This window comes from Corynebacterium sp. ED61 (assembly GCF_015233855.1).
GTDB classification, from domain to species: Bacteria; Actinomycetota; Actinomycetes; order Mycobacteriales; family Mycobacteriaceae; genus Corynebacterium; species Corynebacterium dentalis.
This window is the reverse complement of sequence record NZ_JADGIT010000001.1, coordinates 1-115,343: the sequence shown is the minus strand read 5'-3', so window position 1 is coordinate 115,343 and position 115,343 is coordinate 1. Positions and strand designations below refer to the sequence as shown.

Here is a 115,343-nt window from a genome sequence, read left to right as displayed (position 1 = left end):
CTGTTTTGCGCGATTCGCAGCGCTTGGCGGAAGCCTCCGCTGCCGCTGCCCAAGCGGGTCACCGGGATGCTGCGCACAACATCGCGCAGAAGCTGGTGGATGCGGCGGCTACGGGCACAAAGTAGTCGGCCACTCGGTGGGAAGCCGACCGGCGTCACCGCTTCCCGTTGGAAACCTACGCGCACCACAATTTCATAATTCTTCAACCACAACTCTTTGTCTTCGAAAGGCCGTGTTCTTCCATGACACTTCCCGCAGCTGATCTTTCCCGTGTCCACATGGTGGGCATCGGCGGAGCAGGTATGTCCGGCATCGCCCGTATCCTGCTGTCGCGCGGACACGAGGTCAGCGGTTCCGACATGAAGGATTCGCGCAGCATCCTGGCTTTGACCAGTGCCGGAGCGAAGGTAGCGATTGGTCACGAGGCCGAAAACCTCGACTTGCTGGGGGACAAGCCCACGGTGGTGGTCACCTCCTTCGCGGCGATCCCGCAGGACAACCCAGAACTTCAGGGCGCACGCGAGCTGGGCATCCCCGTTCTGCGCCGCTCGGACGTGCTGGCGCTGCTCATGGAGGATCGGCGTGCGCTGCTGCTGGCGGGAACGCACGGCAAAACGTCCACGACCTCCATGGCCGTCGCAGCTCTGCAGGCTGCAGGTACTGATCCTTCCTTTGCCATAGGCGGTCAGCTCAACCGTGCGGGTACCAATGCGCACCACGGCACGGGAGATATTTTCGTCGCAGAGGCAGACGAATCCGACGGATCCTTCCTGTCTTACTCCCCGCAGGTGGCTGTCATCACCAACGTGGAGCCAGACCACCTGGATTACTTCGGCACCGAAGAGGCATATCGACAGGTGTTCGTGGACTTCGCTCAGCGTGTCCAGCCCGGCGGGGCACTGGTGGTCTGCGTGGATGATCCCGGCGCAGCGCAGTTGGGTGCATACGTAGCCTCAGGCGCATGGACGGAAGAACGCGCCGAGGCGGGGGATGCACAACCCATTTCCGTGTGGGGTTATGGCACGCGTGAGGCCATCGATGCACACCCGGAAATTCCGGCGGGCGCTGTCGTCGAAAATATGACGATCACCCCGCAGGGCACCCACGCCAGCCTCACACTCCCTGCCTTGGACGAACAGCGCATTGAACTGCAGGTTCGTATTCCGGGCGCGCACATGGTCCTCAACGCCACGTCGGCGCTGCTGGGTGGTGCGTTGTTGGGTGCGGACGTTGCCAAGCTGGCGGAGGGAATCGGTGATTTCGATGGTGTTCGACGCCGCTTCGACTACCACGGCGAAGCAGGCGGCGTGCAGGTCTATGACGATTACGCACACCACCCCACGGAGATCACTGCAGTGCTGACCGCTGCCCGCGAGCGCGTGGTGGCCACGGGATTGGGCAAGGTCATCGCCGTGTTCCAGCCACACCTGTACTCCCGAACCATGACCTTCGCGCGCGAGTTCGGCGAAGCGCTCTCGCTGGCGGATGAAGTGATCCTGATGGAGATCTTCGGTGCTCGGGAAGATCCCGTAGAAGGCGTGGATTCCCGAATCATTGGCGAGCACATCGATGGCACGTGGGACTACCAGCCGGTGTTCAACGCGGTGCCGCAAGATGTGGTGGAGCGTGCGAACAGCGGAGACATGGTGCTGACCATCGGCGCGGGCACGGTGACGATGCTGGCCGATGAAATTTTGCTGGCGCTGCAGGATGCAGACGCAGCGGGGGAGTAGACCATGAAGAAGAACTCTCGTCGCAGGCTTCCCGCGCTCATGGCGGCGCTGGTAGTGCTGCTCGCGATCGCGGGCATCTGCGTGTACTTCATCCCGCTAGTGAAGGTGAAGAACATCGAGGTGCACGGCGCCACGAATGCGGATACCACTCAGGTTGCTGAGGCCACGGGCATTTCCGTGGGCGAGAACATGCTGCGCGTAGATTCTGCTGCGGCGGCGAAGAACGTGGCTTCCGTCCCGTGGGTGGAAAAGGTTACGGTGTCCCGTTCGTGGCCGTCGACGATCACGGTCGACGTCACGGAACACCAGCCAGTGGGTTATGTCAAGGACAAGGGCACGCCTCTGGCTGTCAATGAGCACGGACAGGTCTTCCTCAGCGGCGCGCAACCCGAAGGTGCCGTGGAGTTCCGCAACGTCAAGGCCGACGATGCGGCAGCCATCGAAGCGGCGGCCCAGGCCGTGGTGGCACTGCAGCCACAGGTTCGCGAGCAATTGGAATACATGTCCGTCAAGAATGCGGAGAGCATTGAACTGCACTTCCGCGAAGATCGGACAGTGTTCTGGGGTTCGGCCGATAGGGCGCGGGAAAAGGCGGAGGCCACGCGCGTGGTTCTGCTGCGTGACGGCGCGGAATGGAACGTTTCCAACCCCGCCATCCCGACTCTTAAGAGTTAAAGTAGAACTTTAGACCTACGACACGCAACTAAAAATGTGCGCGTAAATGACACGCGTGGCAGTCATGATGGTTAGCAAGATCGGACTCCAAAACCGGATCGCTACAGACCAACAAAGACCACACAGTCACAGTCACCGACGACCTCCTCGAGCCCCGAGAGGTTCACGTCACAGGGACGTCAAGAAAGGCGGAGCACAGGATATGACCACTCCAGGAAACCACCTAGCCGAGATCAAGGTGGTTGGTGTCGGCGGCGGCGGCGTCAACGCTGTCAACCGCATGATCGATGAGAAGCTCCAGGGCGTTGAATTCATCGCGATCAACACGGACGCGCAGGCGCTCATGCTCACCGATGCAGACGTCAAGCTGGACATCGGCCGCGAAGAAACCCGTGGCCTCGGCGCGGGCGCTAACCCGGATGTCGGACGCAAGTCCGCTGAGGATCACAAGGACCAGATCGAGGAGATCCTCTCCGGCGCAGACATGGTGTTCGTGACCGCTGGCGAGGGCGGCGGCACCGGCACCGGTGCGGCTCCCGTGGTGGCCAACATCGCCAAGAAGCAGAACGCACTGACCGTCGGCGTAGTGACTCGTCCCTTCACCTTCGAGGGTCGTCGCCGTGGCAAGCAGGCTCTGTCCGGCATCGACGAGCTGCGCGACGTGTGTGACACCTTGATCGTTATTCCAAACGATTCTCTGCTGCGCATGAGCGACGAAGAGCTGTCCATGATGGAAGCTTTCCGCAAGGCCGATGAGGTTCTGCTCTCCGGTGTGGAAGGAATCACCAAGCTGATCACCACCCCAGGTGTGATCAACGTGGACTTCGCCGACGTGCGCTCCGTCATGACGGACGCCGGCTCCGCACTGATGGGCATCGGTACCGCGCGCGGCGAGAGCCGTGCGATCAAGGCCACCGAATCCGCCATCAACTCCCCACTGCTGGAGTCCACCATGAAGGGCGCCAAGGGCGTGCTGCTTTCCTTCGCAGGTGGCTCTGACCTGGGCCTCATGGAGGTTTCCCAGGCTGCAACTCTGGTGGAGGACTTGGCAGACGAGGATGCCAACATCATCTTCGGCACCATCATCGACGACCAGCTGGGAGACGAGGTCCGCGTGACCGTCATCGCCACCGGCTTCGACGATTCCCCATCCGCAGATTCTCGCGATCAGCGCAACGGCCAGCAGCGCCCATCCGCTGCGCCAACGCAGAGCGCGACCATCTTCGGTGGCGAAGAGCCAGCTCAGCCTTCCGTATCCCCACTGCCACAGCACGCAGTGGAGCAGCCTGCTGAGCAGTCTCGCCCATCCAGCAGCTTCGCGCAGCGCACTCGCTCGGATGTCCCTCGTGGCGATGGCTACCCAGGCCAGAGCAACGGCGGCCTGTTCACCTCCCGTGGTGAGGATCGCTACTCGAACGATCGCTACGCATCCGACCAGCGCTTTGCTGCGCAGGACGATGAAGACGATCTGGATCTCCCAGACTTCCGATAGATCAGGAATCACGTGAGCACTCAGTCAGAACAGCCCTCTGTCCGCAAGGTTTTCACCAACCGGCACGGCGGGTTTTCTGCAGATCCGTATTCCTCGTTCAACCTGGGCGATCACGTCAAAGATGATTCCCAGGCGGTAGCGCAGAACCGCGAACGGCTGGCAGACATCATCGGCCTGCCCGCCGAGCGCGTGGTTTACATGGAACAGATCCATTCCCCCAACGTCACGGAAGTGACAGCGGACATGGTGGGCGCCGGTCCCATCGAGGCCACCGATGCGTTGATTACCACCGTCCCCGGCGTGGCGCTCGCGGTGCTGACCGCCGATTGCGTGCCGCTGTTGCTCTCCGACGAATCCGCCGGAGTGATCGCCGCGGTGCACGCTGGCCGGATGGGCGCTCGCAACGGCGTGGTGCGCAGAACCATCGCGCGCATGGAAGAGCTGGGAGCCATTCCCGCGCAGATCCATGCCTTGATGGGTGCCGCCGCCAGCGGTGCCAATTACGAGGTCCCCGATTCCATGGCAGCAGATGTGGAGTCCAAGCTGCCAGGCTCGCGAACCACCACAGCCCAAGGCACAAGTGGTGTGGATATCCGGGCCGGCCTCACCCGCCAGTTGCTGGGCCTCGGCGTCCGCATGATCGACGCCGACCCGCGCTGCACGGTGGAAGACAAGAACTTCTTCTCTTACCGTCGTGAGGGAGTCACCGGGCGCCAAGCCGGCGTCATCTGGATGCCCTAAAGGTCACGGCTCGAAGTTTTCGGCGCGGCGAGTATGGCGTCGGGGAAAAAGAAGACATACCGAAGTTCCCAGATGAAGGAGCGAGAACACCGAATGGACACACAAGGCGCGCGCGCCGAGGAATTGGCGCATCGGCTCCGGGACGTTCGGCAACGCATCGCGATCGCCGGTGGGGCAGACCTGCTGCCCATCACCAAGTTTCACCCTGTGGAAGACGTGCAAGCTCTCGCCGGTTTCGGCGTGGGTGCCGTGGGGGAGAACCGCGAACAGGAAGCCCGAGCCAAGGCGGAGGTTCTGCAAGGGACCCCAGAGATCCACATGGTGGGGCAGGTGCAGTCCAAGAAGGCCAACTCGGTGGCGCGCTGGGCTGCTGCCGTGCACACCGTGGATTCGCTGAAGCTGGTGGAAGGCTTCGAAAGGGGCGCCACCTTGGCGATCGCCCGCGGTGACCGGGAAGGCGCGCTGCCCGTCCTGCTGCAGTTCAGTGCAGACGGTGACCCGCAACGCGGGGGAGCAGTGGCCGAGGATATCGACGCCCTGGCCGATGCGGTGGCCGCCGCCGATCACCTGGAGCTGCGGGGTTTGATGACCGTTCCTCCTCTCGACGCAGACGCGGCCGCTGTCTTTGCTGCCGGCCGCAAACTGCTGGATTCAATCTCCGACCGCGTGCTGGGCGCGCCCGTCTATTCGGCGGGGATGAGTCAAGATTTGGAAATCGCAATTGCCGAGGGCTCAACGCTGGTGCGTGTCGGAACGGACATCATGGGCCCAAGGCCAGTAATTTAGACCACGAAAAGTTGCCGTATCGTGGCTGGTAGCAACGAAAGCAGCACATGTATGTGCAGCCAGATATCGGCACAAATTTTAGGGAAGGAACCACACCCATGTCTGATGGTTTAGGCGGAAAGCTCAAGGAGTTCTTCGGCTTTGGAGATGTCGAAAACTACCAGGATCCCTATTTTGGCGATGGGTTTAGCGAAGAAGGCGCGGGGGCTCGTCGTGAGTCCGTAAGCCGAGATACCGCTGAACGATCAGCAGTGGACCGCGGCGCTTCCACTCGTGCTCGCGAGGATCGTTACTCTTCCCGCACTCGCTCCTCCTACGGCGAGTACGGCGCGGGCGCATCCCGTACGCCGGGCGCTAGCCGCTTTGATGAGCCTGCCGTGGGTGCTCGCTCTTCTGCTGCGAATCCTGTCGCGGATGAGCCGAAGGAGCCCAAGGTGGTACGCATCGCCTTGAGCACCTACACGCAGGGAAGTGACCTCGCGGACATCATCAAGTCCGGCGACGTGACTGTGTTCAACTTGGGTGGCATGGAAAAGGGCGAGGCACGTCGCGTGCTGGACTTCGCCGCTGGCCTGGCTCGTGGCGTGGATGCCGAGTTGAAGAAGCTCAACGGTGTGCGCAACTTCGTTCTGATTCCGCAGGGTCTGCACCTCGAGCCAAGCCAGCTGGAGCAGCTGGCTGAGGAACTCTAAGCCACCGTGTCTGCCTTCTTTCTTCTATTAGTCTGGCTGATTCGCTTTTACACCTTTATTTTGGTGCTGCGGATCGTCATTGAAATGATCCAATCCTTTTCCCGCAACTGGCGGCCACAACGGTGGTTCTCCATCCTGGCGGAGCCGGTGTTCGTGGTGACGGATCCACCGGTCAAGGCTCTGCGCAAGCTCATCCCGCCACTGCGGATGGGTGGCATCGCTTTGGATCTGTCCATCCTGGTGCTGTTCTTCGGATTGCAGATCCTGTCCCGGATCTTCATGGCCTTGATCTAGTTGATCTAGACGCTCCTCGACGTTGCGGTCCTGCTTTCTGACCCAGAGTCTCAAAAAGTCCGTGCCTTACCTCTCACAGGGTGGCGCGGACTTTTTCGTGGAATTTTTCAGTGCTGTGGAAGAAAACACTGTTTCGCTCTGTAACAATCTGCCAATAGACACGGTAGAATCTACACGTGTAGTTAAGCCTTATATGGCGAGCGCTGCTATGCTACTTAAAAGTTTGCAAAAAAATTAAAACCTCTGGCACAACGAGGCAATTCCGATTTGGAAGGGACGAACCTATGCCACTGACTCCAGCTGACGTTCACAACGTGGCTTTCAGCAAGCCGCCTATTGGCAAGCGGGGCTACAACGAGGACGAGGTGGATCAGTTCCTCGACCTCGTTGAGGACACCCTTGCTGAGCTGCAGGATGAGAATGCAGATCTCCAGCGCAAGGTAGAAGAGGGCTCCGGCGCGGGTACCGCTGCTGCCGCTGCTCCTGCTGTTGATGAAGCAGAGCTGCGCCGCAAGATTGAGGCTGACGTTCGCCGTGACGTGGAAGCTGACGTTCGCCGCGAGGTAGAGGCCAAGGTTCGCAAGGACGTTGAGGCTGAGTACGCTAGCCGCGCTCCACAGCAGAACGCTGCTTCTAACTCCGAGGTTGAGGCGAAGGTTCGCCGCGAGCTCGAGTCCAAGTACGAGTCCCGCATCAAGGATGCAGAGTCCCGTGCCAAGGCCGCGGAAGAGCGCGCTAAGAAGGCCGAGTCCGACGCTGCAGATTCCCGCAAGAACGGCAATGCCGTTCCTGCTTCTGCTGCTGCAGCCGCTGCTTCCACCGGCGATGCGTCCCAGGGAACCGCTACTGCGGATACCCACATGCAGGCCGCTCGCGTGCTCTCCCTGGCCCAGGAGATGGCAGACCGCCTCACCGGCGATGCCAAGGCAGAGTCCTCCTCCATGCTGGCTGATGCCCGCAACGAGGCGAAGCGCACCGTCGATCAGGCTAACTCTTCCTCCTCCAAGACCCTGGAAGATGCGAAGAAGACCGCTGACGCACAGCTGGCCGATGCTAAGTCTCGCTCCGAGAAGATGCTCGCCGAGGCCAAGCAGAAGTCTGACGCTCAGCTCGCCGATGCAGATCAGCGTTCCAAGACCCTGCTGTCTGATGCCAACGCTCAGTCCGAGGCTCAGATCCGCCAGGCTCAGGAGAAGGCCAACGCTCTGGAGCAGGATGCAGAGCGCAAGCACACTGAGATCATGAACACCATCAAGAAGCAGCAGACCACCCTCGAGGCTCGTATCGAGGAACTGCGCACCTATGAGCGCGAGTACCGCACCCGCCTCAAGACCTTCTTGGAGTCTCAGCTGGAGGAGCTCACCTCTCGCGGAACCGCCGCACCGGCTGGTACCCCAGAGGTAGAGAACAACAACCGCTAGTTCATGTTCATCTACGCACTGGCCCTGTCCGTTCTGGGCTTTATCGCCCTGATCGTGGCCTTGATTTACGGATCAACGGCCTGGGCCATCGTCTGCGTAGTGATCGCGGCAGCCGGAATCGTCCTGTTCATCGTGGACTGGATCCGGCATCGTAAAAACCGGGTGTAGACTCGGCACTATTCGCGTAGATCCGGCAATCACCGGGGAGCGTCACCGGAAGAACAGTGGCTCTTGCACACTCGAGAGAGTGAAGGGCGCTCAGTAGAACCGGGCGGGTTCGCGGCACGATACGCCGCATGATGAGTGGATCGGCATTCGCGCCTTTTCAGTGCGTGCAGCGCAGAAGTGGTGCGTGGGTGTCGGTCAACCAGGGTGGTACCGCGTGTCCGTCACGTCCCTGTTTTCTTCTTTTCGACGCCATACTTCAGGCCTTATCGAGGCTGACGTCGAGAAAAAGAAGACACGGTGAGACGAAAAGAACAACACGGACACAAAGGATCTTCAACCACCATGAACACCCCAGCTGGCGGCGCGTATCCCCGCAAGGACATGACCCAGGGCACCTCCTCTTTCCCCGTGATGGAGCAGGAAGTCCTGGATTATTGGGCTCAAGATGACACCTTCGCGGAGTCCATCGAGCAGCGCGACGGCGCGGAAGAATACGTCTTTTACGACGGCCCTCCCTTCGCCAACGGCCTGCCACACTACGGCCACTTGCTGACGGGCTACGTCAAGGACATCGTTCCTCGTTACCAGACCATGCGCGGCAAGAAGGTTGCCCGCGTATTCGGCTGGGATTGCCACGGCCTGCCTGCGGAGCTGGAGGCGGAGAAGCAGCTGGGCATCAAGGGGCGCCAGGAAATCGAAGAGATGGGCGTGGCCAAGTTCAACGATTACTGCGCCACTTCCGTGCTGCGCTACGCGGACGAGTGGAAGGCGTATGTCACTCGTCAGGCTCGCTGGGTGGACTTCGAAAACGGCTACAAGACCATGGATCTAGACTTCATGGAGTCTGTGATGTGGGCGTTTAAGGCGCTGTGGGACAAGGGCCTGGTGTACCAGGGCTTCCGCGTTCTGCCGTACTCCTGGGCGGAGAACACGCCGCTGTCTAACCAGGAGACGCGCCTGGATGATTCTTACAAGATGCGTCAGGATCCCACGCTGACCGTGACGTTCCCCATCACTGGTGTCAAGGACGGTTCGTCTGCAAATGCGGATCTGGTGGGCGCGACGGCTCTGGCCTGGACCACCACGCCATGGACGCTGCCTTCCAACCTGGCGCTGGCCGTCAACCCCTCCGTGACTTACGTGCAGGTCGAGGTGGGCGAGGACGGTGCTGAGGGCTTCGTTGGCCGTCGTTTCCTGCTGGCGCAGGACCTGGTGGGCGCGTATGCCAAGGAGCTCGGCGAGAACCATACTGTGGTTAGCGAGCACCCCGGCACAGAGCTGATCGGCCTGACCTACGAGCCGATCTTCGGCTACTTCCGCGATCATCCCAATGCGTTCCAGATCCTCGGTGCGGACTACGTCACCACCGAGGACGGCACGGGCATCGTCCACCAGGCCCCGGCCTTCGGTGAGGACGATATGAACACCTGCGACGCCGCCGGCATCGAGGTAGTCATCCCCGTGGACATGGACGGCAAGTTCACCTCCCTGGTTCCTGAGTACGAAGGCCTCCTTGTTTTCGACGCCAACAAGGAGATCATCAAGGATCTCAAGGAAGCCGGAAAGGTGGTCCGCCACCAGACGATCGAGCACTCCTACCCGCACTCGTGGCGCTCCGGTGAGCCGCTGATCTACATGGCTCTGCCGTCCTGGTTCGTGGCCGTGACGAAGTTCCGCGACCGGATGGTGGAGCTGAACCACGAGGAGATCGAGTGGCTGCCGGAGCACATCCGCGATGGCCAGTTTGGCAAGTGGCTGGAAAACGCCCGCGATTGGAACATCTCCCGTAACCGCTACTGGGGTTCGCCGATCCCAGTGTGGGTCTCGGATAACGACGAGTATCCACGCGTGGATGTCTACGGTTCCCTGGATGAGTTGGAGCGCGACTTCGGCCGCCGTCCTGCGTCTCTGCACCGCCCGGACATCGATGAGCTGACCCGTCCGAACCCAGACGATCCCACGGGCCAGTCCACCATGCGCCGTGTTCCCGAGGTGTTGGACTGCTGGTTCGAGTCCGGATCCATGCCATTTGCACAGGTCCACTACCCATTCGAGAACAAGGAATGGTTTGAGACTCACGCTCCAGCGGACTTCATTGTGGAGTACATCGGTCAGACCCGCGGTTGGTTCTACCTGCTGCACGTGCTGTCCGTGGCGCTGTTCGACCGCCCTGCATTCCGCAAGGTGGTGGCTCACGGCATCGTGCTGGGTGATGACGGGCTGAAGATGTCCAAGTCCAAGGGCAACTACCCGGATGTCAACGAGGTCTTTGACCGCGATGGTTCCGATGCCATGCGTTGGTTCCTCATGAGCTCGCCGATCCTGCGCGGCGGCAACTTGATCGTCACGGAGCAGGGCATCCGCGAAGGTGTGCGCCAGGCGATGCTGCCGATGTGGAACGCGTACTCCTTCTTGCGCCTATACGCCTCCCAGCCGGCGGAGTTCTCCACGGATTCCACCAATGTGCTGGACCGCTACATCCTGGCGAAGCTGCGCGAGGCCGTGGAAAACACCACTGCGGCGCTGGACGCCACGGACGTGGCTAGCGCCACGGATGAGATCCGCACCTTCTGTGACGCGCTGACCAACTGGTACGTGCGCCGCTCCCGCAACCGCTTCTGGGAGGGCGATACCGTCCACCCAGAGGCATTCAACACCTTGTACACCGTGTTGGAGACGCTGTCCCGCGTGGCCGCGCCGCTGCTGCCGATGACCACCGAAGTGATCTGGCGCGGGCTGACCGGCGAGCGCTCTGTGCACCTGACCGACTGGCCAGATGCTTCGGCTCTGCCGGAGGATCCGCAGCTGGTGGAGGCGATGGATGCGGTGCGTTCTATCAGCTCTTCTGCGTCCTCCCTGCGCAAGGCGCATAAGCTGCGCAACCGCCTGCCACTGCCCAAGCTGACGGTGGCTATGCCGAACGCCTCGGCTCTGCAGGACTTCACCTCGATCATCGCGGATGAGGTCAATGTCAAGGACGTAGAGCTGACTGACGACGTCGCCTCCGTGGGAACCTTCGAGGTCGTGGTCAACGCTCGCGCGGCTGGACCGCGCTTGGGCAAGGACGTCCAGCGCGTGATCAAGGCTGTGAAGTCCGGCAATTACACCGTCTCCGAGGACGGCGTGGTGGTCGCCGATGGCATCGAACTGCAAGACAACGAGTACACCCGCAAGCTCGTGGCGCAGGATCCGGACAACACCGCGGACTGCCCGGCGATCGGCGGCCTGGTGGTCTTGGACACCAACGTCACCGAGGAGCTGGAAGCCGAAGGTTGGGCCGCCGACCGCATCCGCGGTCTGCAGGATGCTCGCAAGAACGCGGGCTTTGAGGTTACGGACCGCATCGCCGTGCGCCTGGCCGTGCCAGAGGATAAGCACCAGTGGGCGCTGGAGCACTCGGACACCATCGCCAATGAGGTGCTGGCTACCAAGTTCGATGTGGTCATCGGCGAAGAGCTGCCCGTCGATGTGGCAGACGGCTGCACCGCAGAGGTAAAGCTCAGCTAGTGAGCAACTCGAAGGCTTCGCGGTGGGCGGCGCCGGGGGTCATGGTGGCCTCCGGCGCGTCCCTGTACGCGGGTGCGGCCCTGGCCGTGGGCCTGTTCGAACAGTTCCCGCCCGCGATCGTGGCATGGATGAGGATGAGCGCCGCGGCGGTCATCTTGGTGGTTCTGCTGCGCCCGAAGCTTTCGGAATTCATCAGTACCTCCGGCCGCCTCGCGGCGCTCTTCGGCCTGGTGACGCTGGGCATGAACATGGTCTTTTACGAGGCCATCGCCCGGCTTCCCATGGGCACCGCCGTGGCCATCGAGTTCCTGGGCCCCATCGCCGTGGCTGCCCTGGGCAGCAGATCCGGCAGGGACTGGCTCGCCCTGATCCTGGCGGCCACCGGCGTGCTCACTCTGTCTGGGGCGCAGTGGTCTAGTTCTGCGTCTGGTGTGCTGTTTGCGCTGGGCGCTGCCGTGCTGTGGGCGTTCTACATCGTGCTGGGGGACAAGGTCTCCCGCGATGCCGTGGCACCCGAGCCGGTCACCGGTGGGCTGAGCGCAGAGGAAGACTTCCAGCTCTCAGGCCAGCTTGCAGAACAACCTGTGCAGCAATCCAGCAAACGCACTGGCCTGGCCGTGGGCTTTGGATGGGCTGCGGTGCTCAGCGCTCCATTGGTGGGCTTGGGATTGTATGCGGCGGAGCAGGCGGGGGTGGCGTCGATAAATACGACGATGGCCCCAATGCTCATCGTCGGCCTGGCCATCGGACTTGGCACCTTAAGCGCGGTGATCCCGTACAGCCTGGACCAGGTGGTGCTGAGGATGGCCGGTCCGGCGTACTTTGCGCTGTTGCTGGCACTGCTGCCGCTGGTGGCGGCGATTGCGGGGGCGATCGTGCTGGGGCAGATGCTGACTGCGGTGGAAGTGGTGGGAATCGCCGCGGTGGTGGCAGCCGTGGCGGTGCGTAAGCCGGGGGAGTCCGCTGCAGCTGGTCCGAAGGACGGCGAAAAAAGTAATGCCGGGGACAGAGCGCAGAGCTAATGACGGACAGCGAGCTGACGGGTGAGTCTCAACCACGGTGGGTCGCGCACATCGACATGGACGCGTTCTTCGCCTCGGTGGAGCAGCTGACCCGGCCCACGCTGCGCGGACGCCCCGTGCTGGTCGGCGGCATGAGTGGGCGCGGGGTGGTCGCCGGAGCCTCCTACGAGGCGCGGGTATTTGGTGCTCGTTCGGCGATGCCCACCACCCAAGCGGTGCGCATGTGCCACGGCAAGGCAGTGGTGGTGATGCCGAGATTTTCGGTCTATTCGGCCGCATCGCAACGCATCTTCGACGTGCTGCGGGAACGGGCGGGAATCATCGAACAGCTGAGCGTGGACGAGGGTTTCGCCGAGCCCACCCAGCTGCGCGACGCCACCGATGAGCAGGCCTACCAGTGGGCCTTGGAACTGCAACAGGCGGTGGAGGAGCGCACCGGTCTGCCCGCCTCCGTGGGCATGGCGGCCACCAAGCTGGACGCGAAAATGGCCAGTGATCTGGGCAAACCGCACGGCATCAAAGTGGTTCCTGTGCGTAGGCGGTTGGAGATTTTCGGCCCGCGCCCCGTGGGGGAACTGTGGGGCATCGGGCGCGTGGCGCAGGGCAGGCTCGCTGAGGTGGGCGTGCGCACGATCGGTGATTTTGTGGCGATGGATCCTGCCGACGCCCGCTCCTTGCTCTCCTCAGTGGGTGCCGAGATCCAGCGCATGGCCGCGGGCGATGACCCCCGGCCCGTGGCACCGCGAGCCCGTTCTAAGCAGGTCAGCGCGGAGCGGACCCTGGAGACCGACGTGCGAACCTCCGCCGAGGTGTGGGGCTATGTGGAAGATGCCGCCCGCGCTGCACACAAGCGGTTGCTCAAGGACGGGCGAGCCGCGCGGACCATCACCGCGAAGGTGCGCACCAACGATTTCCAGATCCACACGCGCTCTGCCACGCTGCCCGCCGCCACCGATGACTTCGAGACGATCGTGGCGGTGGCACGCCGCGTGCTCCCGCGGCCGGAAAAGGTCGGAGCGATCCGACTGGTGGGCGTGGGCCTGACCGGGCTGATGGACGACCGGCAGGAGTTGTTGTTCCCGGAGCTGAGCAACCCCGCTCACGGCCCGGATGTGGTGATCACCTCGCACACGGAAGAGTCCGAGCTGGGGCCGCTGAACGCCCGCTCCACGGGCGCCGAGATGTGGCATAACACCCAGGACATCGTGCATTCCGAGTATGGCCACGGGTGGGTGCAGGGCACGGGATCTGGGGTGGTCAGCGTGCGTTTTGAGACGCGCTCCACGGGTCCGGGGAAAACCAAAACTTTCGCCATTGATGATCCGCATTTGTCCGCGGGCAACCCCCTGGATTCGTTGGATTGGGAGCTGCCCGATGAGGATGACGAGCTGGAAGACTAGCGCCTGTCAGCCCTCTCCGGAATTCTCATTCGCAGCCGTGCGGGCGAGGTATCCAATCAGCCCAATGCGCGCCTGAGACGGCCGTAGATTTCCGCCGGACATCATCCCGTGCCGCGCCAAGTTGGCACCACCACCCGAGCCGCCGTAGACAAAGTGCACGCCACCTTCCGGCACCCGCGAGCAGACCACCACCGGCATCCCGGTGTCAGAAATGGCCTCGAACAGCGCATCTGCCATCAGTGGCGGGATGTTTCCGCTGCCCAGGCCAGCGACAACCATGGCGTCGATAGGAGGAATCTCACCACGGCGTGCTGCGCCCATCATCGCCCGCACGAGCTGCCCATCGGCGCCGGCGTACGCGTCCAGGATGGGGACGTTCCATCCGGAAAACCGGGTGAGTGTGCGTTCCGTGTTGAGGAACGACGCCATGCTCTCGGCAGCCTCATACGAAAAGCCAGCATCCGCCGTGGTGTGCCTCTTCGTGGTGCCAGCTGCGGGGAGGACCTTCCCGCCGAAGACAATGTGAGGGCGGCGCGTGGCCAAGTTTTCCGCAGGGGATTGTGCGCCCTCCAAGAGGTGGGCAACGGCATCGTTCAGATTGCCTGGGCCGTCCGCCTGCGGATGGTCCGCTGGGCGCTGCGCTCCGGTGATAGCTACGGGAATGCTCGCACCGAGTGCCACGTCCATGGCCATGGCGGTTTCCTCCATGGTGTCCGTACCGTGCACCACCACCACGCCAGCCAACTGTTTACCTTGGGCGCGTGTGGTTTCGGCGCACGTGACAACCTCGCTGATCAGGGCATCAATGTCTTCCAATTGCAGAGCGGAGGAATCCAGGCTCATGGCGTCGAAACAAGAAATCTCGCACGTAGGCATATCAGTGACCCCGGCCTGCTCGGCGATGTCCGCGATGGACAGCGACGGGGTGAGATCGCCGTTGCTATCGGTGGTGCAGGAAATGGTTCCGCCGGTGCCGATGATGGCGATGACCGGGGCAGATGTGGTGTACTTGGGTGGCTTCTGAGGGGTGGAATTGCGATCCATAGGATTCAGGCTAGTAGTCACACGATTAACATGTGTAACATGGGTGCCTATCAAAACCCACTGTGGCTCACATAAAACAAGGAGCAATATTTCTCATGCGTAAGGTTTCCCTGAAGGCTCTTGCACTGGCCACCGCGCTCGGCGCCGGCTTGACCCTGAGCGCTTGCGGCGACGACGAGTCGGATACCCCGGATACCACTACGTCCACCACCACTACCTCCAGCCAAGCGCAGACCGCTCCAACCGCAGCTGACCTGCAGACCGTGCTGGCCCGCGCAGTGGATCCCAACGTACCCACGGACCAGAAGCTGGACACCGTGATGGGTGGCCAGGAAGCTCCTGAACTGTTCGACGCGCTGACCAAGGCCAGCGTTGATTCCGGCGCGACCTTCGAGGTCAAGGAGCCTGTCTTGCCATCGGCTCTGCCAGGAATCTACACCGCTTCGGTCAACCTGATCATGCCGGATCGTGAGCCACAGCTGATCTCCGGCGTGGAGTTCGTGCAGCAGGACGGCAAGTACAAGCTGGACCGCAAGTGGGCGTGTGACTTGGTGACCAACGTGGTTCCAGACCAGGTGCCACCGATGTGTAACCAGGCGCTGTAGCTTCTGCTGGAGTTACTGCTGCGCAAGCCCGGCCCGCATTCATCGTGGGCCGGGCTTTTTCATTGCGCGCTTCGGCGGTGGACCAGGCAGTTGCCTGCCGCACGGCCCCCGCACGGCCCTCGCAGCTAGGACCAGGTGCTCTTGCTGGTGGACTTCTGCACTACCTCGGTGGCGGAATCGTCCTTGCCATAGCGAGTTGTAGTGGTCAGGTTCACCGAGCCACGCTGCGGCAGCGGATGCGTGAGGTCTACGGTGATCTGCCCGGAAGACTCGGTGCTGACGTCGAGAATCTTCAAATCAGTGCCCGCAAGAAACTGCGTGGCCGGACGACGATCCACCGAAACTGCCAGCGTCACCGTCTTATTCTGCTTGCTCGTCACGGTGTAGGTGACGTCCTGCAGCAGGGACATGCCACCATCGTCCACGCGATTGGAGACAGTCCACTTCGCGCCCTGGCCCAGCGGCTCGGAGGGGAAGACCAGCGGAAGGTTATTCATCTGCACCAGTGCCTCCTCCACGCTGGCGCGGGCGGAATCGGTGGCCCCTTCCGGCGCGGAGAAGGAGCGGGTTTGGGTGCGACCGCTGCTGTCCTGCTCGGAGGTCATGCGGAAGCCCTCGGCGGAGGCGATGTCTTCATTGCGCTCGGTGTTATCGCCAGTGGGGGTGCCCACGGTAACGGTGCTGGTGCGCACGTCGCCATCGGTTTGGATGTTGGCCGTCAGCGGCAACTTCATCGTCACTTCGCTATAAGGAACGTTGAAGTCTTCCTTGTTCAGCTCGGAATCGGAGTTAGAGCCGGACTCGGCTGCGTCGGTGTTGGCCGCATCAGTGCCGGAGGCGGATTCAGGTGCGGACGCATCGGCAGACTCGGAGGAGCTTGGCTCTGCGCTGGAAGGCTCGGCGCTTGCCGAGTCGGAAGACGCCGCGGCCTCCGCATCCAGACGCCGCTTCTTCGCCTGATCGACCTCCGTGTGCTGCTCCAGCCCGCGCGTGTAGGCGTACTCCACCTGCTGTTCTTCCGGCGCGGTGAACCACACCAACGGCTGCTTGGGAGCCTCGCCGGCATCCACCAGCGTCACGCGCACACCCTCCACGGGTGCGTCCACGGCGGCGGGGGCTTGGTCGGCGTCAGTGCCACACGCAGCCACGGCGGTGATGGTCAGCGTGGCCATCACGGCCTTCACTATGCGAAGTTTTCGATTTACCACGGTTACTCAGCCTAACAGTTGGCCCGCCGCCCTCTTCCGAAGCGAACCAACCAACGCCAGCCAAACCCAACCCGAGCGCCAGCCAAACCCAGCCCAAACGCCAGCCCAAACCTCAACCAAACCACTTGCGGATTCCAGCGCCAGGGCGGGGGACTACTAGACTGTCTCTTTGTGAAATCCCAACGAGTGACCGTCCTATCGCTAGTCCTGCTGATGGTGATCGTGGGCGTGGATCAGCTCACCAAGTGGTTGGTTGTGGAAAATTTGGATCCGCGCACGTCGTACCCCATCATCGGCGAGTGGTTCCGCCTGTTTCTGATTCGCAATCCGGGTGCCGCTTTTTCCTTTGGCGTGGATGCCACCATCGTTTTCTCGATTTTCCAGATCATCGCCACGGTGGTGTGCGTGGTCACGCTGTTTCGCGTGCGTTCGTGGTGGGCGGCCGCGCCTGCGGTGCTGATCGGCGCGGGTGCGTGTGGCAATCTCCTGGATAGGATTTTCCGTTCGCCGGGTGCGCTGCATGGCCATGTGGTGGACTTTTTCTCTTTCGGCAGCTTCGCCATTTTCAACGTGGCGGATGCGGCCATCACTGTGGGTGTGGTGGTGTATTTGTGGTTCATTGTTGTCGTCGATAATAAGGAACAACAACCTGCCACGGACGGCGAGGTGGCACGATGACCAGGGAGAATCGTGTGATGCCGGTGCCGGATGGGCTCGGTGGGATGAGGGTCGACGCAGGCCTGTCCAAATTGTTAGGCCTATCCCGAAGTGTCGTGGCGGAGATGGCCGTCGACGGGGACGTGCTGCAGGACGGCCAGGTTGTGGGGAAGTCGGATCGCTTGTTGGCTGGCGCGTGGCTGGATGTCACTCTGCCTGAACCGCCTCGTGACCTCGCCGCAGAGCCGCCGCAGCACGTGGAGGGGATGAACATCCTCTACTCGGACGATGACGTGATTGTGGTGGATAAGCCGGTGGGCGTGGCCGCGCACCCGACGTTGGGTTGGGAGGGTCCTACCGTCACGGCCGGTTTGGCCGCTGCTGGTTTTAGAATTTCGACGTCAGGGTCTCCCGAGCGCAAGGGAATCGTGCAACGCCTGGACGTGGGAACATCCGGAGTGATGATCGTGGCGGCATCCGAACGTGCTTATACCGTGTTGAAAAGGGCGTTTAAGCAGCGTGAGGTGACCAAGACGTATCACGCCCTGGTGCAGGGTCACCCGGACCCCACGGATGGCACCATCGACGCCCCGATTGGCCGGCATCCTTCCGCCGGCTGGCGGTTCGCAGTGCGAGATGATGGCAAGCACGCCGTGACGCACTACAGCACGCTGGAGGCTCATCGCCAGGCAACGCTGGTGGAAGTGAAGTTGGAGACGGGCCGCACGCACCAGATCCGCGTGCACTTTTCCTCCATGCACCATCCGCTGGTGGGGGATCCGATGTACGGCAGTGATCCCAACTTGGCCAAGAAGATGGGACTGGTCCGGCAGTGGCTCCATGCGGTTTCGCTGGGATTCCCGCACCCCAATGGGGAGTTCATGACGGTGACCTCTGAGTACCCGGATGATTTGGATCAGGCTCTGCAGGTGTTGAGGGAGGTCAACGGTGTCTAAAGATCCACAATTCTCCGCACGGCAGTCGCAGCAGGTGGCGGCTGATAAGAAGCGCTCGCGTCAGTTGGATTGGGAGGATACTCGCCGCCCGGCGTGGGTGGCGTGGCTATCCGTGCTGTGTCTGATTGCGCTGCTGGTCAGTATCTTGGCGTTGTCTAGCTCGGATCGAGTGTCGAAGCAGCAGAACATTAACGGCGATCAGCTAGGCCCGTTTGATGTGGCTACCTCGCAGGAGTACTTCGCTGAATCGGAGCAGAAGCTGGAGCAGGCGCAGGGCGATCAGCCGCGGTGGGCGCTGGTGACTCCGCGCGCTCCGATGGCGCCAAGCAAGCTGGCGGGCTCTGTGAGCGATCCGGACCTGCGTGTCAGCACGTTGTTGGTGGGGCCGGTGCAGTGGGTGATCCCGGAACCGGCCAGTGGCCTTCGTCGCGCGGACGTTCTGCGTGGTGCGGCCGAGCAAATGGCTGAAGGTGCCGGGGTGAAGCCGAGCGACATCAAGGTGGAAGGCGTGCTGGTACGCGGAACCCTTGAGCAGCTGCGAGCGGTGGCGGAGGATTCAGCAATCGCCGCCGTGGAACCTGCGGATGCAGGTGCCGTATACGGGCGAATCGGGATCCGGCCTGTCAGCGAACCAACGGCAGGGGAGAACTCGTGATCTGGGGTTGGCTGGCCTATGGCATGTGGGGCATGTTCCCCGCCTTCTTCCCGCTGCTCAAGCCCGCGCAACCACTGGAGATCCTGTCTCACCGGTTCCTTTGGACTTTCGTATTCATGGGCATTGTCTTGGCCCTGATACGCAGCCTGAAAAAGCTCAAGACGCTCACCGCCAAGGAATGGCTCCTAGTGACGGTGGCGGCCGTGGTTATTTCCGTGAACTGGGGCGTGTACGTCTATGCAGTGAATAATGATCACGTGGCCGATGCCGCACTGGGTTACTTCATCAACCCGCTGGTGAGCGTGATGCTGGGCGTGGTGGTGCTGAAGGAATCGCTGCGCAGGTTGCAGATAGTTTCCGTGGGCTTGGCGGTGGTTGCCGTGCTGATCATGACCTTGATGCTGGGCAATCCGCCGTGGATCTCCCTGTTGCTGGCCTTCAGTTTCGGTATCTACGGCCTGGTGAAAAAGCAGGTGACTCTGTCTCCGCAGATCTCTCTGATGGCAGAAACAATGGTGCTGGCTCCGGTAGGACTGGCCTACGTGATCTGGCTGCAGACCCAGGGGAGCAACACCTTTGTTCAAGACGGACCCAGCCACGCGGTGCTGCTGATGCTGGCGGGCGTGGTCACTGCCTTGCCGCTGCTCTGCTTCGCGCGCGCCGCGCATGAAATGACGCTGACCAGCCTGGGCATGATTCAGTACATCACCCCGATGCTGCAGATTGTGTGGGCCGTTTTTGTCACCCATGAGTTCATCGAAACCGGCCGCTGGGTGGGCTTTTTCATCATCTGGGTGGCATTGGCGATCTTTGTATTCGATCTCGCGATGAATGCACGGAGAAATCGCGCTGCCCGAGCAGCACGAGTTACCTCCGTGCCGCTCGAAAGCTAGCTCCCTCGTCCTACAAGCCGAAGATCCGATCCACCATCGCGTTGCGGAACAGCCCTCGCGGATCAATCTGCTTGCGGAATTCGCTGGCGCGCGCCAGATCCTCGTGGCGCTCTAAGAGATCCTCGTGCGTCAGGCTGTGCAGCTTACCCCAGTGCGGGCGGCCACCCGCAGCCTTGAAGATTGGCTCGATCCGGCGAAAATACGCCCAGTGGTCCTGCTTGAAGTAGCGGTGCACCGCAATGTAGCAGGATTCGCGTCCCTTGGCGGTGGACATTGGAACATCGTCCGCACCCGTGCATCGCACCTCGATGGGGAACAGCACCTCTTCACCGCTGTTATTGATCGCACGGTGCACCTCGGCAAGCACCTCGGTGGCATCCGCCAGCGGAACGGCATATTCCATTTCGTTGAAGCGCACGCGACGCTTAGACACGAACACCCCGTGGGCCACGTCTGAGTACTCGCGCTGCGCCAACGCCTTCGCCGAGAACTTAGCCAGCGGATACGTGCTGGCAGGAACGAGCCCACTGAGCTGGTTCATAGCCCCGAAGATGCCATTGTTCAGCACCTCGTCTTCCATCACGGACTTCCACCGCGGAATCGGGTGGGTCGGTGTGTCGCCTGGGCGTCGAATATTGGTCTTCACATGCGCCACGGACGTCTGCGGGAACCAGTAGTACTCCAGGTGATCCACGGCGTGACAGCGCGCCGGGAAGTTAGCCACCAGCTGATCGAGGGGCTCGGCAACCTCGCTGGCCTCCAGCACGAACGTCGGCACCACGGACATTTCCACCTCGGTGACGATGCCCCATGCTCCCAGGGAAATCCGGGCGAGGTCAAACAGCTCCCTGTCTTCCGCGCTCTTGGATTCCGGAGACACGTGGCGAACCTGGCCGTCCGGGGTGACGATGCAGAAACTGCGCACCATCCCCGCGAAACCAGTGAAGTTCGCGCCGGTGCCGTGCGTACCCGTGCTGATCGCACCCACCACGGACTGCGGATCCACATCTCCCTGGTTGGCGAACGCCACACCCAAAGGACGCAGAAGATCCGGCACATTGCGCAGGCGCGTTCCAGCCCGCAGGGTGACGGTCATCTTGTCCTTGTTGAACTCCACCAGCCCGCTGAGGTTATCCAGGTTCACCAGTGTGCCGTCCGTCTGCGCCACGCTCGTAAAGGAGTGGCCCGCGCCGACTGCCTTGACCCGACCCGCTGATTCGGCCGCGGTGCGGATGATCTCCTGCACCTCGCCTTCGCTGCTGGGCTGAGCGATTCGCGTGGGGTTGGACGTTGCCACCCCGGACCAGTTGCTCCACGTGTTCTTAGCCATTAGACAAAGCTCCTTCCTTCACCGCGGTAGGTGGGCCATTCGTCGACCACCTCACCGCCGAATACCACCAACACGGTGTCGATGTATTCAGTTTGTTCGCCCGCCTTGGACGGCCGCATCCACACGTGATCGCCGATGCGCATGGTGCGTGCGGCCTCACCGGTCAGCGGCGTTTGCACTTCGCCGAAGCCTTCGAGCGAGCTGGTCTTGAGTCCTTGTGGCCAGTCCACGACAGGTAGTCGGTCTTTTCCTATCGGGCCCGACGCCACTCTGCCGCCTCCCGCTACCGTCACAGTCTCGGGGTTGGGGCGGCGCACCACGGGAAGAACGAACCATTCCGCGGGCTGCGGCGAGAAGTTCTTGTAGTGATCGAACAACGCGGGGCCGATGATCCCCGATCCAGCGCCGATCTCCGTGATCACCTTTTCCGCCGAGGTGCTTTCGACGGAGCCCGTGCCGCCTCCGTTGACGAACTCCAAGGCGGGCTTGCCTGCCTTGCGGAGATCGGAATTGACGGCCTTGACCAGCTGCTCCCTGCGGTGGGCGAGCTCCCGGGTGGAGAACTTTTTCATCATCGCTACGGCTGGAGAGGTATCCGTGGTGCCGGCGATCTGCCCTTCGTAGGCCATCAACCCGACTAGATCAAAGCCCTTGCGGGTGCCAACCGCCCGGACGAATTCTTGTACCTCGTCAACGCTGCGGATAGGGGAGCGCAGGGCTCCGATATGAAGCTTGCCGAGCTCGAGCGCGGCGTCGATATCAACACAAATACGAAGAGGACCACGTTCGCTGGCGGGCACCACACTATCGATGAAATCGAGGTGCTCCACCGAATCCACCATGAGGGTGATGCACCGGCGGAGGTGATCGTCCGTGATCAAGCGATGGAGGGCCTCGCGGTGCGCAGAAGGGTAGGCCACCAGGACATCGTTGCTGGTAGAAGATTCCACCAGCCAGATGGCCTCGTTGAGGTTGTATCCCAACACACCCTGATAGCCGGGCTCTTCCAAAATGCGACTGATCAGCCCGCGGATACGGATGGATTTACTGGCGAGGCGGATGGGGGTACCCGAAGCGCGCCGCGCCATATCGGCGGCATTTGCCAGCGCAGCATCGAGATCCAGCACCGCAAACGGGGCATCAAGGTGTTCAACGGCGGAACGAATATCTGGCTTCACAATCGATAGACTACGGTGGGATTATTGCCCTTTGGGCGGAAACAAAATGTTTGTAGTCAAGATTCCTGGCTCGGCAAGAAGTTAGTAGGAAATGCGTTAATGGCTGGATCTTCTTTCGTCCATCTGCATAATCACACCGAGTATTCGATGCTCGACGGCATGGCCAAGGTCGACATGCTGGCCGAAGAAGTGGTGCGCCAAGGCATGCCCGCGGTGGGTATGACGGACCACGGCAACATGTACGGCGCGGACGCGTTCTACCGGGCGATGACCGCCGCCGGTGTGAAGCCGATCATCGGCATCGAGGCCTACATTGCGCCCGAGTCCCGGTTCAACCTGAGCCGTGTGCGCTGGGGAAACCCGGAGCAGAAGCGCGATGACGTGTCTGCCTCCGGTGCGTACCTGCACCAAACGATGCTGGCGGAAAACGCCACGGGACTGCGCAACCTGTTCTACTTGAGTTCGATGGCCAGCTACGAGGGCCAGCTGGGCAAGTGGCCGCGCATGGACGCGGAACTCATCGCAGAGCGCGCCGAGGGCATCATCGCCACCACGGGTTGTCCTTCAGGCGATGTGCAAACTCGTTTGCGCTTAGGACAGTTCGATAAGGCCGTGGAAGCTGCTGCGATGTGGCAGGACATCTACGGCAAGGACAACTACTTCCTCGAGCTGATGGACCACGGCCTGGACATTGAAAAGCGCGTGCGAGATGACCTGCTGGAGGTCGGGCGAAAGCTCAGCATCCCTCCGCTCGTGACTAATGACTGCCACTACGTGCTGGAAAGCCAAGCTGCGGCGCACGAGGTGATGCTGTGCGTGCAATCGGGTTCCACGATGGATGAGCCCACCTATGACGAAGGCGGCAAGCGCTTCGCCTTCTCCGGTTCGGGCTTTTATGTGCGCACCGCGGAGGATGTACGTGCGCAGTGGGATCACATCGTTGAAGACGGTTGCGATAACACCCTGCTCATCGCAGAGCGCGTGCAGGACTACAGCGAGGTCTGGGAAGAACACCCGCATGACCGCATGCCTGTCGCGGAAGTCCCTGAGGGACATACTCCCACCACGTGGCTGACCCACGAGGTGATGAAGGGACTGGACGAGCGCTTCGCTGGCGAGCAGGTTCCGGACGAGTACATCGATCGGGCGAAGTATGAGATCGACGTCATCGACATGAAGGGCTACCCGTCCTACTTCCTCATCGTGGCGGAGCTGATCAAGTACGCTCGCTCCGTGGGCATTCGCGTGGGACCCGGACGTGGTTCGGCCGCCGGTGCGCTGGTGGCGTACGCGCTGACCATCACCAATATTGATCCGATCGAGCACGGCTTGCTCTTCGAGCGCTTCCTCAACCCGGAGCGCCCGTCCGCACCCGATATCGATATCGACTTCGATGATCGCCGCCGCGGCGAGATGATTCGCTATGCCTCGGACCGCTGGGGCGAGGACAAGATTGCCCAGGTGATCACCTTCGGAACGGTGAAGACCAAGCAAGCAATCAAGGACTCCGCGCGCGCTCACTACGGGCAGGCCGGTTTCCAGATGGCGGATCGCATCACCAAGGCGCTGCCACCGGCGATCATGGCCAAGGACATTCCGCTGTCCGGCATTACGGATCCCAACCACGAGCGTTATAACGAGGCCGCCGAAGTTCGTCAGCTGGTGGAGACCGATCCCGATGTGAAGAAGATCTACGACGATGCCCTCGGCTTGGAAGGCGTGGTGCGCCAAGCGGGCGTGCACGCGTGTGCCGTGATTATGTCCTCCGTGCCACTGCTGGACTGCATTCCGATGTGGAAGCGCAAGCAGGACGGCGCGTTAATTACGGGCTGGCCGTATCCAGCCTGTGAGGCTATTGGCCTGTTGAAGATGGACTTCCTGGGCCTGCGAAACCTCACGGTCATTGGCGATTGCATCGATAACATCAAGGCCAATCGTGGGGAAGACTTAGACCTCGAGGGACTGACCACGGATGACGAGGCGGCCTATAAGCTGCTCGCCCGCGGCGACACCCTGGGTGTGTTCCAGCTGGACTCCGGCGGCATGCAGGAGCTGCTGAAGCGCATGTCTCCTACGGGCTTCAATGACATCGTGGCCGCACTGGCGCTGTACCGACCGGGCCCCATGGGTGTGGGCGCGCACTGGGAATACGCGGACCGTAAGAATGGACGCAAGCCCATCGTCCCCATCCACCCGGAGTTGGAAGAGCCGCTGCAGGAGATCCTGGAGGAGACCTATGGTCTGATCGTGTACCAGGAGCAGATCATGAGGATCTCGCAAAAGGTCGCGAACTACACCGCTGGCCAGGCAGATGGATTCCGTAAAGCCATGGGTAAGAAGAAACTCGATGTGCTCGAAAAAGAGTTTTCCACCTTCGAAGCAGGAATGCAGTCCAACGGATATTCCGCCGCGGCCATCAAGACGTTGTGGGACACTATCTTGCCGTTCGCTTCCTACGCGTTTAACAAGTCGCACGCAGCAGGCTACGGCCTGGTGAGCTTCTGGACCGCGTACTTGAAGGCTAACTACACCGCGGAATACATGGCCGCGCTGTTGACCAGTGTGTCTGACAAGAAGGACAAGTCCGCGATCTACCTCGCCGACTGTCGTCACCTCGGCATCAAGGTGTTGTCCCCGGATGTCAACGAGTCTGCCTATACCTTCCAGTCCGTCGGCGAGGACATCCGCTTCGGCCTAGGAGCCGTGCGCAACGTGGGCGAAGAAGTGGTGGAGTCAATCATTGCGTCGAGAAAAGAAAAGGGCCTCTTTACGGACTTTTCCGATTACCTCGACAAGATTGACGCCGTGGCCGCCTCCAAGAGAGTCACCGAATCGCTCATCAAGGCGGGCGCGTTCGACTCGCTGGGTCACCCACGCAAGGGTCTGGTGCTGATCCACGAGGACGCGGTGGATGCCGTGATTTCCACGAAGAAGGCAGCGGCAAAGGGGCAGTTTGACCTGTTCGCAGGGCTAGATGCGGGTGAGGCGGGCGACGTGTTCCGCGTGGATGTCCCGGATCAGACGTGGGAGCGCAAGCACGAGCTGGCTCTGGAGCGAGACATGCTGGGTCTCTATGTGTCCGGGCACCCTCTGGATGGCTTTGAGGATGCACTCGAGGCGCAGGTGGATACGCCGCTGACCCAGGTGCTGTCCGGCGAGCTGGCGGACAACAAGGAGATCAAGATCGGCGGCATTATTTCCTCTGTCGAGCGGCGTGTGGATCGCAACGGTTCGCCGTGGGTCATCGCCACGGTGGAGGACCACCACGGCGCGCAGGTGGAACTGTTGGTGTTCTCCAAGACGTATCAGATGGTCGCGCCGCAGATCGTCGAAGATAACATCGTGCTGGCCAAGGCGAGGATCCGCTACAAGGATGACCGCATGAGCCTGTTCTGTGAGGATCTGAAGTCCGCGGAGCTGTCCATCGGTGCTGGTTCGGGAGTTCCGCTGCGTTTGCACATGCGTGTGGACCAGGCCACGCCGGAGAATATGGATCGGTTGCGCCGAGTGCTCGCGCAGAATAAGGGCGATTCCGATGTCTACCTCACGGTGGTTGATGGCGAGGAAGAGGTGCAGTACATGCTGGCGCCGGAGATGCGCGTGGCGAAGTCCCCGTCCCTGATGGGAGATCTGAAGGCGGCGACGTGGGAGGGAATCTTTGCCTGATCAAAGTTCTTCGCAGACGGTCATTGAGGTCAGCGCGGTAGTTTTCTTCGATGCCGACGGCCGCATGCTTACCGTCCGCAAGCGGGGCACCGAGTTGTTCATGCACCCGGGTGGCAAGCCGGAGCCAGGGGAGAGTGCCGTGGACGCTGCCGAGCGTGAGGTGGCGGAGGAGTTGGGCGTTCGTGTACAGCCGGCCGAGCTCACGTTCTTGGGGACCTTTGTTTCCGACGCCGCCAATGAATCAGATGCTCTGGTCAAGGCTCATTTGTTTGAGTATCGCCCAGGGGATCCGGAGGAGAATGCGGGGACGCTTATCTCGCAACCGGCTGCGGAGATTGCCGAGCTGCGGTGGCTGGATTTCTCTGAAGGTGTTGAGCTGCCAGGCGATCTCGCTCCGTTGGTGACGGAGCGTGTGCTGCCGCTTTATGGGCGGGGCTAGCCAGGATCAGACTGGGGAGGGACGGAATGCGAAAGACCCTTTTTTGACCAATTGATCCCCTCGAACTTAATGAGAGGGAAGTTGACATTTACACGCGTCTTCTATGGGTAGTGATGACAATTTTGGCGGAACTACTTGGTGGAGCCCTGTCACTCTCATTGATTATCCCGCTCGCTGTTTGACACAGCGGACGATGCCCACGGCTTATCGTTGGCATGTACAACGTCGCCAGAGTCGATCGACTTGCCCACCTGTGCGACGAGGTGAGAACCATGACAGGACAACCAGCCCACGCCACCCAGGCAAAGAAGCAAAACTTCTCTAGCGGACGTGAGCTGATCGAAGCTGTCCGTACACGGCGTGAGCAAGCCCAACAAGCCCATGCGCTTCTGGACTCGCTGAAATCTGATCTGCCTAGTGCTGATGCTCTCGACGGCGACCGTATCGACGGCGTCAAGGTGTTGTGGATCTCCGAGGGACGCGCTGCGCGCGACGAGACCGCATTCCGGCATGCGCTCGCCACCGGTCATCGTCTCCGCGAAGCGGGGGAACGGATGACGGATGCGAAGATCATTGATGCTTACGAACGTGCCTACAACATCGCTCAGGCCATTGGCGCGGATAACCGTGAGCCAGAGATGCCGCCGCAGCGTGATCGTGTGACCATGGCGCGTCGCGTGCGCGGTTACGTGATGTCGAACAACCGCTCGTCTGGGGCGTCCGCCTTTAGCGGTGCTACAGACGGCGTGAATGCACGGGAGCGTAAAGTGCTAGCCACGATGGGACGTAAGGGCGGGCAAAAAGCTGCAGAACGATGGAACGATCGGGACAGCGAGTACGCCCAAAAGGAACTAGAGAAGTTACGAAAGACGCAACAGCGGAAGAAAGCTAGAGGACGTTCCACCCGTTCCCGTATCTCTCAGTATGTCAACGACCAATACATAGAGACGGGTCTCGTTCCTACCTGGAAGGAGATCGCAGCTGAAGTGAACGCTTCACGTAGAACAGTGGCCTATCACATGTCCGCACTCAAGAAACTAGAGGAGATTCCCGAGAGCTAGGGGGTGCAATACCGTAAGCAATACACGGTTCCCCTGCCCCCTTTAGGGCAGTTAGCTTTTAGAGAAACCCACTCTTACAGGGGCACCATGGTGTCTGCTGAGCTCACTCAAGAGTCTGCTGGAAGACTGGGGCTGATTTTCTCCGAGCTCTGGTACGTAGAAGTTGAATACAGTGGGTCAGTGAGTGTGAGAGTTCTTCAAGCACACACGCGTGCGTGTGTGCTATTAGCCGAGGGGCGGGCTCTGTTGCAGAGGTAGAGACCCCCAGAGCTAGCCACGAACTAACTACAGTGCAACGCCCTGGCGCTCAACGGTAGCTACTCAAACTTGTCGAACCACTGAGTGTCAACAGTCGGACGCAGCTTCACACCAGACTCCCCATTTGAACGAATGAGCTTTGCAAGACGATCGCAGCTAATGAGGTCAACCGTCGGAACAGCCGATGAAGCTGCCCTGCGAGCAGTTCGGCCCCTGGCAAATGGTCTGGACTTGGCTGCGTGTTTTAGGGGCCACGCCCTAACCCAAACCGCGCTATCCACTCCGTCTCCACAGGGGTCCACCGAAAAGAGGTTGACCCTGATCCTCGACGGGTTCGGAGGTCAATTGCGTGACCGGACTACGGCTTGAGCACCACCTTGATGCAGCCGTCCTCCTTCTTCTGGAACTTCTCGTACATCGCCGGCGCCTCCTCCAACGACGCGGTGTGCGTTTTGAGGTCGAGCACGCCCAGCGGATCGGACGGATCGTCCACCAGCGGCAGCAGCGTCTCGGTCCAGGAGCGCACATTGCACTGGCCCATACGCAGCTGGATTTGCTTGTCGAACATCGTCAGCATCGGCATCGGGTCCTTCATGCCGCCGTATACGCCGCTGATCGAGATCGTCCCGCCACGGCGAACGGAGTCGATGGCGGTGTACAACGCACTCATCCGGTCTACCCCGGCCCTGCCCATTGCTGCGCGCCCCAGCGGCGACGGCAGTTTGCCGACGGTTGCCTGGGCCGCGCTGGCCACCGGCGAACCGTGCGCTTCCATGCCGACGGCGTCGACCACCGAGTTCGGGCCACGCCCGTCGGTCAGATCCTTGAGCTGCTCCGCCACGCCGTCCTCGGAGGAATCCAGCGTTTCAATGCCGTAACGCTCGGCCATGGCGCGACGCTCGGGCACCGCATCCGTCGCGATCACCCGGTATCCCAGGTGCTTGCCGATCCGGGCGCTCATCTGGCCGATCGGGCCCAGGCCCAGCACCGCCAGCGAGCCGCCGTCGGGGACCGCCGCGTAGTCCACGGCCTGCCAGGCGGTGGGCACGACGTCGGAAAGAAACAGGTAGCGCTCGTCTTCACCGACGGTGGGAACCTTGATCGCCCCGTAGTCCGCGTGCGGCACGCGCAAGTACTCCGCCTGTCCGCCGGGCACCGAGCCGTAAAGCCGCGAGTAACCGAGGAACTGCGCGCCGGTGCCGTATTCGCGGACCTGGGTGGTTTCACACTGCGACTGCAGGCCCTGGCGACACATGAAGCAATGCCCGCAGGAAACGTTGAAGGGGATGACCACCCGATCCCCCGGCTTGATGTGGGTGACGGCTGAGCCGACCTCCTCGACGATGCCCATGGGCTCATGGCCGATGATGTCGCCCTCGTCCATGAACGGAGTCAGCACCTCATAGAGGTGCAGGTCAGATCCGCAGATGGCGGTCGAGGTGACCCGGATGACCGCATCGGTGGGTTCCTGGATCTGTGGGTCCGGGACCTCCTCCACGCTCACCGTATTTGACGCCTGCCAGGTCAATGCTTTCATGTGTCCTCCTCGCCAGGGCGGCCGCCTCAGCTGAAACGGCGCCACTGTTTGGTTGGTTGAGTCCGACTATACTGAAAACACGGTGGGCGGGTTGCCCACGTCGCGGCCGGGGTCTCACATCCCGACGGGGCCCTAGGGAGTGTTTTCTACATGGCCGTGGCCTGAGCCCTACCTCTCCGCGTCCAACGCACCGCGGGCGGGCATACGCATAGGCGTACATGTACGCACAGGTCTCCCCCAGGTTTTTATCACGCCCCGCTTTAAGCGGGGCTTATGCCGCATATCGTCTCCATCATCCAGTCCAAAGGAGGCACGGGGGATGAGCTTATTAAAGGCCGAAGGCGCCGCCGCTGACGAGGATGAAGATACCCAGGCCAATCAAAACGATCGGGAACAGCACATGCTCCCAGCGTTCGAGAACCTCCGCGATCGGTGGACGGGTGGCCACGAACTTCGCCAACAGGACCAAGCCCGCCACCAGGATCAGAAAGACGACGCAGTAGATGATAACGGTAGCGGTATCCACGTTGAGAAAAACCGGGACATAGACGCCGATATTGTCGCCACCGTTGGCAAAGGTCACCCCGGCGACGGTCAAGGCGCTTACGTTCTTTCCGCTGACTTTCGCGTCATCGTCGTCGTTATCGTCTCCCTGCCAGGCTTGCCAGGCCGCCCACAGTCCCAGGGTCAGGGGGATCAGCCCGAAGTAGGGGATCGCCTCGGTGGGCAGGAAGGCATCCGCCCCTAGGGTGACCAGGATCGTGGCTGCGAGGATGCCCGCGAAACCAAGGTACTGCCCGGCCAGGATCCGAAGTGTGGTCCCTGCTTGGCCGGCTCCACGGGCGAAGAACAGCGAGAGCACGATGATGTCGTCGATATTGGTGGCGATAAACAGACCAACCGCCCCCAGGAGATCAGTTACCACTTACCTGTTCCCCTCTCCGGTGGCGCACCCGGGCACGTCGCATGCCGAGTCAATACATGGGGCATTCTCGTCGGCAGCCAGAGTGGTATCCAGCAGTGAGTTCAGCGCCTGGACGAGATGGGCGTCGACGATCTCGTAGCGGGTCTTCCGCCCCTGCGGTTCGGCGACCACAATTCCGCAGTCCCGTAGGCAAGTGAGGTGGTTCGACACATTTGACCGCGTCAGTTCCAGCTCCCGGGCGAGAGCGGCCGGGTAGGCCGGGCCGCCCAGCAGGGTCAGGAGAATACGGGATCGGGTGGGATCGGCCATCGCCCGACCCAATCGGTTCATCACGTCCAAGCGCGAAGAAATAGTCAGCATGCACTGAACTATACAGCTGTTGCTGAACTGTTGCCACGAGGGGCGAACGTCGGCCCGACGGTGTTGTGTTTCTGAGCCTGTTTCCGCGCGGCTTTAGTGTCTTCCCTTTTTGTGTTTGTGTGGTTGTTGAATCTGTGCCTGTGGCGCAACCTGCTTGTCCCCTACTTTTTACAAACCGTCGTGAACTTTAGTTCGCGACGGAGATTTTAATGACCCCAGTTCGTGCCCGTCTAAGTGGGGTACACCTCAGGTGAACACTTAGAGAATGACAAGACTTCCTGTTCGTTAGGGTTGGTTCTATGACTAATGGAACAGAACCGTCACTACCTCTGGAGATAACTGAACAGTTAGGCGTGATCTCAGGTCAGAAGGTGGGTTACGCGAGGGTAAGTTCGAAAGATCAGAATCTTGAGCGTCAGATTGAGCAACTCAAGGCGGAGAAGGTCTTTACTTACTACACCGATAAGGCCAGCGGTGGATCGCGTGAGCGTCCTGGTCTTGATGAGGCGATGCGGTATGTCCGCGCGGGGGATCAGCTTGTGGTCACGTCGATGGATCGGTGCGCGCGCTCCCTAACGGATTTATATGCCATTGTTGACGAGCTAGTTAGCAAAGGGGTGTCGGTGAAGTTCCTCAAGGAGGGGCAGGTTTATTCGAAGGACTCCACCCCGATTGCCAAGCTGATGCTAGGGCTGCTCGGTTCGGTGGCGGAGTTTGAACGCTCCATTATTAGGGAGCGTCAGGCAGAAGGAATTGCCCGGGCGAAAGAGCGTGGGGTGTACAAAGGGCGCACTCGTGCGCTGACTTATGAGCAAGTGGCTCAGGCACGTACGTGTGTCAACGCTGGCGTACCGAAGGCAGAGGTCGCGCGACGTCTTGGGGTGGAAAGGACGACGCTATACAGCTACCTTGGGTAAGCCTGTAAAAGCACATAGCATCCGCCGATGGGGCAGCAAGCTTGAACGGCGGCAGGTTCTGCAATGGGGCATCCTGTCTTAGCTCAGATATGCCCAGCGAATGATCAAGTATCTACCGCAGGGTTTCTAGAATTGTCGCGATGTAGTCATCCTTTAGTTTGAAGCCGTCTGAAGTTTCGGTGAGGACACCTGCTTCCATTCGCCTTTTCCACCAGATTCTCAACATGGCTTCGCTGCATGCTACTCCAGCGAAATCCCCCTCCAATAGGAAAGAACTGCGGATCAGTGATGGGAATTGATATTAATTGCCGTCCCATGGAGTATCTTCCCAAAAAGGCCAGTTGAAGGATTCGAGGCTAGAGGATGATTGCACCTGTTGAGCAGCCCAGTACACGACATCGAGGAGATGTAGCCAAGCTGGGTTACTGCCCCATACTCCGAAGCCGCCTTCATTTAAGGCCAAGTTGTATGCAGCGCGGCGAATGATTTCTTCATAATCGGCGATATGTGTAGCTGCAATGGATTCCTTCAATTGTGGCGATAAGGTTCCCTCACGTGCGCCTGTGACGGCTTGTTGCATCTTCTCGCTTAGCTGCCCTTGGCCCGCTGTGTCAGGGTCGTAATCGGGCGTGGGTTTCAACTTTTAAAGAAACGTTTCGAAAGACTCAGCTACCAACGTGAACTGACCAGGCTCGTCATTGTCGAGATACAGGACAGAAAGAGGAGGGAAGCCCTCAAGGTCATAGTTGGGCGCGAAGCTCTCATGCATACCGGCGCCGGGGTTGCCAATGAGCAGCACTTTTGTGGGGATTTCCCATTCTTCGGCGAGAAAGCTGGCATGGTCGGCTAGGTCATTGTCATCATCCTCGGAATGGCCGTTGCCGAAAATCTGTTCAACGTTGATCTCGAGCTCATCGCCGTCGGGAAGACTGATGCCAGTAAGAGTAGTGTTTTCTAAGCTGAGGGTGCCACCGCCAGTCGTCTTGATGAACTTCTTGTAGTCCTCAGGAAGCTTGCCCCCAATTTTTTCCTCGATGGAACGGATACGGAAACTACCGCAGGGCTTTCCTTGATGGGTGAATTCAATCTGTGACAGTTTCATGGTGTGTCCCTCATAAGCGTTACATGCACTGTATTCCGGTAAGTCCCCGGCTGCTACGAGGTCCCAATCCGATAGCTCCAAGCGTCCAGCCCACGCGCAGGTTCGTCGCTCAGATTGACCGTGAGCGTGACAAGCTTTTCCGGCGCTTGGTAGTCCAACTCGACCCATCGGCCAGAGATGTCCTCGTTTTCAGCCGCCGGGGTATTACTTGCAGCAAGATCGTCAGACTCTGCTGGGGTGCCACTATATTTAAGGCCTCCAGATCCCGTCACCGGTGCCACCGTAAACAGCTCACCGCTTAACGGCTCGTCGGCGTGCCAGCGCACATCCACCAGTTCTGCCTCCGCCATGCGCAGCTCCTTGCGAAGCCGCAGCAGCTCCTTGTATCCGGCCAACACGTGGGCGTGACCGCCCTCAGTCCGTTCAGACCAGTTCAGCTTGGAGTCCAGGAACGTCTGCTCCGCCGCAGGATCCGGCACCTCCTCAGGATTCCATCCCGCCCGGGCAAACTCCCGCATCCGCCCCTCACGGGTCAATCGGTTGAGCTCCGGGTCCTCGTGATCCACGAAGAATGCGAACGGGGTAGAGGCTCCCCACTCCTCGCCCTGGAACAACATCGACGTAAACGGGCTGATCAGGACCAGCGCGGCCTTGGCCAACTGCTGCTCCACGCTCAAGTTCATGCTCGGCCGGTCACCGGCAGCGCGGTTGCCTGTCTGATCATGCGTGGTCGTATAAACCACAAACTTCGAGTAATCAGGATTCTCCAGCTCCCGGCCGTGGGTGCGCTCGCGGAAGCTGGAAAAGCGGCCGTCGTGCCAGAACACGCGCTGGAACGTGGTGGCCAGCACCTCGACCGTTCCGAAATCCGCGTAGTACGCGTGATTCTCCCCTGACACCGCAGTGTGGATCGCATGGTGGATGTCATCGTTCCACTGCGCCACACCAAAAGTCTCCGTGTACTTCGGATCATTCTGGTCAGTCTCTGCGATCACATAGCTGGGCGTGGCCACGTCCCGAATCTGCTCCACAATGCTCACCGCGCCCACATCATCCAGCGCATGCACCGCGTCCAACCGCAGCCCATCAATCCCGAACTCCTTGGTCCATATCGCCACAGCATCCAGGATGTAGGCACGCACCTCGTCCGAGAGTGCCCCCTGGATGTTGATGACCTCGCCCCATCCCGTGGAACCGCCAGACGTATACGGACCGAAAACCCCCGTGTAGTTGCCGTCTGGGCCGAAGTGGTTGAACACCACATCCAGAATCACCGCCACGCCCTTGGCATGCGCCGCCTCCACGAAACGCGCCAGCGCATCCGGGCCACCATAGACCTCGGACACAGCGTGCCAGCTGACCCCGTCATAACCCCAGTTGCGCTGCCCGCCGAAAGGCTGAACAGGCAACAGCTCCACAGCAGTGACACCCAGATCAACCAGGTCATCAAGCCGCTCGATGGCGGAATCCAGCGTCCCCGCAGGAGTAAACGTTCCCACGTGCAGCTCATAAATCACCTCGCCCTTGAGCGGGCGCCCTAGCGTCTGCGTGGGCTCGTCCTTCATCCAGACCTGCGACAAACCGTGAATGCCATCAGGTTGGCGTCGAGAACGAGGATCCGGAAACACATCGGACCCATCCACGCTAAACCCATAGCGAGCACCCTCGATCCTGGGCGTGGCGACCCGGAACCACTCACCGTGACGCTCCATTGGATGGCGCGCGCCTTCAAGTTCCAGCTCCACATTTTTGGCCTTAGGTGCCCAGACACTAAACATGGACTCAACCCTAACTGCGATAATGCATCCATGCCCGTTAACTCCCAGCCCTACCTGCGCCCCTCCACCGGCGAGTGGAGTGCAGAGATCGAGATCAAACGTTCGCGGTTCATCGGGTTCGTTGCCAGGACTGCCGATGAAGGTGAGGCCCGTTCATTTATCGACGCCATCGCCTCCCGCTATCCCGATGCCCGCCATCACTGCACCGCATTCATCGTCCACGTGGACGAAGCCCAACCCATCGAGCGTTCCTCCGACGATGGCGAACCGGCAGGAACTGCTGGCCAACCCATGCTCGAGGTGCTGCGGGGAAGTGGCCTGCTGGATGTGACCGTCGTGGTGGTGCGTTACTTCGGTGGAGTGAAGCTGGGTACCGGCGGGCTGGTGCGTGCCTACCAAGACGCGACCAAGGAAGTTCTGGCCCAGGTCACGCGCGTGAGTCACGAGCCGGTGGACCTGTTCCGGGTTTCGGTCCCACACGCGGATGCGGGACGGTTCGAGGCGGACATTCGCGCCGAAGACGTCCAGGTGGTCAACGTGGACTACGCGGCCCAGGCTGAGTTCACACTGGGAGTGCCCGCAGGGGATGGGCCGCCGCTGGAATCAGTGGTGGCGAAAATCAGCGGCGGAAACGTGGACATTCACGAGGCCGGAAGTACGTGGGTGGATAGGCCCTCCGGTCAGTAGTGCGCGGCGCAGGACAGTAGAGTGGGACAGCATGAGCATGAATAACTACTCAGGTGGATCCGGAGACATCGTCGGGCAGCGCAAGCAGCAAATGCGCAAGCACGTCTACACCGCGCGCACCTCGGGTGCCGTGGCAGTTGTGAGCCTGGTGGCCGGGCTGATCCTGGACATCCCCCTCCTTTCCGTGGTGATTCCGATCATCGCCGTGATTGTCTTTATCTACTCCGGTGTGCAGATCAAGAAAATCCTGGACCACAAAGACGAGTGGTGAGCGTAGGTCAAGGCGGTTCTGTCAGGATCGACGCCTGGGTGTGGGCAGTCCGGCTGTATAAAACCCGCACGGCAGCCGCGGACGCAGTGCGCGCCGGGCACGTGAAGCTCAACGGCGTGGCGGTAAAGCCTGCGCAGACCGTGGTTCCCGGGGATATCGTGCGCGCGTGGGTGAACCACCGCGAGTACGTGGTGGAAGTAGTGCAGCTGCACAGCAAGCGCGTGGGGCCAGCCATTGCGCGGGCGGCTTATGCAGATCACTCGCCGCCGCCTCCGCCCAAGGAAGTGCTGGCCTCAATTCCGCGACGTGATCGGGGAGCGGGGCGCCCGACCAAGCGGGAGCGACGTCAAATGGACCGCCTCATGGGCAAGCGCTAGCGCTGTACGTTTTAGAGTTGTACGTCCTAGTCTGAGTCGGCTTGGACCTCTGTGTCAGCCTAGAGCTCTCCGTCAGTGGATGTTTCAGACATCGTGGTCTGCCCCAACTTTTGCCAACGGTTGCCCAACCGGCCGGGACGGCTGGTCGCATCATCGCCGATATGAACGGTCTTGCGAATGTGATCGCGCCCGTAGACATACAAGAGCATGTCGTCAAGAAAACGGACCTGACCCGGCGAGTACGGGTACTCGAACGCCTGCAGCAAGCGCTGTACACGGTCCGGAGATAGCAAATCAGCGAGCTGCTGATACGTGGTGATCCCGTGGGCGGCGAGCATGTCCACGGCGTATCCGTAGTAGGCCACCTTGGAGGCAGGGAACTGCTCTCCCAACAGGCTGGTCAGCACGCGCGGGAGGGTGGATTCCTGGATCTCGCCCTCGGTGTAGTTGGCGCGATCCTCTGGGTTATCCACGGCATCAGCGATCAGATCGAACTGCTGATCAGCGAGCTCAATTAAGCCCGCGGCCAGGGTAAACGCGCGCTGCACTTCGGGCTTGGGGTTCCCGGTGAGGCTTTTGTAGCGCACGTCGTGCTCAAACTCCGCCCATGCGTGCTGCAGCACGGTGCGCAATTGGATCTCCATGAGCATGTCGTCCAGCTGCGGAACCCGCACGATGACGTGCTGAGAGGAATAGCCGAACCCGCCGCGCCGGGCAGTTTCCGCGGCCTTGTCCACCACGGCCTCGATGGTGAACAGATCCTCCATCACGGTGAGAAGCTGTGGGATCTCCGAGGAGTGATACGTGATCACGCGGGCGCCGAGGATGTCATAAGCGCTGGCGATGTCCACGTAATCCGGGTAGTTCTCGTTGGCGACCTTGGCCATAAAGCTCACGCGATCCTTGATGCGCACCACCACCTGGTCATAGGCAATGCCGGCATCGTCCAGGGCTTCCTGAATCACGTCGCGAATCTCTGCCCGGATGCCGGGGTTAGCGGCGACCCACGCATCGTATTGCGCGAGTTGGCGGTTAGTGCGGCTGCGAGAACTCATGCCATCCTAGTTAGCACAGCCTGCCCACGATCGGAAAACAGATCGCGCAGGGGAACTTCGCCTTGCCACATGCGGCCGCCTGGCAGTTGATCCTCCCAGAGACCCTCGGGGAGCATGACCATGGTCTCGCCCCATCCGCCCGCACGCTGCACGGTCAAGGGACGGCGGATGGCCAAGATAATGGCGGATTTATCACGCATCATGCCGACCATGGAGCGGTAGAGGGGACCCTGAGCCATGACAGGAAAGTAGCCAGCTTCATCCAGTTCCAAATGGGAGCGCACGCGCAGCGCGGTAGTAATGAGACCTAACCGACGGTCATCCGGCGTGGAAATATCGCCCCGGGAGACGCGCTCTAGCGCCTCTTCGCGGGCATCGAAATCCACCGGGCGGCGGTTGTCCGGATCCACCAAGGAATCAGTGAAGAATTCCGTGCCCTGATAAATGTCCGGAATGCCCGGGGACATCAGCTGCAGGAGCTTCTTGCTCAGGGAGATCTCCTGACCGGCATCGTCGATCAGAGACACGAAACGGGTGATCAGAGCGGCGTGGGCATCGAAGAGCTCGTCGATCCAATTCAAGATTGAGTTTTCGAAATCCTCATCAACATCGAACCAGGTGGTGTGCACACCTGCTTCGCGCATCGCCTTGGTGGCGTAATCATGCACGCGCGTGCGCAGTTCCTCGGAGACAACGCCGTCACTGGGCCACACTCCGATGACGTTCTGCAGCAGGAAGTGGCAGGTCATCCCGTCCACGTAAGTGATCTGCTTGCACAGCTCAGCGAAGTCATCCGGAACTTCGGTGATGGCGGTGATCCGGGAGCGGACGTCCTCGCCACGCTTCGTATCGTGCGTGGTCAAAGCCGTCATCGCGCGAGGCCACAGTCGGATTCGCTCGGCCTGCAGCATGTGGTACTCGGCTAGGGATACTCCGAAACGACCGGGAGCGCCGCCGACCTCCTGCAAGCTGACCAGACGCGAGCCGCGATAAAACGCCGTGTCTTCCACGCCCTTGGCCATCACCGCTCCACAGACCTGGGCGAAGCGAGTATTGGCCTCGCCGTAGGAGAGCAACGCAGAACTAATCAGGTCCAACGCATCTGCGCGTTCGGGGTGCTTCATCAGCATTTTGGCCAGAACGGTGCTGGTGACACGAGACAGCGATTGGTAGTCCGCGCGGTAGACCGGCATCGCGGCTACCAAACCGACGAGGGTTTCTTCGAGAAGTTCGTCCGAGACCTGGTCCCCTTGGGTGGACCAGTTATCTGCGCGCACGGCGCGGGCCAAGCGATGAACCTCCGCTGCCAGCTCGAAGCGGGCAACCTCGGACTTCAGTTCTTCCTCAGCAGCCTCGAACGCTGCATTGTCCCAGCGCACGCCCGTCCACTGATCGGCGATATCACCCATGCTCTGCACAGCGTTGCGGTTGACGAAGACTCCGTCGAACTCGCGCAGGGCGTCGTAGCCGGTGGTGCCGTCCACGCTGAGGCGTGGATCCAGTGGCTCGTTGACAGCCAGGATCTTTTCGATCAGCAGCCAGCGGTCCTCACCGATGAGCATGCGCAGGTGCTCTAGGTATCCAAAGGGGTCGGCCAGGCCATCGGGATGGTCCACGCGCACTCCGTCGATGACACCTGCAGCCAGCAGCTGATTAAGGATGCGGTGCGTGTGTTCAAAGACCACGGGATCTTCCTGGCGTAGCCCTGCCAACCCATTGATGGAGAAGAAGCGACGGTAGTTGATGATGCCGTCTCGCCAGAACATCAACCGGTAGCTCTGACGGTCGTGAACCTCCTGCGGAGTGCCCTCGTTGGTGCCGGGAGCGATGGGGAATTCGTTGTCGTAGTAGCGCAGGACATCGCCGTCTACTTCGAGCTTGTCCACGTCTTCCTCGCTGCCCAGCACGGGGATGCCCATGCGCCCACCGGCGCCGTTGTCCGCGGACCAGTCGATATCGAAGTAGGTGGCGTATTCGGACTCTTTGCCATGCTTGAGTACATCCCACCACCAGTCGTTGAGGCGGGGATCATCCACGCCCACATGGTTGGGAACGATGTCCACCAGAATCTTGATGCCAGCGGCGTGTGCTGCCTCAGCGAGGGATTTCAGACCCTCGATTCCGCCGAGCTCTGGGTTGACCGTGGTCGGGTCGATCACGTCGTAGTTGTGGGTGGACTCTTTGGGAGCCGTCAAAATGGGGGAGAGGTACAGGTGGCTGACCCCAAGGCGGGAGAAGTAATCGATGCGCGCTTCAGCATCAGCGAAGGTAAACGCTTGTGCAGGATCACTGCTAGGGCCGCGCAGTTGGAGTCGGTAAGTGGCAGACATGCCTCCTACCTTAGGGGAAGAGACATGCAGTAGCCCGCGGACAAATCCAGTGGCCCAACCCATTCCGGCACCACATGAGCATCGCGCGCAGCACACGCACGCAACTGGCCGTCGCGATAATAGACCGCAGGTCGGCAGCCCAGAGCGATCTCTAGCGCCTCCAGGAGCACCGTGGCAATCTTCGGATGGGTCAGCAAGCACTCGGCGGGTAGCTCATCTGCTACTACCCGGATGGCGATCCACCGCATTGCCCCGCCCGGGATCAGCTCGTCCGTCCATCGATATTCGAGTGCCGTTCCGTGCAGGGACAGCAGCCTGCGTAGTTGCTGGAGAATCTCTTCCGCCCGCTGGTGCCACCGCGCGCTTGCTCGGCCCGGGCCTGCGGGAATGGACGCGCACAAGCCGCTACCTAGAGCCACCAGCTCAGTGCGCTGGGCGTCCGCGACGTGGGGACCGCCCGAAGCAGCGGAACTCGAACGAAGCTGAGAGGCGGTTTCTGTGGTGAGAGTCAGCATGAGTTATCTGACTCCGCACCCATAAGAAACGTTCACCGCAGCGCGAGGCAGTAAGAACGAGCTACCACCGCGCGAAAAATGCCCCGGCAAACCCCAGAAAACTAGGCCTTACCCACGGCCTTCAGGAACTCGGCAAAGCTCAGGATCTTGATCTCCTGACCCTTATCCTGCAACTCCCGAGCCCGCTTTTCCTTGCTGGTCATCGAGGCCCATTCGCCCACCACCAGCATGGTGGTCTTCTTCGTCACGTTCTTGCCCACCGTTCCACCGGCCTCGGCAATCATGTCCCAGACCTCGCCCTTGTCGTACGGCTCCACGTCACCGGTGACGGTCACATTCTGCTCGAAGATGGGGTTATCGATGTCCGCGTCTGGGTTCGCCTCGGGAACCTCGTCCGGAGTCGCCACCTTTTCCCACGGTGCCGGGCGCCTAGCGCCACCAGATTCCTTCTCCTCAGCAGCCGCCTCCGTAGAGCCTCCGCTCAGCCACTCTTCAGCAGTGACCGACTCATCCTTCGCGTCCGTTTCAGCAGCAGGAATAGACACATCGTCCAAGGGATAGCCCGCCTGCAGATTGGTGAGCCGTTGATGCGCGGTCAGAAAATCCTCGAGGTGATTCGGGGAGTAGTTAATGCGCGTGCGTACCAGATCCTGCTGATCATCGCGGGAAAGAAGCTCAATCCATCCCGGAGATAACTGGTCCGGGGCCTGCAAGTACCAGCCGAGAAGCGCAGAGGGATCGATGTTGGCGTCGGGAAAAAGGGACGCTGCCACCGAGGAACGGGTGACGGTGACGGCCTCCTCGGTCACGGTGACCTCGGCGCCACGGGCGTGAAGGGTAGGAGTACTCATGGTTTCACCAACGTATCAAGAGGACGCTGTAGGATCACCACGCTGCGACCTCCCACCTTGAGGGAATCATTGGCGGAGAAGGTGCGGGTCTCTTCGGAAATGCCGTGCGGCAGACGAGTATCCAGCACCACGGTCCAAGAGCCTTCCTCGCCGGGATCCACGTGCATGACGCTATCGCGGGAAGGCATGCTGAACTCGATGGGCTCATTGTGTGCGTTGAAGCACAACAGGAAGGAATCATCTTCCACCTTGCGGCCCTGCTTGTCCGGCTCCTCGATCGCCATGCCGTTGAGATGCACCATCAGGGACTTCCCAAAGTGATGGGACCAATCTTCCTCGGTCATCAGGCGCGCCTCTGGGGTCAGCCAAGCAATATCTCGCTCGGCCACGTCCTCGCCCAGCGGACCACCGGCGAGGAAGCGACGGCGACGGAACACCGGGTGCTTCTTGCGCATCTTCAACACGTAGCGCGTGAAGGCAAGTAGGTCCTCATCCGCAGAATCCCAATCCATCCACGAGATCTCGTTGTCCTGGCAGTACACGTTGTTGTTACCGCCCTGGGTACGGCCGATCTCATCACCATGGGCCAACATGGGCGTGCCTTGGCTCAGGATCAGCGTGGTCAGGAAGTTGCGGCGCTGCTGCTGGCGCAGCTCGAGGATGTCCTGGTTATCGGTCGGCCCCTCTTCGCCGCAGTTCCACGACCGGTTGTGGCTCTCGCCGTCCCGGTTGTCCTCGCCATTGGCCACGTTGTGCTTTTCGTTATAGCTCACCAAGTCATTAAGGGTGAAGCCATCGTGCGCAGTGACGAAGTTGATCGACGCCGTGGGTCGGCGCCCGTTGCTGGCGTACAAGTCCGAGGAACCCGTGAGACGCGACGCAAACTCACCCAATGTCGCCGGTTCGCCCCGCCAAAAGTCGCGGACAGTATCGCGGTATTTGCCGTTCCACTCTTTCCACAACGTGGGGAAGTTGCCCACTTGGTAGCCGCCTTCGCCTACATCCCACGGCTCGGCGATCAAACGCACCTGGCTGACAATTGGGTCTTGCTGCACCAAGTCGAAGAACGCGGACAGGCGATCCACGTCGTGGAACTCGCGAGCCAGCGTGGAGGCGAGGTCAAAGCGGAACCCGTCAACGTGCATCTCCGTGACCCAGTAGCGCAGGGAATCCATGATCAGCTGCAGAGTTTGCGGGTGGCGCACATTCAGGGAGTTACCGGTGCCGGTGTAGTCCATGTAATGCGCGCGATCGTCTTCCATCAGGCGGTAGTACGCCGAGTTGTCGATCCCGCGGAAGTTGTAGGTCGGGCCCATATGGTTGCCCTCGGCGGTGTGGTTGTAGACCACGTCGAGGATCACTTCCAGTCCCGCATCGTGGAAGTTATGCACCATCTGCTTGAACTCAGCCACAGCGCCCTCGGCGGAGTTCGATGCTGCGTAATCCCGGTGCGGGGCGAAAAATCCCAGGGTGTTGTAGCCCCAGTAGTTGCGTAGCCCGAGCTCGCGGAGGCGATCATCGTGGACGAACTGGTGCACGGGCATCAGCTCCACGGCCGTGACTCCAAGATTCTTTAGATAGTCCACGGTCGCGTGGTGGCCTAGGCCGGCGTACGTTCCGCGCAGGTGCTCCGGGACGCCGGGCAGGGTGGCAGTCATGCCCTTGACGTGGAGCTCGTAGATCACGGTCTCATGATCTTCGATGTGTGGGCGACGGTCGTTGGACCAGTCGAAGTAGGGATTGATCACCACAGAACGCATGGCGTGTGGTGCGGAATCCTGGTGATTGCGCTCTGCTGGGCTGCGGATGTCGTAGTTGAACAGGGACGCATCGCCGTCAAATGCGCCGTCGAAGGACTTGCCATAGGGATCCATGACCAGCTTGGAAGGGTCGCAACGGTGGCCGTTTTCCGGATCCCACGGGCCGTGGATGCGGTAGCCATAGCGCTGTCCAGGGACGATGCCCGGGAGATAGCAGTGCCAAATGTGCGCATCCACCTCATCGAGCTGCACCCGGGTTTCCATCCCGCGGTAGTCAAACAGGCACAGCTCCACCTTTTCGGCGACTTCGGAGAAGATGGCGAAGTTGGTGCCGTTTCCATCGAAGGTTGCACCGAGGGGATATGCATCGCCCGGCCACACTAGTAATGGCGCTCCGGGGGCGCGCAAGCCACTCTTATCAGCCAAGCCAAAAGACATGCTGACCATCCTAGCCCCGCGCCAGACACCTAGCCGGGCAGTAGGGGTGCGAGGATCACTTCCACGTTGCGGCGAACGTGGTGCGCATCGGCTGATGCCTGGGCAGCGTCCGCATCGCCGAGAGCGCTGGCTACAGCCTGCTGCGCCTGGACGTCCATGGCCGCGCCCAAGACGTAATGAAAGGCGATTTCCCCCAAGGAACCAGCAGTTTCCCGTACATCGGCACGCAAGTCTCGGTCCGTGGTTCCGGAAGCCAAAGCAGCCAAAGTAATTTCCGCGCCATCGCGCAGGCTCGTCATCGCCGAATAAATTGCCACGCAGTAGTTAACGATCCGGGTCCACTCATCACGCGATTGCAGACGCGCGCCGGGTGTGGTCTGCGGTGGCTGAACACACTCGAGTAGCTGATTTGCTATAGCTCCCAATAGTTCCTGTTTACTGGGGAAATGCCAATACAAAGCACCGGGAGCGACATCCAGCGAGCGCGCTAATCGGCGCATGGTCAGATCAGCTAAGCCGTATTCGGCGAGGATCTGCGTGGCATGAGCCAGGATGGTGGAAGGGTTGAGCTGCACGGATTTCAGGGTAGTCTGCTTTGCATGACACATCGCAAGACCCTTCTGGCTGCCGTAATGGCGGTTCCGCTTTTCCTCGCCGCTTGTGGCTCAGACGAGGAAGGCTCCTCGGACGCCTCCAGCACTTCCGCATCCAGCGAGGCAACGCAGTCGAAAGACAGCTCCGAAACTGCAGCATCGGGAGAGTCCTCTGCTACTCCGTCCAGCTCAGAGGGGCAAGATCCCGCCAAGGATCCCCAAGATCCGGCACGAGGCGAACAGTCTGACCAATCCCAAGAGGGCTCGCCCGCTCCAGCCAACGGTGAAGGTCAGGCTCCGGTTCCTGCAGCCGCCGGCACCGGCTCCGAGGAAGACCGCCAGGCCATCACCAACTTGGTTTACGGCATGGACGATGGCGGGGATAACGTCGGCGCATTCCTGACCTACACGGTGGATCATTCCTGCAGTGCGTACAAGGAGCGCTACGGTGGCGACGAAACTCTGCGACAGCAAGCGGACGAGGCCAAGAACTTGACCTTCACCCAGATCGGCAGCCCCAAGCCCACCGTTACCGGTGTGGACAACGTCAAGGTCAACGGCGATTCAGCGTCCGCAGACGTGTCTTCAGACACCAGCACGGAGAACCTCAAGTTTGTCCGCGAGGGTGGAAGCTGGATGTTCTGCAACTAGGCAGAGCGCACACCAAACACATGAGTAGTGGTTTCTTGTCCGGCCGTCGGGCCGTCCCACGGGGCGTTTCCGATGGCTTGCTTGTTTTTGTCGTCACCACGGTGATCTTCACCATCGCCGGCGCCGTGTGGGGATGGCTGTATCCCACCTCGCAGTTCTTGGTGACCCCGAACCGCGGATTGGAAGAAGTCCCGGGTACCGCCGATTCTGGCTTCCGCGCCTTCCTGATTTTCGCTGCGGTGACGTGCGTGCTGGGTCTGCTGACAGCCGTGTGGGCATTCCGGTTTCTGTGGCGGGGAATCGGCCAGCTGATCTGGGTGGCCGCCTGCGTGGCGTTTGGGACGTGGTGGTTCGTCTTTATCGGCGAGCAGGTGCTTGACTGCCTCGCTCCGGTGTACGACGCAAACTCGACGCACGCCGGGGATATCATCAAAATCTCGCACGCCATTTCACCGTGGCCGGGAATCATGCTGGCCCCAGCCGTGGCGATGATGACCTATTGGATCGGGGCCGTGACCTCGACCGATGCAGATTTTGAGCGTGCCCGCTAGCTAGCTGGGAGCTAGTCCCTAGTCCTCTTTGCGGAAATCCAGGATGTATCGGTAGTGCTCGATGAGTTCCTGGATGACCGGATCGAAGTCCGCATCTGTGTCATCCATCCACTGCTGCAAGTCGGGGAGGGCAGCGGTGGCCTTGGTGATGGAAGCGTCTGCATCCATCGTGAGACCGATAGCCAACTGAGCACCTGCCATCGTCAACCAGGCCATACATTCCTTGATGGGGTCTGCAGCTAGGTGGAAGTTTTCCGCAGCCAGGCGTGACTGTTCCACTACGTCGTCTTCGCTGACCACGATGTGCGCCATGGTTAGATGCCATTCGCCGAGGTTCCACCGTGCGTCAGATTCCGGCAACGCCAGGGTGGCGTCCCCCGCGGGATCTTCTCTAAGCAGCTCGCGAGCTTCGTTCATCATGGTCAGAGCATCGGGGTAGTCCACGTCGCCGGACATGGCGATGGATTGCAGCACCTGGGAGGCATTGATGTTCTGTCCGGCCTGTCGGTACAACTCGGCGCGGCGGGACTGAATCTTCCGTACCTCTTCCTCTAAGCCCAGCTCCAGCCCTGCGAAGGTGGCGATGGTGTAGCAGGCGATGGTCCGGTCTAGGTTCGGGGAAAACTCGGACCACTCGGCGACCGCGCGAGAGTTCTCCCACGCTTCGTGGTGCAGGCCAGACATGAATGCGGCCTGCGCCAGCATCGCGCGCATGTCCAACATCGCGGGGCATACGGGGATGCCGTCCGTGGCTTTGACCATGCGGGAGGCCAGCTCCCACGCATCGCCTTCTCGTCCCAAGGTGGACATGGTGCGGCACGCCAGTTCGGCTCGTTCCATGGCCATGATTGGGGCTTCGATCTCTATCGCGATGTCTGCGCACTGACCCCAATGGTTGGCGATTCTGCGGTCATTGTCCGCCGTGACGGACAGAGTCAGGTCGTCGAATCCATCAGAGCTGGCATCGATTTCGCCCAGATCTTGCGGAGCATTGAGATTATCCAGCATCGCGAAGTGCCCCAGCATGTAGTGCGCTTCGAAGTGGGAGACGGGCTGGTGTGGCAACTCCAAGACCGCCTCGGCGGAGGCGCGGGCCTCGTCTAGGCGGCCTTCGGCCCAGTGTTCTTGAGCAAACCACAAAAGCTCGTCTGCACGCTGCGCGGGGTTGCGCCCGAAGCGACGGACAACCGAGGCGAAGAACTGCGCCAATTTATCCTCGGAGATCTCAGGAACGGAAGACTCAGGCGAATCACCGTCCGCCTGTTCACCGGCAGAGCCGAGGAAATAGTCACTCGAGGGCACCCCAGCCAGCGCCCCGATGTCCCCGCGCTCGCGGGCTGCCTTGAGGCTGGTGGCCACGGTGTGCGCGGTGGTGGCAGAGGCGGTCAACATGCCGGCCTGCCGCTTGCTCACGTTCTTCCACGACATCTCTGGGTTTTCAGACAACGTGAGGGAATCGGCATCCGGCCGCCACAAACGCATGCGCTCGGCCAGATCCGCCAGCAGGGAGGCGGCCGAAGGCAGCGGATACACCGAATGCTCGGACTGGTTGAGCGATTGATAGGCCAAGTGGGAGCCTGCAATCAGCCCTGCTTCGTTGTCGTTGCCTTCGCGCGCCCAGTGCAGCAGGTTGCGCAGGGCGCTAATGGCCTCGTCTTCCAAGCCCATCCAGTCCGCCGCCGCAGCCCGCACCGCGTAGAAGTCTCCTCGCTGTTTGGTGGGGATGTCTGCCTCGTCGACCAGCCAGAAGTGCTGCGCGTAATCATTGATGAGCTTCCAACTACGCCGAGTGTCCCCAGAGGCGGATGCCGACGCTGACTCGGAGAGCAAAGAGGTGATGGTTTGTGCCATTGTCTCGTGCCACCTGCCTTTCCTGTCTGTCTCCACCGCTGGGTAAGATCGCTATGAAGCCTAGAAGTCCACGTTAGTGGAAACGCCCACAGGAGGATGTCACCGATGCTTGCCCGGATTGATCTCAGAGGTCAGACCCCCACCACATCCGAGCTGCGACATGTCCTGCCCAGGGGCGGCACGGACATTGAGTCGGTTTTGCCCACGGTCTCGCCCATCGTGGAGGACGTTCGTACCCGCGGTAGCCAGGCAGCGTTGGAGTACGGCGCGAAGTTCGATGGCGTAACCCCTGAGTCCGTTCGGGTTCCGGAAAGCGTTATTTCCGACGCCCTGCTCACCCTCGATTCCGATGTTCGCGCAGCTTTGGAGGAATCCATCCGCCGCGTGCGCACGTTCCATTCCACTCAGGTGCCAGAAGACTACACGGTGGAGATCGCTCCCGGGGGACTGGTGACGGAACGTTGGGTACCGATCGAGCGCGTGGGTTTGTATGTCCCGGGTGGCAAAGCGGTATATCCATCGTCGGTGATCATGAATGTGGTTCCAGCGCAGGAGGCTGGCGTCGGCACCTTGGTGATTGCCTCCCCACCACAGGAACAAGGATGGCCACATCCCACCATCCTGGCGGCCTGCGCACTGCTGGGCGTGGAAGAAGTGTGGGCGGTCGGCGGTGCTCAGGCCGTGGCGCTGATGGCCTATGGCTGCAACGAGCAGAGCTTGGAGCCAGTGGATCTGGTGACCGGGCCGGGCAACATCTTCGTGACTGCGGCAAAGCGCCTGGTGCGTTCCGTGGTGGGCATCGATTCCGAGGCTGGACCTACGGAGATCGCCATCATTGCCGATGATTCAGCGGATGCCGTGGAAGTGGCTTATGACTTGATCAGCCAGGCGGAACACGATCCGATGGCTGCCTCTGTGCTGATAACCACATCAGAGCAGCTGGCAGATGAGGTGGATTGTGAGGTTGCGGAGCGTTACTCCGTGACGCTGAACGCGGACCGCGTGCAGGAAGCGTTGGAAGGCCAGCAGAGTGGCATCGTTGTGGTGGATTCCATTAAGGCTGCCATCGCTGCGGCCAACGCGTATGCCGCGGAACATCTGGAGATCCACACCGAAGGTGCGGAACAGGTTGCGCAGCGAATCGTAAATGCCGGCGCGATCTTCATCGGCCGGTACAGCCCAGTACCGCTTGGCGATTACTCCGCGGGTTCCAACCACGTCCTGCCTACGTCCGGCTCGGCTCGCCACAGCTCCGGGCTGTCCACGCACACCTTCATGAAGTCCATCCACGTGGTGAACTACAGCAAGGATGCCCTCTGCGATGTGTCGCAGACCGTGATTGCGCTGGCCGACGCAGAACGCCTGCCCGCCCACGGTGAAGCCATCGCCGCACGATTCAACAACTAGACAATCCACGGGAGCACATTCATGGCACAGTTGTCCGATCTTCCCCTGCGCGAGGAACTGCGTGGCCAGTCCGCCTACGGCGCCCCGCAGCTCAAGGTGGCCAACCAGCTCAACACCAACGAAAACCCCTACGCGCCCAGCCAGGCGATCATCGACGAGATCGCAGAAAAGGTTCGGGAGCTGGGCGAGGAACTCAACCGTTACCCAGACCGCGATGCCACAGGCCTGCGCACGGAATTGGCGCGCTACATCTCCCAGCAGACGGGAGTGGACGTAGACGCGAACAACGTGTGGGCGGCCAACGGTTCCAACGAGGTGCTGCAGCAGCTATTGCAGGCCTTCGGTGGCCCCGGTCGCTCCGCTCTGGGCTTTACCCCCAGCTACTCCATGCACCCCATTCTGTCCGCGGGCACCCAAACGGAATTCATCGCCGTGCCTCGGCCGGAGTCCGAAGGCTTCGCTATCGACATGGATGCAGCGCTGGCAGCCATCGAACAACACCAACCAGACATCATCTTTGTCACCACGCCCAACAACCCCACCGGAAACGTCACCTCGTTGGAGGACATCCGGCGGATCCTCGATGCCGCGCCGGGCATCGTGATCGTGGATGAGGCCTACGCGGAGTTCTCTGATGAGCCTTCCGCGCTGACGTTGATCTCCGAATACCCGACCTCGCTGGTCGTTTCCCGCACCATGAGCAAGGCCTTCGACTTCGCCGGAGGCCGCCTGGGCTACTTCGTGGCAGATCCCGCATTCATTGAAGCCGTGATGCTGGTGCGCCTGCCATACCACCTGTCCACACTGTCCCAAGCTGCAGCCACCGCAGCCCTGCACCACAGTCAGGACACGCTGGCCACCGTGGAAAAGCTCCGCGAGGAGCGCGACCGCGTGGTGGCGCGCCTGCGCGAGCTGGGATTCACCACCATCAATTCCCACTCCAACTTCGTATTCTTCGGCAGGTTCGCGGACTCGCACACCACCTGGCAGGAGTTTTTGGATCGAGACGTTCTCATCAGAGACGTTGGCGTACCCGGATGGCTGCGCGTAACTATTGGCCTCCCGCAGGAAAACGATGCATTCTTGGAGGCAGCACAAGCATTGGCGTCGAAAGAAAAGAAGAACTCATGAGCCAGCAACCAGAAGGAAACGCGAGCCAGCGCACTGGACGCGTGAGCCGCACCACCCGCGAATCCGAGATCACCGTGGAGATCAACCTTGACGGCACCGGACGCACGGAGATTTCCACTGGCCTGCCGTTCTTTGACCACATGCTGACCGCCTTCGGCGCTCACGGTTCCTTTGACCTGAAGGTTCAAGCCAAAGGCGATGTGGAGATCGACGCACACCACACCGTGGAGGACACGGGCATCGTGCTGGGGCAAGCGCTGGGTGAGGCGCTGGGTTCCAAGGAAGGCATCCGTCGTTTCGGCGATTCCTTCATCCCCATGGACGAGACGCTGGCACACGCAGCAGTGGATGTCTCCGGTCGCCCGTACTACGTGGGCACCGGTGAGCCAGACGCACTGTTGCACACCATCATCGGCGGGCACTACGCCACCGTGATCAACCAGCACTTCTTCGAAACACTGGCGCTCAACGCCCGCATCGCGTTGCACGTGCGCTGCATCTACGGACGCGATCCGCACCACATCACCGAAGCGGAATTCAAGGCCGTGGCCCGGGCACTGCGGGAAGCCACGGAAAATGACCCTCGCGTATCCGGCATTCCATCAACCAAGGGAGCTCTCTAAAACGACATGGCAATCAGCAGGCAACCAGCGCTATCCCCGGAGGAACTCGACCAGCTAGAGACTGTGTGGAAGGCTCCGGGCCTGGTGGCCACGCTGATTTCCGTGTTCTGTGCTTTCGGCGGATGGTCGTTGCTGCTGCCCGTGATCCCGCTGGCGGTGATCCAGCAGGGCGGATCCGATTCGCTGGCGGGTCTATCCACTGGCGTATTCATGGGGGCCACCGTGATCACGCAGGCGTTTACGCCGTGGGTAATCAAGCGGGTTGGTTTTCCCGCGGTAATGGCATTTGCCGGGCTGATGCTCGGCCTGCCCGCGCTGTTTTATGTGGTGGACATGTCCGCGGTTTTACTGCTGGTGGTGGCGGTGATCCGCGGTATTGGGTTCGGCGCCGTGACCGTAGCGGAAGCCGCATTGATCGCGGAGTTGGTGCCGCCGCGCATGATGGGCAATTCCTCCGCTGCGCTGGGCGTGTCCGTGGGGCTATCGCAGCTGCTGAGCTTCCCGCTGGGTCTGTGGCTACTCAACGCGCACGGCGAGGCTGTGGTGTTCGTCACCGCGGCGGTCTATGCCTCGGTGGGAGCCGCGGCGGCGTATTGGATCCCGTATCGTTCCCGTGCTCAGCTGCAACAAGCGCGCCGTTCGCAGGCCGCACCTTCTATTTCCGACGCCACCTCCGACCAGATCATCCATGGCCCCCAAGCGCATCCGCCACAGGCCGCTACGTGGAAACTCGCCGCCGTTCCGGGGCTGGCAATTGGCGCCATCGCCACTGGATTTGCGGCATTCAGCACCTTCCTTGCGCCCGCCGTGGAAGAGGTGGATGTCTCCTTCGCCGCGTTGGTCTCGGCAGCGGGTCTGTCCGTCTTGGGCGGACTGCAGATGCTGGGTCGCGTGCTGGCCGGGCGTGTCGCCTCCCGCAGCGGTCAGGCTGGGCGATTGGCTGCGACCGGCCTGGGCTTTGGCATCGCCGGACTGCTGACCGGGGGCGCGGTGATCACCTTTGCCGACGGGGGACTGGCGCTGATCATCGGCGCATTCGCTGCCGCAGGGCTGTTCGGCTTTGGCTTCGGCATCGTCCAAAACGAGGCCTTGCTGATGCTGTTTGAACGCCTGCCGCGAGAAAAGACAACGCTGGCCAGCGCCCTGTGGAACATGACCTTCGATTCCGGTACCGGCATCGGCGCAGTGGTGCTGGGCATGGTGGCGGGCGTGCTCGCGTACTACCAAACCTTTTGGATCGCTGCGTGCATCGTGGCCGTGGCACTGTTGGCCGTCATTACCGACGGCATCATCGGGCGCAGGCGCCAGTGGGAGCACAACAACATGGCTCATCAACTCCGCGCAGTCCGGCAGAGGGTCCGCGCACCGCAGATGGACCGCGAACACTAAGATGACAACTTATGGGATTGCAACCTACGAACGAATCATCTGAACAGTCTTCCGCGCCACGCACCGAGTTTCCCACCGTTGCGCTGCTGGATTACGGCAGCGGCAACGTCCGCTCCGCACAGCGCGCACTGGAACGCGCCGGCGCGGAAGTCACAGTCACCGCGGATCCCGAGACCGTGCTGGCTGCAGACGGATTGCTCGTCCCGGGAGTGGGAGCCTTCGCCGCGTGCATGGAGGGACTCAAAGAGGTCAAGGGAGACCGGATGATAGGGGAACGGCTCGCCGGAGGTCGTCCTGTGTTGGGAATCTGTGTGGGGATGCAGATTTTGTTTGAGTATGGCGTCGAATTTTCAGACGGAGAGGGCGCCAAGCCAGCAGAAGGCACCGGAGAATGGCCGGGCACCGTGCAACATCTGGATGCCGACGTGCTGCCGCACATGGGGTGGAACACGGTTGACGTGGCGGAAGGATCCGCGTTGTTCGCAGGAGCCGCGGCGGACGAACGCTACTACTTTGTCCACTCCTATGGCGTGACGGACTGGGAATTGATCACCGACGGGCGCACCGAAGCGCCGCTGGTCCACTGGGCAGAACACGGCCGTTCCCGGTTCGTCGCCGCCGTGGAAAACGGCCCGCTGTGGGCCACGCAGTTCCACCCGGAGAAGTCAGGAGACGCCGGTGCGTTGTTGTTGCGCAATTGGGTCGATACTCTGCGTTAAGTTCTGTCTTGGCCGTGCGTTAGACTTTGTTGAGCTGGGTCACAACGTATGACCCATCACGCCGGTTTAGCGCCGCGCGCGATTTAACTCAATACTTATTCCAGTTTTCCGTTTTGTCGAGTCACTAAGGATTCCTTCAGTCATGACTTCTGCCGCCCAACCGCTCGTTTTGCTTCCCGCAGTCGATGTCGCCGATGGGCAGGCCGTGCGCCTCGTCCAGGGCGAAGCTGGCACGGAGACCAACTATGGTGCTCCCATCGACGCGGCCCTGGCCTGGCAAAACGCTGGCGCAGAGTGGGTCCACCTAGTGGACCTGGATGCGGCCTTCGGGCGCGGAAGCAACTTCAAAATCTTGCGTGACGTGGTGGGGCAGCTGGACGTAGACGTGGAGCTCTCCGGTGGTATCCGCGACGACGAATCCCTGGAACGCGCACTGTCCACCGGCTGCCGCCGCGTGAATATCGGCACCGCCGCTCTGGAAGATCCCGAGTGGTGTGAGTCCGTGATCAAGCGCTACGGAGACAAGGTGGCCATCGGCCTGGATACACGCCAGGTGGACGGCGAATGGCGCCTGCGTGGACGCGGTTGGACCTCCGATGGTGGCGAGCTTTGGGAGGTTCTGGAGCGCCTGGATTCCCAGGGCGTATCCCGTTTGGTCGTCACCGATGTCAGCCGCGATGGCATGCTCAACGGTCCGAACATCGAGCTGCTCCGCGAAGTCGCCGCAGCTACCTCTGCGCCCGTGGTGGCCTCGGGTGGAATTTCCTCGCTGGACGATATCCGTGCGCTGGCAAAGGTTGTGGGCGAGGGTGTGGATTCCGCCATCGTGGGTAAGGCCCTGTACGCAGGTAAGTTCACTTTGGAAGAAGCTCTGGAGGCAGCGCGACCATGAGCATGGACAACAGCGACCAGCTAGATACGCGCACGCTGCTGGCTATCGCCGAAGCTGCCGTGGATGAAGCCGAATCTACCTTTTCCGCAGCTGTGGGTGCGGAGCCAGAGATCATCAAGTCTCCCGGAGACTTCGCCACCGAGGCGGATCTCTCTGTGGAGCGCCAGCTGCGCACGCTACTGAGCCAATACACCGGCCTGCCCGTGCACGGCGAGGAATTCGGCACGGTTCTTCCCGGTGAGATCCCTGGCGAAATGCCACAGGAGCGCTACCCGAACCAAGACAAGGCCGATGGCATCGACGGTCCCCGCGCGAACACCGTGCAGGAAGACATCGAGCCAGAGACCTACTGGGTGGTCGATCCCATTGATGGCACCGCCAACTACGCGGTAGGCAATCCCTTTGCCTGCATCCTGCTGGCACTGGTCCACAAAGGCGAGACACAACTGTCTGTCACGGAGATGCCGCTGCTAGGACGCCGTATTTCTGCCCGTCGGGGGCACGGATTGCTGGTGGACGGCATGCCTGCCCGCCCGTTGCCACCGTCAGATCCCGGTGTGACGCAGATCAGCTTCGGCTCCATCCTCTCGCAGCGCCGCGGCAACCTGCCCATCAGCTACCGCCAGGACATGCTCAACGAAATCGGCAAGTCCTACCCACGCATGCGTGTGACGGGTTCCGTGGGCATCGACTTGGCCTTCACCGCCGCCGGAGTGTTCGGCGGCACCGTGACTTTCAGCCCGAACCTGTGGGACAACGCCGCGGGCATCCTTGCCGTGCAGGAAAACGGGGGAGTGGCCACCGACTTCGCTGGAAACCCGTGGCGCCCAGGCGTCTCCGGTTTGGTCGCCGGTGAGCCAGAGGTGCACGCCACTTTGCTGCAGCACATTCAGGCCGTTCCCATCGGCACTGCCGCACGCACCGCTCAAGAAATCCGCGACCGAGGAGGCATCAATTGAGCGTCACCACTCGAGTCATCCCGTGCCTGGACGTCAAAGAAGGACGGGTAGTCAAGGGCGTAAACTTCCAGGGACTCCGCGATGCCGGTGACCCCGTAGAACTCGCGGCTCGGTATGACGCTGAAGGTGCAGATGAGCTGACCTTTTTGGATGTGTCGGCGTCGAAAGAAGGACGCGGCACCATCCTGGAGGTCGTGCGACGCACCGCCGACCAAATCTTCATCCCACTGACCGTGGGCGGCGGCGTGCGCAGCGCCGATGACGTGGACGCCCTGCTGCGCGCAGGCGCGGACAAAGTCTCCGTGAACTCCTCTGCCATCGCGCGGCCGGAGCTGCTGCGCGAGCTGTCCGAGCGCTTCGGCGCGCAGTGCATCGTTTTGTCCGTAGACGCTCGGCGCTTGCCCGAAGGCGAGCCTGGTGCTTACGAGGTGACCACGCACGGTGGCACCAAGGGCACGGGAATCGACGCTATCGAATGGGCTCGCCGCGGCGAAGAGCTGGGCGTGGGGGAGATCCTGCTGAACTCTATGGATGCGGATGGCACCAAAGAGGGATTCGACATCGAGATGCTCGAAGCCGTACGCGCGGCCGTGAACATCCCCGTCATCGCCTCCGGTGGTGCTGGCAAGGCCAGCGACTTCGCACCGGCCGTCGCCGCTGGCGCCGATGCTGTATTGGCTGCCTCCATCTTCCACTTCGGCGAGGTCACTATCCCCGAGGTCAAGCAGGCCATGGCGGACGAAAGCATCGAGGTGCGCTTGTGAGCAGCAACAATCCTGCGGACTATGAGCTGGATCCAGACATCGCATCCCGCTTGAAGACCAACGCAGATGGGCTCGTGCCAGCCATCGTCCAAGACGCGGATACCAACGACGTGCTGATGATGGCGTGGATGAATGATCACGCCCTGGCTCACACGCTGGCTACCAAGAAGGGCACCTATTGGTCCCGCTCCCGGCAGGAGTACTGGATCAAGGGCGAGACCTCCGGACACACTCAGGAAGTCACCTCGGTCCGGCTGGACTGCGATGCGGACACGATCCTGGTGCACGTCAACCAGGTAGGTGCCGCCTGCCACACTGGCACGCGCACCTGTTTCGACGCAGACCGGATTCTCTAGCGCCTGTGTAGTTGGTGCACAATGGAACCCATGTCTGAAGCTTTCATGACCTCCCGCGAGACATTCCGCGCTCTGGCGACCAACCACCGCGTAGTGCCCGTTGTCCGTAAAGTTCTGGCAGATGGCCAGACCGCACTGAGCGCCTACCGCAAGCTGGCCGAAGGGCGCCCCGGAACCTTCTTGCTGGAATCCGCCGCGCAAGGACAATCGTGGGATCGCTGGTCGTACATCGGCACAGGCGCACGCTGTGCCCTGACCGCTAAGGATTCGGCAGCGCGCTGGATTGGTGAGCCTCCCGTGGACATGCCAGACAACGTGGACCCACTGGATGCCATCCGGGAGACTCTCAGCGCTCTGCACACTGCACCCATCGAGGGGCTGCCTCCGCTGACCAGCGGCCTAGTCGGCTTCATGAGCTTTGACATGATCCGCTACATCGAGGATCTGCCGGATACCTGCGACAACGATCTCGACGTGCCGGACATGCTCCAGTTGCTGGTAGACGGCATGGCCGCCGTGGACCACCACGAGGGTGCGATCTGGCTCATCTCGACCGTGGTCAACTGGGATAACTCAGATGCCCGAGTCGACGAAGCCTACAACGAAGCAGTAGGCAAGATCGATGAAATGGTGGAGAGACTCAACTCGGGCGACACTGGTGGCGTCGACACATTTTCCACCCCGGAACCACAGGTCCGTCGGCAGAGGACCATGGACGATCACCTCTCCCGCATCGAGGAAGTCAAGGAACACGTCCGCGCCGGCGATGCCTTCCAAGTGGTACTCTCGCAGCGCTTCGAAATGGACACCTCCGCGGCACCTCTGGACATCTACCGCATGCTGCGCGTGGCCAACCCCAGTCCGTACATGTTCCTGCTAAACGTTCCCACCGAGGATTTCACCGATACTGCGTTCCACGTGATCGGCTCGTCTCCGGAATCGTTGGTACAGGTCAAGTCTGGAGAGGTGACCACGTTCCCCATCGCCGGGTCACGTCCTCGCGGAGCGTCTTACGAGGAAGACGTGCAGTTCGAAAAGGAATTGGGCAACGACGAGAAAGAAAACTCCGAGCACCTCATGCTGGTGGACTTGGGACGCAACGACATCGGCCGAGTATGCACTCCAGGAACCGTGGAAGTCCACGACTTCCGTCACGTGGAGCGCTACAGCGCGATCATGCACTTGGTCTCAGGAGTTAGCGGAAAGTTGGAGGAGGGCAAGACTGCTGTGGACGCCTTCGCCGCTACGTTCCCCGCGGGAACGCTTTCTGGCGCGCCGAAGCCGAGTGCTCTGAGCATCATTGACCGCCTCGAGGACACGCGGCGTGGCGTGTACGGCGGAACTGTCGGCTACTTCGACTTCTCCGGCAACACAGACCAAGCCATTGCGATTCGTACGGGCGTGTACAAGGACGGCACGGTGTACGTGCAGGCCGGAGGCGGAATCGTCGCAGATTCCGATCCGGTTGCTGAGGACGAAGAAACACGAAACAAGGCAGCAGCGGTGTTGCGCGCAGTGGCGGCCGCAGAGACGATGCGCTCCGCAGAAACGGAGCTGAGCTAATGGCCGGGCAAACCAGCGTTGCCAAGCGCAACCGCAGCATGGCACTGATCTTGGTGGTTCTTTCTGCCGCCGGGCTGTGGGGTGCTGGCCGCATGAAGTACGTCACCGCGCAGATTTTCGACGACAAGACCGGCGAATTCTCCCGCAGCTTGGTGGGATCCGTCTGGGATCCCGCGGCCACTCCGCTGGCGCTGGCCATGCTGGCTTGTTTGATTTTGAGCTTGGCTATGCAGCCGCTGATCCGTCGTATTTTGGGTGTGCTGGTGGTGCTGCTGGCTGGAACTGCGAGCTTCCGCTCGGTCAGCCTGCTGACCACGGACGTTGATCTGATGCGCGTGCGCGACCTGCTGGTTTCCGGTGTGGCGACGCAGCGACAGAACGCCCCGGAGACTATTTCCGACTGGGCGCAGGTGGCCTCGACGGAAGTACACACTGCACCTGTACTGCTGGCGATCGTTGCCGCTGCGCTGGGTGTCATCGGTGGCGTGATCCTGGCCATGCAGCCGGGTGAGCGCACGGAAGCCAACTCTCGCTACGTCACCCCGGAGGTCCGCCGCGAGCACGTGCACGAGGATCTCGCAGACAACCCGGATTCCAGCCGCGTGCTGTGGGATGCGCTGGATGCCGGTGTGGACCCTACCGAGGCAGACGAGGCTGACGAAGCAGAACGCAACGATGCGAACCGTGAGGCGAAGAACAGGCCCAAGGGCGACGGCCAGACCAAGGGCTGATTTTAAACCTCGGAAGTAGACCGATACCCTTAGGTTCACTAGCTGTGTGAACCTGCAGCGTGCAGAGGCCAGACTTCGCACCACGGACCTGCTCAACAGATTGGAACAGTTCATGACCTCACCAACCCCTAGCGTTCTTGATCAAATCATCGCGGGTGTGCTGGAAGACCAGGCTGTCCGAGAAGCCCAGATCCCGTACAAGGAGATCAAGGCACAGTCCTACGACGCGCCACCAGCCATCGATGCTTATGCCGCGCTGGCCAACAAGTGCGTGTCTGTCATCGCTGAGGTCAAGCGTGCCAGCCCATCCAAGGGCGATCTGGCTGACATTCCTGAGCCAGAAGTGCTGGCCGCTGCCTACGAGGAAGCTGGAGCCTCGGTCATCAGTTGCTTGACCGAGCAGCGCCGGTTCAAGGGGTCTCTGGCTGATTTTGATGCTGTTCGACGCAACGTCGAAATCCCATTGCTGCGTAAGGATTTCATGGTAAATCCGTACCAGATTCACGAGGCCCGAGCCCACGGCGCGGATGTCATCCTGCTGATCGTGGCGGCCTTGGATCAGCGTCGGTTGGAAAGCCTGCTGGATCGCACGGAATCTTTGGGCATGACCGCCTTGGTGGAGGTTCACACCGAGGAAGAAGCCGAGCGAGCCGTGCAGGCCGGTGCCAAGGTGATTGGCGTGAATGCTCGCAACCTGAAGACCCTGGAAGTGGACAACGGCGTATTTTCCCGTATTGCCCCGGGGCTCCCCAACGACGTCATCAAGATTGCCGAGTCCGGCGTGCAGAACAAGCACGATCTTCTGGCCTACGCAGGAGCAGGCGCTGATGCCATCTTGATCGGCGAAGGCCTGGTGACTGCCGAGGATCCGGGTAAGAAGTGCCACGAGTTGGTTGTGGCTGGCCAGCACCCGTCCTGCCCGAAGAAGTGCTAGCCCCGAGGTTCTAGATAAGCCGAGCGTGAGCGCTGTCCCGGGTGGCGGTAATGTAGATCGGGTGAATAGCGAGGACAAGATTAAGCACGCTAAGAATTCCGATGCACAGGGTAATGCCCTGCCAACTGCGGGCGAGATTCTAGCCACTGCCACGCACCACGAGCCCGATACGCGGGGACACTGGGGCGATTACGGCGGGCGCTATATTCCAGAAGCCCTGATGGCCGTGATCGATGAGATCACCGATGCTTGGGGCAAAGCGAAGGCGGATCCTGCCTACCTGCGTGAGCTCGATGAACTGCACCGCACGTACTCCGGCCGCCCCTCACCGCTGTACCACGCTGAGCGCTTCTCTCAGCGAGTCGGCGCGGACGTATGGCTCAAGCGCGAAGATCTGAACCACACCGGTTCCCACAAGATCAACAACGTGTTGGGCCAAGTTCTGCTGGCCAAGCGCATGGGCAAGACCCAGGTTATCGCAGAAACCGGGGCCGGCCAGCACGGCGTGGCCACCGCCACCGCCTGTGCCTTGATGGGCATCGAGTGCAAGGTCTACATGGGTGAGGTGGACGCGCTGCGACAGGCACTCAACATCGCCCGCATGCGCCTGCTGGGCGCCACGGTGGAAGTGGTCACCATTGGCTCCCGCACCCTCAAGGACGCGATCAACGAGGCCATGCGCTTTTGGGTCTCCAATGCTGATGACACCTACTACTGCTTCGGCACCGCCGCCGGTCCGCACCCCTTCCCACAGATGGTGCGCGATTTGCAGCGGGTGATCGGAGTAGAGGCACGCCAGCAGTTCCAGGCGGAAACTGGCCAACTTCCAGATGCCGTGGTGGCCTGTGTCGGCGGCGGTTCTAACGCCATCGGCCTATTCCACGCGTTCATCGAAGATGAAGGCGTGAAGATCATCGGCGCTGAGGCTGCCGGCGACGGAGTAGAGACCGGCCGGCACGCAGCCCCCATCAACGTAGGCCGCAAGGGAGTCTTCCAAGGCTCGTATGCGGACCTGATGCAAAACGAAGACGGACAGATCGTGGAGTCCCACTCCATCTCTGCAGGCCTGGATTACCCTGGCGTCGGACCAGAACACTCCGCACTCCACGAAGCCGGACGCGCAGAATACCTGCCGGTCACGGACACGGAGGCCATGGACGCATTCAAGGCGCTGTGCGAAACCGAAGGAATCATCCCCGCGATCGAATCCGCACACGGCGTGGCAGCGGCCATCAAGGTGGCAGAACGCGAACCAGGCGCACGCATCATCATCAATCTGTCCGGTCGTGGCGATAAGGACGTGGATTCCGCAGCCAAGTGGTTCGGCATGAAGCTCAAGGAGGATCAGAACTAATGGCACGGTCGCAGAGTTCACGTTTGGCCAAGGTGTTCACGGACGCCAAGGCAGAAGGCCGCGCAGCTTTCGTGGGATACCTGCCCGCAGGATTCCCCACCCTCAGCGGATCCATCGAGCTGGTGGAAACGCTGGCGCAGCACGCGGACCTCATTGAGGTGGGCATCCCATTCACCGACCCGATGATGGACGGCCCGACCATCCAGCACGCCGCGGACGTAGCACTGGACAACGGCTTCCGAGTCAAAGACACCATCGAGGTCGTGCGCAAGATCACCGAGGCCGGTGGCAACGCCGTGATCATGACCTACTGGAACCCCGTGCTGCAGTACGGGCCGGAGAAGATGGCAGAGGAACTGGCCGAAGCTGGCGGTTTGGGAAGTATCATCCCTGACTTGCTTCCAGAAGAGGCCGAGCGCTGGGCTAAGGCCTGTGAGGTCAACGACCTGGATCCGGTCTACCTCGTGGCGCCTTCGACCACCCCACAGCGGCTGGAATCCACCGTCAACGCGGGCGGCGGTTTCATCTACGCTGCCTCCCACATGGGTGTCACTGGCGCACAGGAGTCCGTGGCCTCGTCCGCGGAAGAGCTTGTGGCCCGCACTCGTGAGGTCACCGACCTTCCCGTGGCCGTGGGGCTGGGCGTGCGCAGCGGCGAGCAGGCGGCCTCCATCGCCGAATACGCCGATGGAGTGATCGTGGGTTCCGCGCTGATCCAGGCCGCCGAAGACGGTCGCTTGGCCGATCTGGCAGAAGAGTTGGCCGCGGGAGTGCGAGGAAACGTCTAACCCATGGACCAGATGATTCTCGCCAACATTCCATCGCCACCGCAGGGCGTGTGGCATTTGGGCCCGATCCCGCTGCGCGCCTACGCGCTGTGCATCCTCACCGGCGTGGTGGTGGCCTACTTCTGGTCCCGGGCGCGTTACGCCAAGCGGGGCGGAGACCCAGAAGTCGTAGTGGATGCGCTGCTGGTAGCGGTGCCCGCGGGCATCATCGGTGGCCGCCTGTACCACGTCATCACGGACTGGCACCGGTACTTCGGTCCCGGCAAGAACCCCATGGATGTCTTCAAGATCACCAACGGTGGCCTGGGCATTTGGGGAGCAATCATTCTGGGCACCCTGGCCGTATGGGTGCTATTCAAGATCAAGAAAGTCCCACTGGCTCCTTTTGCGGATGCCGTGGCGCCCACGATTATTCTGGCGCAGGCCATTGGCCGCCTCGGAAACTGGTTTAACCAGGAACTCTACGGCGGACCATCGGATTCCCCATGGGCCTTGGAGATCTACCGCAGGGTGACGGAAGCTGGCGTCGAATCGCCCATCAACGGGCGCTCCACGGGCGAGGTCATCGCCGTGGTGCAACCCACCTTCCTCTACGAGATCGTGTGGAACCTGCTGATCTGCGTGCTGCTGGTGTGGGCGGATCGGCGCTTCAAGCTCAGCCACGGTCGAGTCTTCGCGCTCTACGTAGCGGGCTACACGCTGGGGCGCTTCTTCATCGAGATGCTGCGCACCGATCCCGCCACGATGATCTTCGGCGAAGTGCGCATCAACGTGGTGGTCTCTGCGGTGGTCTTCGCCGCGGCCGTGGCGGTATTTGTGGCGATCACCCGCAAGGTGCGCCGAGACCCCGACACTGGTCTGAAGACTCAATAGCCCTGCTGTATCCTCAATGGGGTGAACAGAAGAACCAAGATCGTGTGCACCCTGGGGCCCGCAGTGGCCTCGCAAGACAATATTTTGGGACTTGTGGAATCCGGAATGGATGTCGCTCGCCTCAACTTCTCACACGGCGATCACGCCGATCACGAGCAAAACTACAAGTGGGTTCGTGAGGCCTCCGACAAGACCGGACACGCAGTAGGCATCCTCGCCGACCTGCAGGGCCCGAAGATTCGCCTCGGCCGTTTCACCGAAGGCGCCACTGTCTGGGCCACCGGCGAGACCGTCCGCATCACCGTCGACGACGTGCAGGGCACCCACGACCGCGTCTCCACCACCTACAAGGGCCTTGCCCGCGACGCGCGCCCCGGCGACCGCCTCCTGGTGGACGACGGCAAAGTCGCCCTGGTCTGTAAGGAAGTAGACGGCAACGACGTGGTCTGCGAGGTCACCGAAGGTGGCCCCGTGTCCAACAACAAGGGCGTATCCCTGCCGGGCATGAACATCTCCGTTCCCGCCCTCAGCGAGAAGGACAAGACGGACCTGCGCTTCGCCCTGCGTCTGGGTGTGGACTTCATCGCGCTGTCCTTCGTGCGTTCCCCAGCGGATGTGGAGTTGGTCCACGAGATCATGGACGAGGTTGGCCGCCGCGTTCCCGTGATCGCCAAGCTGGAGAAGCCGGAAGCCGTGGATGCGTTGGAACCGGTCATTCTCGCGTTTGACGCCGTGATGGTGGCACGCGGTGACCTCGGCGTGGAGGTTCCACTGGAGGATGTTCCGCTGGTGCAGAAGCGGGCTATCCAGATTGCTCGTGAGAACGCCAAGCCGGTGATCGTGGCTACCCAGATGCTGGATTCCATGATTGAGAATTCTCGTCCCACTCGTGCGGAGGCATCGGACGTGGCCAACGCTGTGCTGGATGGTGCGGATGCCGTGATGCTCTCCGGCGAGACCTCCGTGGGTAAGCACCCGATCACCACGGTGCAGACCATGGCTCGCATCGTCACGGCAGCGGAGATCGATGGCGACGTTCCGCCGCTGAGTCACCGCCCGCGCACCCGTCGTGGTGTGATCTCTTATGCAGCCAAGGACATCGGCGAGCGCTTGAACGCGCGCGCTTTGGTGGCATTCACTTCCACCGGCGATACGGCCAAGCGCGTGGCGCGCTTGCGCTCGCGGTTGCCGCTGCTGGTGTTCACGCCGTCGCAGGCCGTGCGTTCTCAGCTGGCACTGACCTGGGGTGCGGAGACTTTCCTCGTGGGGGACGTGTCCAGCACTGACAAGATGATTCGCTCCTTGGACGAGGCTCTGCTGTCCATGGATGAGTACAACTATGACGACATGATGGTCGTGGTGGCCGGATCCCCTCCAGGAATCGCCGGCAACACCAACATGATTCAGGTGCACTTGCTGGGCCAAGAGCACAGCAAGTAGTTCCGGGATCTGTTCCGATGTGGCGCTAACTTTTTAGTTAGCGCCACATGTATGTCAGCACAGCCGCAACGGCGGCCGTGGTGGCAGCTTCCACAGTTCCGCGGGCGGGGGCGAACTGGGGGCTGTGATTGCCAGGTACGTCGGTTCCATCGGCCCAGACCTGTGGGTCTGTGGCACCGACAGTCCAGAACAGATAGGGCACGTTGAAGTGCCGAGGGATCTCCGAGAAGTCCTCCGAGGCCGTCCACCGGTCTGCGTCGATGGACGCATCGCCGAACGTGGCATCGAACACGGGACGCACAGTCTCGAAGACAGACGGGGAATTGTCCGTCAGCTCGCCATGAGCGGAGAACTCGATCTCCGGATCCTTGGTGCATCCGGAGGCGATGCACTCCCCCTTGATCACACGCTCGATCGCGGCATACGTCTTGTCTCGCACGGAGGTGTCGTAGAAACGGCAGTTCAGCACCAGGGTGGCGGTCTCCGGAATGGTGTTGTTGGTGTGACCCGAGCTCAGTGTTCCCACGGTAATCACCGCGAAGTCCTCTGGGGAGACTTCGCGGCCCACGATGCCCTGTAAACGCACCACGATCATCGCCGCCAGGTACGTGGGATCCAACGATTCGTGCGGCTGGGAACCGTGCGCAGACTTGCCGTGCAGCGTGACGGTGATCGTATCGCAGGCGGCAAGTACCGGCCCGGGAGCAGACATCACGGTGCCTGCCTTGCCCGGAACAATGTGCTGGCCCAGGCACAGGTCTGGGGTGGGGATGACTTCGCTGAGCCCATCCTCGATCATCATTCCAGCGCCGCGGGTGACTTCCTCAGCCGGCTGGAACAGCGCGATGAACGTTCCCTGCCACTTATCGCGGCACTCGTCCATGACGGCGCACAGCCCCATCAGTGCGCTGGTGTGTGCATCGTGGCCGCAGGCGTGCATCACACCCTCATTTTCCGAGGCCCACTCCAGGCCCGTATCCTCCGTCACCGGTAGAGCATCGAAATCCGCCCGCATCAAGATGGTGGAGGACTCGCCACTGGCAGGGGGATTGCTAAACACCGCAACCACGCCGTGGCCGCCCACCCCAGTGGTGACCTCGCAGTCGAAATCCTCCAGCTTTTCCGCGATAAAGGCCGCAGTCTTCTCCTCGTGCAAAGACAGCTCGGGATGCTTGTGCATCCACCGATAGAACTCCTGCTGCCAGCTCAGATCCACGCTGTGGTCAGAAGCGAACGCGGCTATGGCGCTGGCGTCGGAAGAAAAAGACGGGGAGGAAGGGGACGACGAGGGGGCATCGGTGATGGAGTCAGACATGCCTCCATCTTAAGGAACGCTAACTTTAGCGGATGGCGGGGTTGTACTTCAGCTGGTTCGGGGCGAACTTACACTCATCGCCGAGGCGAATACCAGGGGCCAAACGGCCCTGCTCGCGGGCCTCGATGAGAGCCGGGAGCACACGGTCCTTGAGATTGCCCGGGGAGATGGTGTTGATGTAGATCTTCGTGCCACCTTCAAAACCAGCCATCGTGGACACGCGCCACTTGATGACGATGCGCCACGGCATGGGCACGTCCACGTCCAGGGGACGGTGCAGCCACTCCTCGTTGCACGGGATGTCCGGACCAGCGGCGATGTGGCAGGCATGCACCAGATCGGCCACATCGTCGCGCTCCTCGTCGGACATCAGCCAAGGTTCCGTGGTGGCGGACTTGCTGAAGACCTCGAGGGTGGGGAAGCGGTGGCCGAACCCGGCGAAGGCAATCGCGTGGTCATTTTCCGCCAACACCAAGTTGAAGCGGGAGGCGTAATCCACCGCCCACTCGTTGTACATGTTGGCATTGCGGCGAACCTGGGCGATCTCCACCTCGTTCTGCAGGCCGTGCTCATCGATCGCCACCAGCTGCTTGTGCAGGTGATCAAAGCTAGCGCCGGCGGGGGCGAGCCAATTCTGGAACACCGCAACGTAGCGCGCATAGCGGTTGGAACGGTACAGCTGATCCATGCCATCGACGGTAAAGGCGATGAAGTGCCGGTGATCCTGCCAGCTCAACGTGCCGGAGCTGGCCAGCTGATCCGTCGTGGTGGCGCCGGGGACGTAGTGATCCCGGGCGATGATGACATCGTGGCCACCCGCGAACAAGCTGTCAGACTTCTCCTGCAGCGTCTGCATGCGGCGCTCCTCGGAGAAGAGCTCGTCGATCTCCTCTGGCGAGTGCCCAGCGGCTTCCATCTTCACGCGCAGAATCTGCTCCACGTGCTGCTGGCCCTCTTCTTCCGAGAGGTAATCCACCTTGTGCTTCGCGGCTGCGGCGGTAATGGTGTGGCCGTAGTTCAGCGCCCAGTATTCGTAGGTCAGGATCTCGAAGAGATTGGCAACCCGGCGGAACAGGGGATTCGTGTCCTCCAGCTGGCTGGCCTTGACTCCCCGCAAGATCCGCGGCTTCTCGTCCTCATCCAGGACAAGGCGCGCCTTTTCCGGAGGAGTGTCCCACTTGCGGTCATTGCCGAAGGCACAGGTGCTATCGCGGTCCGTGATCTCCTTGGCCTCCACGGTGTGGACAGACAACGGGCGGTTCGCCCGGCCGGGGACCGTCCACACTTCCATGCCCGTAAACGGGTTGACCTGCTTGATCGTTCCGTCCGGCAGTGTCGTCAGCGGCGGGACGGGGGCGGGGAGATGCGAAGATGAACCAATCACCCCTCAAATATAACCCAGGAGAAATTGCAGCTCGGTAAATGAGGGCATGCGGACGGGGAGAAAACGCGCAATGGGCCGTGGTGTACAAATTGAGGCATGCCAAGCATCACATTCCGCATTCTCGCGAAACCTAGCCAGCTGGAGTTCATCGAGGACGATTTCCGCAACCTCGTAGCCGCTCTGGGAGATGACCTAGACGCTGATCTGGACGTCACCACCGGCCTTGTTCCGGATCCCGAATTGGTCACCACGTGGGTGGAGCGGTTCGGTGAAGAAAGTGACCCAGACAGCGACGATGCCCCCGAAGGTACGGAAATCAAGGTGGACGTTCGCCACTACGGCATGGGCTCCATCTCTGGGCTCACCATGCACTTCGCAGAGTTGTTGACCGTGCGAGAGAAGGACCCCAAGGAACCACTGCTGCGCCAGGTTCAGGACGATCCGGGCTCCCCGCGCGTGCCGTGGCACGTGCAGGTGCAGCCTTAAGCTCCTTTTGTTGGTTCTAGAGCAGGCTGGAGAGGAATTCCTGCGTGCGTTCCTGCTGCGGGTTTGTGATGACCTCGCCGGCAGGACCGCTTTCCACCACCACGCCGCCGTCCATGAACACGACGGTATCCGCGACCTCGCGCGCAAAGCCCATCTCGTGGGTAACCACCAGCATGGTCATGCCCTCGTCGGCCAGTTTGCGCATCACGCCCAGTACCTCGCCTACCAGCTCAGGATCCAGCGCAGAGGTGGGCTCGTCGAACAGCATCAGCTTTGGACGCATCGCCAGCGCGCGGGCAATCGCCACGCGCTGTTGCTGCCCGCCAGAGAGCTGGATGGGGTAAGCGTTTTCTTTCGACGCCAAGCCCACCCGCTCCAGCAGCTCTCGCGCGTGCTTAGTGGCCTCTGCCTTGGACTCGCCCTTGACCTGGATGGGCGCCTCGATGATGTTTTCCAGCACAGTGCGGTGTGTGAACAGATTAAAGTGTTGGAACACCATGCCTATCTCTAAGCGCTGCTTGGCCGCGTCCTTTTCGGAAATCTCGTAGAGCTTTCCGTCCTTTTCCTTGTAACCAATCAGCTCGCCGTCTACCTCGACGCGGCCAGAGTTGATTTGCTCCAGGTGATTGACGCAGCGCAGCAGGGTGGACTTGCCGGAGCCCGAAGGCCCGATCAAGCAGGTCACCGAGCCGCGAGGCACCACGAGGTCGATGCCCTTGAGCACGTCGAGGCGACCATAGCGCTTCCACATGTCCTTGATGGCGATCATGGGTACGGCAGAGCCCGCAACAGTGGGCTGTGAAGAGTTAGTCATCAGTGCTTGTCCTTTGTCGCTTCTGTCTAGGACTGTCCGTGGGAACGCTGGTTGTTTTCGACGGTCACGTTGCGCGGTGGCACACCCTCGGCGTCGGTCAAAACAGCGAGCTGACGGGCGGACAGCTGGCGGGAAGAACCACGGGAGAAGTAGCGCTCCAGGTAGTGCTGGCCAACCATCAAAACGCTGGTGATCAGCAGGTACCACGTGGCCGCGACCATCAACAGCGGCACGGGCTGGAAGATGCTGTTGGAGATATCCGTGCTGCGTCCATAGAGCTCGCCGGTGTAAGGGATAGCGATGACTAGCGAGGTGGTCTTCAGCAAGGAAATCAGCTCGTTGCCCGTGGGTGGAATGATGATACGCATGGCCTGCGGCAATACGGTACGGCGCATGTTCTGCCACCACGTCATGCCCAGCGCCTTGGAGGCCTCGGATTGGCCTTCCGGAACGGCTTGGATTCCGGCGCGGACGATTTCGGCCATGTAGGCAGCTTCGTTGAGGCCCAAGCCCAAGACGGCCAGCAAGAAAGCATTCTGAAGAACATCCTGCAAGTCCACCTCAGTCACGCCCAAGTTCACCACCTGGTAGACAGCGCCCAGTAGACCCCAGAACACCAGCTGCACATACACCGGCGTGCCGCGGAATATCCACAGGTACAGCCAGGACACTCCCTGCAGCACCGGGTTGGGGGACATGCGCAGAACGGCGACGATCGAGCCCAGCACCACTCCCAGCACCATGGCCAGGATGGTCAAAGCGATGGTGTGCAGAGCAGCCACGGCAACGCGAGTGTCCAGGATGTACTTGAAGTAGGTATCCCAGTGATAGGCCTCGCGGCTGGCGGCATCGAAAAGAAAAATTCCCAGCAACACAAGAACCAACGAGGCAAAGACCCAACGGCCAGGATGGCGCAGCGGGATGGCTTGGTTTTCCTTGGGGCGGCGCTTTGTGGCCGGGGTGGCCGCGGCTGAGGAGGTGTCGGGGGAGGAGGTCATGCGTGAGTCCTTTGCATGGTCAGAAGAGAACCGGACGTGCGGCGGGTGCGGCGTGACGTACCGCGAGATGCTGCGAAAGCGCTGCGGGGGAAGCCTGGTCGAGGTGGTGTAGCAGGGCGACGGGCTTGCGCGCCGCGGCTACCGCTGGTGTTCGGCACAGGGCCCAAGTTGAAGGTCACGGTATCGATGGCACCCTCTTTGAGCCCCCACGGTTGGAGGATCTGTTGGTAGTCGCCGGATTCCAGAAGCTCCTGTAGAGCGGCCGTCAACGCTGGTCCCAGCTCGGACTGCTTCTTGACTGCCCAGCCGAAGGGGGCGGTGTCAAAGGCCTCGCCGATCTGCGCCAGCTTGTCGTCTGAGCGCTCCACGGCGTAGGAGATCACCGGCGAGTCCGAAGAGTACGCATCCGCCTTCCTCAGGATCGTGGCGGTGGCGGCGGAGTCCGCGGTGGCGAAGACCATCTTATTGATCGCGGGCTTGCCCTCAGCCACGCACTGCTCGGACTTGCCCTGAACTTCGTCAGTTTCGGAATAGGTTCCCTTTTGAACAGCGACGGTCAAGCCACAGGCATTGTCCGGATCGATGCTACCCTCGCGTCCCTGCTGGGTGGCCCAGGCGACTCCAGCATTGAAAAAGTCCACGAAGTCGTAGTTTTCCTGGCGCTCCTCTGTATCCGTAAACGACGAGGCGCCCACGTCCACCGTGTCTCCAGAGATGGAGGGGAGGATGAGGTTGAAATCCATCTGCCGCATGTCCACCTTGAGTCCGAGAACAGCCGCGGCGGCACTAATGAGGTCGACTTCGTAGCCAATGATCTGGCCTTGGGAGTTCTTGAACTGCGCCGGGGCGTACGGGGTGTTGGCGCCCACGGCGAGGGTTCCGCGCTGCGCGATGGGTTCGGGGACGAGCTTCGCCAGCGCTTCATTTTTCGCGGGCTGGACCTTTTCCCATCCCTCTGGATTGCCGAGTTCCTCGTTGGTTACACACGCGGCCAGCACCGTGGTTAGGCTCAAAGCGATGGTCGCCTTCAGCATGCGGCGGGAAACGCTGTTTATCATGCGGAAAGTATATAGGAGCTTATGAATAATACTCACCTCGCCCTGCTCAACTCTCCGCGCGGAAAAATGATCGCGGAGAGGGATGGGGATGTGCTCGTGGGGCTGTGGTTTGCAGGCCAACCGTTGGCGCCTTCCGAATCTTGTTTTTTCGACGACGCCAGCGCGGTTCCGCTGTGGGTGCAGCTCCAGTCCGAACTGGATGAATACTTTGCGGGCGAGCGTGAGGTTTTCACTGTGACGTATGAGTTGCGGGGCACGCAGTGGCAGAAGTCTGTGTGGTCCGAGCTGGAGAAGATTCCGGCAGGACAGACCGTGACATACGGGGATATTGCCGCAGCGTTGCACAACGAGGGAGCCTCCCGGGCGGTGGGCACTGCGGTTGGTAAGAACCCTGTGAGCATCATCGTGCCGTGCCATCGGGTGCTCCCAACTAGTGGCGGAATAGGTAACTACGGTGGCGGCGTGGAGAATAAGGCAGTGCTATTGACGTTAGAAGGGGCAGTGGAATGAAAGACGATGTAATCGGTGATTACCTGCGGGAGCTATTGAAGAAGCTGCAGGACAATAGCGAAGGGGAGGTAGCTGCATATATCCCAGAGCTCGCGGCGGCAGATCCGGAGCCTTTTGCGGTTGCTTTCTGTACCAATGAGGGGCAGGTGTACGCCGAGGGTCTCCGAGAGGGGGACTCGGAGCGAGAATTCACCATCCAGTCATTGTCTAAGCCTTTCGCCTATGCCTTGGCCCTGAAAGAAGAGGGGCTGGAGGAAGTTGCACGCTTTGTTGGCGTGGAGCCTTCCGGCGAGGCATTCAACGAGCTGAGCTTGGATAAGGCGACCAAGCGGCCCATGAACCCGATGATCAACGCGGGTGCGATCACGGTGAACCAGCTGATCAATGGTGAAGAGTCGTCTGTGGAGGACCGAGTGAATAAGATCCTCGAATTCTTCTCAGATCTGGCCGGGCGGCAGCTCCGGATTGATAGCGATACCTGTGATTCCGAGCTTGAGACTTCAGACCGAAATATGTCGCTGGCCTACATGCTCCGCAGCTACGGGATGATTCAGGATTCTGCAGAAGACGCGATTGTCAGCTACGTCAAGCAGTGCTCCATAATGGTCACTGTGTCCGACTTGGCCATGATGGCCGCGACGTTGGCTAATGGGGGAGTTCAGCCTAGGACGCACAAGCAGGTGTGCAGCCGGCGAGTTGCGATCCAAGTACAGGCGGTCATGGCTAGTGCTGGCATGTACAACGCTGCCGGACGGTGGATGGCATCCGTCGGCTTGCCAGCGAAGTCTGGGGTGTCCGGAGGGATTATCGGCACGCTACCTGGTCGTCTGGGCATTGCTGCGTTTTCTCCCAAGTTGGACGAGGCAGGCAATAGTGTGCGTGCCAAGCGCGTCTTCGAATACTTGGATCGCGACATGGGGCTGCATTTGATGGCGCCAGAAAAGCAGGGCCGGGTTGCCGTGCGCAGTATTTCGACGGTGGAAGATGACCAGACTTCGGGGGGTTCTCAAGGCAAGCGAACTGTCATCCGCCTGCAGGGCGATATCGATTTCAACGCGTGCGAGAAAATCTGGCGCACCATCCAGGAGCACGACTTCGAGTCTGAAAATGTGACCGTGGATCTGGAGAAGGTCGATGAGGTCAACAGCGTGGGCAAGCGGATGATCGGCGAGTTCCGTGACCGTCTGGTGAGGAACGGAATGAAGATTGAAATCGTGGATCCCGACGAGGTGCTGTCTTAGTCTCCTAGCTGGTGTTTTGTAACTTCCTATGGCGGTGCAATAGGCTGTTACAAGCATTAGCGCCCCAGTAGCCCAATTGGCAGAGGCAATGGATTCAAAACCCATCCAGTGTGAGTTCGAGTCTCACCTGGGGCACCACACAAAAAGGCCGTTTAACTAGGTTAAACGGTCTTTTTCGTACCCGCAGAGTCCTTGTCTCACGACAACCTCACGCCACATTTTGCGACCTGCGGAAATGTAAAACGGGTGGCACTTCCCGGGGGGACCTGGTGCGTTGCCGACTCAGGCTCGTCAGGTTTTCCTACTATTCCTTGCTTGGCGTAGGCTCATGAACCACATTTTCTTGGGGAAATGGCAGGCCTGTTTTGAGGAATAGTAGGAAAATCTGATACTCCACCTCACGTTCTCGCTAAACGCCCAGCCATCTCACACTCTGCCAAATCCACCTATGCTCGAGCCCATGGAAAACATGCAGAAGCTCGTTCCCAACATTTGGTGCAACCGCAGTGCTGAGGCCGTCGCTGCACTCTACGAAGAAGCCTTCAGCGCCGCCGGCTTCGAGGTCAGCTCCGTAGTCGAGGCTCGCTACCCGGAGACGGATCTCCCAGATTTCCAAAAGGAATTCGCTGGTCAGCCGGTCACGATCAACGTGACCATCAACGGTTACCTCCTGACCCTCATCAACGCGGGTGACGAATTCCGCCCCAGCCCTGGCATGTCCTTCATGCTCAATTTCGATCCTTTTATGTTCGACGCAGACAAGGACAAAGCCCGCGCTGCCCTCGATACCTTGTGGGACAAGCTGTGCCAGGGCGGCACGGAGCGGATGCCTCTCGGGGAATATCCCTTCAGTACCCACTACGGCTGGGTCGAGGACAAGTTCGGCGTGAACTGGCAGTTGATGCTCACCAATCCAGAAGGAGAGCCGCGTCCTTTCCTCATGCCATCCATGATGTTCGACGGCCCGGCACAGGACCGTGCGGAAGAGGCTGCGAATCTCTACGTGGAACTGTTCAACCACGCCAGCGAGCTGAATTCCGAAGCGCGCACGGAAACCGAAAACAATCAGAACGCCGAAGTGGGCAACACCTTTAAATATCCAGAGGCCTCCGGCAAGGCCAAGGAAGGATCCTTGGCCTTCGGCGAGTTCCGTATCGGTGATCAGTGGTTCGTGGTCATGGACAACGGCTCCGGACAAGACCACGGCTTCGGCGGAGTATCGCTGCTGGTCAACTGCGCTGATCAGGAAGAGATCGACTTCCTGTGGGATTCCCTCAGCGCGGAACCTGAGGCGGAGCAGTGCGGGTGGCTCAAGGATAAGTTTGGAATGGCGTGGCAGATCGTCCCCGCTAACTTGGAGGAACTCGTGCAGCGCCCGGACGCTTTCGCTCACATGATGCAGATGAAGAAGCTCGTCATCGCCGACTTCTGATCGCCGCTCCACACCCTGCGCTGGCAGTCCCAGTAGTCTCGGCCAACGTTGTCTCGGGCTTCTACTAGACTCGGCAAGCATGAGTTCCGCTGGAAAAGATGCCACCGATGACCGCCCCACGCTGCTGTTGCTGGACGGTCACTCCCTAGCCTTCCGAGCTTTCTACGCGCTGCCCGCCCAGAACTTCTCCACCACGGGTGGGCAGCACACGAATGCGGTGTACGGATTCCTCGGAATGTTCCTCGGCCTGATGGAAAAGGAGCAGCCCACGCACGTGGCCGCTGCCTTTGACCTCTCGGGTCCGACTTTCCGCGAAGAGTCATTTCCCGCCTACAAGGCGCAGCGCCCTGCCACCCCGGATGAGTTTAAAGGTCAGATTGGGTTGATCCGCAGGTCTTTGGAGGCCCTTGGCGTCGAAACGATTGACAAAGAGGCCTACGAAGCAGATGACATCATTGCCACCCTCGCCACTTTGGGGCAGAAGGCGGGAATGCGGGTGCTGATCTGCACCGGCGATCGCGATTCCCTGCAGTTGGTCAACGATGATGTCACCGTGCTGTACACGCTCAAGGGTGTGTCTGACCTGCACCGTTTCACCCCAGAAGCCGTGGAGGAGAAGTACGGCGTGACTCCTACGCAGTACCCGGACTTGGCGGCGCTGCGCGGTGATACCTCGGACAACATGCCCGGCGTTCCCGGGGTGGGCCCAAAGACCGCGCAGAAGTGGATCACGCAGTACGGCAGCCTCGATGGCGTGATTGATGTGATGGATGACATCAAGGGCAAGGTCGGCGAGTCTCTGCGGGAGAACATCGATAACGTCAAGCTCGCACGCGAGATCACGGAAATGGTGCGCGACCTGGACGTGGTGGATTCCATGGATGATCTCAAGCCCGCCGAGGTGGACGCCAACGAGGCGCTGCAGGTCTTCGAAGATCTGCAGTTCGGAGCCACCCTGCGTAACCGCGCGTTTCGCACGCTGGGCGTGGAATTCGAGGACACCGATCAGATCCCCATCACCCAAGAGGAGATCAAGCCCGGCAAGCTGGCCACGTGGTTGAAGAAGCGCACCGGGGTTGCGGTGGAGGTTGTGGGGGAGTCCATCGCGATCCTGGACAAGGACAACGTGGGTGTGGAACTGGACCTCCCCGGTCTAGATCCTAAGGACGACGCCACACTCACCGACTGGCTCGCCGATGCCAGCAAGCCGAAGTGGCTGCACAACGCGAAGGAAACGTTCCATCAGCTACAGCGTTTCGATATGGAACTGAACGGGGTGGAACACGATACTTCTCTGGCCGCGTACCTACTGCGCCCGGACGTGCGCACGGGCGCGTTGAGTGATGTGCTGCAGCGGCATGCGGGGCGCGAGCTTTCGGAAAAGGCCACGCCATTGGAGCGCGCCCAAGCGGTCATTGAGCTGATCAAGACGCTGAACCCGGAGCTGGATGCAGCGGGGCAATCGGCGCTGTACTTCGACATGGAAGTGCCGCTGAGCTTGATCCTGGCGCGCATGGAGCACGTGGGCATCACAGTGGACCGAGACTTGCTGGAGGAGCTCAGCGAGGACTATGGCGCGAAGCTGGCTGAGGAAGTGGCCGCGGCGCGCGAGATTGCGGATGACCTAAAGCTCAACCTCTCCAGCCCGAAGCAGCTGCAGAAGGTTCTGTTTGAGGACTTCGATTTGCCGAAGACCAAGAAGACTAAGACGGGCTATTCCACTGCTGCTGGTGAGTTGGAGAAGCTCGCGGCGCAGTCCAACCACCCATTCTTGGCTCATCTGATGGCTCACCGTGAGTACCAAAAGATGAAGTCTACGATCGATGGTTTGGTGGAGGCTATTGCCGACGACGGCCGCATTCACACCACCTTTAATCAAAAGGGTTCCGCGACGGGCCGTCTGAGCTCGTCTGACCCGAACCTGCAGAACATTCCTGTGCGTACCGAGGCTGGGCGTCGGATTCGTGGGGCGTTCTTGGTGGGCGAGGGCTACGAGACCTTGTTGACGGCTGACTACTCCCAGATCGAGATGCGCGTGATGGCGCACCTGTCTGAGGATGCCGGGCTGATCGAGGCGTATCAATCGGGGGAGGACCTGCACAATTACGTGGGTTCCCGCGTGTTCGATGTGCCGGTGGACGAGGTCACGCCGGAGCTGCGACGCAAGGTGAAGGCCTTGTCTTATGGCTTGGTTTACGGACTGTCCGCTTTTGGTCTGTCGCAGCAGCTGAAGATCAGTGCCGGTGAGGCCAAGGGCATCATGGAGAACTACTTCGAGCGCTTCGGCGGGGTGAAGAACTACCTCGACCACGTGGTGGAGGTCGCCCGCGAAGATGGATACACCCAGACGCTGTTCGGGCGTCGTCGCTACCTGCCGGAGTTGAGTTCTAGCAATCGTGTGGCCAGGGAAAACGCTGAGCGTGCAGCGCTGAATGCGCCGATTCAGGGCACCGCGGCGGACATCATCAAGATCGCGATGCTGCGCGTGGATTGTGCTCTGCGCGCAGGGGAGTACAAGTCTCGCGTGCTGCTGCAGGTCCACGATGAACTCGTGGTGGAGGTTGCGCCAGGGGAGCTGGAGCAGATGTCAGAGCTGCTGACTCAAGAGATGGATCACGCAGTGTCCCTGCGCGTGCCGCTGGATGTCTCCGCGGGACACGGCAAGAACTGGGATTTGGCGGCGCACTAGGTTTCTGCGGAACGGCGGGTCTGCGGATCAAGGTTCCGCGTTGCCTAGCGCCCTCGCCGGAGACATGGTAGGTCCCCTGTTTGCGCAGGAAAAGGGGCTGGTGTAAGGTCTTTTACGTTGTGCGCCAGAATGCTCAATTCTGTGCGTCCTTTGTAACTGTCCAATCCTATTTCCTATCCGTTTCGGAGACTACTACTACATGTCCACCAACAACGTCCCTCAGGTAGCCATCAATGACATTGGCTCCGCTGAGGATTTCCTCGCTGCGGTCGATGCCACCATCAAGTACTTCAATGATGGTGACATTGTCGAAGGCACCGTCGTCAAGGTCGATCAGGACGAGGTTCTCCTCGACATCGGCTACAAGACCGAGGGTGTCATTCCTTCCAGGGAACTCTCCATCAAGCACGACGTAGACCCCAGCGAGGTCGTTGAAGTCGGCGACGAGATCGACGCACTTGTCCTCACCAAGGAGGACAAGGAAGGCCGCCTGATCCTCTCCAAGAAGCGCGCACAGTACGAGCGTGCATGGGGTGCCATCGAAGAGCTCAAGGAAAAGGACGAGCCAGTCACCGGTACCGTCATCGAGGTTGTCAAGGGTGGACTCATCTTGGACATCGGCCTCCGTGGCTTCCTGCCTGCATCCCTCGTCGAGATGCGTCGTGTTCGCGATCTGCAGCCATACATCGGTCAGGAGATCGAAGCCAAGATCATCGAGCTGGACAAGCACCGCAACAACGTTGTGCTGTCCCGCCGTGCATGGCTCGAGCAGACTCAGTCCGAGGTTCGCTCCGAGTTCCTGCACCAGCTGCAGAAGGGCCAGGTCCGCAAGGGCGTCGTGTCCTCCATCGTCAACTTCGGTGCATTCGTGGACCTGGGCGGCGTAGACGGACTGGTTCACGTCTCCGAGCTGTCTTGGAAGCACATCGATCACCCATCTGAGGTTGTCACCGTGGGCGACGAGGTCACCGTTGAGGTTCTCGACGTCGACCTGGACCGCGAGCGCGTGTCCCTGTCCCTGAAGGCAACCCAGGAAGACCCTTGGCGCGTATTCGCACGCACCCACGCCATCGGTCAGATCGTTCCGGGCAAGGTCACCAAGCTGGTTCCATTCGGCGCATTCGTTCGCGTCGAAGAGGGAATCGAGGGCCTGGTTCACATCTCCGAGCTGGCCGAGCGCCACGTGGAGGTTCCAGACCAGGTTGTCACCGTTGGTCAGGATGCCATGGTCAAGGTCATCGACATCGACCTCGAGCGTCGTCGTATCTCCCTGTCGCTCAAGCAGGCTGACGAGGACTACACCGAAGAGTTCGACCCATCCAAGTACGGCATGGCTGACTCTTACGACGAGCAGGGCAACTACATCTTCCCTGAGGGCTTCGACCCAGAGACCAACGAATGGCTCGAGGGCTTTGAGACCCAGCGCGCTGCTTGGGAAGAGCGCTACGCAGAGGCAGAGCGTCGCCACACCCTGCACACCGCTCAGATCGAGCGCAACCGTGCAGCTGCAGCTGAAGCTGCAGAGGCCGGCGAAGGTGGCTACTCCTCTGAGTCCTCCTCTTCCGAGTCCGCACCAGCTGCTGATTCCAACGAGGATGCCGGCACCCTGGCTTCTGACGAGCAGCTCGCTGCTCTGCGCGAGAAGCTCGCCGGAGGCGCTGAGTAATTCAGTCTCCCGGTAGCGCCCCGCGCGCTACCACGCTGAACTCGCACTAAACAGAACTAAGGCCCGCCCCAAGTAGTGAACCTGGAGCGGGCCTTAGTCGTGCGTTAGCAGAACAACTATGCGCCGAAGACCGCGCGCACAACCATAACGGAGACAGCAGCCACTGCAGCAGCGGCAGGCACCGTGATCACCCATGCCAGGGCGATAGGGCGCATCAGGCCCCAGTTAGCGTTCTTGTTCACCAGACCCACACCGAGGATTGCACCGATGAGGATGTGGGTGGAAGAAACTGGCAGACCCAGCAGGGAAGCGACCATAACCACACCAGCGGCGGAGAGCTCGGCAGCAAAGCCTGTTGCCGGGTGCATCTTGGTGAGGCCCGTACCCACAGTGGAGATCACCTTGCGGCCGATGAACCACAGGCCGGAAATCAGTGCCACACCGGCTGCAACCATCAGGGCAGTAGGAACAGCAGCTTCTCCGCGGATCTCGTCAGACTTGATCACGTCCAGTACGGCAGCGAACGGACCCACAGCGTTAGCGATGTCGTTAGAGCCGTGAGAGAACGCAAACGCAGATGCGGTGAAAACCTGCATCCAGGAGAACAGAATGAACGTGGAGCGGTCCAGATCGCGGTGCTTCATCGTGTTGGCGAAGATGTAGACCGCCATCCAGATTGCTGCGCCGATCATCAAGATGGTTACCAAGTTGCCCAGGTTGGACAGGTGCAGACCGGTGTTCTTCAGGCCCTTGAACAACATCATCGAGGTGATGATCATGCCACCGATCATGGCCAGGACAGGAACCCAGGTCACCAGTGCGCGGTGAGCTTCTACGTCGTCAGCGTTCTCGTGCAGCTTGTAGAGCTTGCGGTAGTAGTCAGAATCGAGGTCCTCGTAGGAGTAGCCCTCTTCCTGGGTGGTGACAGCATCGCGAGCCATCGCGTTGTTGTACTCCAACTGTTCTTCTTGGGTGAGACCCTTGAAGAATTCCTTGTGCCACTTGCGGTACTCGTTGCGCTTCTTCTTAACTTCCTTGAGCTTGTCCTTCGCGCGATCGTTGTAGACCAGCACGGACTTCTTGATTGCTCCGTACAGCAGGAAGGCAGCGATACCGCCAAGCACTGGAGACAGAAACCAGCTGATAACGATCTGGATGATGCCACCCCACTGGACCATTGCCCAGGGATCTGCGATGGAGTCCGTTATGTAGCCGGTGGTCACGGCTGCACCGACGATGCCACCGATGATGGAGTGGGTGGTGGAGACAGGCCAGCCCATCATTGTTGCGATCAACAGCCACAGTGCTGCGCCGACCAGCGAGGCGAGCATGATGTAGGCAAAGTCCATCGGCATGATGTTGACGCCCTCGAGGTCAACAATGCCGGACTTGACGGTGTCCGTGACTTCGCCGCCGGCGAGCAGCGCGCCACCGACTTCGAAGACTGCTGCAACAAGGAGTGCCTGCTTCATGGACAGGGTTCCTGCGCCCACGGAGGTGCCGAAGGAGTTGGCGACGTCATTGCCGCCGATGTTGAAGGCCATGAAACAGCCCAAGATGATGGTGACAATCATGAGTGCCATGTGGGCACCCGGGTTGATGTTGTCCTTGGACCAGAAAATAAACCAGATGAGGGTGGCAGCGGTCATCAGGCCGAAGAACAGGTGCCACGTCCTGTCGTTTCCTAGGCCCGATGCCGGGGAGGCGGTGCCTGCCACGGTGGGGTTATCTGTGAGGGTCATTTTGTGTCGTAATCTCCTGACTCGGGTGAACGCACAACGTCAAGTGGTTCTTCTTAAGAGTTTCTTGGCTGGCAGAACCGGTGGCAAATGCACACAAGCCGAATCCGAATTGTTCACCCGGAGTTTGCTATATATTCATGACCTTCTTTAGATATGCGAAAACCCCGACCCTCTTTTTAGAAAAGGGTCGGGGCTGCAAGTTCACAGTGCGTGAAGCTCGCCTAGTTCACATATGAATTGTTAGAGCTCCTCGAGCTTCGCATTAGCGTGCAGGGTCTCCAGCTTGGATGCCTTGCGCAGCTGCAGCTCCCAAGTGCCATTGGCACCCTGAGAGGAGAACAGTGCAACGCTAGCTGGCAGAACCACTGGCTTGGCGAAGTCAATCTCGTAGCGCACTGCATCTGGAATCAGGCCTTCCAGAGCGCGCAGTGCGGCAGCAGTGGACCACATTCCGTGGGCGATGGTTCCAGGGAAGCCGAAAGCCTTCGCGCCCAGGTTGGAGACGTGAATAGGGTTCTTGTCTCCGGAAGCCTCTGCGTAGACCTTGATGTCTTCTGGGGTCACGCGGATGGTCGAGGTTGGAGTGCCCTCGGTGGCTTCCGCGGTGCCCAGCAGACGTCCGTCTTCTGCTGGCTTGTCCTTATATGGCGAGGAGCTGGACAGCTTTGCGCCCTTGGACAGGAATGCGCTGGTCTGTGTCCATACCACGTCGCTGTCAACGGAAACCTCGGTGATGAGATCCAGCAGCACGCCCTTGTTCTGCGGACGCAGATTGTCAGCGTGTACGCGGATGTCAAAAGTGTCTTCGACAGTCAGCGGGCGCTTCTGCTCAATCTTGTTGTTGAGGTGTACCAGTCCCATGGCATTCAACGGGCTATCCGATGCGGTGAGCACCTTCATGACCAGTGGGAATGACAGCACGTAAGGGTAGGTCAGAGGCAGTTCATTGCCCAGACGCAGTCCCGTCGCGCTGGTGTATGCGGCGAGGTGGGCGATGTCGACAGTGACACCCTTGACCTCATACGCGGTCTTCGGGTTTTCCTTCGCACTGCGCTTTTCGCCGATGCCAGGGATGACGTCCTTGACCGCGTTGCGGTACTCATCCATCAGGACAGGGATCGAGCTCAGTTCCTTGTAGGTGACCGTATTACTCATGGTTTCCTGTGGTCCTTCCTTAAATTCTTCGTGGAATTCTTTTTTCGACGCCAGCGTGCCGGCTTATTAAGCGCCGAGCAGGGACTGGCCACAGACGCGGACAACGTTGCCGGTCACGGAGCTGGATGCTGGAGTGGCGAAGTAAGCGATGGTCTCTGCGACGTCTACGGTCAGTCCACCCTGGGACAGGGAGGACATGAGGCGACCGGCCTGGCGGGTGCCGAATGGGATGGCGGCGGTCATCTGGGTCTCGATGAAGCCTGGGGCCACAGCGTTGACGGTGATGCCCTTGGAAGCCAGCTTCTCGGAGAGAGCGTCCACCATGCCGATGACGGAAGCCTTGGTCAGGCCGTAGTTGGTCTGTCCGCGGTTACCTGCGATACCGGCGATTGATGCCACACCGATGACGCGACCGTTGTCTGCGAGACCACCGTTTTCCAGCAGCTTCTCGGTGATGCGCACTGGGGCGATCAGGTTGACGGACATGACGGAGTTCCAGCGACCCTCGTCCATGTTGGCCAGCAGCTTATCGCGGGTGATACCAGCGTTGTGGACGATGATGTCGATTGGTCCACCGTGGCGCTGCTCGGCGTGCTCCTTGAGCTTGTCAGCAGCCTCAGGTGCGGTGACGTCCAGAGGAAGCGCGGTGCCGCCGACCTTGTTAGCGGTCTCGGTCAGGCCCTCGCCAGCTGCTGGGATGTCCACGCAGATGACCTTGGCGCCGTCGCGGGCCAGGATTTCGGCGATAGTAGCGCCGATGCCACGTGCAGCACCGGTAACAACGGCGATCTTGCCCTCGGATGGCTTATCCCAGTTGGAAGGAAGTTGTGCGCCCTCGGCGCCGACGCGGATAACCTGAGCGTCAACGAACGCGGACTTGCCGGACAGAACGAAGCGCAGGGTGGACTCCACGCCGGACAGGTCGTCGGAGACGGCTGGGTCAACGTAGACCAGCTGAGCGGTTGCTCCGCGGCGAAGCTCCTTGGCGACAGAGCGGGTGAAGCCCTCGAGGCCACGCTGAACGATGTGCTCGTCAACGTCGTCGATGGACTCAGGAGTGGTGCCCAGAACCAGGATGCGGCCGGATGGCTTGATCTGGCGCATTACTGGCTGGAAGAACTCGTAGATCTCCTTGAGATCCTCTGGACGCTTGATGCCCGTGGCGTCGAAAACGAGGGCAGCGTGCTTGTTCTCACCGGCGGTAGAGGTGACATCGTAGTCGCCGGACAGCAGGGACTTGACTGACTCAGCCAGGCGACCATTGCCACCCACGAGGACGGTGCCGTCCAGAGCAGGCTCGCCCTTCTCGTAACGGCGTAGCTTCTCAGGCTGTGGGAGTCCCACCTTTGGTGCTAGGAACTTGCCGGCGGGAGAGTCCAGGAACTGCTGGAATGCGTCCTTCTGAGGGGTAGACATGAAAATGACTCCTTTAGAGAATGTCGTTTTAGAGACTCGGTTTCGGGGTCTAGGTTAGCGAAATTACGAGTACAGGGTGGAGACCATGTCCGGGGTGGTGCGTTCACCAGCGATAACGCGGGATTCGCCCTAGAGCGCCACCGAGACAATATATGATCTCATGTATAATTCTACGGTGTGATCGCGAACACCGTATTGTTTTGGGTAAGGCTTCTGCCACAGCTCATATTCTGATGCAGTGCGCACGCTAAACCGCATTACGACGGACAAACCAACAGACAACATGGAGTGATTCAGAACATGACTAACGGATCTCCTCGCAAGGTCGCCATCCTCGGTGGCAACCGCATTCCTTTCGCCCGCTCCAACAAGGAGTACTCCAACGCCTCTAACCAGGACATGCTGACCGCGGCCGTTGACGGCCTCGTGGCCCGCTACGGCCTGCAGGGCGAGCAGCTGGGCTTCGTCAGCGCCGGCGCCGTGCTGAAGCACTCCCGTGACTTCAACCTCACCCGCGAGGTTGTCCTGGGCTCCGCTCTGGCTTCCTCCACCCCTGCCAACGATGTGCAGATGGCTTGTGGCACCGGCCTGGATGCCGCAGTGCAGGTTGGCGATGCCATCGCTATGGGTCGCATCGAAGCCGGCATCGCCGGTGGTGTGGACACCACCTCCGATGCTCCACTGGCCGTCAACGACGAGCTGCGCAAGACCCTCATCAAGGTCAACAACGCCAAGACCACCGGTGACCGCGTCAAGCTGCTGGGCTCCATCCGCCCATCCCAGCTGGCTCCAGAGCAGCCAAACAACGGCGAGCCACGCACCGGCCTGTCCATGGGTGACCACGCAGCCATCACGGCTCGCGAACTGGAAATCACCCGCGAGGACCAGGATCAGCTGGCCGCAGAGTCCCACCAGAAGCTGGCTAAGGCTTACGAAGAAGGCTTCTTCGATGACCTGCTGACCCCATTCCTCAACGTGCAGCGTGACACCAACCTGCGCCCAGATTCCACTGTGGAGAAGCTGGGCAAGCTCAAGCCAGTCTTCGGCAAGCGCGATGCAGAGGCTCACGGCACCGAGGCAACCATGACCGCCGGTAACTCCACCCCACTGACCGACGGCGCATCCGCTGTGCTGCTGGCCTCCGAGGAGTGGGCTGCTGAGCACAACCTGCCAGTGCGCGCATACCTGGTTGATTCCGAGGTTGCTTCCGTGGACTTCATCCACGGCCGCGATGGCCTGACCCCAGACGGCCTGCTGATGAGCCCAACCTACGCAGTGCCACGCATGCTGGAGCGCAACGGCCTGACCCTGCAGGACTTCGACTTCTATGAGATCCACGAGGCATTCGCTTCCCAGACCCTGGCTACCCTGAAGGCTTGGGAATCCGAAGAGTACTGCCGCGAGCGTCTGGGTCTGGATGCCCCACTGGGATCCATCGACCGCGCGAAGCTCAACGTCAAGGGTTCCTCCTTGGCAGCCGGCCACCCATTCGCAGCAACCGGCGGCCGCATCCTGGCCACCGCAGCGAAGGTGCTGGAAGAAAACGGTGGTGGCCGTACCCTCGTATCCATCTGTGCAGCAGGTGGACAGGGCATCGTCGCTATCCTCGAGCGCTAAACTTAGCCTGATAGCTACGTAGCTCAAGCGCATAACGCGTAACAAGAAAGTCCGCCTCCCAGCGAGCAGCTGGGAGGCGGACTTTCTTGTGTCTTGGATAAGCTCGCGCCAACCAAAGAACGTCAGACTAGGAAAGGCCAGACCAAAGAAGGCCAGACCAGCGCTGATCAGAACACGGCGTTCAGATCAGTCTTGAAGACCACCGCGTTGTACTGCGCCCACGAGGTGCCCACCCAGTACAAGCTGTTATTTACTTGGTGCGGGAACATGTACCCGCCATACAGATCCGGCACCTGGGTGCGGGACACCAGCGTGTGCTTGTCGCTCCATGGGCCTTCTGGAGAATCTGCCTTGCGGATCACGATGCCTTCCGTGGTCTCGTATAGCGCAAGCCACGCCTCAATTTGATCGTTGTACATCACCGAAAGTTCGGAAACCCTGCCGTCGATAACGGGGGTTGCACGGGACATGGAAGACGACCACGAAGAACCATCCCAGAACTCCGCGGCAGACCAGGTGGGGAACGAAGCCTCGGGGATGCGAGCCAGACGAGCCTGACCCGAACGGCCGTTGGGGGTGCCGTACACGTAGACGAAGCCGTCCGCAGATGGCGTCTTGGCAAAGGCGGTCATCTGGAAGTTCTCCGCACCTGGCTGGTGAGCAACCAGGGTGGGGAGGCGGGAATCATTCGAGGCGGACGTGTTGGTGCGCATTGAGTTAGGAACCACGGACCAGGTCTTGCCGCCGTCGGTGGACTTTGCAGTCTGCGCATAGTTCGTGGTCCAGCTGCCGGGATTGCCCCAGTGCTTCACGGACATGAAGTCCACGTACTGCGCGCCGTTTACTTCGATACCAGCGGTAGGGATGATGGTCATCTCTACTTTGTCGATCTTCAGCGAGCGGGGGAGGAACTCCTCCGAACGGGAACCGGTGGCGGGGCCTTCCAAGAAGATGCCATTGGAAGGATTTTCGTCGTGGGTTTGGAACAGGGAGTTGGAGTGCCAGCCGTCGCCGTTGGCGCCGCAGGTGAAGCTATCGCCGAAAGCGGCCAAAACGCGGGAATCCCCGGCATCCCACATGATGCCCAAGTCCGTGGAGTTCAGACCTTTCATCCGCAGCGTATCGGGGCTGTTGGGACCAGTGAGGAAATTCATGGCTTGAGTGTTGCCGGACAACTGCGGCAGGCCTTCTGGGTGGCCCGTCAGCCAGCTGGGAGCAGAGGAACCCGAACCGAGGGACTCACCCAAGCTAGAGGCAGCCAGTTGGTCGCCGAGGCTGGGGCGATAGGTATCGCAGGGATCGGCGCTGGCGGTGCCGGTGGACAGAGAGGTGGCTGCCGCGAGGGTGCCAGCGACCACGCTGGCTGTGGCGAGCGCCGCAATCGCAGTGGAAAAAGGCCGCGGAGAAGTAGGGGAATCCCAAGAAACGTTCATGGAACAAGATATTCGCACAATATATCTAGTACTGCCATGCGTTGCAGGAACTGGTCATGTAGATTTTTGGGCATGCATTTTGTATCCCGTGCCCGCAGGCTGCCCGTATTGTTCGCTAGCGCTGCGCTGTTGAGCGCCGGTTTGGCTTCGCCTGCGATGGCTGCGGAGGATCTTCAGCCTCTGCCTCCAATCCAAGAGGCTGCTCGAGGGTCGCTGGGATCCTCCATCGGAGACGCGCTGGGAAGCAGTTCCGCGTGCACGAAGTTGGAGAACCAGCTGGCTGAGATCAAGGAGCTGTGGGACGCTGCCGTCGCCGAGGAGGATTATGACCTCGCGAACTTCATCCGCATCGATTACACGAACATGGCCGTGAGCCTCTACCAGTGCAACCTGGCCAAGGGCTCGCTGTAGGACTGATCGTCATGTGGAAAATCGGCGTGACGGGCGGAATCGGCTCGGGTAAATCAACTGTTTCTCAGCGCTTGCAGGATCTCGGAGCCGTGATCATTGACGCGGACAAGGTGGCTCGCGAGATCGTGGAACCGGGGCAGCCTGCCCTCAAAGAACTGGATGCGGCGTTTGCAGGAGTTCTCAACGAGGATGGAACGCTCAACCGCGCAGAGTTGGCGCGGCAGGCATTCGCTACCCCGGAGGCCACGGAGAAGCTGAATTCCATCACTCATCCGCGCATTCGCGAGCGCACGAATGCGTTGTTTGCCCAGGCGGAACAGGCAGGGGAGGACGTGGTGGTCTACGACATGCCTCTTCTCATCGAAAACGGGGAGACCTCCCGGGTGGACCATGTTCTGGTGGTCGATGCGCCCGATGAGGTGCGTGTGCGGCGTCTCGTGGAGTCTCGGGGTCTTGATGAGTCCGACGCCAAGGCTCGGATCAAAGCCCAAACTGACCGTGATTCCAGGCTCGCGGCTGCCGATACTGTGATGGACAACGGTGGAACGGTGGACGAGCTGCTTGCCCAGGTCGATCGGTTCTGGAGTACGACTGTCGCCAACCGCTGACCTGCCTGTCGCTAGACTGGACACATGGCATTTGCAGCAGAGCGCCCCGAACTGTCCTATTCCGAATTCCGGCCGGTCGGGGACGTGGAACGCGCCGATGGGCGCTTCGAAGTCATCAGCGATTACCAGCCTGCTGGTGATCAGCCCAAGGCGATTGCGGAACTGGCAGAGCGTTTGGAAGACAAGCAGCGGGACGTGGTTCTGCTTGGCGCGACTGGTACCGGTAAGTCCGCGACTGCTGCGTGGCTGATTGAAAAGACCCAGCGCCCCACGTTGGTGATGGCTCCGAACAAGACGCTGGCGGCGCAGCTGGCGAACGAGCTGCGCAGCTTGCTGCCGAATAATGCGGTGGAGTACTTCGTTTCTTATTACGACTACTACCAACCAGAGGCGTATATCGCGCAGTCGGATACGTACATCGAGAAGGATTCCTCCATCAACGAGGACGTGGAGCGTCTGCGCCACTCCGCAACTTCGGCGTTGCTTTCGCGACGCGACGTGGTGGTAGTCAGCTCCGTTTCCTGTATCTATGGTTTGGGTACTCCACAGTCTTACTTGGACCGTTCGGTGTGGCTGAAGGTCAACGAGGAAGTGGAACGCGATCAGTTCCTCCGCTTGTTGGTGGATATTCAGTACACCCGAAACGATGTGGCGTTCACTCGCGGCGCATTCCGGGTGAAGGGCGACACGGTGGATATCATCCCCGCCTACGAGGAGCTGGCGGTGCGCGTGGAGTTCTTCGGCGATGAGATCGATGCCCTCTACTTCATCCACCCGTTGACGGGCGACGTCATCCGCGAGGTGGAAGAGCTGCGCATTTTCCCGGCCACGCACTATGTGGCGGGACCGGACCGCATGGAAAAGGCCATCAAGGCCATCAAGGAAGAGCTCGAGGAACGGCTCCAGGAACTCGAAGGCAAGGGCAAGCTGCTCGAAGCGCAACGCCTGCGCATGCGCACGGAGTATGACCTGGAAATGATTCAGCAGGTGGGCTTCACCAGCGGCATTGAGAACTACTCGCGCCACATCGACGGTCGCGCTCCTGGTAGTGCCCCCGCCACGCTGATCGACTACTTCCCGGAGGACTTCCTCACCATCATCGACGAGTCGCACGTGACCGTGCCACAAATCGGCGGCATGTTCGAGGGCGATGCCTCCCGCAAGCGCAACCTCGTGGAGCACGGTTTCCGCCTGCCGTCGGCACTGGATAACCGCCCGTTGACCTGGGAAGAGTTCGATGACCGCAAGGGGCAGTGTGTTTACATGTCCGCCACCCCGGGCGATTATGAAGTCGCGGCCGCCGGTGGCGAGTACGTGGAGCAGGTGATTCGTCCCACCGGCCTGGTTGATCCGAAGGTGGAGGTGCGTCCGACCGACGGGCAGATCGATGACCTGATCGAGCAGATTCGCCAGCGCACGGAAAAGCAGGAGCGCGTTCTGGTGACCACGCTGACTAAGCGCATGGCTGAGGACCTCACGGACTACCTCCTCGAGCACGGCATTAAGGTGCGCTACATGCACTCGGACATCGATACCCTCAAGCGCGTGGAGCTGCTGCGCCAGCTGCGGCTGGGCGAGTACGACGTGCTGGTGGGCATCAACCTGCTGCGTGAGGGCTTGGACCTGCCGGAAGTCTCCCTGGTGGCAATTCTGGATGCCGATAAGGAAGGCTTCCTGCGCTCTACTCGTTCCTTGATTCAGACCATCGGCCGTGCCGCTCGTAACGTCTCGGGTGAGGTGATCATGTACGCCGATAAAATCACCGATTCGATGCAGTTCGCGATTGACGAGACAGAGCGCCGCCGGGAAAAGCAGATCGCGTACAACAAGGAACACAACATTGATCCGCAGCCGCTGCGTAAGAAGATCGCGGACATCCTGGATCAGGTGGCGGACTTTGGCGAGGATCCCGATGCATCGGGCGCGTCTAAGAACGCGGTGAAGGCGGACGAAGCGATCTTAGGCATGACAGGGGAGACGGCCACCTCAGCGGCAGCCGAAGCGAAGTCGATGGCTCGCCCAGAGCTCGAGCAGTTGATCGCCAGCATGACCCTGCAGATGAAGGAAGCTGCGCGCGAGCTGAAGTTTGAGCTAGCCGGTCGCCTTCGCGATGAGATCGCGGATTTGAATAAGGAACTCAAGGGCATGAAGGAAGCCGGACTGTAGGATAGCTTATATGTACAAGACCATTGTGGTGGGAACTGACGGATCGGACTCCTCCCTCTTGGCGGTCAGGCGAGCAGCGGGAATCGCTTCAGCATTCGGGGCGAAACTGGTTCTGGCCTCGGCGTATTATGAGTCCGACGCCGATGCTTTGTCTTCCCCACGCGGAGATTCGAAAGCTGTGATTGGGGACGCGTCCGCAGATGAGACACTCTCCTCTGCCGTCGCCGTGGCTAAGGCAGAGGGCGTGGAAAACGTCAGCACGCAGATGCGTCCCGGTTCTCCCGTGGAGGCACTCATGGCCATCGTCACGGACGTAGAGGGTGATCTGCTGGTGGTGGGAAACCGCGGGATTAACTCTCTGACCGGCCGCCTGCTGGGCAGCGTGCCCGCAGATCTGGCGCGCCAATCCAACTGCGACACGATGATCGTCCACACGGTGGACTAGAACAGCGGGATTAGACCTGCGGAATTAGACCAGCAAATCCACAATTTCCTCGGCGCTGCCCAGTTGCTCCCATTGCGACTCTGTAACCACCAGCGTCAGTCCCTGGGTCGCACGAGTCATCGCCACGTACACGTCGTTGAGCCCCTGCGGGGACGCCGCGGCGATCGCCTGTGGATCCACCAGCACCACCTCGTCGAACTCCAGCCCCTTGATATCGGAGACCTTCGCCGCCATGGTGTGCTCATCGGATAGGGCGGGATCGACGGTGGTGTCGTCGGAAAAAATCACACCGACCAACCCGTCGCCGGCCAGCTTGCGTGCCTGCCGAACCGCGGCCTCCACGTCCGTTGCCACGCGCACCCCGGTGCCATGCTCGCGCAGGGACACGGTGGCCGCTTGTTCTGGGGCGATCCATCGCAACAGGCGATCGGCCAGCGCGGCGATATCGGCAGGCGTGCGGTAGTTCACCGTCAGCTGGTGCAGTTGCCAGCGGTCGGCGACGAACGGCGAGAGCGCCTGCGTCCACGTCTCCACGCCGGCGGGGTTGCCCGTCTGCGCGGGATCGCCCACGATGGTCATCCACCGGTTGGGGGAGCGGCGGAAAATCATCCGCCACGCCATCTCCGAAAGTTCCTGAGCTTCGTCGACGATGACGTGCCCGAATGCCCATCGCACGTCCTTGGCGGCACGCTGCGCGGTGGTGCGGGTATCGCGCACGCGCTGGCGGTCGGCCAAGGTCTCGGCATCGATCACGTCATAGGCCATGAGCACTTCTGGCGCGAAGCCATCGTCGAGGTCCTGGGTCGCCGAGCCGGTGAGGATGTCCAGTGCTTCCTGTGCTTCCGCGATCCGCTCCAGCCAGGCCTCGCGTTCTTTGGCGGCGGCCTCTTCGTCGTCGATGAGTCCCAAGAGGTCAGCCAGCTCGTCTAACAGGGGAGCGTCCGCGTCAGTCCAGGTCGTGGCCTGGTTTTCGGTCCCTTCGGTGTTTTGTTTTTCTTCTCGACGCAAACCTGCCCACGTTTGTTCGTCGTACTCCGGGGCGGCCTCCTCGGGGTGAGCAAACAGCCGTTCCAGCACTGCTTCTGGGGTCAGCTCGGGCCAGTATTCTTCCAGCGCCTCCACGATGACCGCCTCATTGCCTAAGTCCTCGCGGAGTTGCGCGCGGTCGCGCTCAGACAGCAAATTGTGGCCACCCAGGGGATCGGCGCCGATGGTCTCGGCCATGGCGTCGGCCAAAGAACGAACCACATGCTCCACGAACAAGGGGCGGGCCTGATTGTGCGGCCGACGCGAACGGCGTGCCCGCGTGCGGGCCGCGCGCACCATGCGCGGGGTCAGGGTGACTGTGACACCGTCGATGGTGAAGTCCCGAGGCTGATCGGGCATGCTCTGCCAGGTCTTGACGGCATCGGCCAGGATGGTGAGCATCTCCAGCGAACCCTTGACTTCGCGCGCCAAAAGCGAGCGCTCTGCCACGGTGGTAATGCCCGGCAGCAGGGTGCCCGGAGTGGCCAGCACCACGCCGGTTTCGCCGAGCGATGGCAGCACCTGGGAGATATAGGTCAAGAAGCGATCGTTGGGCCCGATGATCAGCACGCCGGACTTCTCCAGAATCTCGCGCCACGTGTACAGCAAGTAGGCGGCACGGTGCAGCGCCACTGCGGTCTTGCCCGTGCCCGGAGCTCCCTGCACCACGGTTACTCCGCGATGCTCTGAGCGGATGATCGTGTCCTGCTCCGCGGCGATGGTCTCCACGATATCGCGCATGTGCAGGGATCGAGCCCGCGTGACCGCATCCAACAGGGCAGCTTCGGTGGCCACGGTGGCACCGGTGGCTTGTTCGTCTTCCACCGCGGGGGCTGGGCCGTCTCCGTCTCGGGCCATGAGCCTCTCATCAGCCACGCTGACGATAGTGCGACCGCGCGTCTTGATGTGCCTGCGAGTGTGCACACCATCCGGATGCAGGGTCGTGGCCAGGTAAAAGGGGCGCGCCATGGGAGCGCGCCAGTCCATCAGCAGCGTGCGCATGGACTCGTCGTCATCGTGCAAGCCGATGCGGCCGATGTAACGGCGATCCAAGGACAGTCCTTCTGCAGTGGAGCTGGGGGAGGAAGGAACAGGATTTTCCGGATCCTCGTCTTCCACGTCGATCCGTCCGAACATCAGGCCGATCTCCGCGGCGGAGTAGGACTCGAGGCGGTGATTGATGTCCATCGCTTCGCGGTCACGCATCATCAGACCCTGAGGGTCATCAATATCTGCTTCCTTGCGGACGTTCTTCAGGCGACGTTCCAGTTCCGCCCGCGCATCATCGATCCGACGCAAAAGGTCATCCAAATGCGCTTGTTCGCCCGCCAGAGCTGAATGCGCAGCGGACTCGGGGCGGGCACCGTGACCGGCAGGCCGCGAGGGGAGAGAGTGTTCTGTCATCAATCCTTGACGCTTGTCTTGAAAACGTGGCTATGGGGGCCGGGAGAGAACTTAAAAGCCGGACCCGAGCTTTTCAGCTCGAATCCGGCAACTAGCTAGCGCGGAGGAATCCTCAGCGCACAGATGCAGCGGTCTTTAGCGACGGTACTTCTTCTGTGCCTTCTTCGCTTCCTTCTGAGCACGCTTTTGGGCCTTCTTCTGTGCCTTCTTGCCCTGCTTACGTAGTTCCTGGCTCTGCTCGCGGGCGCGATCGCTCAGGTCAGCAGCCTGGACGGACAGAGTATCAGCCTGCTCGGTGGCGAACTCCTTAGCCTGTCCACCCAGCTCAACGGCCTTGTCGCGGAGGTCAGCTGCGGTGTCCTTCCACTCGTCAGAGTGGTCGTCTACGTAGTTCGCTACTGCTTCCTTGCCAGCGATGGCGTTTTCCTTGGCCTTGGAGAAGATGTCAGTTGCCTGATCCTGCGCGTTGGCGATCATCTTTTCCTGCTCGGACTTGCCCGGCATAGCCTTCTGTACGCGCCAAGCCAGACCTGGCTTACCAGCGGTGTCTGCGGTGGTAATGACCAGTCCGCCCAGCAGAGCCAGGTCGGTGATCAGGCCGCGTTGCTTGTCCTTCTTGGCAGCCTTGTCCTTGGCAGACCAGAAAGCGTTGCGGTGGATGGAGGTAGGGATCTGCACGGCGGTCAGGATGCCAGCGCCCAAGCGAGGAGCCTTAGAGGAACCCAGCAGAGCAGCACCGGCGATCTTGCTACCAGCCAAGACGCGCACTGCGGTTTCGGTGTCATTAGGGATGTAACCTGCGACGTTCGGAGGAAGGATGCGGCGTGCATTCTTCACCATGTCAGCGGTCTCTTCGGTGTAATCGCTGGTGTTCTTCAGCATCTGAACACCGTCGAGAACGAACACAGACGCCAGCAGTGGGCGTGCAACTGTGCGGATCATTATTCACCACTCCTTGTGAGAAATTTCGTATGGAAATTATCCAGCTAGAAATTAAGCCTACATAATTTCATCCCTTGTGCGACGCGGTTGCGGGTTCACGTCCAAGAAATTTTCCCGCAGTGTGCATCTGAGCAGCTACCAGCCACGCTCGCGCCACTGATCCACCTGTGGCCGCTCTGCACCCACCGTGGTGGAATCGCCGTGGCCAGGGTGGACGATTACGTCCTCCGGAAGATTCAAAATGCGCGTTTCCACATCACTGAGCAGCTGCTGGAAATCCTCGTCCTTCGTGGTCTTACCCACGCCACCGGGGAACAAGGAATCTCCGACAAAAGCTCGCCCCGGCGTAAAATACGTGGGGTTCAGCGCTAACACCGCGATGCCACCCGGAGTGTGTCCGCGCAGTTCCACCGCCTGCAGCGCGAAGTCGCGAAAGTCGCCAGCCAAGCGGAGGTCTTCCGGCAGGCCGTCATAAGTGCCGTAGGTTTCATCCACGCGTGCGGGCAGGGCGTCAGCATCGAAACGGCCCGAATGGTGCTTTGCTCCGGTCGCCTCCAGCACATCCACCAACGCCTGCACATGATCGTCGTGTCGATGAGTGGTCAACACGTCCGTAATGCGGATCTGGAAATTACGCGCCACCTGCAGCAGGTGTTCAGCATCGTTGGCTGCATCGATCAGCAGCGCATCACCCGTGGGGCTCACCAGGAACCAACAGTTGTTGTCCATGGGATCAACGCTGGTGTGAATGAGGGTGGCGTCGGCACGCAAAGAAACCGATTGCACGGCACGCGGGTGACCAAGATGACGGATCTCGGGGACGGAAGAATCAGAATGTGAAGCCATGGCACGCACCGTAGTGGAGAATCCGGGGTTCCGTGTGATTTCGCTGTTCGCGTAAACTTAAGCCTTTGGGTGGCATCAGTACGTCCACGAGCCCGCAGCGCCAGCGGAATGAAGAAATGAGGAGTGTAAGTGGCCGATAGATTGGTTGTCCGGGGAGCTCGAGAGCACAATCTCAAGGGCGTGGACATCGATTTGCCGCGTGACAAAATGATCGTGTTCACGGGGCTTTCGGGTTCCGGAAAGTCCTCGCTGGCTTTCGACACGATTTTCGCCGAGGGGCAGCGACGTTACGTGGAGTCCCTGAGCTCCTATGCGCGCATGTTCTTGGGCCGGCTGGACAAGCCGGACGTGGACCTGATCGAGGGCCTGAGTCCCGCGGTGTCCATCGACCAGAAATCCACCAACCGCAACCCACGTTCCACCGTGGGTACGGTGACGGAAATCTTCGACTACCTGCGTCTTCTTTACGCCCGCACCGGTGTGCCTCACTGCCCGGAGTGTGGCGAGATCATCCAGCGGCAAACCCCGCAGGAAATCGTGGACCAAGTGCTGGACATGGAAGAGGGCCTGAAGTTCCAAGTGCTCGCGCCCGTGGTGCGCACCCGCAAGGGCGAGTTCGTGGACCTGTTTGAGGATCTGGCATCCCAGGGCTACTCCCGCGTCAGCGTGGACGGCGAGGTGCACCAGCTGTCCAATCCGCCGAAGCTGGAAAAGCAGGTCAAGCACGATATTGACGTGGTGGTGGACCGCCTGCAGGTCAAGCCTTCGCAGAAACAGCGCCTGACGGATTCGGTGGAGACAGCGCTGCGTTTGGCCGATGGCATCGTGGTGCTGGACATGGTGGGGCTCGCCGACGATGATCCGCAACGCATCCGCCGGTTCTCGGAGAAGATGGCCTGCCCTAACGGCCACGAGCTGACCCTGGATGAGCTGGAGCCTCGCACGTTCTCCTTCAACTCGCCTTATGGTGCCTGCCCCGTTTGTGATGGTTTGGGTACTCGCCTAGAGGTAGACGAGAAGCTGGTAATCCCCGATGAGGATGCGCCGCTGATTTCCGCGATCGCACCATGGGATTCCAGCCCGAACAGCAAGTACTTCGTGAAGCTATTGACTGCCCTTGCCGGCGAGATGGGCTTTGACCCCAAGACCCCGTGGAACAAGCTGAACAAGAAGCAGCAGAAGGCCGTGCTGAACGGGCATTCCACGCATATCCAGGTCAGCTACCGCAATCGCTACGGTCGCACGCGCAACTACTCCGCGCCTTTCGAGGGTGTGATGCCGTTTCTGCAGCGCAAGCTGGATCAGACGGATTCCGAGTGGTCCAAGGAGCGTTACCGCAGCTACATGCGCGAAGTTCCGTGCCCCACGTGTGACGGCAGCCGCCTGAAGCCGGAAGTATTGGCCGTGACCATCGCTTCCGGTTCCAAGGAGTTGTCCATCGCCGATGTGTCCAACCTTTCTATTGCCGACGCCAGCTCCTTCCTGGACAACCTCTCGCTTTCTAAGCGCGATGAGATAATCGCAGGTGCGGTGCTGCGCGAGATTCAGGCTCGTCTGAAGTTCCTGTTGGATGTGGGCCTGAACTACCTGTCCATGTCCCGTTCCGCGGGCACGCTGTCTGGTGGCGAGGCGCAACGTATTCGCTTGGCCACGCAGATCGGTTCCGGTCTGGCGGGCGTGCTGTACGTGTTGGACGAGCCGTCCATCGGCTTGCACCAGCGCGATAACACGCGCCTGATCAGCACGTTGGAGAACTTGCGCGATCTGGGCAACACTCTGATCGTGGTGGAGCACGATGAGGAAACCATCCGCACCGCGGACTGGTTGGTGGATATTGGCCCGCGCGCCGGTGAATACGGCGGCGAGGTGGTCTACCAGGGCGAGCCGCAGGGTATTGAGAAGGTGGAGCGTTCCATCACTGGTCAGTACCTCAACGGCAAGCGCGTTTTGGCGGTTCCTGATCAGCGCCGGGAGATTGATTCCGAGCGGAAGCTCACCATTCACGGCGCGCAGGAAAACAACCTGCAGAACGTGAACGTTGACATCCCTCTGGGCGTGCTGACGTGCATCACTGGTGTGTCTGGTTCTGGCAAGTCTTCGCTGATCAACGGCATTCTGGCCAAGACTCTGGCGAACAACCTGAACCACGCTCGCCTGGTTCCGGGCCGCCATAAGAAGGTCACCGGCCTGGAGCACTTGGACAAGCTGGTGCAGGTGGACCAGAGCCCGATCGGCCGCACCCCGCGTTCCAACCCGGCGACGTACACCGGCGTATTCGATAAGATCCGTAAGCTCTTCGCCGAGACCACCGAGGCTAAGGTGCGCGGATACACAGCGGGCCGATTCTCCTTCAACGTCAAGGGTGGACGCTGCGAGGCTTGCCACGGTGACGGAACCCTGAAGATCGAGATGAACTTCCTACCGGATGTTTACGTTCCGTGTGAGGTGTGCGACGGTGCTCGCTACAACCGCGAGACGTTGGAAGTCCACTACAAGGACAAGAACATCTCCCAGGTGCTGGAAATGCCGATCGTGGAAGCAGCGGAGTTCTTCCGGCCGGTCACCTCGATCTCTCGCTACTTGGACACCTTGGTGGAGGTTGGCTTGGGCTACGTCCGCTTGGGACAGGCCGCCACCACCTTGTCCGGTGGTGAGGCGCAGCGCGTGAAGCTGGCCGCAGAGCTGCAGAAGCGCTCCAACGGGCGGACCGTTTACATCCTCGACGAGCCCACCACAGGCCTGCACTTTGAGGACATCCGCAAGCTGATGATGGTGATTCAGTCGCTGGTGGACAAGGGCAACTCGGTGGTGGTCATCGAGCACAACCTAGACGTGATCAAGGCCGCAGACTGGATTGTGGACATGGGCCCAGAAGGCGGCTCCGGTGGCGGCACAGTGGTTGCCGAAGGCACCCCGGAGGACGTGGCCAAGGTGAAGGGTTCCTACACGGGCCAGTACCTCAAGCCAATGCTGGCAGCTCAGAACTGATTCGGTTCTGTTTGCTGCTGAGTGATTGAGCGGCTGAGGGCTGAGCTGCAGAGAGGGGCGCAGCGACTACTTCTTCGGCCCGTAGGTGGCCACGAGGTTTCTAGTTTCTGGAAGAAGGGTTCTGGGGGGTGGTGGGCGCGGACTTCTTACCGAAGAGCTTCTCCCGCTGGAACGCAGCCAGAAGCAGAATCGCACCGCTGAGGATGAAGGCCAGCACCTGCACCACACCGCCCAGAATTGATAGGTCGAAGAATACCAGTTTCGCCACCGCAGCCAGGGCCAGCGCCAGGCCCAGGCGCTTCCATAGATCGCCGTCGCGGCTGAGCAGCAGGATGCCCAAGACAATCCAGCTGACGGAGATGATCATGTGGCCCAGCATGAAGCTCATCTCTGACTTATCGATCAGCAGCAAGGTGCCGGGGATGATGGACGAGGCCGTGAGGAGTGTGGCCGCGCCCAGCACAACAGGGATCTGCATCTCCGTAAACGTGCGCTTGCGTTGGAAGAAGTATAGGGCCAAGGCCAGCGATGCAGCCGCCGGCAGGATCCAGTGATCGAATACGTTGATTCCTTGATCGCCTTCGAAGTCATTGAAGGTCAACAACCGGGCGGTGGCGTTTAGGGCAGTGAGCAGGGCACCCGCGGCGGCGAGATCCGTCGCGGCAGGATGCACCTTTGGGAATAGAGCAATGACCAGCGCACACAGCCCAATGATTCCCACCAAGAACCACACGTTGAGGGTGATGTTGTACTCGATGATGAGCGTCGCGACCACAGACACTGCACTGACGTAGACGGCCGCCGAGGCATTATCTGGAAGCGGAGCAGGCTTGGCCGGGAACAGAGCCGAGCCGTGCTGCGCGAATGCCCACACCAGCACCAATCCGAAGATGATGACCTCAAATATGAGGTAGAAGATTGTGTAATCGACCGTGACCACAATCGGAGCAAGCAGGACCGCGAGCCACGCGGCGACAGTCAGTGGCCGCGGTATCACGGGCTGGTCGTAGGAGAAAACGATCAGTACGGCCACTCCCACAGCGGAGAAGATGAACGTCCAGTGCGGGGATTCCCAAGTCAGCGCGATGCCCAGCACAAAGATGGCGCAGGCTGCGGCGTGCAGATTGATCCACGGGCGTCCCCAGCGCGCGCCGAAGGCCGCCAGTGCGGTGGCCGCGATACACCCGGGGATGGCAGGGGAGAAGTGCGTGTCATGGACAACGTTTAGGAACACGGGCGTGATGAAAGCGGGGGACAGCAGCGTGACTATGACGGCCAGCTTCTCCTGGTTCCATCGGTACGCCACCGCCAGCCCGGCAATGCAGATCAGCGTGGTGAGCACCGAACCTGTAATTTCGCTTAACCACTCCAGTTTGAAGACAGCAACCCACAGGTCTGCCAGCCCTCCCAGCACCGCGACCACGATCATCGCCGGGGCAGTAACCCCCGACGGCTGGTTCCTGTGAGCGCGGAAGGCCGTCGCGAAGATCAGGATCGTAACGATCGCCGCGAGGATCACCGACGAGCTCGGGCCCAGGATGCCCGTGGAGTAAGCGAGCGTGGCCAGGAAAACCAGGCCAATCAGCGTGATCAGCCCGCCCACGACAGCCAGCACCTTGGTGACCGTCTCTTCCCTTTGCCACCACTGTTGCAGCGGATTGAGGTTCTTCTTTTCCGACGCCACACTCGCCCGCACACCAGCTCCATACTGGTTGCCCGCTACTGGCTGCATCTGCGGGCGCTGCGCACCTGGATACGCGGGGAAGGACGGTGGCACGGGCTGATTGTTGGATGCCGGCTGCGGTACGGGGCGCGGCACAGTTTGCGGCGAAGGGTTCTGGGGGGAGCGGCCCTGGGCAACAGAGAATGGTGCGGCACCGTGTTGAGGAGACTGCTGATTAGCGGACCTCGCAGGATCACCGATATATTGATCCAACATGTTCGCCAACTCAGCGTGTGACTGCGCTGCACGGCGAGCGGCATTGCGAATGTCTGTCAGCGTGGGCCTAGGCGCGTTCATGTCTAAAAATTACCACCGATGCAATTTTGTGTCTGGATAAGCCACTGATATAGTCAATCGCACTACCGTCTGTATTCCCTCGGGAATCGTCTGTACATTGCATGACGCACGTTCGCGACATGCAGTTATTGGCCACTTCCGGATGGATATGGACTGCAAGTGGAGTTCCTTCTCCCACCTGTGACCGTCACCTCGTGTGATTGGGCTCGGGTCATCAGCACGCCAAGAGCGTGGCGTCGAAAAAAATTTTCGGCATGCGCGCAGCGTGCAATGGTGTTGGGGGATTCGGGGAACTCACTGGCAGTAATCGGTATTAAACCTATAACCACTGCTGACTGAGGAGTTCACATTAGCGCTGAAGCTCGCATAAACGACCGCATTCGAGTCCCTGAGGTCCGACTCGTCGGTCCGGGCGGAGAACAGGTCGGGATCGTCAAAACTGATGATGCACGCAAGCTGGCCTATGAAGCAGACCTTGACCTAGTTGAGGTCGCGCCGAACGCCAAGCCGCCCGTCGCCAAGATCATGGACTACGGCAAGTTCAAGTACGAGCAGGCCCAGAAGGCCCGCGAGTCACGCAAGAACCAGCAGCAGACCGTGGTGAAGGAACAGAAGTTCCGCCCGAAGATCGATGATCACGATTACGAAACCAAAAAGGGCAACGTAATCCGCTTCCTCGAAAAGGGATCCAAGGTCAAGGTGACCATCATGTTCCGCGGCCGTGAACAATCACGTCCGGAACTGGGCTACCGCCTGTTGGAGCGACTGGCCAACGACGTCGAAGAATTCGGCATCGTTGAGTCCCGCCCCAAGCAGGACGGTCGCAACATGACGATGGTCATCGGCCCGATCCGCAAGGGCAAGAAGTAGTCCCTCGTAGACACCCCAAAAACGCTAGAGGATTTCACTAATGAAGCAGAAGACTCACAAGGGTGCCGCAAAGCGCATCAAGATCACCGGTTCCGGCAAGCTGCGTCGTGAGCAGGCTAATCGCCGCCACCTCCTGGAAGGCAAGCCTTCCAAGCGCACCCGCCGCCTGAAGGGGGACAAGGACGTATCGCCAGCCGATACCAAGCGCATGAAGCGCCTGCTGGGCAAGGCCTAATCTTTTCCTGCCCCACCCCTTTCGAACCATCCCGCACCATAAAGACTTAGAAAAGGACGTATCACTGTGGCACGTGTCAAGCGCTCTGTGAACGCTAAGAAGAAGCGTCGCGAAGTACTCAACTCCGCCAAGGGCTACCGTGGTCAGCGCTCCCGCCTGTACCGCAAGGCCAAGGAGCAGATGCTCCACTCCCAGACCTATGCGTTCCGCGATCGCCGCGCACGCAAGGGAGAGTTCCGCAAGCTGTGGATCCAGCGCATTAACGCTGCAGCTCGTCAGAACGACCTGACATACAACCGCCTCATCCAGGGCCTGCGCCTGGCTGAGATCGAGGTTGACCGCAAGATCCTCGCGGAGCTGGCTGTCAACGATTCCGCAGCATTCGCCGCACTGTGCGACGCTGCAAAGGCTGCACTGCCTGAGGACGTTAACGCTCCAGCTGCGTCCTAATTGCTGCACGTTGCTTAGCTTCGGCTAGGTGGCTCGGGAAAGCACCATCCTGATTTCGGGATGGTGCTTTTTGGTGGGTGGGGGTGACTTGAGGGGATATGTGCTGGGCTTGGTGGTCTTGGGGTGGCGGTTATCGGTGCTGGGATTGTGTGCTGGTGGGGTGATTGTGCAAGAGAAGGGTTTCCGGGTGGGGGGCTGAGGTGTGGTTTTCGGAGCGGATCGTCAAAAATATGTGCTGATTGCAGGCTTCGAAACTTCATCAGTTTTGCAGCCGTTCATTGACCTGCGGCGATGGATAAATGTCAAAAATGTGTGCTGATTCTGGCACATATTTTTGACATATTCAGCGGCGAAGAGGGGGACAGTGACAGTAGTGAATGGGTACGTGATGCCAGTTTTCCCTTGATATTTTGCGCGACTTACCAATAGCTATAGTGGCCGTTCCTGTAAGTAGACTACGAACCTATGACGAACCCGGAGCACGACGGACCAGAGATCTTCACCGAGCGCACCCCGCGCGTGGCCAACGCAGCAAAGTTGCACCGCGCCGCTGCGCGGAAGAAGGCAGGAGCCTTCCTGGTTGAAGGTGAAAACTCAGTGGAAGCAGCCATCTCCACCGGAGCAGCCACCGATGTCTTTGTCACCGAGAAGGCTGCGGAGCGCTATGAGCCTGTTGTCCGTACCGCGAAATACATGAACGTGTACGTTCATCTGATTACCGAGCGCGCAGCCCACCACCTTTCGGACACCAGCACAACCAGTGGCATTTTCGCCGTGTGCAAGCCAGTTCTGTGGACCACTGGCAAAGCGATTGCGGGCAACCCCCAGCTGGTCTCCGTGCCCGTTCTGACCAGCGATCCTGGCAACGCAGGAACTCTTATTCGAGTCTCTGACGCGATGGGCGCCGACGCCGTGGTGTTCGCTGGAGAAACCGTAGATCCGCAGTCCTGCAAGACCGTTCGATCCTCTGCCGGCTCGTTGTTCCACCTTCCCGTCTCGCGTGATACAAACATCAAGGACGTGTTGGGTCAGCTGCGAGCAAAGGGTTTGCAGATCCTGGCTACCGCTGCGGACGGAGAAGTGAGCCTAGATGACGCCGACGAGCTCCTCACCAAGCCCACCGCGTGGCTTTTCGGAAACGAAGCTCATGGCCTCGGCGAGGATCTCTTGGCAGAAGCAGACATTCGCGTTTCTATCCCGCTACGCGGGCGCGCTGAATCCCTGAACCTCGCTACTGCCGCCTCGATCTGTCTTTATGAATCAGCTCGTGCGCAAGCTAAGGCGCGCGGCGAGGAAGACTGACGCTGAATAGCTAACGGCAACAAGCAACGTGCAAAAGAGCAACTAGCGCTGCGGGGTTGCGAGGAGTTCTCCATGCATCATGCAGAACCACGCTTCCCGAGCCTGTCCCCACTGTGCCCACCCCTGGGCGATCTCTTCTATGTCTTCATTAGACAAGCCCAGCGCCCTTGCCTTGTCGGCGAACTGAGATTTCCGTACACGCTCAGCTTGGCTTGATCCCCACCAAGAGGTCGCCTTCTCGGTGCTATAAGTCCACGTCGAGGACATAGAACCAACGATGTCTAGTCCTGCGCCCAGAGCCCAGCTTTTCAATTTGCGTCCAGCATCTGGATCGCCACCTGCTTCTCGAGCAGTGCGGATATAAGTTGTCCGCCAATCCTCCAATTCCTCAGAGGCCGGAAACCAGGTCATCGCGGAGTAGTCGGCATCTCGTACGGCAATAATTCCTTGAGGTGAGCACAGCGCCCCCATCGTACGTAGAGCTTCCACGGGATCCGGGACGTGCTGCAACACTTGATGCGCGTGCACCACGTCAAACCCGTTTCCAATGAGCTCGCGGTTCTCGCCCAGCGAGTAGACATCGCCCGTGGCGAACGTGACATTCAACTCAGCGGCATCGTCTGCAGCAGCAAGGGCATCACGAGCGTGAGAAATGGCGTCGGAAGAAAAATCGATACCCACTACCTCGCCGGCCGACCCGACGATGCGTGCGAGATCGAGTGAAATCGAACCGGGACCACAGCCGATGTCCAATATGCGCATACCGGGTTGGAGGCGGTCGAGGAAATATGCGCAGCTATTCGATGCGGTTCGTGCTGCATGTGAGGCCAAAACACTGGCGTGGTGACCGTGGGCATAGTCTCGTTGCTCTGACATGATGGTCAAGTGTAGGCGCTGCTCGCGGACTAATAGCACGCGTGTGAAGCCAGTTGGCTAGACTGTACGAGTTATTAAATTGTTTTAACTAATGCGAGGTGCGCTTTGTCAGACTCCGTTGACTCCACGGTGGATCTATCTGAGGCTGGTTTGGAGGCTGCTGCGAACGTCGCTATCCAGGCTTTTGAGGGCGCCGCGAACCTCGACGAGCTGGCCGTTGCGCGCAGGGATCACCTCGGTGATGAGGCGCCGATTCCCTCAGCTCGCCGTAGCCTCGGAACTTTGCCGAAAGACCAGCGTAAGGATGCAGGCCGGCTAGTTAATATGGCTCGCGGTCGCGTGGAAAAGCGCTTCGTCGAAGTTAAGGAAGAGCTGGAGCACAAGCGCAACCTGGAAGTTCTCCAGGCCGAGCGCATTGACGTCACCGAGCCGACCACCCGTGGGCAGCGCGGCGCGCAGCACCCCATCACGATCCTGTCTGAGCACATCGCGGACATATTCGTGGGCATGGGCTGGGAGATCGCAGAGGGCCCAGAGGTAGAGGCAGAGTACTTCAACTTCGATTCCCTGAACTTCATCCCAGATCACCCAGCACGTACGTTGCAGGACACGTTCCACATCGCGCCAGAAGGGTCCAAGCAGGTGTTGCGCACGCACACCTCGCCGGTGCAGATGCGCACGATGCTCTCGCGTGATCTCCCGATCTACATCGCCTGCCCCGGCCGCGTGTTCCGCACGGATGAGCTGGATGCCACGCATACGCCAGTGTTCCACCAGGTGGAGGGCCTTGCCGTGGATAAGGGTCTGACCATGGCACACTTGAAGGGCACCCTGGATCACTTGGCCAAGACCCTCTTCGGCCCGGAAACCACCACGCGTATTCGCCCGAACTACTTCCCGTTCACCGAGCCATCTGCTGAGGTGGACGTGTGGTTCCCGAACAAGAAGGGCGGCGCTGGCTGGATCGAGTGGGGCGGTTGCGGCATGGTCAACCCCAACGTCTTGATCGCTGCGGGCGTGGATCCTGAGGAGTACTCCGGCTTTGCGTTCGGCATGGGCATCGAGCGCACGCTGCAGTTCCGCAACGGCCTGCCTGATATGCGAGACATGGTGGAGGGCGATGTTCGCTTTACCTTGCCTTTTGGTGTCCGCAGCTAGACCGCGTTTACTCCGCAGTTCATCGCATTAAATTCCACCCCAGCACCGCGCGCAATTTGATTCATAAGGAAAAGATCCCACAATGCTGATTTCCCAGTCTTGGCTGACCCGCATCCTGCAGACCGCCAACCCAAGTTGGTCCGTGGACTCTGAGGAGTTCGATACGGGCTTTGTCCGTGTTGGCTTTGAAACCGAGGGTTTTTCCTCCATTCCGGAGACCACTGGTCCGTTGGTGATTGGCCGCGTGGAGCAGATTGAGGAGCTGGAGGGCTTTAAGAAGCCGATCCGTTACTGCCAGGTCAACGTGGGCACGGCCAATGGTTCCGGGGAGCAGCAGAACATCATTTGTGGTGCTCGTAACTTCGCGGAGGGCGATAACGTCATCATCGCTTTGCCCGGCACCGTTTTGCCTGGTGGGTTCGAAATCGGCGCGCGTGAGACCTACGGCAAGATTTCCGAAGGTATGATCTGTTCGGCCATGGAGGTGGGTCTGGCCACCGTACAGAATGCGGGGATCATGACTATTTCCGACGCCGAACTCGCCTCTCACGGACTGACCATCGGCGACGATGCGCGTGAGCTGCTGGGGCTTAGCGACACGATCTTTGACGTGAACATCACTCCTGACCGCGGCTATGCGTTGTCTGCACGTGGCCTGGCGCGCGAGCTGGCCTCTAGCTTCGACTTGCAGTTCCGCGACCCAGCTACGGATCCTGCCGCGGCGGCGCTGGATGATGACCTGTTTGCAGGCCTTCCTGCCACCGAGTCTGAGGTGCAGGCTATTGAGGTGGATAAGGACACGGAGTGTTCCGTGTTCGGCATGCGCAAGGTCACGGGTATTGACCCGAACTCGGAATCGCCGCTGTGGCTGCAGCGCGAGTTGATGCTCTGCGGATCCCGCCCAGTGAACGCGGCGACTGACGTGACGAATTACCTGATGTTCTTGCTGGGTCAGCCCATGCATGCATTTGATGCGGATAAGATTGCGGGTCCGCTGAAGGTTCGCCGCGCCAAGCCGGGGGAGAAGCTCACCACGCTGGATCACGTGGAGCGCGAGCTGCACGAAGAAGACGTGGTCATCGCGGATGACAACGGCATCCAATCCCTGGCCGGTGTCATGGGTGGCACTACGTCGGAAATCTCTGAGACCACCACGGACGTGCTTTTCGAAGCAGCGCACTGGGATCAGTTGACGATTGCTCGCACCTGTCGCCGTCACAAGCTCAGCTCAGAGGCTTCCCGCCGCTTCGAGCGTGGAGTGGATGCCGCGATTATTAATGAGGCGTTGGACTTCGCCGTGGCACTGCTGAGCCGCATTGCGGGCGGAACGGTGGAAGAGGGGCGCACTGTCGTCGGCACGGTTGAACGCATGCCGACCATCACCATGTACACCTCTCGCCCCGGCAAGGTCGCCGGCACCATTTACCCGGATGGCACCACCATCGGACGCTTGCGGGAAATCGGCTGCGTGGTTCGGGAAACGGGCAAGCGCGATGGCAATGGTGCGCGGGAAATCGAGGTCACGCCTCCAACGTGGCGCCCCGACCTGACGATGCCTGCGGATCTGGTGGAGGAAGTCCTGCGCTTGCAGGGTCTGGAAGATATCCCGTCGATCGTTCCGACGGCACCCGCCGGACGTGGCCTGACGCCGCGCCAGAAGATGCGCCGGGCGGTTGGTCGTGCGATGGCGTGGGCAGGGTATGCGGAGATCATTCCTTCGCCGTTTATCGCCAACAACGTTTTCGATGTATGGGACTTGCCTGCCGACGACGCACGTCGCACTGCCATTAAGGTCCAGAACCCATTGGAGAGCGATTACGCCACCATCGGCACCACGTTGCTGCCGTCCATGATGGAGGCGCTGCGCCGGAACAATACGCGTGGGCAGCGCGATGCGGCGCTGTATGGAATCGCTCAGGTCAGCCTGCCGGAAAGCTCCGAGTTGGCTTCTCCGATGCCAGCAGTGACCAAGCGGCCAACCGAGGCTGAGCTGGCAGAACTGATGAGTTCCTTGCCGGAGCAGCCACTCCACGTTGCGATGATCGCTGCGGGTAACCGCCAGTTGCAGGGAACGTGGGGCGACGCCGAGCCTTTCACCGCTCGGGATGCCATCGAAGCGGCACGGACGATCGCCCGAGCCGCTGGCGTGGAGATTTCCGTCCGCAACGCTGAGTACCTGCCATGGCACCCAGGCCGCTGTGCAGAAATCCTGGTGGATGACACTGTCGTGGGCCATGCTGGCGAGCTGCACCCACAGGTGTGCGAGCGTGCGCAGCTGCCAGCGCGTTCGATCGCTCTGGAGATTGACCTCGATGGGCTTCCTCTGCGCGAGACTTTCCCACGCCCGGTGCTTTCTCCGTTCCCTGCATTGCTGCAGGACGTTGCTGTGGTGGTGTCTCAGGACATTCCATCCGCTGACGTGGAGGCCGCGCTCAAGGAAGGTGCAGGCGAGCTGCTGGAGGAGATCCGCCTGTTCGATATCTACCGTTCCGAGGCGCTGGGCGAGGACAAGCGTTCGTTGACGTTCTCCCTGCGCTTCCGTGCGGCGGACCGGACGCTGACGGAGGAAGAAGCATCCCAGGCGCGCGAGGCGGCAATTGCACAGGCTGAAAAGGCTGTTGGCGCGACACTGCGCGGATAAGGCTTTGTGCTGGCTCGTTTTTGAGCAACAGCCGAGAAGCGATAATGGATATTATCCACGCTTGTGAATAGTTTGCATTTCCTGCCGAACTAGGGCACTATGGAGCGCATGTTAAAGATCGCAGTGGCAGGCGCAACCGGATATGCGGGCGGAGAGGCACTTCGCCTTCTGCTCGCGCACCCTGGTTACGGCAAGGATTTTGAGATCGGCAGTTTGACTGGCGGATCGAATGCCGGAGAGCGCTTTGGCGATCTGGTTCCACAGCTTCCGCAGTTAGCGGATCGCGTTGTGGAAGACACGACTCGTGAGATTCTGGTGGCTAACGATGCTGCCATCCTTGGGTTGCCGCACGGATTGTCTGCTGCTCTTGATCTGCCCGAATCCATGTACGTGGTGGATTGCGGTGCGGACTACCGCCTGCAGAGTGCCGATGAATGGAGCCGCTACTACGGCTCTGAGTACGCGGGTGCCCGGACGTATGGAATTCCGGAAATCCCTGGTAATCGCGAGGTCATCCGCAATTCCACCTACATCGCTGCTCCTGGGTGTTTCCCCACGGGGGCCACGCTGGCAGCTTTGCCAGGCATCGCCTCGGGTCTGATCGCACCGCAAATCAGCGTGGTCTCCGTGACTGGAGTCTCGGGTGCGGGCAAGAAGGCCAACGTGAAGCTGCTGGGTGCGGAAACCATGGAGAACCTGCGCGCGTACAGCGTGGGCACACACCGCCACACGCCGGAGATCACGCAGAACTTGCAGGCCGTGGCCCAGGAAGGCGAAGACGTCAACGTGGTGTTCACCCCAATTTTGGCGCCGCTGACCCGCGGAATTTTGACCACGGTCACCGCACCTGCACGTGGCAGCTTGCAGGATATCCGCCGCGCCTACGCAGACTTCTGTGCAGGTGAGCCGTTCCTGCATTTGCTTCCGGAAGGCCAACAGCCGGAAACGCAGAATGTGCGCGGCTCTAATATGACCCACCTCCAGGTGGAATCCATCGACGGCATGGTGGTAGTTACCAGCGTCATCGACAACCTCACCAAGGGCACCGCAGGTGCTGCCGTGCAATGCCTCAACCTCATGCTGGGTTGGGATGAAACCGCGGGTCTCCCGCAGTCAGGAATTTAAGCCATGAATGAACATGGATCGTCCCGCCAGCCAGATGCTCAGTCCGTTGGCACCGTGCATACGGGCGTGACTGTGCCGCAGGGATTCAGCGCGGCTGCATGCACCGCAGGCATCAAGCCGTCCGGTAAGCCGGACATGTCCCTGATCGTGAACAACGGCCCGCTGTCCACCGCGGCTGCAATGTTCACGCGCAATCGGGTGGTCGCTTCACCCGTGAAGTGGACTCGCGCGCACAATGACGGATCATTCAAGGCCGTGGTCATCAATGCTGGCAATGCGAATGCCTGCAACGGTGCGCAGGGCGATGCCGATGCCAAGACCACTGCGAAAAAAACAGCAGAAGTATTGGGCTTGAACGCCGATGACATTGCTGTGTGCTCCACAGGCCTCATTGGCGATGTCCTGCCTATGGACAAGGTTCTTGCTGGCGTCGAAAATCTGGCGCCACAGCTGTCCGAAGAAACCTCAGCCGGAAACGCTGCAGCGCAAGCAATCATGACCACGGACCTCGTGCAGAAGGAAGCGGTGTACCGCGGCGAGGGTTGGAGCATCGGAGCGATGGGCAAGGGAGTGGGCATGATGTCTCCGTCGTTGGCGACCATGCTGGTGTTCCTCACGACCGACGCAAACATCGACGATTCCGCGCAATTGCAAGAAGCCCTGGGTGCGGCGACCTCGACGACGTTCGACTGCCTCGACGTAGACGGCTCGACCTCCACCAATGACACGGTTGTCCTCATGGCCTCCGGTGCTTCCGGTGTGACCCCAGATCTGGAAGAATTCGCCTCCGCGATTCACCAGGTCTGTCTGGATCTCGCTATGCAGCTGCAAGCCGATGCCGAGGGCGTGACCAAGCGGGTGTCCATCACCGTGACTGGAGCGGCCGATGACCTCCAGGCCAAGGACGCCGCACGAGTGGTGGGCCGCGACAACCTCTTCAAGTGCGCAATGTTTGGTTCCGATCCCAACTGGGGCCGTGTGCTCGCGGCAGTGGGCATGGCTCCCGTCGAGATGGATCCAGAAAAGATCAACGTGTCTTTCAACGGTCAGCCCGTGTGCGTGGACTCCACGGGAGCTCCGGGGGCACGCAGCGTGGACCTCTCCGGTGCCGATGTAGCCGTGGAAATTGACCTGTCGGTGGGGCAGGGGCGAGCCACGGTGTGGACCACGGACCTTTCGTACTCCTACGTGGAAATCAACTCCGAATACTCCACCTAGACCGTTGGTCACGTTCTACAGTGACCACACAGCCCCGACCATCTTCCCTTAACTCATTGGACACCAAGCATGAGCACACTTCCCGATTCACTGGATCCCTCGCGGTACACGGCTGATCTCACACCCAGTCAGCGTTCGCATGTACTGACCGAGGCGCTGCCATGGCTGCTGCACTTCCGCGACAAAATCGTGGTGGTCAAGTACGGCGGTAACGCGATGGTGGACGAGGACCTGAAGCGTGCATTCGCAGCGGATATGGTGTTCCTCCGCACTGTCGGTGCTCGCCCCGTGGTTGTGCACGGCGGAGGTCCGCAGATCAACACCATGTTGGACCGGGTTGGGCTCAAGGGCGAGTTCCGCGGAGGATTTCGCGTGACCACTCCAGAAGTCATGGAATACGTCCGCATGGTGCTATTCGGCAAGGTCGGACGCGAACTCGTGGGCCTGATCAACGAGCACGGCCCTTATGCCGTGGGTACTTCCGGTGAGGACGCGGGCCTTTTCACTGCGGAGAAGAAGCTGGTGGAAGTAGAAGGGGAGATGGTGGATATCGGCCGAGTCGGCGATATCACCCAAGTCCACGCCAGCAGCCTGTTTGATCTCATTGATGCCGGCCGTATTCCTGTGATCTCCACCATCGCGCCCGATGAAAATGGAGAGATCTACAACATCAATGCGGATACCGCGGCGGGTGCGCTAGCGGGCGCCCTCGGTGCAGAACGCCTGGTGATGCTGACCAACGTCCAAGGCCTGTACACGGACTGGCCAGACAAGAATTCTCTGGTCTCACGCATCTCCACGGATGAGCTGGATCGCCTCGTGCCTAGCTTGGATTCCGGCATGATCCCGAAGATGGACGCGTGCTTGTCCGCTATCCGCAGCGGAGTGAAGGCAGCTCACGTTATAGACGGACGCATTCCACACTCCGTCATTTTGGAGCTGATGACTACCGGCGGTATTGGCACGATGGTCTCTGACGCGGACTGGGACAGCGAAGAGTGGAATGACGAGGAGGAAAGCAATGAGTGAAACCACCTGGCAAGACCAATGGCAGACTGCAATCATGCCCACTTACGGCACACCACAACTGGAGCTGGTCAAGGGCAGCGGCGCAATAGTCACCGATAGCGAGGGCAAGGACTACCTGGACCTGCTGTCCGGCATCGCCGTCAATGCTCTAGGACACGCACACCCGGCGATCATTGAGGCCGTGACCACCCAGATCTCCACGTTGGGCCACACCTCCAATATCTTTGCCCACCCGCAAGTGATCACGCTGGCGGAAAAGCTGCGCGAGATCGCGGGGGAGCAGGCCCAGGACGCGCAAGTATTCTTCAGCAACTCCGGCGCAGAGGCCAACGAGGCAGCATTCAAGATCGCACGCGCCACTGGGCGTCCTCGCATCCTGACCGCCGAGCGTGGTTTCCACGGACGCACCATGGGCTCGCTGGCTCTAACCGGCCAGCCCGATAAGCGCAAGCAATTCGAGCCGATGCCAGCGGGAGTTGACTACTTCCCTTACGGCGATCTCGAGGCAGTCCGCGAGATGGCAGACGAAAGCGTTGCAGCCATCCTCGTAGAATCCATTCAAGGTGAAACCGGAGTCATTCCGGCACCGGAAGGTTTCCTCGCCGGATTGCGGGAAATCTGTGATGAGCACGGCATCCTGTTGATGATCGACGAAGTCCAAGCCGGCATGGCCCGCACCGGAGACTGGTTCGGATACCAATCGGCGGGCATCGTTCCGGACGTCATCACCCTGGCCAAGGGTTTGGGTGGCGGACTGCCCATCGGCGCAACCATCGCCTGGCCACGAGCGCAATTGCTGGAAAAGGGCATGCACGGTACCACCTTTGGAGGCAATCCCGTGGCCTGCGCTGCGGCCAATGCCGTGATCGATACCATCCGCACGGAAAACCTGATGGACAACGTGAACAAGGTAGGAGCGTACTTCGAGCAACAACTCGCAGCACACCCCAGCGTCACGGAAGTCCGCGGACGTGGCCTGATGCTGGGAGTAGTTCTGGACGCCCCGATGACTGAGGACCCACTGGACTACGGACTCATCCTTAATCGGCCAAGCCCCGACGTGATCCGGATTGTTCCGCCGCTCAACATGACGATGGCGCAGGCGCAGGATGGCGTCGACAAAATCACGACAATGCTGGACACACACCGCAATAATCGCAGTTAACCTGCACTCTCGATCCACACTGACGACACACACTGCAACACGCATCCCACAGGACTGACTAGACAAGGACTTGCCACATGACGCTCCGACATTTCCTCGCAGACGATGACATCTCGCCCGCAGAACAAGCAGAAGTTCTGGCGCTTGCCGCCGAGCTCAAGCAGGACCGCTACGGCAATACGTACCGCGACCTGCTGGAACGCAAGTCCGTGGCCGTGTTGTTTGATAAGACCTCCACGCGCACGCGATTTTCTTTCGACGCAGGCATAACCGAACTCGGAGGAAATGCCATCGTCGTGGACTCAGGAAGCTCGCAAATGGGCAAGGGCGAAACCTTCCAAGACACGGGTGCTGTGCTCTCCCGCTTCGTGACCTCCATCGTCTGGCGCACCAGCGCGCAGTCCAACTTGGAGCAGATGGCGGAAACTGCCACGGTGCCCATCGTCAACTCCCTGTCCGACGATTTCCACCCGTGTCAGATCCTGGCCGATCTGCAAACGATTCAGGAAAACAAGGGCGAGCTCAAAGGTCTGAACGCCATCTACTTCGGTGACGGCGCAAACAACATGGCCAATTCCTACATGCTGGGGTTTGCCACCGCCGGAGTGAACATCACCATCTGCGCCCCCGAAGGGTTCCAACCGGAGCAGCGCTTCGTGCAGCGCGCGCAAAACCGGGCCGCAGAAACGGGAGCTACAGTCACCGTCACTGATCAGGTGGATGCTAGCGGTGCGGACGTGGTCATCACCGATACATGGCTGTCGATGGGGCAGGATCCATCGGAGGACCGCACCGTCTTGCGCAAATACCAGGTCAATGCAGAGGTGATGGCGCAGGCCAACGAAGGTGCGATCTTCCTGCACTGCCTGCCGGCTTATCGTGGCAGTGAAGTCACGGCGGATGTCATCGATGGTCCGCAATCGGTGGTGTTCGACGAGGCGGAAAACCGACTGCATGCACAAAAGGCGTTGTTGGCATGGCTACTGCGATGAGTCGGTCCGCGCGTCAGGACATGGTCGAGAAGATCATCGGGACGCACAAAGTCTCCAGTCAACGCCAGCTCATTGACCTGCTGACGCGGGAGAACGTGGAGATCACCCAAGCCACGCTGTCGCGCGACCTCGTGGACATTGGTGCCCGCAAGGTCCGTTCCAGCGGCGAGGTGTACTACTCGGTCTCCCACGAGATCCGCATCGACGGGCCGGACAAGCTCCGGCGCGTGCTGGCGGAGCTGCTGGTGGGAACCGATTACTCCTCCAACATCGCGGTGCTACGCACCCCACCTGGGGCGGCGCAGTACCTGGCCAGCATTTTGGATCGCAGCGAAGTGGACCAACTGGCCGCCACCATCGCCGGAGATGACACCATCTTCGCTCTGGCCAGAGAACCTTTTACAGGTACTGAACTGGCGGAGTACTTCAACCAGTTAGCCCACGGCTAAACTGCACTATTAGAAACGTTAAGAAAGAAAACTTGCTGCTGTCGGCACCAAAACACGGCGGCGCAGACGATCGAAAGGATCACTCATGAAGGATCGCGTAGTTCTCGCTTACTCCGGTGGACTAGATACCACCGTTGCCATCAGCTGGATTGCCAAGGAGCGCAACGCTGAAGTTGTGGCTGTGTCCATCGACCTCGGCCAGGGCGGCGAGGACATGGAGACCGTGCGCCAGCGCGCTCTGGGTGCCGGCGCTGTGGAATCCATCGTGGTGGATGCCCGCGACGAGTTCGCCAACGAGTACTGCTTGCCAACCATCAAGGCCAACGGCATGTACATGAAGGAATACCCACTGGTTTCCGCGATCTCCCGCCCGCTGATCGTCAAGCACATGTCCGATGCGGCCAAGGAGCACGGCGGCACCGCCGTGGCTCACGGTTGTACCGGTAAGGGCAATGACCAGGTTCGCTTCGAGGTGGGCTTCGCCAACACCGCTCCTGACCTGGAGATCATCGCTCCCGTCCGTGATTACGCCTGGACCCGCGAGAAGGCCATCGCCTTCGCCGAGGAAAACGGCATCCCCATCGAGCAGTCCAAGAAGTCCCCATTCTCCATCGACCAGAACGTGTGGGGCCGTGCCGTGGAGACCGGCTACCTCGAGGATCTGTGGAACGCTCCGACCAAGGACGTCTACTCCTACACCGAGGACCCAGCGCTGGGCCAGGCTCCTGACGAAGTCATCATTTCCTTCGAGGGCGGCGCGCCCGTAGCCATCGACGGCCGGAAGGTCACCGTGCTCGAGGCTATCGAGGAGCTCAACCGCCGCGCAGGTGCCCAGGGCATCGGCCGTTTGGACATGGTTGAGGACCGCTTGGTGGGCATCAAGTCCCGCGAGATCTACGAAGCTCCCGGCGCAACTGCGCTGATTCGTGCGCATGAGGCTCTGGAAGCAGTGACCGTGGAGCGCGAGCTGGCTCGTTACAAGCGCCTGGTGGATGCTCGCTGGTCTGAAGAGGTCTACGACGGCTTGTGGTTCGCTCCTCTGAAGCGCAGCCTGGATGCGTTCATCGATTCCACCCAGGCGTCCGTCACCGGCGATATCCGCATGGTGATGCACGCTGGTGCTATCGACGTCAACGGTCGCCGCAGCTCGAAGTCCCTCTACGACTTCAATCTGGCTACCTACGACGAGGGCGATTCCTTCGATCAGACCCTGTCCCGCGGCTTCGTGGAGCTGCACGGTCTGTCTTCCAAGATCGCTTCCAAGCGCGACCTGGCCTAATAGCGGGTTTCTCCCGTTCTCGCGTTCCCATCATCGACCCAAGGAAAGAAGTTCATGACCACGCAGGACCAGCACGGAACCAATGAAGGAGCCCTGTGGGGCGGCCGTTTCTCCGGCGGCCCTGCGGAGGCCATGGCGGCGTTGAGTAAGTCCACGCATTTCGATTGGGTGCTGGCGCCCTACGACGTGCTGGCCTCGCAGGCCCACGCCCGGGTGCTCAACCGTGCCGGTCTTCTTTCCGACGCAGACCTCGAGACCATGATCACGGGTCTCAAGAAGCTGGGCGATGACGTAGAAAGCGGAGCCTTTGGGCCCGACGCCGGCGATGAAGACGTCCACGGCGCGATGGAACGCGGTCTCATTGACCGGGTTGGCCCTGAAGTGGGTGGCCGTCTGCGCGCTGGACGATCTCGAAACGATCAGGTGGCCACTTTGTTCCGCATGTGGTTGCGCGAGGCTCTGCGTGATGTCGCCGCTGGCGTGGTGGATGTCATCGAGGTTTTGGTGAGCCAGGCGGATCGCTACCCGGAAGCCATCATGCCGGGCAAGACTCACTTCCAGGCAGCCCAGCCAGTGTTGCTGGCTCACCAGCTGCTGGCTTATGCGCACCCCCTGCAGCGCGACCTGCAGCGCTTCCGCGATTTGGACAAGCGTTTGGCGATCTCCCCGTACGGTTCTGGCGCTTTGGCTGGATCCTCGCTGGCTTTGGACCCGGAGGCGATTGCCGACGAGCTCGGCTTTGATACTGCGGGCGATAACTCCATTGATGCCACCTCGTCGCGCGACTTCGCCTCTGAGGCAGCATTTGTGTTGGCTCAGACTGCGGTGGATTTGTCCCGTCTGGCCGAAGAGATCATTGCCTGGTCCACGCCTGAATTCGGATACGTTACCTTGGCGGACGCATGGTCCACGGGCTCGTCGATCATGCCGCAGAAGAAGAACCCGGATGTCGCTGAGCTGATGCGAGGCAAGACTGGACGCTTGATTGGCAACCTATCTGGCCTGATGGCTACCCTGAAGGCGCAGCCGCTGGCGTACAACCGCGACCTGCAGGAGGACAAGGAACCCATCGTGGATTCCGTCTCTCAGCTCAACCTTCTGTTGCCGGCCATGGCAGGGCTCGTTGGCACGCTGGAGTTCCATCCGGACAGGCTCCTAGAGCTGGCCCCGGCAGGCTACACCTTGGCTACTGATTTGGCCGAGTGGATGGTGCGCGAGGGAGTGCCGTTCCGTGTGGCGCACGAGGCTTCCGGCTCCTGTGTCCGTATTGCTGAAGCTCGTGGCGTCGATCTCATCGATCTCACGGACGACGAACTCGCCAGCGTGCACGAGGCCCTGACCCCAGCGGTCCGAGAAGTCCTCACGGTGGATGGCGCCGTAGCCTCTCGCGCGACCCGTGGTGGTACGGCAGGTGTGCGCGTGGCGGAGCAAAAGGAGCGAGTTCGCACCCAAGCACTGCAGGATCGGCAGTGGGCTGAGGCCAGCCCGATTCCGAACCGCTAGACTGAGAAACTATGATCGATTCCCAGCTTCTGGACATTCTGGCGTGCCCGCAGGACAAGGGCCCTTTGGAGCAACACGGTGACTATTTGGTCAACTCTCGCTTGGGCAAGGCCTATCCCATCGAGGATGGCATTCCTGTGCTGCTCACCGACGAGGCCGTTGACTGGCCCCTCGCGAACTAGCTGCGCTTAACACGCGCGCTAAAACCTTTTACGCGTTTACCGCCTAACTTTAGGAAGCTCTTTTCATCATGACTGACACTCCTGCGTCCGGTTCTTCTGCATCTGGTCCCTCTGCGAACATCATCGACGAACTGGACTGGCGCGGCCTGATTGCCCAGTCCACGGACCTAGACGCGCTCCGCGAGCAAATGGAGACCCCCACCGCCGCCTACGTTGGTTTCGACCCGACCGGCCCGTCGCTGCACGCCGGACACTTGGTGCCGTTGTTGATGTTGAAGCGCTTGCAGCTGGCCGGCCACACACCCATTGTGTTGGCAGGTGGTGCCACGGGCATGATTGGTGACCCTCGCGATGTGGGTGAGCGTTCTATGAACGACGCCAACACGGTGAAGGACTGGGCTAATCGCATCTCTGGCCAGTTGTCCCGTTTTGTGTCCTTCGAGGGGGATAACAAGGCGGTGTTGGTCAACAACTACGACTGGGTTTCTCAGATGTCCGTCATCGAGTTCCTTCGCGACTTGGGCAAGAACTTCTCCCTGAACACGATGTTGGGGCGTGAGACGGTGAAGCGCCGTCTGGAAACTGATGGTATTTCCTACACCGAGTTTTCCTACATGCTGCTGCAGGCCAATGACTTTGTTCACCTGCGCCGCAACTACGATGCGCGCTTGCAGATGGGAGGATCGGATCAGTGGGGCAACATCATCTCAGGTGTGGATCTGAATCGCCGTCTGGATGGAGAGACTGTCCACGCACTGACCGTGCCGCTGGTTACGGACAGCGAGGGCAACAAGTTCGGTAAGTCCACTGGTGGTGGAAAGCTGTGGCTGGATCCAGAGATGACCAGCCCGTATAGCTGGTACCAGTACTTCATCAATACTGCGGATGCCGATGTGATTCGCTACTTGCGCTGGTTTACCTTCTTGGACCGCGAAGAGCTGGAGCGCTTGGAAGTTGAGGTGGCGGAGCGACCATTCAAGCGTGAAGCGCAACGTGTGCTTGCTCAGCAGATGACCGCACTGGTGCATGGTGAAGAATCCGTGGCTAAGGTCGAGCTGGCAGCACAAGCGTTGTTCGGCAAGGCAGAGTTGGCTGACCTAGATGAACAAACTCTTGCTGCCGCACTGCAGGAGACGGAGGTCGCAGAGGTTCCGCAAGGTACGGATATCCTCGAATTGCTGGTGAACTCTGGGCTGGAGAAGTCCAAGGGTGCGGCGCGCCGCACTGTCGGCGAAGGTGGCGCATACGTCAACAACCAGCGCATTGAAGATATTGAATGGGCACCGTCTGCAGAGGATCTGCTCCATGGTGAGTGGCTGGTGCTACGGAAGGGCAAGAAGCGCTTCGCTGGCGCCCGTGTGAAGTAGTCATATGATTCAGCGGTGCGAGGTCTTGGTGATCGGCGGGGGACAGGCCGGCCTTGCTAGCGCGTTCTATCTGCTACGGGCCGGGGTGAGCACCATTGTGGTGGATAACCAAGAAGCGCCAGGGGGTGCGTGGAGACACGCGTGGCCATCGTTGACTTTGTTTTCCCCAGCAAATGCCTCCAATTTGCCGGGGATGATGATGCCCTCTTATCCAGGTTTTCCACCCGCCGAACACGTGGTGAATTACTTTTCCCGCTATGAACAGCGATACGACATTCCGGTTCAGCGCCCGGTGGAAATTGTCACTGTGACAAAACTAAATGATGGATTTGTTGCAGAAGATTCCGAGGGGAAACAATGGCAGTCGCGTTCTGTTGTCGCTGCCACAGGCACGTGGTCTGCGCCATTTGTGCCCTATTACCCGGGAGAGTTTTCAGGTCAGCAGTGGCATTCTGCTCACTATCCGGGGCCTGAGCCCTTTGTCGGAGATCGAATTGCCGTGGTGGGAGGTGCGAATTCCGGTGCTCAGATCGCTGCGGAACTGACCAAGGTTGGAGACGTGACCTGGTATACCCAGGGCGAACCGCGGTTTATGCCCGATGATGTGGATGGGCGAGTGTTGTTCCGAAGGAACCGCGAGCGTTTGCGTGCAATGCAGAGTGGCGAGGAAGATCCGGGACCGGAGAGCGCATTGGGGGACATCGTTGTTGTGGACTCCGTGAAGGAGGCCAGGGATTCTGGGGAGCTGCAGTCGCATCCGATGTTTTCTTCGCTGGATGAGGTAGATGCTGATCATTTGATTTGGTGCACAGGCTTCCGTCCTGCCGTGGGGCCGTTCCGTTCTCTGATGCACGGCCTTACTCCTGAAGTAGATGGACTATTTCCAGTGGGATACGGAGAAGCTCTAGGACCGGGATCCGCCACCATTACTGGTGTGGCCCCCTTTGCGAAAGAAGCCGCACGCAAGGCGGCGGAAAGAGTTGGCAAGACCATCCGGTAGTAGATGCTCGATATGCCGTTTGGCCTGCTGATTTGTGAACATACATGGCGGTGTGTAAATTAGTCCAAGTCGCAACGAGCGGCTGGGACAGAGATTCCAGCAAGCGATTGTGTGCATATGATGTTTGAGAACTCAATAGCGTGATGAACCAAGTTATTTTTTGGATTCCACAGTGCCGTGCTGTCACATTCTGGTGATGGTCGGTATCACGGATAACCGATTGGCAAACGCAACGGTGACACACTTTGGTGTGGTTCACGGCTGCTGGTAGCTCCTGGTGTTGAGCACTTGACGCCCCCTTGTGGTGTGGGTTACTGGTTGGTGTGTTTGTTGGTTG

General features: G+C 60.6%; 103 protein-coding genes and 1 tRNA gene (1 of these 104 running past the window's edge). 73 read left to right on the top strand and 31 right to left on the bottom strand.

The genetic code is table 11. The features are described from left to right. The 13 genes from murG to IM764_RS00460 all read left to right on the top strand — a co-directional run. Positions 1-125, top strand: partial view of an undecaprenyldiphospho-muramoylpentapeptide beta-N-acetylglucosaminyltransferase gene (gene murG / locus IM764_RS00520; RefSeq protein WP_194186504.1) — the 3' end only. The gene continues 994 nt to the left of window position 1, outside the view; 125 of the gene's 1,119 nt are visible here — the last part of the coding sequence; its start codon lies beyond the left edge, outside the window; its stop codon occupies positions 123-125. Positions 126-242: 117 nt separating this feature from the next. Further along, entirely contained in the window at positions 243-1,733 is a 1,491-nt protein-coding gene (murC, locus tag IM764_RS00515; protein WP_194186503.1) for a UDP-N-acetylmuramate--L-alanine ligase, read from the top strand. 3 nt (positions 1,734-1,736) lie between these two features. After that, entirely contained in the window at positions 1,737-2,408 is a 672-nt protein-coding gene (locus IM764_RS00510) for a cell division protein FtsQ/DivIB (RefSeq protein WP_194186502.1), read from the top strand. A 202-nt stretch (positions 2,409-2,610) separates the two neighbouring features. Beyond that, complete coding sequence (gene ftsZ, locus IM764_RS00505; protein ID WP_194186501.1) at positions 2,611-3,900, top strand: cell division protein FtsZ; 1,290 nt, start codon at positions 2,611-2,613, stop codon at positions 3,898-3,900. 12 nt (positions 3,901-3,912) lie between these two features. Next, the gene (gene pgeF, locus IM764_RS00500) at positions 3,913-4,641 is read left to right on the top strand and encodes a peptidoglycan editing factor PgeF (protein WP_194186500.1); all 729 of its coding nucleotides are present in this window, start codon (positions 3,913-3,915) and stop codon (positions 4,639-4,641) included. Between the two features lie 93 nt (positions 4,642-4,734). Next, on the top strand, positions 4,735-5,427 hold the full coding sequence (locus IM764_RS00495; protein WP_194186499.1) for a YggS family pyridoxal phosphate-dependent enzyme: 693 nt from the start codon (positions 4,735-4,737) through the stop codon (positions 5,425-5,427). Between the two features lie 98 nt (positions 5,428-5,525). Beyond that, entirely contained in the window at positions 5,526-6,119 is a 594-nt protein-coding gene (locus tag IM764_RS00490; protein WP_194186498.1) for a cell division protein SepF, read from the top strand. A gap of 6 nt (positions 6,120-6,125) precedes the next feature. Further along, positions 6,126-6,413: a YggT family protein gene (locus tag IM764_RS00485; protein ID WP_099298949.1), complete on the top strand. Its 288-nt coding sequence runs from the start codon at positions 6,126-6,128 to the stop codon at positions 6,411-6,413. 284 nt (positions 6,414-6,697) lie between these two features. Next, positions 6,698-7,834: a DivIVA domain-containing protein gene (locus tag IM764_RS00480; RefSeq protein ID WP_194186497.1), complete on the top strand. Its 1,137-nt coding sequence runs from the start codon at positions 6,698-6,700 to the stop codon at positions 7,832-7,834. A 3-nt stretch (positions 7,835-7,837) separates the two neighbouring features. Then, positions 7,838-8,002 carry a hypothetical protein gene (locus tag IM764_RS00475; RefSeq protein WP_194186496.1) on the top strand — a complete coding sequence of 55 codons (165 nt, stop codon included), beginning with the start codon at positions 7,838-7,840 and terminating at the stop codon, positions 8,000-8,002. Between the two features lie 342 nt (positions 8,003-8,344). After that, on the top strand, positions 8,345-11,509 hold the full coding sequence (gene ileS, locus IM764_RS00470) for an isoleucine--tRNA ligase (RefSeq protein ID WP_194186495.1): 3,165 nt from the start codon (positions 8,345-8,347) through the stop codon (positions 11,507-11,509). A 41-nt stretch (positions 11,510-11,550) separates the two neighbouring features. After that, positions 11,551-12,531, top strand: a complete 981-nt coding sequence (locus IM764_RS00465) for a DMT family transporter (RefSeq protein WP_228073217.1) — start codon at positions 11,551-11,553, stop codon at positions 12,529-12,531. Further along, positions 12,531-13,931 carry a DNA polymerase IV gene (locus IM764_RS00460; RefSeq protein WP_194186493.1) on the top strand — a complete coding sequence of 467 codons (1,401 nt, stop codon included), beginning with the start codon at positions 12,531-12,533 and terminating at the stop codon, positions 13,929-13,931. The genes IM764_RS00465 and IM764_RS00460 overlap by 1 nt, the downstream gene beginning before the upstream one ends. Positions 13,932-13,937: 6 nt before the next feature. Here IM764_RS00460 and IM764_RS00455 read toward each other — a convergent pair whose 3' ends face one another. Beyond that, positions 13,938-14,975, bottom strand: a complete 1,038-nt coding sequence (locus IM764_RS00455; RefSeq protein ID WP_194186492.1) for an asparaginase domain-containing protein — start codon at positions 14,973-14,975, stop codon at positions 13,938-13,940. A gap of 95 nt (positions 14,976-15,070) precedes the next feature. Here IM764_RS00455 and IM764_RS00450 point away from each other — a divergent pair, with 95 nt between their 5' ends. Then, positions 15,071-15,580, top strand: a complete 510-nt coding sequence (locus IM764_RS00450; protein WP_194186491.1) for a hypothetical protein — start codon at positions 15,071-15,073, stop codon at positions 15,578-15,580. A 125-nt stretch (positions 15,581-15,705) separates the two neighbouring features. On the opposite strand, the gene IM764_RS00445 is transcribed toward IM764_RS00450, so the two are convergent. After that, positions 15,706-16,788 (bottom strand): hypothetical protein, encoded by a 1,083-nt coding sequence (locus IM764_RS00445; RefSeq protein WP_194186490.1) that lies wholly within the window; start codon positions 16,786-16,788, stop codon positions 15,706-15,708. Between the two features lie 171 nt (positions 16,789-16,959). Between IM764_RS00445 and lspA the strand changes: the two genes are divergently transcribed. From lspA to rarD, 4 genes are read left to right on the top strand one after another with little or no spacing between them, the layout of a single operon-like run. Then, positions 16,960-17,466: a signal peptidase II gene (lspA, locus tag IM764_RS00440; RefSeq protein WP_194186489.1), complete on the top strand. Its 507-nt coding sequence runs from the start codon at positions 16,960-16,962 to the stop codon at positions 17,464-17,466. Further along, positions 17,463-18,401 carry an RluA family pseudouridine synthase gene (locus tag IM764_RS00435; protein ID WP_194186488.1) on the top strand — a complete coding sequence of 313 codons (939 nt, stop codon included), beginning with the start codon at positions 17,463-17,465 and terminating at the stop codon, positions 18,399-18,401. Before lspA ends, IM764_RS00435 begins: the two co-directional genes overlap by 4 nt. Beyond that, positions 18,394-19,056 (top strand): hypothetical protein, encoded by a 663-nt coding sequence (locus IM764_RS00430; RefSeq protein WP_194186487.1) that lies wholly within the window; start codon positions 18,394-18,396, stop codon positions 19,054-19,056. Before IM764_RS00435 ends, IM764_RS00430 begins: the two co-directional genes overlap by 8 nt. Continuing rightward, positions 19,053-19,949, top strand: a complete 897-nt coding sequence (gene rarD, locus IM764_RS00425) for an EamA family transporter RarD (RefSeq protein WP_194186486.1) — start codon at positions 19,053-19,055, stop codon at positions 19,947-19,949. The genes IM764_RS00430 and rarD overlap by 4 nt, the downstream gene beginning before the upstream one ends. 10 nt (positions 19,950-19,959) lie before the next feature. Here the strand turns inward: rarD and IM764_RS00420 are convergent, their stop codons facing one another. Beyond that, positions 19,960-21,279 (bottom strand): D-arabinono-1,4-lactone oxidase, encoded by a 1,320-nt coding sequence (locus IM764_RS00420; protein WP_194186485.1) that lies wholly within the window; start codon positions 21,277-21,279, stop codon positions 19,960-19,962. Then, positions 21,279-22,457, bottom strand: a complete 1,179-nt coding sequence (locus IM764_RS00415; RefSeq protein ID WP_194186484.1) for an amino acid deaminase/aldolase — start codon at positions 22,455-22,457, stop codon at positions 21,279-21,281. Before IM764_RS00415 ends, IM764_RS00420 begins: the two co-directional genes overlap by 1 nt. A gap of 99 nt (positions 22,458-22,556) precedes the next feature. Between IM764_RS00415 and dnaE the strand changes: the two genes are divergently transcribed. From dnaE to IM764_RS00400, 3 genes are all read left to right on the top strand, one after another. Next, the gene (gene dnaE / locus IM764_RS00410; RefSeq protein ID WP_099298938.1) at positions 22,557-26,123 is read left to right on the top strand and encodes a DNA polymerase III subunit alpha; all 3,567 of its coding nucleotides are present in this window, start codon (positions 22,557-22,559) and stop codon (positions 26,121-26,123) included. Next, positions 26,116-26,562 (top strand): NUDIX domain-containing protein, encoded by a 447-nt coding sequence (locus IM764_RS00405; RefSeq protein WP_228073185.1) that lies wholly within the window; start codon positions 26,116-26,118, stop codon positions 26,560-26,562. Before dnaE ends, IM764_RS00405 begins: the two co-directional genes overlap by 8 nt. A 272-nt stretch (positions 26,563-26,834) precedes the next feature. Beyond that, entirely contained in the window at positions 26,835-27,623 is a 789-nt protein-coding gene (locus tag IM764_RS00400) for a hypothetical protein (protein ID WP_194186483.1), read from the top strand. Positions 27,624-28,239: 616 nt separating this feature from the next. On the opposite strand, the gene IM764_RS00395 is transcribed toward IM764_RS00400, so the two are convergent. The 3 genes from IM764_RS00395 to IM764_RS00385 all read right to left on the bottom strand — a co-directional run bounded on the left by IM764_RS00395 (position 28,240) and on the right by IM764_RS00385 (position 30,703). Next, complete coding sequence (locus IM764_RS00395; protein ID WP_194186482.1) at positions 28,240-29,418, bottom strand: zinc-dependent alcohol dehydrogenase; 1,179 nt, start codon at positions 29,416-29,418, stop codon at positions 28,240-28,242. A gap of 328 nt (positions 29,419-29,746) precedes the next feature. Then, positions 29,747-30,343, bottom strand: coding sequence for a cadmium resistance transporter (locus IM764_RS00390; protein ID WP_194186481.1), 597 nt, complete (start codon positions 30,341-30,343; stop codon positions 29,747-29,749). Then, on the bottom strand, positions 30,344-30,703 hold the full coding sequence (locus IM764_RS00385) for a helix-turn-helix transcriptional regulator (protein WP_014307245.1): 360 nt from the start codon (positions 30,701-30,703) through the stop codon (positions 30,344-30,346). 356 nt (positions 30,704-31,059) lie between these two features. Here IM764_RS00385 and IM764_RS00380 point away from each other — a divergent pair, with 356 nt between their 5' ends. Next, complete coding sequence (locus IM764_RS00380) at positions 31,060-31,620, top strand: recombinase family protein (RefSeq protein ID WP_370551508.1); 561 nt, start codon at positions 31,060-31,062, stop codon at positions 31,618-31,620. Between the two features lie 301 nt (positions 31,621-31,921). On the opposite strand, the gene IM764_RS00375 is transcribed toward IM764_RS00380, so the two are convergent. The 3 genes from IM764_RS00375 to treZ all read right to left on the bottom strand — a co-directional run bounded on the left by IM764_RS00375 (position 31,922) and on the right by treZ (position 34,500). Beyond that, positions 31,922-32,200: a hypothetical protein gene (locus IM764_RS00375; protein ID WP_194186479.1), complete on the bottom strand. Its 279-nt coding sequence runs from the start codon at positions 32,198-32,200 to the stop codon at positions 31,922-31,924. 63 nt (positions 32,201-32,263) lie between these two features. After that, entirely contained in the window at positions 32,264-32,722 is a 459-nt protein-coding gene (locus IM764_RS00370; RefSeq protein WP_194186478.1) for an SMI1/KNR4 family protein, read from the bottom strand. 53 nt (positions 32,723-32,775) lie between these two features. Next, a complete protein-coding gene (gene treZ / locus IM764_RS00365; protein WP_194186477.1) occupies positions 32,776-34,500 on the bottom strand; it encodes a malto-oligosyltrehalose trehalohydrolase in 1,725 nt (574 codons plus the stop codon). A gap of 30 nt (positions 34,501-34,530) precedes the next feature. Between treZ and IM764_RS00360 the strand changes: the two genes are divergently transcribed. The 3 genes from IM764_RS00360 to IM764_RS00350 are packed head-to-tail and all read left to right on the top strand — an operon-like array spanning position 34,531 to position 35,835. Continuing rightward, positions 34,531-35,187, top strand: coding sequence for a YigZ family protein (locus IM764_RS00360; protein WP_194186476.1), 657 nt, complete (start codon positions 34,531-34,533; stop codon positions 35,185-35,187). A 31-nt stretch (positions 35,188-35,218) separates the two neighbouring features. Continuing rightward, a complete protein-coding gene (locus tag IM764_RS00355) occupies positions 35,219-35,458 on the top strand; it encodes a hypothetical protein (RefSeq protein WP_143341771.1) in 240 nt (79 codons plus the stop codon). Next, on the top strand, positions 35,455-35,835 hold the full coding sequence (locus IM764_RS00350; RefSeq protein ID WP_194186475.1) for an RNA-binding S4 domain-containing protein: 381 nt from the start codon (positions 35,455-35,457) through the stop codon (positions 35,833-35,835). The genes IM764_RS00355 and IM764_RS00350 overlap by 4 nt, the downstream gene beginning before the upstream one ends. A 59-nt stretch (positions 35,836-35,894) precedes the next feature. Here IM764_RS00350 and IM764_RS00345 read toward each other — a convergent pair whose 3' ends face one another. From IM764_RS00345 to IM764_RS00320, 6 genes are all read right to left on the bottom strand, one after another. Beyond that, positions 35,895-36,890 carry a GTP pyrophosphokinase family protein gene (locus IM764_RS00345; protein ID WP_099298929.1) on the bottom strand — a complete coding sequence of 332 codons (996 nt, stop codon included), beginning with the start codon at positions 36,888-36,890 and terminating at the stop codon, positions 35,895-35,897. Beyond that, a complete protein-coding gene (treY, locus tag IM764_RS00340) occupies positions 36,887-39,220 on the bottom strand; it encodes a malto-oligosyltrehalose synthase (protein WP_194186474.1) in 2,334 nt (777 codons plus the stop codon). The genes IM764_RS00345 and treY overlap by 4 nt, the downstream gene beginning before the upstream one ends. 5 nt (positions 39,221-39,225) lie before the next feature. Then, positions 39,226-39,735: a hypothetical protein gene (locus tag IM764_RS00335; protein WP_194186473.1), complete on the bottom strand. Its 510-nt coding sequence runs from the start codon at positions 39,733-39,735 to the stop codon at positions 39,226-39,228. A 101-nt stretch (positions 39,736-39,836) separates the two neighbouring features. Then, entirely contained in the window at positions 39,837-40,586 is a 750-nt protein-coding gene (locus IM764_RS00330) for a BRCT domain-containing protein (protein ID WP_099298926.1), read from the bottom strand. Next, positions 40,583-42,784: a glycogen debranching protein GlgX gene (glgX, locus tag IM764_RS00325; protein ID WP_228073184.1), complete on the bottom strand. Its 2,202-nt coding sequence runs from the start codon at positions 42,782-42,784 to the stop codon at positions 40,583-40,585. The genes IM764_RS00330 and glgX overlap by 4 nt, the downstream gene beginning before the upstream one ends. A gap of 29 nt (positions 42,785-42,813) precedes the next feature. Further along, the gene (locus IM764_RS00320; RefSeq protein ID WP_099299059.1) at positions 42,814-43,359 is read right to left on the bottom strand and encodes a TetR/AcrR family transcriptional regulator; all 546 of its coding nucleotides are present in this window, start codon (positions 43,357-43,359) and stop codon (positions 42,814-42,816) included. A 24-nt stretch (positions 43,360-43,383) separates the two neighbouring features. Between IM764_RS00320 and IM764_RS00315 the strand changes: the two genes are divergently transcribed. Together IM764_RS00315 and IM764_RS00310 are read left to right on the top strand one after the other, a co-directional pair. Beyond that, positions 43,384-44,028 (top strand): hypothetical protein, encoded by a 645-nt coding sequence (locus IM764_RS00315; protein ID WP_194186471.1) that lies wholly within the window; start codon positions 43,384-43,386, stop codon positions 44,026-44,028. 20 nt (positions 44,029-44,048) lie between these two features. Then, positions 44,049-44,579: a hypothetical protein gene (locus tag IM764_RS00310; protein WP_194186470.1), complete on the top strand. Its 531-nt coding sequence runs from the start codon at positions 44,049-44,051 to the stop codon at positions 44,577-44,579. Positions 44,580-44,597: 18 nt separating this feature from the next. On the opposite strand, the gene IM764_RS00305 is transcribed toward IM764_RS00310, so the two are convergent. Continuing rightward, on the bottom strand, positions 44,598-46,430 hold the full coding sequence (locus IM764_RS00305) for a hypothetical protein (RefSeq protein ID WP_194186469.1): 1,833 nt from the start codon (positions 46,428-46,430) through the stop codon (positions 44,598-44,600). Positions 46,431-46,535: 105 nt separating this feature from the next. Here IM764_RS00305 and hisD point away from each other — a divergent pair, with 105 nt between their 5' ends. The 16 genes from hisD to pyk all read left to right on the top strand — a co-directional run bounded on the left by hisD (position 46,536) and on the right by pyk (position 62,353). Continuing rightward, positions 46,536-47,837 carry a histidinol dehydrogenase gene (hisD, locus tag IM764_RS00300; protein ID WP_194186468.1) on the top strand — a complete coding sequence of 434 codons (1,302 nt, stop codon included), beginning with the start codon at positions 46,536-46,538 and terminating at the stop codon, positions 47,835-47,837. A 21-nt stretch (positions 47,838-47,858) separates the two neighbouring features. Then, entirely contained in the window at positions 47,859-48,968 is a 1,110-nt protein-coding gene (locus tag IM764_RS00295) for a histidinol-phosphate transaminase (RefSeq protein WP_099298920.1), read from the top strand. Continuing rightward, positions 48,965-49,591, top strand: coding sequence for an imidazoleglycerol-phosphate dehydratase HisB (gene hisB / locus IM764_RS00290; RefSeq protein WP_099298919.1), 627 nt, complete (start codon positions 48,965-48,967; stop codon positions 49,589-49,591). The genes IM764_RS00295 and hisB overlap by 4 nt, the downstream gene beginning before the upstream one ends. 6 nt (positions 49,592-49,597) lie before the next feature. Continuing rightward, the gene (locus IM764_RS00285) at positions 49,598-50,980 is read left to right on the top strand and encodes an MFS transporter (protein ID WP_194186467.1); all 1,383 of its coding nucleotides are present in this window, start codon (positions 49,598-49,600) and stop codon (positions 50,978-50,980) included. Positions 50,981-50,991: 11 nt separating this feature from the next. Beyond that, entirely contained in the window at positions 50,992-51,699 is a 708-nt protein-coding gene (hisH, locus tag IM764_RS00280; RefSeq protein ID WP_194186466.1) for an imidazole glycerol phosphate synthase subunit HisH, read from the top strand. A gap of 142 nt (positions 51,700-51,841) precedes the next feature. After that, a complete protein-coding gene (priA, locus tag IM764_RS00275) occupies positions 51,842-52,591 on the top strand; it encodes a bifunctional 1-(5-phosphoribosyl)-5-((5-phosphoribosylamino)methylideneamino)imidazole-4-carboxamide isomerase/phosphoribosylanthranilate isomerase PriA (protein WP_099298917.1) in 750 nt (249 codons plus the stop codon). 2 nt (positions 52,592-52,593) lie between these two features. Then, the gene (locus tag IM764_RS00270) at positions 52,594-53,550 is read left to right on the top strand and encodes an inositol monophosphatase (protein WP_099298916.1); all 957 of its coding nucleotides are present in this window, start codon (positions 52,594-52,596) and stop codon (positions 53,548-53,550) included. Then, a complete protein-coding gene (gene hisF / locus IM764_RS00265; protein ID WP_194186465.1) occupies positions 53,547-54,314 on the top strand; it encodes an imidazole glycerol phosphate synthase subunit HisF in 768 nt (255 codons plus the stop codon). Before IM764_RS00270 ends, hisF begins: the two co-directional genes overlap by 4 nt. Beyond that, positions 54,311-54,670, top strand: coding sequence for a phosphoribosyl-AMP cyclohydrolase (hisI, locus tag IM764_RS00260; protein ID WP_194186464.1), 360 nt, complete (start codon positions 54,311-54,313; stop codon positions 54,668-54,670). Before hisF ends, hisI begins: the two co-directional genes overlap by 4 nt. 30 nt (positions 54,671-54,700) lie before the next feature. After that, positions 54,701-56,233 (top strand): anthranilate synthase component I, encoded by a 1,533-nt coding sequence (locus tag IM764_RS00255; protein ID WP_194186463.1) that lies wholly within the window; start codon positions 54,701-54,703, stop codon positions 56,231-56,233. Then, positions 56,233-56,964: a TIGR02234 family membrane protein gene (locus IM764_RS00250; protein WP_194186462.1), complete on the top strand. Its 732-nt coding sequence runs from the start codon at positions 56,233-56,235 to the stop codon at positions 56,962-56,964. The genes IM764_RS00255 and IM764_RS00250 overlap by 1 nt, the downstream gene beginning before the upstream one ends. Positions 56,965-57,076: 112 nt before the next feature. Next, entirely contained in the window at positions 57,077-57,898 is an 822-nt protein-coding gene (trpC, locus tag IM764_RS00245; protein WP_194186461.1) for an indole-3-glycerol phosphate synthase TrpC, read from the top strand. Between the two features lie 61 nt (positions 57,899-57,959). Then, on the top strand, positions 57,960-59,252 hold the full coding sequence (gene trpB, locus IM764_RS00240) for a tryptophan synthase subunit beta (RefSeq protein ID WP_370551491.1): 1,293 nt from the start codon (positions 57,960-57,962) through the stop codon (positions 59,250-59,252). Next, a complete protein-coding gene (gene trpA / locus IM764_RS00235) occupies positions 59,252-60,040 on the top strand; it encodes a tryptophan synthase subunit alpha (protein ID WP_194186460.1) in 789 nt (262 codons plus the stop codon). The genes trpB and trpA overlap by 1 nt, the downstream gene beginning before the upstream one ends. A 3-nt stretch (positions 60,041-60,043) precedes the next feature. Further along, complete coding sequence (gene lgt, locus IM764_RS00230; protein ID WP_194186459.1) at positions 60,044-60,913, top strand: prolipoprotein diacylglyceryl transferase; 870 nt, start codon at positions 60,044-60,046, stop codon at positions 60,911-60,913. A 21-nt stretch (positions 60,914-60,934) separates the two neighbouring features. After that, positions 60,935-62,353 carry a pyruvate kinase gene (gene pyk, locus IM764_RS00225; protein WP_194186458.1) on the top strand — a complete coding sequence of 473 codons (1,419 nt, stop codon included), beginning with the start codon at positions 60,935-60,937 and terminating at the stop codon, positions 62,351-62,353. Positions 62,354-62,390: 37 nt separating this feature from the next. Here the strand turns inward: pyk and IM764_RS00220 are convergent, their stop codons facing one another. Both IM764_RS00220 and IM764_RS00215 read right to left on the bottom strand, forming a co-directional pair. Then, positions 62,391-63,668 carry an amidohydrolase gene (locus IM764_RS00220; protein WP_194186457.1) on the bottom strand — a complete coding sequence of 426 codons (1,278 nt, stop codon included), beginning with the start codon at positions 63,666-63,668 and terminating at the stop codon, positions 62,391-62,393. 25 nt (positions 63,669-63,693) lie between these two features. Continuing rightward, positions 63,694-65,052 (bottom strand): DUF4921 family protein, encoded by a 1,359-nt coding sequence (locus tag IM764_RS00215; RefSeq protein WP_194186456.1) that lies wholly within the window; start codon positions 65,050-65,052, stop codon positions 63,694-63,696. Positions 65,053-65,148: 96 nt separating this feature from the next. On the opposite strand from IM764_RS00215, the gene IM764_RS00210 reads away from it, so the two are divergent. Then, the gene (locus IM764_RS00210) at positions 65,149-65,538 is read left to right on the top strand and encodes a hypothetical protein (protein ID WP_194186455.1); all 390 of its coding nucleotides are present in this window, start codon (positions 65,149-65,151) and stop codon (positions 65,536-65,538) included. Positions 65,539-65,554: 16 nt separating this feature from the next. Here IM764_RS00210 and IM764_RS00205 read toward each other — a convergent pair whose 3' ends face one another. From IM764_RS00205 to IM764_RS00195, 3 genes are read right to left on the bottom strand one after another with little or no spacing between them, the layout of a single operon-like run. Then, positions 65,555-66,352, bottom strand: coding sequence for an amino acid ABC transporter ATP-binding protein (locus IM764_RS00205; protein WP_304503313.1), 798 nt, complete (start codon positions 66,350-66,352; stop codon positions 65,555-65,557). A 26-nt stretch (positions 66,353-66,378) separates the two neighbouring features. Then, positions 66,379-67,350, bottom strand: coding sequence for an amino acid ABC transporter permease (locus tag IM764_RS00200; protein ID WP_194186454.1), 972 nt, complete (start codon positions 67,348-67,350; stop codon positions 66,379-66,381). Then, complete coding sequence (locus IM764_RS00195; RefSeq protein ID WP_194186453.1) at positions 67,347-68,408, bottom strand: ABC transporter substrate-binding protein; 1,062 nt, start codon at positions 68,406-68,408, stop codon at positions 67,347-67,349. Before IM764_RS00195 ends, IM764_RS00200 begins: the two co-directional genes overlap by 4 nt. A gap of 21 nt (positions 68,409-68,429) precedes the next feature. Here IM764_RS00195 and IM764_RS00190 point away from each other — a divergent pair, with 21 nt between their 5' ends. The 6 genes from IM764_RS00190 to rpsA all read left to right on the top strand — a co-directional run bounded on the left by IM764_RS00190 (position 68,430) and on the right by rpsA (position 75,946). After that, on the top strand, positions 68,430-68,918 hold the full coding sequence (locus tag IM764_RS00190; protein WP_228073183.1) for a methylated-DNA--[protein]-cysteine S-methyltransferase: 489 nt from the start codon (positions 68,430-68,432) through the stop codon (positions 68,916-68,918). After that, positions 68,915-70,159 carry a glutaminase gene (locus tag IM764_RS00185; protein ID WP_194186452.1) on the top strand — a complete coding sequence of 415 codons (1,245 nt, stop codon included), beginning with the start codon at positions 68,915-68,917 and terminating at the stop codon, positions 70,157-70,159. Before IM764_RS00190 ends, IM764_RS00185 begins: the two co-directional genes overlap by 4 nt. Before the next feature lie 61 nt (positions 70,160-70,220). Continuing rightward, a tRNA-Leu gene (locus IM764_RS00180) sits at positions 70,221-70,297 on the top strand. 322 nt (positions 70,298-70,619) lie between these two features. Beyond that, positions 70,620-71,591, top strand: coding sequence for a VOC family protein (locus IM764_RS00175; RefSeq protein WP_228073182.1), 972 nt, complete (start codon positions 70,620-70,622; stop codon positions 71,589-71,591). 79 nt (positions 71,592-71,670) lie between these two features. Continuing rightward, the gene (gene polA, locus IM764_RS00170) at positions 71,671-74,280 is read left to right on the top strand and encodes a DNA polymerase I (RefSeq protein WP_194186451.1); all 2,610 of its coding nucleotides are present in this window, start codon (positions 71,671-71,673) and stop codon (positions 74,278-74,280) included. 199 nt (positions 74,281-74,479) lie between these two features. Beyond that, positions 74,480-75,946, top strand: coding sequence for a 30S ribosomal protein S1 (gene rpsA, locus IM764_RS00165; RefSeq protein WP_194186450.1), 1,467 nt, complete (start codon positions 74,480-74,482; stop codon positions 75,944-75,946). A gap of 116 nt (positions 75,947-76,062) precedes the next feature. On the opposite strand, the gene IM764_RS00160 is transcribed toward rpsA, so the two are convergent. The 3 genes from IM764_RS00160 to IM764_RS00150 form a co-directional block, all read right to left on the bottom strand. Further along, a complete protein-coding gene (locus IM764_RS00160; RefSeq protein WP_099298888.1) occupies positions 76,063-77,688 on the bottom strand; it encodes an inorganic phosphate transporter in 1,626 nt (541 codons plus the stop codon). Between the two features lie 240 nt (positions 77,689-77,928). Beyond that, positions 77,929-78,843 carry a MaoC/PaaZ C-terminal domain-containing protein gene (locus IM764_RS00155; RefSeq protein WP_099298887.1) on the bottom strand — a complete coding sequence of 305 codons (915 nt, stop codon included), beginning with the start codon at positions 78,841-78,843 and terminating at the stop codon, positions 77,929-77,931. Between the two features lie 66 nt (positions 78,844-78,909). Then, positions 78,910-80,259 (bottom strand): 3-oxoacyl-ACP reductase, encoded by a 1,350-nt coding sequence (locus tag IM764_RS00150; RefSeq protein ID WP_099298886.1) that lies wholly within the window; start codon positions 80,257-80,259, stop codon positions 78,910-78,912. A gap of 300 nt (positions 80,260-80,559) precedes the next feature. On the opposite strand from IM764_RS00150, the gene IM764_RS00145 reads away from it, so the two are divergent. Next, on the top strand, positions 80,560-81,876 hold the full coding sequence (locus IM764_RS00145) for an acetyl-CoA C-acetyltransferase (protein WP_099298885.1): 1,317 nt from the start codon (positions 80,560-80,562) through the stop codon (positions 81,874-81,876). Between the two features lie 167 nt (positions 81,877-82,043). Here the strand turns inward: IM764_RS00145 and IM764_RS00140 are convergent, their stop codons facing one another. Next, complete coding sequence (locus IM764_RS00140; protein WP_194186449.1) at positions 82,044-83,309, bottom strand: DUF4185 domain-containing protein; 1,266 nt, start codon at positions 83,307-83,309, stop codon at positions 82,044-82,046. 72 nt (positions 83,310-83,381) lie between these two features. Between IM764_RS00140 and IM764_RS00135 the strand changes: the two genes are divergently transcribed. From IM764_RS00135 to IM764_RS00120, 4 genes are read left to right on the top strand one after another with little or no spacing between them, the layout of a single operon-like run. Beyond that, positions 83,382-83,720: a hypothetical protein gene (locus IM764_RS00135; RefSeq protein WP_099298883.1), complete on the top strand. Its 339-nt coding sequence runs from the start codon at positions 83,382-83,384 to the stop codon at positions 83,718-83,720. Positions 83,721-83,731: 11 nt separating this feature from the next. Next, positions 83,732-84,328, top strand: a complete 597-nt coding sequence (gene coaE, locus IM764_RS00130; protein ID WP_194186448.1) for a dephospho-CoA kinase — start codon at positions 83,732-83,734, stop codon at positions 84,326-84,328. Positions 84,329-84,352: 24 nt separating this feature from the next. Continuing rightward, positions 84,353-86,494 (top strand): excinuclease ABC subunit UvrB, encoded by a 2,142-nt coding sequence (gene uvrB, locus IM764_RS00125; RefSeq protein ID WP_099298881.1) that lies wholly within the window; start codon positions 84,353-84,355, stop codon positions 86,492-86,494. Positions 86,495-86,504: 10 nt separating this feature from the next. Next, the gene (locus IM764_RS00120) at positions 86,505-86,939 is read left to right on the top strand and encodes a universal stress protein (protein ID WP_099298880.1); all 435 of its coding nucleotides are present in this window, start codon (positions 86,505-86,507) and stop codon (positions 86,937-86,939) included. Between the two features lie 24 nt (positions 86,940-86,963). On the opposite strand, the gene IM764_RS00115 is transcribed toward IM764_RS00120, so the two are convergent. From IM764_RS00115 to IM764_RS00105, 3 genes are all read right to left on the bottom strand, one after another. Further along, on the bottom strand, positions 86,964-89,369 hold the full coding sequence (locus IM764_RS00115) for an ATP-binding domain-containing protein (RefSeq protein WP_194186447.1): 2,406 nt from the start codon (positions 89,367-89,369) through the stop codon (positions 86,964-86,966). A 135-nt stretch (positions 89,370-89,504) separates the two neighbouring features. Next, entirely contained in the window at positions 89,505-90,311 is an 807-nt protein-coding gene (locus tag IM764_RS00110) for a DoxX family protein (protein ID WP_099298878.1), read from the bottom strand. Positions 90,312-90,446: 135 nt separating this feature from the next. Further along, positions 90,447-91,157, bottom strand: a complete 711-nt coding sequence (locus IM764_RS00105) for an MBL fold metallo-hydrolase (RefSeq protein ID WP_228073181.1) — start codon at positions 91,155-91,157, stop codon at positions 90,447-90,449. A gap of 129 nt (positions 91,158-91,286) precedes the next feature. Between IM764_RS00105 and uvrA the strand changes: the two genes are divergently transcribed. Then, a complete protein-coding gene (gene uvrA / locus IM764_RS00100; protein ID WP_194186446.1) occupies positions 91,287-94,145 on the top strand; it encodes an excinuclease ABC subunit UvrA in 2,859 nt (952 codons plus the stop codon). 100 nt (positions 94,146-94,245) lie between these two features. Here the strand turns inward: uvrA and IM764_RS00095 are convergent, their stop codons facing one another. Continuing rightward, complete coding sequence (locus tag IM764_RS00095) at positions 94,246-96,165, bottom strand: DUF2339 domain-containing protein (protein ID WP_194186445.1); 1,920 nt, start codon at positions 96,163-96,165, stop codon at positions 94,246-94,248. A gap of 348 nt (positions 96,166-96,513) precedes the next feature. Between IM764_RS00095 and infC the strand changes: the two genes are divergently transcribed. From infC to IM764_RS00075, 4 genes are all read left to right on the top strand, one after another. Beyond that, positions 96,514-97,035 (top strand): translation initiation factor IF-3, encoded by a 522-nt coding sequence (gene infC, locus IM764_RS00090; protein WP_234990877.1) that lies wholly within the window; start codon positions 96,514-96,516, stop codon positions 97,033-97,035. Positions 97,036-97,075: 40 nt separating this feature from the next. After that, positions 97,076-97,270, top strand: a complete 195-nt coding sequence (rpmI, locus tag IM764_RS00085; RefSeq protein WP_099298874.1) for a 50S ribosomal protein L35 — start codon at positions 97,076-97,078, stop codon at positions 97,268-97,270. A 66-nt stretch (positions 97,271-97,336) separates the two neighbouring features. After that, positions 97,337-97,720 (top strand): 50S ribosomal protein L20, encoded by a 384-nt coding sequence (gene rplT / locus IM764_RS00080; RefSeq protein WP_099298873.1) that lies wholly within the window; start codon positions 97,337-97,339, stop codon positions 97,718-97,720. 465 nt (positions 97,721-98,185) lie between these two features. Further along, positions 98,186-99,022, top strand: a complete 837-nt coding sequence (locus tag IM764_RS00075; RefSeq protein ID WP_194186444.1) for an RNA methyltransferase — start codon at positions 98,186-98,188, stop codon at positions 99,020-99,022. 42 nt (positions 99,023-99,064) lie between these two features. On the opposite strand, the gene IM764_RS00070 is transcribed toward IM764_RS00075, so the two are convergent. Then, positions 99,065-99,898, bottom strand: a complete 834-nt coding sequence (locus IM764_RS00070) for a bifunctional 2-polyprenyl-6-hydroxyphenol methylase/3-demethylubiquinol 3-O-methyltransferase UbiG (protein ID WP_194186443.1) — start codon at positions 99,896-99,898, stop codon at positions 99,065-99,067. Between the two features lie 105 nt (positions 99,899-100,003). Here IM764_RS00070 and pheS point away from each other — a divergent pair, with 105 nt between their 5' ends. From pheS to IM764_RS00005, 13 genes are all read left to right on the top strand, one after another. Beyond that, on the top strand, positions 100,004-101,056 hold the full coding sequence (pheS, locus tag IM764_RS00065) for a phenylalanine--tRNA ligase subunit alpha (RefSeq protein WP_194186442.1): 1,053 nt from the start codon (positions 100,004-100,006) through the stop codon (positions 101,054-101,056). Between the two features lie 82 nt (positions 101,057-101,138). After that, on the top strand, positions 101,139-103,697 hold the full coding sequence (gene pheT / locus IM764_RS00060; RefSeq protein ID WP_194186441.1) for a phenylalanine--tRNA ligase subunit beta: 2,559 nt from the start codon (positions 101,139-101,141) through the stop codon (positions 103,695-103,697). 108 nt (positions 103,698-103,805) lie between these two features. Further along, positions 103,806-104,822 (top strand): N-acetyl-gamma-glutamyl-phosphate reductase, encoded by a 1,017-nt coding sequence (gene argC / locus IM764_RS00055; RefSeq protein ID WP_194186440.1) that lies wholly within the window; start codon positions 103,806-103,808, stop codon positions 104,820-104,822. Positions 104,823-104,825: 3 nt separating this feature from the next. Beyond that, entirely contained in the window at positions 104,826-106,040 is a 1,215-nt protein-coding gene (gene argJ, locus IM764_RS00050) for a bifunctional glutamate N-acetyltransferase/amino-acid acetyltransferase ArgJ (protein WP_194186439.1), read from the top strand. Positions 106,041-106,109: 69 nt separating this feature from the next. Further along, complete coding sequence (gene argB, locus IM764_RS00045) at positions 106,110-107,069, top strand: acetylglutamate kinase (RefSeq protein ID WP_194186438.1); 960 nt, start codon at positions 106,110-106,112, stop codon at positions 107,067-107,069. Then, positions 107,062-108,234 (top strand): acetylornithine transaminase, encoded by a 1,173-nt coding sequence (locus tag IM764_RS00040; protein ID WP_194186437.1) that lies wholly within the window; start codon positions 107,062-107,064, stop codon positions 108,232-108,234. Before argB ends, IM764_RS00040 begins: the two co-directional genes overlap by 8 nt. A 77-nt stretch (positions 108,235-108,311) precedes the next feature. After that, positions 108,312-109,226 carry an ornithine carbamoyltransferase gene (gene argF / locus IM764_RS00035; protein ID WP_194186436.1) on the top strand — a complete coding sequence of 305 codons (915 nt, stop codon included), beginning with the start codon at positions 108,312-108,314 and terminating at the stop codon, positions 109,224-109,226. Beyond that, positions 109,211-109,675 (top strand): arginine repressor, encoded by a 465-nt coding sequence (gene argR / locus IM764_RS00030; RefSeq protein ID WP_099298863.1) that lies wholly within the window; start codon positions 109,211-109,213, stop codon positions 109,673-109,675. Before argF ends, argR begins: the two co-directional genes overlap by 16 nt. Positions 109,676-109,760: 85 nt before the next feature. Continuing rightward, on the top strand, positions 109,761-110,954 hold the full coding sequence (locus IM764_RS00025) for an argininosuccinate synthase (protein ID WP_194186435.1): 1,194 nt from the start codon (positions 109,761-109,763) through the stop codon (positions 110,952-110,954). 54 nt (positions 110,955-111,008) lie between these two features. Continuing rightward, positions 111,009-112,457, top strand: a complete 1,449-nt coding sequence (gene argH / locus IM764_RS00020) for an argininosuccinate lyase (protein WP_194186434.1) — start codon at positions 111,009-111,011, stop codon at positions 112,455-112,457. Between the two features lie 11 nt (positions 112,458-112,468). Further along, a complete protein-coding gene (locus tag IM764_RS00015) occupies positions 112,469-112,639 on the top strand; it encodes a Trm112 family protein (RefSeq protein WP_194186433.1) in 171 nt (56 codons plus the stop codon). Between the two features lie 68 nt (positions 112,640-112,707). Then, positions 112,708-114,006 (top strand): tyrosine--tRNA ligase, encoded by a 1,299-nt coding sequence (gene tyrS, locus IM764_RS00010; RefSeq protein ID WP_194186432.1) that lies wholly within the window; start codon positions 112,708-112,710, stop codon positions 114,004-114,006. Between the two features lie 4 nt (positions 114,007-114,010). Beyond that, positions 114,011-115,006, top strand: coding sequence for an FAD-dependent oxidoreductase (locus IM764_RS00005; protein WP_194186431.1), 996 nt, complete (start codon positions 114,011-114,013; stop codon positions 115,004-115,006). Positions 115,007-115,343 lie beyond the last annotated feature (337 nt).

Bases quoted from the DNA above. Each gene is read 5' to 3' on its own strand.
- rpmI (WP_099298874.1), top strand. From the start codon at position 97,076: ATGAAGCAGAAGACTCACAAGGGTGCCGCAAAGCGCATCAAGATCACC.
- IM764_RS00330 (WP_099298926.1), bottom strand. From the start codon at position 40,586: ATGAGTACTCCTACCCTTCACGCCCGTGGCGCCGAGGTCACCGTGACC.
- IM764_RS00190 (WP_228073183.1), top strand. From the start codon at position 68,430: ATGAATAATACTCACCTCGCCCTGCTCAACTCTCCGCGCGGAAAAATG.
- dnaE (WP_099298938.1), top strand. From the start codon at position 22,557: ATGGCTGGATCTTCTTTCGTCCATCTGCATAATCACACCGAGTATTCG.
- IM764_RS00255 (WP_194186463.1), top strand. From the start codon at position 54,701: ATGTCTGAAGCTTTCATGACCTCCCGCGAGACATTCCGCGCTCTGGCG.
- IM764_RS00375 (WP_194186479.1), bottom strand. From the start codon at position 32,200: ATGCAACAAGCCGTCACAGGCGCACGTGAGGGAACCTTATCGCCACAA.
- IM764_RS00420 (WP_194186485.1), bottom strand. From the start codon at position 21,279: ATGGCTAAGAACACGTGGAGCAACTGGTCCGGGGTGGCAACGTCCAAC.
- IM764_RS00120 (WP_099298880.1), top strand. From the start codon at position 86,505: ATGTACAAGACCATTGTGGTGGGAACTGACGGATCGGACTCCTCCCTC.
- IM764_RS00040 (WP_194186437.1), top strand. From the start codon at position 107,062: ATGAGTGAAACCACCTGGCAAGACCAATGGCAGACTGCAATCATGCCC.
- IM764_RS00140 (WP_194186449.1), bottom strand. From the start codon at position 83,309: ATGAACGTTTCTTGGGATTCCCCTACTTCTCCGCGGCCTTTTTCCACT.
- IM764_RS00385 (WP_014307245.1), bottom strand. From the start codon at position 30,703: ATGCTGACTATTTCTTCGCGCTTGGACGTGATGAACCGATTGGGTCGG.
- argF (WP_194186436.1), top strand. From the start codon at position 108,312: ATGACGCTCCGACATTTCCTCGCAGACGATGACATCTCGCCCGCAGAA.
- IM764_RS00175 (WP_228073182.1), top strand. From the start codon at position 70,620: ATGGAAAACATGCAGAAGCTCGTTCCCAACATTTGGTGCAACCGCAGT.
- IM764_RS00310 (WP_194186470.1), top strand. From the start codon at position 44,049: ATGAGTAGTGGTTTCTTGTCCGGCCGTCGGGCCGTCCCACGGGGCGTT.
- IM764_RS00135 (WP_099298883.1), top strand. From the start codon at position 83,382: ATGCATTTTGTATCCCGTGCCCGCAGGCTGCCCGTATTGTTCGCTAGC.
- IM764_RS00295 (WP_099298920.1), top strand. From the start codon at position 47,859: ATGGCACAGTTGTCCGATCTTCCCCTGCGCGAGGAACTGCGTGGCCAG.
- IM764_RS00335 (WP_194186473.1), bottom strand. From the start codon at position 39,735: ATGCTGACTCTCACCACAGAAACCGCCTCTCAGCTTCGTTCGAGTTCC.
- hisH (WP_194186466.1), top strand. From the start codon at position 50,992: ATGGGATTGCAACCTACGAACGAATCATCTGAACAGTCTTCCGCGCCA.
- polA (WP_194186451.1), top strand. From the start codon at position 71,671: ATGAGTTCCGCTGGAAAAGATGCCACCGATGACCGCCCCACGCTGCTG.
- IM764_RS00075 (WP_194186444.1), top strand. From the start codon at position 98,186: ATGACGAACCCGGAGCACGACGGACCAGAGATCTTCACCGAGCGCACC.
- hisB (WP_099298919.1), top strand. From the start codon at position 48,965: ATGAGCCAGCAACCAGAAGGAAACGCGAGCCAGCGCACTGGACGCGTG.
- lgt (WP_194186459.1), top strand. From the start codon at position 60,044: ATGGACCAGATGATTCTCGCCAACATTCCATCGCCACCGCAGGGCGTG.
- IM764_RS00105 (WP_228073181.1), bottom strand. From the start codon at position 91,157: ATGGCTTCACATTCTGATTCTTCCGTCCCCGAGATCCGTCATCTTGGT.
- IM764_RS00460 (WP_194186493.1), top strand. From the start codon at position 12,531: ATGACGGACAGCGAGCTGACGGGTGAGTCTCAACCACGGTGGGTCGCG.
- argR (WP_099298863.1), top strand. From the start codon at position 109,211: ATGGCTACTGCGATGAGTCGGTCCGCGCGTCAGGACATGGTCGAGAAG.
- IM764_RS00220 (WP_194186457.1), bottom strand. From the start codon at position 63,668: ATGTCTGACTCCATCACCGATGCCCCCTCGTCGTCCCCTTCCTCCCCG.
- tyrS (WP_194186432.1), top strand. From the start codon at position 112,708: ATGACTGACACTCCTGCGTCCGGTTCTTCTGCATCTGGTCCCTCTGCG.
- IM764_RS00475 (WP_194186496.1), top strand. From the start codon at position 7,838: ATGTTCATCTACGCACTGGCCCTGTCCGTTCTGGGCTTTATCGCCCTG.
- glgX (WP_228073184.1), bottom strand. From the start codon at position 42,784: ATGTCTTTTGGCTTGGCTGATAAGAGTGGCTTGCGCGCCCCCGGAGCG.
- IM764_RS00435 (WP_194186488.1), top strand. From the start codon at position 17,463: ATGACCAGGGAGAATCGTGTGATGCCGGTGCCGGATGGGCTCGGTGGG.
- IM764_RS00160 (WP_099298888.1), bottom strand. From the start codon at position 77,688: ATGACCCTCACAGATAACCCCACCGTGGCAGGCACCGCCTCCCCGGCA.
- IM764_RS00210 (WP_194186455.1), top strand. From the start codon at position 65,149: ATGCCAAGCATCACATTCCGCATTCTCGCGAAACCTAGCCAGCTGGAG.
- IM764_RS00025 (WP_194186435.1), top strand. From the start codon at position 109,761: ATGAAGGATCGCGTAGTTCTCGCTTACTCCGGTGGACTAGATACCACC.
- murC (WP_194186503.1), top strand. From the start codon at position 243: ATGACACTTCCCGCAGCTGATCTTTCCCGTGTCCACATGGTGGGCATC.
- IM764_RS00150 (WP_099298886.1), bottom strand. From the start codon at position 80,259: ATGTCTACCCCTCAGAAGGACGCATTCCAGCAGTTCCTGGACTCTCCC.
- ileS (WP_194186495.1), top strand. From the start codon at position 8,345: ATGAACACCCCAGCTGGCGGCGCGTATCCCCGCAAGGACATGACCCAG.
- IM764_RS00345 (WP_099298929.1), bottom strand. From the start codon at position 36,890: ATGAGTTCTCGCAGCCGCACTAACCGCCAACTCGCGCAATACGATGCG.
- IM764_RS00095 (WP_194186445.1), bottom strand. From the start codon at position 96,165: ATGAACGCGCCTAGGCCCACGCTGACAGACATTCGCAATGCCGCTCGC.
- IM764_RS00490 (WP_194186498.1), top strand. From the start codon at position 5,526: ATGTCTGATGGTTTAGGCGGAAAGCTCAAGGAGTTCTTCGGCTTTGGA.
- IM764_RS00155 (WP_099298887.1), bottom strand. From the start codon at position 78,843: ATGAGTAATACGGTCACCTACAAGGAACTGAGCTCGATCCCTGTCCTG.
- coaE (WP_194186448.1), top strand. From the start codon at position 83,732: ATGTGGAAAATCGGCGTGACGGGCGGAATCGGCTCGGGTAAATCAACT.
- IM764_RS00370 (WP_194186478.1), bottom strand. From the start codon at position 32,722: ATGAAACTGTCACAGATTGAATTCACCCATCAAGGAAAGCCCTGCGGT.
- IM764_RS00070 (WP_194186443.1), bottom strand. From the start codon at position 99,898: ATGTCAGAGCAACGAGACTATGCCCACGGTCACCACGCCAGTGTTTTG.
- IM764_RS00250 (WP_194186462.1), top strand. From the start codon at position 56,233: ATGGCCGGGCAAACCAGCGTTGCCAAGCGCAACCGCAGCATGGCACTG.
- argJ (WP_194186439.1), top strand. From the start codon at position 104,826: ATGAATGAACATGGATCGTCCCGCCAGCCAGATGCTCAGTCCGTTGGC.
- treY (WP_194186474.1), bottom strand. From the start codon at position 39,220: ATGTCTGCCACTTACCGACTCCAACTGCGCGGCCCTAGCAGTGATCCT.
- trpC (WP_194186461.1), top strand. From the start codon at position 57,077: ATGACCTCACCAACCCCTAGCGTTCTTGATCAAATCATCGCGGGTGTG.
- IM764_RS00305 (WP_194186469.1), bottom strand. From the start codon at position 46,430: ATGGCACAAACCATCACCTCTTTGCTCTCCGAGTCAGCGTCGGCATCC.
- IM764_RS00285 (WP_194186467.1), top strand. From the start codon at position 49,598: ATGGCAATCAGCAGGCAACCAGCGCTATCCCCGGAGGAACTCGACCAG.
- hisD (WP_194186468.1), top strand. From the start codon at position 46,536: ATGCTTGCCCGGATTGATCTCAGAGGTCAGACCCCCACCACATCCGAG.
- trpA (WP_194186460.1), top strand. From the start codon at position 59,252: ATGGCACGGTCGCAGAGTTCACGTTTGGCCAAGGTGTTCACGGACGCC.
- IM764_RS00270 (WP_099298916.1), top strand. From the start codon at position 52,594: ATGGACAACAGCGACCAGCTAGATACGCGCACGCTGCTGGCTATCGCC.
- IM764_RS00110 (WP_099298878.1), bottom strand. From the start codon at position 90,311: ATGATCCGCACAGTTGCACGCCCACTGCTGGCGTCTGTGTTCGTTCTC.
- IM764_RS00360 (WP_194186476.1), top strand. From the start codon at position 34,531: ATGCCCGTTAACTCCCAGCCCTACCTGCGCCCCTCCACCGGCGAGTGG.
- ftsZ (WP_194186501.1), top strand. From the start codon at position 2,611: ATGACCACTCCAGGAAACCACCTAGCCGAGATCAAGGTGGTTGGTGTC.
- pheT (WP_194186441.1), top strand. From the start codon at position 101,139: ATGCTGATTTCCCAGTCTTGGCTGACCCGCATCCTGCAGACCGCCAAC.
- IM764_RS00465 (WP_228073217.1), top strand. From the start codon at position 11,551: ATGGTGGCCTCCGGCGCGTCCCTGTACGCGGGTGCGGCCCTGGCCGTG.
- IM764_RS00495 (WP_194186499.1), top strand. From the start codon at position 4,735: ATGGACACACAAGGCGCGCGCGCCGAGGAATTGGCGCATCGGCTCCGG.
- IM764_RS00450 (WP_194186491.1), top strand. From the start codon at position 15,071: ATGCGTAAGGTTTCCCTGAAGGCTCTTGCACTGGCCACCGCGCTCGGC.
- IM764_RS00400 (WP_194186483.1), top strand. From the start codon at position 26,835: ATGACAGGACAACCAGCCCACGCCACCCAGGCAAAGAAGCAAAACTTC.
- IM764_RS00145 (WP_099298885.1), top strand. From the start codon at position 80,560: ATGACTAACGGATCTCCTCGCAAGGTCGCCATCCTCGGTGGCAACCGC.
- IM764_RS00195 (WP_194186453.1), bottom strand. From the start codon at position 68,408: ATGATAAACAGCGTTTCCCGCCGCATGCTGAAGGCGACCATCGCTTTG.
- IM764_RS00005 (WP_194186431.1), top strand. From the start codon at position 114,011: ATGATTCAGCGGTGCGAGGTCTTGGTGATCGGCGGGGGACAGGCCGGC.
- argC (WP_194186440.1), top strand. From the start codon at position 103,806: ATGTTAAAGATCGCAGTGGCAGGCGCAACCGGATATGCGGGCGGAGAG.
- argB (WP_194186438.1), top strand. From the start codon at position 106,110: ATGAGCACACTTCCCGATTCACTGGATCCCTCGCGGTACACGGCTGAT.
- IM764_RS00185 (WP_194186452.1), top strand. From the start codon at position 68,915: ATGAAAGACGATGTAATCGGTGATTACCTGCGGGAGCTATTGAAGAAG.
- argH (WP_194186434.1), top strand. From the start codon at position 111,009: ATGACCACGCAGGACCAGCACGGAACCAATGAAGGAGCCCTGTGGGGC.
- IM764_RS00355 (WP_143341771.1), top strand. From the start codon at position 35,219: ATGAGCATGAATAACTACTCAGGTGGATCCGGAGACATCGTCGGGCAG.
- uvrB (WP_099298881.1), top strand. From the start codon at position 84,353: ATGGCATTTGCAGCAGAGCGCCCCGAACTGTCCTATTCCGAATTCCGG.
- IM764_RS00015 (WP_194186433.1), top strand. From the start codon at position 112,469: ATGATCGATTCCCAGCTTCTGGACATTCTGGCGTGCCCGCAGGACAAG.
- IM764_RS00115 (WP_194186447.1), bottom strand. From the start codon at position 89,369: ATGACAGAACACTCTCTCCCCTCGCGGCCTGCCGGTCACGGTGCCCGC.
- IM764_RS00395 (WP_194186482.1), bottom strand. From the start codon at position 29,418: ATGAAAGCATTGACCTGGCAGGCGTCAAATACGGTGAGCGTGGAGGAG.
- rpsA (WP_194186450.1), top strand. From the start codon at position 74,480: ATGTCCACCAACAACGTCCCTCAGGTAGCCATCAATGACATTGGCTCC.
- IM764_RS00200 (WP_194186454.1), bottom strand. From the start codon at position 67,350: ATGACCTCCTCCCCCGACACCTCCTCAGCCGCGGCCACCCCGGCCACA.
- treZ (WP_194186477.1), bottom strand. From the start codon at position 34,500: ATGTTTAGTGTCTGGGCACCTAAGGCCAAAAATGTGGAGCTGGAACTT.
- IM764_RS00510 (WP_194186502.1), top strand. From the start codon at position 1,737: ATGAAGAAGAACTCTCGTCGCAGGCTTCCCGCGCTCATGGCGGCGCTG.
- IM764_RS00480 (WP_194186497.1), top strand. From the start codon at position 6,698: ATGCCACTGACTCCAGCTGACGTTCACAACGTGGCTTTCAGCAAGCCG.
- IM764_RS00315 (WP_194186471.1), top strand. From the start codon at position 43,384: ATGACACATCGCAAGACCCTTCTGGCTGCCGTAATGGCGGTTCCGCTT.
- IM764_RS00455 (WP_194186492.1), bottom strand. From the start codon at position 14,975: ATGGATCGCAATTCCACCCCTCAGAAGCCACCCAAGTACACCACATCT.
- priA (WP_099298917.1), top strand. From the start codon at position 51,842: ATGACTTCTGCCGCCCAACCGCTCGTTTTGCTTCCCGCAGTCGATGTC.
- IM764_RS00205 (WP_304503313.1), bottom strand. From the start codon at position 66,352: ATGACTAACTCTTCACAGCCCACTGTTGCGGGCTCTGCCGTACCCATG.